Origin of the sequence: Kribbella soli, from assembly GCF_004331345.1 — a bacterium.
Lineage (GTDB): Bacteria > Actinomycetota > Actinomycetes > Propionibacteriales > Kribbellaceae > Kribbella > Kribbella soli.
This window is the reverse complement of sequence record NZ_SJJZ01000006.1, coordinates 451,588-554,228: the sequence shown is the minus strand read 5'-3', so window position 1 is coordinate 554,228 and position 102,641 is coordinate 451,588. Positions and strand designations below refer to the sequence as shown.

96 protein-coding genes (1 of these 96 running past the window's edge) are annotated in these 102,641 nt (G+C 68.5%); 59 read left to right on the top strand and 37 right to left on the bottom strand.

Translation table 11 applies throughout. The features are described 5' to 3' along the window. The 5 genes from E0H45_RS41750 to E0H45_RS41730 form a co-directional block, all read left to right on the top strand. Nucleotides 1–527, top strand: a 527-nt coding sequence (locus E0H45_RS41750; RefSeq protein ID WP_131348237.1) for an extracellular solute-binding protein, incomplete at its 5' end; no start/stop codon positions are given. After that, entirely contained in the window at nt 524–1,423 is a 900-nt protein-coding gene (locus E0H45_RS41745) for a carbohydrate ABC transporter permease (RefSeq protein WP_131348235.1), read from the top strand. The genes E0H45_RS41750 and E0H45_RS41745, both read left to right, overlap by 4 nt. Beyond that, nucleotides 1,420–2,238 (top strand): carbohydrate ABC transporter permease, encoded by an 819-nt coding sequence (locus tag E0H45_RS41740; RefSeq protein ID WP_131348233.1) that lies wholly within the window; start codon nt 1,420–1,422, stop codon nt 2,236–2,238. Before E0H45_RS41745 ends, E0H45_RS41740 begins: the two co-directional genes overlap by 4 nt. An 18-nt stretch (nt 2,239–2,256) precedes the next feature. After that, nucleotides 2,257–3,315, top strand: coding sequence for a glycoside hydrolase family 130 protein (locus E0H45_RS41735; protein WP_238155704.1), 1,059 nt, complete (start codon nt 2,257–2,259; stop codon nt 3,313–3,315). Beyond that, the gene (locus tag E0H45_RS41730; protein ID WP_131348231.1) at nt 3,312–5,204 is read left to right on the top strand and encodes a hypothetical protein; all 1,893 of its coding nucleotides are present in this window, start codon (nt 3,312–3,314) and stop codon (nt 5,202–5,204) included. Before E0H45_RS41735 ends, E0H45_RS41730 begins: the two co-directional genes overlap by 4 nt. Here E0H45_RS41730 and E0H45_RS41725 read toward each other — a convergent pair. Then, the gene (locus E0H45_RS41725; RefSeq protein WP_131348229.1) at nt 5,185–6,210 is read right to left on the bottom strand and encodes an aminoglycoside phosphotransferase family protein; all 1,026 of its coding nucleotides are present in this window, start codon (nt 6,208–6,210) and stop codon (nt 5,185–5,187) included. The two genes, E0H45_RS41730 and E0H45_RS41725, sit on opposite strands and share 20 nt — an antisense overlap. A gap of 13 nt (nt 6,211–6,223) precedes the next feature. Continuing rightward, nucleotides 6,224–6,931: a helix-turn-helix domain-containing protein gene (locus E0H45_RS41720; protein WP_238155703.1), complete on the bottom strand. Its 708-nt coding sequence runs from the start codon at nt 6,929–6,931 to the stop codon at nt 6,224–6,226. A 125-nt stretch (nt 6,932–7,056) separates the two neighbouring features. Here E0H45_RS41720 and E0H45_RS41715 point away from each other — a divergent pair, with 125 nt between their 5' ends. Next, nucleotides 7,057–7,464 carry a cupin domain-containing protein gene (locus tag E0H45_RS41715; RefSeq protein ID WP_165546792.1) on the top strand — a complete coding sequence of 136 codons (408 nt, stop codon included), beginning with the start codon at nt 7,057–7,059 and terminating at the stop codon, nt 7,462–7,464. On the opposite strand, the gene E0H45_RS41710 is transcribed toward E0H45_RS41715, so the two are convergent. The 3 genes from E0H45_RS41710 to E0H45_RS43755 all read right to left on the bottom strand — a co-directional run bounded on the left by E0H45_RS41710 (nt 7,465) and on the right by E0H45_RS43755 (nt 11,975). Next, nucleotides 7,465–8,382 carry a VanW family protein gene (locus tag E0H45_RS41710; protein WP_238155702.1) on the bottom strand — a complete coding sequence of 306 codons (918 nt, stop codon included), beginning with the start codon at nt 8,380–8,382 and terminating at the stop codon, nt 7,465–7,467. A gap of 448 nt (nt 8,383–8,830) precedes the next feature. Continuing rightward, entirely contained in the window at nt 8,831–10,228 is a 1,398-nt protein-coding gene (locus E0H45_RS41705; protein WP_131348225.1) for an Rv3235 family protein, read from the bottom strand. Nucleotide 10,229: 1 nt separating this feature from the next. After that, the gene (locus tag E0H45_RS43755) at nt 10,230–11,975 is read right to left on the bottom strand and encodes a LysM peptidoglycan-binding domain-containing protein (protein ID WP_202872759.1); all 1,746 of its coding nucleotides are present in this window, start codon (nt 11,973–11,975) and stop codon (nt 10,230–10,232) included. 178 nt (nt 11,976–12,153) lie between these two features. Here E0H45_RS43755 and E0H45_RS41695 point away from each other — a divergent pair, with 178 nt between their 5' ends. Further along, entirely contained in the window at nt 12,154–12,702 is a 549-nt protein-coding gene (locus E0H45_RS41695) for a hypothetical protein (RefSeq protein WP_131348223.1), read from the top strand. A gap of 886 nt (nt 12,703–13,588) precedes the next feature. On the opposite strand, the gene E0H45_RS41690 is transcribed toward E0H45_RS41695, so the two are convergent. Then, nucleotides 13,589–13,837, bottom strand: a complete 249-nt coding sequence (locus tag E0H45_RS41690; protein ID WP_131348221.1) for a helix-turn-helix domain-containing protein — start codon at nt 13,835–13,837, stop codon at nt 13,589–13,591. Between the two features lie 176 nt (nt 13,838–14,013). Here E0H45_RS41690 and E0H45_RS41685 point away from each other — a divergent pair, with 176 nt between their 5' ends. The 5 genes from E0H45_RS41685 (at nt 14,014) to E0H45_RS41665 (ending at nt 18,835) form a co-directional block, all read left to right on the top strand. Next, nucleotides 14,014–14,673, top strand: a complete 660-nt coding sequence (locus E0H45_RS41685; protein WP_131348219.1) for a CpaB family protein — start codon at nt 14,014–14,016, stop codon at nt 14,671–14,673. Continuing rightward, nucleotides 14,673–15,950: a CpaE/TadZ family protein gene (locus E0H45_RS41680; protein ID WP_131348217.1), complete on the top strand. Its 1,278-nt coding sequence runs from the start codon at nt 14,673–14,675 to the stop codon at nt 15,948–15,950. Before E0H45_RS41685 ends, E0H45_RS41680 begins: the two co-directional genes overlap by 1 nt. 112 nt (nt 15,951–16,062) lie before the next feature. Beyond that, nucleotides 16,063–16,857 carry a DUF4097 family beta strand repeat-containing protein gene (locus E0H45_RS41675; RefSeq protein ID WP_131348215.1) on the top strand — a complete coding sequence of 265 codons (795 nt, stop codon included), beginning with the start codon at nt 16,063–16,065 and terminating at the stop codon, nt 16,855–16,857. 89 nt (nt 16,858–16,946) lie between these two features. Further along, nucleotides 16,947–17,603, top strand: coding sequence for an HAD family hydrolase (locus E0H45_RS41670; RefSeq protein WP_131348212.1), 657 nt, complete (start codon nt 16,947–16,949; stop codon nt 17,601–17,603). After that, a complete protein-coding gene (locus E0H45_RS41665) occupies nt 17,600–18,835 on the top strand; it encodes a glycosyltransferase 87 family protein (protein WP_238155700.1) in 1,236 nt (411 codons plus the stop codon). The genes E0H45_RS41670 and E0H45_RS41665 overlap by 4 nt, the downstream gene beginning before the upstream one ends. Here E0H45_RS41665 and E0H45_RS41660 read toward each other — a convergent pair. Genes E0H45_RS41660 through E0H45_RS41650 form a run of 3 tightly spaced genes read right to left on the bottom strand, consistent with a single transcriptional unit; the run spans nt 18,780 to nt 21,351 of the window. Then, on the bottom strand, nt 18,780–19,538 hold the full coding sequence (locus tag E0H45_RS41660) for a nucleotidyltransferase domain-containing protein (protein WP_131348210.1): 759 nt from the start codon (nt 19,536–19,538) through the stop codon (nt 18,780–18,782). The two genes, E0H45_RS41665 and E0H45_RS41660, sit on opposite strands and share 56 nt — an antisense overlap. After that, nucleotides 19,538–20,869: a hypothetical protein gene (locus E0H45_RS41655; RefSeq protein ID WP_131348208.1), complete on the bottom strand. Its 1,332-nt coding sequence runs from the start codon at nt 20,867–20,869 to the stop codon at nt 19,538–19,540. The genes E0H45_RS41660 and E0H45_RS41655 overlap by 1 nt, the downstream gene beginning before the upstream one ends. Then, nucleotides 20,866–21,351 carry a cupredoxin domain-containing protein gene (locus E0H45_RS41650; RefSeq protein ID WP_131348206.1) on the bottom strand — a complete coding sequence of 162 codons (486 nt, stop codon included), beginning with the start codon at nt 21,349–21,351 and terminating at the stop codon, nt 20,866–20,868. The genes E0H45_RS41655 and E0H45_RS41650 overlap by 4 nt, the downstream gene beginning before the upstream one ends. A gap of 169 nt (nt 21,352–21,520) precedes the next feature. Here E0H45_RS41650 and E0H45_RS41645 point away from each other — a divergent pair, with 169 nt between their 5' ends. From E0H45_RS41645 to E0H45_RS41630, 4 genes are read left to right on the top strand one after another with little or no spacing between them, the layout of a single operon-like run. Continuing rightward, on the top strand, nt 21,521–22,978 hold the full coding sequence (locus E0H45_RS41645; protein ID WP_131348204.1) for a WS/DGAT/MGAT family O-acyltransferase: 1,458 nt from the start codon (nt 21,521–21,523) through the stop codon (nt 22,976–22,978). Further along, nucleotides 22,975–23,499: a DUF6912 family protein gene (locus E0H45_RS41640; protein ID WP_131348202.1), complete on the top strand. Its 525-nt coding sequence runs from the start codon at nt 22,975–22,977 to the stop codon at nt 23,497–23,499. Before E0H45_RS41645 ends, E0H45_RS41640 begins: the two co-directional genes overlap by 4 nt. A 7-nt stretch (nt 23,500–23,506) precedes the next feature. Next, the gene (gene ku / locus E0H45_RS41635) at nt 23,507–24,439 is read left to right on the top strand and encodes a non-homologous end joining protein Ku (RefSeq protein ID WP_238155699.1); all 933 of its coding nucleotides are present in this window, start codon (nt 23,507–23,509) and stop codon (nt 24,437–24,439) included. After that, nucleotides 24,436–24,918, top strand: a complete 483-nt coding sequence (locus E0H45_RS41630; RefSeq protein ID WP_131348200.1) for a VOC family protein — start codon at nt 24,436–24,438, stop codon at nt 24,916–24,918. The genes ku and E0H45_RS41630 overlap by 4 nt, the downstream gene beginning before the upstream one ends. Nucleotides 24,919–24,920: 2 nt before the next feature. On the opposite strand, the gene E0H45_RS41625 is transcribed toward E0H45_RS41630, so the two are convergent. Then, nucleotides 24,921–25,310 (bottom strand): nuclear transport factor 2 family protein, encoded by a 390-nt coding sequence (locus E0H45_RS41625; RefSeq protein WP_131348198.1) that lies wholly within the window; start codon nt 25,308–25,310, stop codon nt 24,921–24,923. A 49-nt stretch (nt 25,311–25,359) separates the two neighbouring features. On the opposite strand from E0H45_RS41625, the gene E0H45_RS41620 reads away from it, so the two are divergent. The 3 genes from E0H45_RS41620 (at nt 25,360) to E0H45_RS41610 (ending at nt 28,774) form a co-directional block, all read left to right on the top strand. Further along, complete coding sequence (locus E0H45_RS41620) at nt 25,360–25,905, top strand: TetR/AcrR family transcriptional regulator (protein WP_131348196.1); 546 nt, start codon at nt 25,360–25,362, stop codon at nt 25,903–25,905. A 122-nt stretch (nt 25,906–26,027) separates the two neighbouring features. Further along, nucleotides 26,028–27,656, top strand: coding sequence for an L-glutamate gamma-semialdehyde dehydrogenase (pruA, locus tag E0H45_RS41615; protein WP_131348194.1), 1,629 nt, complete (start codon nt 26,028–26,030; stop codon nt 27,654–27,656). A gap of 65 nt (nt 27,657–27,721) precedes the next feature. Further along, nucleotides 27,722–28,774: a hypothetical protein gene (locus tag E0H45_RS41610; protein ID WP_131348192.1), complete on the top strand. Its 1,053-nt coding sequence runs from the start codon at nt 27,722–27,724 to the stop codon at nt 28,772–28,774. A gap of 48 nt (nt 28,775–28,822) precedes the next feature. On the opposite strand, the gene E0H45_RS41605 is transcribed toward E0H45_RS41610, so the two are convergent. Beyond that, a complete protein-coding gene (locus tag E0H45_RS41605; RefSeq protein ID WP_131348190.1) occupies nt 28,823–29,455 on the bottom strand; it encodes a TetR/AcrR family transcriptional regulator in 633 nt (210 codons plus the stop codon). A 139-nt stretch (nt 29,456–29,594) separates the two neighbouring features. Here E0H45_RS41605 and E0H45_RS41600 point away from each other — a divergent pair, with 139 nt between their 5' ends. Together E0H45_RS41600 and E0H45_RS41595 are read left to right on the top strand one after the other, a co-directional pair. Next, nucleotides 29,595–30,485: an alpha/beta fold hydrolase gene (locus E0H45_RS41600; RefSeq protein ID WP_131348188.1), complete on the top strand. Its 891-nt coding sequence runs from the start codon at nt 29,595–29,597 to the stop codon at nt 30,483–30,485. Between the two features lie 59 nt (nt 30,486–30,544). Then, on the top strand, nt 30,545–31,237 hold the full coding sequence (locus E0H45_RS41595; protein ID WP_131348186.1) for a hypothetical protein: 693 nt from the start codon (nt 30,545–30,547) through the stop codon (nt 31,235–31,237). Between the two features lie 110 nt (nt 31,238–31,347). On the opposite strand, the gene E0H45_RS41590 is transcribed toward E0H45_RS41595, so the two are convergent. From E0H45_RS41590 to E0H45_RS41555, 8 genes are all read right to left on the bottom strand, one after another. Next, nucleotides 31,348–31,557: a hypothetical protein gene (locus E0H45_RS41590; RefSeq protein WP_131348184.1), complete on the bottom strand. Its 210-nt coding sequence runs from the start codon at nt 31,555–31,557 to the stop codon at nt 31,348–31,350. A 106-nt stretch (nt 31,558–31,663) separates the two neighbouring features. Continuing rightward, a complete protein-coding gene (locus E0H45_RS41585; RefSeq protein WP_131348182.1) occupies nt 31,664–32,155 on the bottom strand; it encodes a DUF2505 domain-containing protein in 492 nt (163 codons plus the stop codon). Between the two features lie 17 nt (nt 32,156–32,172). Beyond that, complete coding sequence (locus tag E0H45_RS41580; protein ID WP_131348180.1) at nt 32,173–33,093, bottom strand: hypothetical protein; 921 nt, start codon at nt 33,091–33,093, stop codon at nt 32,173–32,175. Beyond that, nucleotides 33,090–35,567 carry an Hsp70 family protein gene (locus tag E0H45_RS41575; RefSeq protein WP_131348178.1) on the bottom strand — a complete coding sequence of 826 codons (2,478 nt, stop codon included), beginning with the start codon at nt 35,565–35,567 and terminating at the stop codon, nt 33,090–33,092. Before E0H45_RS41575 ends, E0H45_RS41580 begins: the two co-directional genes overlap by 4 nt. Further along, a complete protein-coding gene (locus tag E0H45_RS41570; protein WP_131348176.1) occupies nt 35,560–36,081 on the bottom strand; it encodes a hypothetical protein in 522 nt (173 codons plus the stop codon). Before E0H45_RS41570 ends, E0H45_RS41575 begins: the two co-directional genes overlap by 8 nt. Continuing rightward, nucleotides 36,078–38,180: a septum formation family protein gene (locus E0H45_RS41565; RefSeq protein WP_131348174.1), complete on the bottom strand. Its 2,103-nt coding sequence runs from the start codon at nt 38,178–38,180 to the stop codon at nt 36,078–36,080. Before E0H45_RS41565 ends, E0H45_RS41570 begins: the two co-directional genes overlap by 4 nt. Nucleotides 38,181–38,327: 147 nt before the next feature. After that, nucleotides 38,328–39,785 (bottom strand): glycoside hydrolase family 76 protein, encoded by a 1,458-nt coding sequence (locus tag E0H45_RS41560; protein ID WP_131348172.1) that lies wholly within the window; start codon nt 39,783–39,785, stop codon nt 38,328–38,330. Nucleotides 39,786–39,959: 174 nt separating this feature from the next. After that, complete coding sequence (locus E0H45_RS41555) at nt 39,960–40,475, bottom strand: hypothetical protein (protein ID WP_131348170.1); 516 nt, start codon at nt 40,473–40,475, stop codon at nt 39,960–39,962. 81 nt (nt 40,476–40,556) lie between these two features. Here E0H45_RS41555 and E0H45_RS41550 point away from each other — a divergent pair, with 81 nt between their 5' ends. The 5 genes from E0H45_RS41550 (at nt 40,557) to E0H45_RS41530 (ending at nt 46,064) form a co-directional block, all read left to right on the top strand. Further along, on the top strand, nt 40,557–41,378 hold the full coding sequence (locus tag E0H45_RS41550) for a tryptophan 2,3-dioxygenase (RefSeq protein WP_131348168.1): 822 nt from the start codon (nt 40,557–40,559) through the stop codon (nt 41,376–41,378). 98 nt (nt 41,379–41,476) lie between these two features. Continuing rightward, entirely contained in the window at nt 41,477–43,222 is a 1,746-nt protein-coding gene (locus tag E0H45_RS41545; protein WP_131348166.1) for a vWA domain-containing protein, read from the top strand. A gap of 92 nt (nt 43,223–43,314) precedes the next feature. Beyond that, nucleotides 43,315–43,935 (top strand): hypothetical protein, encoded by a 621-nt coding sequence (locus E0H45_RS41540; protein WP_131348164.1) that lies wholly within the window; start codon nt 43,315–43,317, stop codon nt 43,933–43,935. Between the two features lie 135 nt (nt 43,936–44,070). Then, nucleotides 44,071–44,754: a response regulator transcription factor gene (locus tag E0H45_RS41535; RefSeq protein ID WP_131348162.1), complete on the top strand. Its 684-nt coding sequence runs from the start codon at nt 44,071–44,073 to the stop codon at nt 44,752–44,754. A gap of 2 nt (nt 44,755–44,756) precedes the next feature. After that, the gene (locus tag E0H45_RS41530; RefSeq protein ID WP_131348160.1) at nt 44,757–46,064 is read left to right on the top strand and encodes a sensor histidine kinase; all 1,308 of its coding nucleotides are present in this window, start codon (nt 44,757–44,759) and stop codon (nt 46,062–46,064) included. Nucleotides 46,065–46,203: 139 nt separating this feature from the next. Here the strand turns inward: E0H45_RS41530 and E0H45_RS41525 are convergent, their stop codons facing one another. Then, complete coding sequence (locus E0H45_RS41525) at nt 46,204–47,091, bottom strand: LysR family transcriptional regulator (RefSeq protein WP_238155698.1); 888 nt, start codon at nt 47,089–47,091, stop codon at nt 46,204–46,206. A gap of 71 nt (nt 47,092–47,162) precedes the next feature. Here E0H45_RS41525 and E0H45_RS41520 point away from each other — a divergent pair, with 71 nt between their 5' ends. The 3 genes from E0H45_RS41520 to E0H45_RS41510 all read left to right on the top strand — a co-directional run bounded on the left by E0H45_RS41520 (nt 47,163) and on the right by E0H45_RS41510 (nt 50,256). After that, nucleotides 47,163–48,359: an acetyl-CoA C-acetyltransferase gene (locus E0H45_RS41520; RefSeq protein WP_131348158.1), complete on the top strand. Its 1,197-nt coding sequence runs from the start codon at nt 47,163–47,165 to the stop codon at nt 48,357–48,359. A 34-nt stretch (nt 48,360–48,393) separates the two neighbouring features. Next, nucleotides 48,394–49,194, top strand: a complete 801-nt coding sequence (locus tag E0H45_RS41515; RefSeq protein ID WP_131348156.1) for a CoA transferase subunit A — start codon at nt 48,394–48,396, stop codon at nt 49,192–49,194. Nucleotides 49,195–49,299: 105 nt separating this feature from the next. Further along, entirely contained in the window at nt 49,300–50,256 is a 957-nt protein-coding gene (locus E0H45_RS41510; RefSeq protein WP_131348154.1) for a hypothetical protein, read from the top strand. A 125-nt stretch (nt 50,257–50,381) separates the two neighbouring features. Here the strand turns inward: E0H45_RS41510 and E0H45_RS41505 are convergent, their stop codons facing one another. From E0H45_RS41505 to E0H45_RS41490, 4 genes are read right to left on the bottom strand one after another with little or no spacing between them, the layout of a single operon-like run. Continuing rightward, complete coding sequence (locus E0H45_RS41505) at nt 50,382–51,731, bottom strand: glycoside hydrolase family 32 protein (protein WP_165546791.1); 1,350 nt, start codon at nt 51,729–51,731, stop codon at nt 50,382–50,384. Next, nucleotides 51,728–52,567 carry a carbohydrate ABC transporter permease gene (locus tag E0H45_RS41500; RefSeq protein WP_131348152.1) on the bottom strand — a complete coding sequence of 280 codons (840 nt, stop codon included), beginning with the start codon at nt 52,565–52,567 and terminating at the stop codon, nt 51,728–51,730. The genes E0H45_RS41505 and E0H45_RS41500 overlap by 4 nt, the downstream gene beginning before the upstream one ends. Next, entirely contained in the window at nt 52,564–53,496 is a 933-nt protein-coding gene (locus E0H45_RS41495; protein ID WP_238155697.1) for a carbohydrate ABC transporter permease, read from the bottom strand. The genes E0H45_RS41500 and E0H45_RS41495 overlap by 4 nt, the downstream gene beginning before the upstream one ends. After that, complete coding sequence (locus E0H45_RS41490; protein WP_131348150.1) at nt 53,496–54,899, bottom strand: ABC transporter substrate-binding protein; 1,404 nt, start codon at nt 54,897–54,899, stop codon at nt 53,496–53,498. The genes E0H45_RS41495 and E0H45_RS41490 overlap by 1 nt, the downstream gene beginning before the upstream one ends. A gap of 161 nt (nt 54,900–55,060) precedes the next feature. On the opposite strand from E0H45_RS41490, the gene E0H45_RS41485 reads away from it, so the two are divergent. Further along, complete coding sequence (locus E0H45_RS41485; protein WP_131348148.1) at nt 55,061–56,125, top strand: LacI family DNA-binding transcriptional regulator; 1,065 nt, start codon at nt 55,061–55,063, stop codon at nt 56,123–56,125. Further along, on the top strand, nt 56,122–57,552 hold the full coding sequence (locus E0H45_RS41480; RefSeq protein ID WP_131348146.1) for a glycoside hydrolase family 32 protein: 1,431 nt from the start codon (nt 56,122–56,124) through the stop codon (nt 57,550–57,552). Before E0H45_RS41485 ends, E0H45_RS41480 begins: the two co-directional genes overlap by 4 nt. On the opposite strand, the gene E0H45_RS41475 is transcribed toward E0H45_RS41480, so the two are convergent. Next, entirely contained in the window at nt 57,536–58,717 is a 1,182-nt protein-coding gene (locus E0H45_RS41475; protein WP_131348144.1) for an epoxide hydrolase family protein, read from the bottom strand. The two genes, E0H45_RS41480 and E0H45_RS41475, sit on opposite strands and share 17 nt — an antisense overlap. 103 nt (nt 58,718–58,820) lie before the next feature. On the opposite strand from E0H45_RS41475, the gene E0H45_RS41470 reads away from it, so the two are divergent. Together E0H45_RS41470 and E0H45_RS41465 are read left to right on the top strand one after the other, a co-directional pair. Further along, nucleotides 58,821–59,396: a CGNR zinc finger domain-containing protein gene (locus E0H45_RS41470; RefSeq protein ID WP_131348142.1), complete on the top strand. Its 576-nt coding sequence runs from the start codon at nt 58,821–58,823 to the stop codon at nt 59,394–59,396. A 206-nt stretch (nt 59,397–59,602) separates the two neighbouring features. After that, the gene (locus E0H45_RS41465) at nt 59,603–60,472 is read left to right on the top strand and encodes a family 43 glycosylhydrolase (protein WP_165546790.1); all 870 of its coding nucleotides are present in this window, start codon (nt 59,603–59,605) and stop codon (nt 60,470–60,472) included. 110 nt (nt 60,473–60,582) lie between these two features. Here E0H45_RS41465 and E0H45_RS41460 read toward each other — a convergent pair whose 3' ends face one another. Continuing rightward, entirely contained in the window at nt 60,583–60,900 is a 318-nt protein-coding gene (locus tag E0H45_RS41460; protein ID WP_165546789.1) for a hypothetical protein, read from the bottom strand. A gap of 484 nt (nt 60,901–61,384) precedes the next feature. Here E0H45_RS41460 and E0H45_RS41455 point away from each other — a divergent pair, with 484 nt between their 5' ends. Continuing rightward, the gene (locus E0H45_RS41455; protein ID WP_131348137.1) at nt 61,385–63,457 is read left to right on the top strand and encodes an endo-beta-N-acetylglucosaminidase; all 2,073 of its coding nucleotides are present in this window, start codon (nt 61,385–61,387) and stop codon (nt 63,455–63,457) included. Nucleotides 63,458–63,611: 154 nt separating this feature from the next. Next, on the top strand, nt 63,612–64,061 hold the full coding sequence (locus tag E0H45_RS41450; RefSeq protein WP_238155711.1) for an RICIN domain-containing protein: 450 nt from the start codon (nt 63,612–63,614) through the stop codon (nt 64,059–64,061). 53 nt (nt 64,062–64,114) lie between these two features. On the opposite strand, the gene E0H45_RS41445 is transcribed toward E0H45_RS41450, so the two are convergent. From E0H45_RS41445 to E0H45_RS41435, 3 genes are all read right to left on the bottom strand, one after another. After that, nucleotides 64,115–64,849, bottom strand: a complete 735-nt coding sequence (locus E0H45_RS41445; RefSeq protein ID WP_131348133.1) for a GAF and ANTAR domain-containing protein — start codon at nt 64,847–64,849, stop codon at nt 64,115–64,117. Between the two features lie 46 nt (nt 64,850–64,895). Further along, the gene (locus E0H45_RS41440) at nt 64,896–65,573 is read right to left on the bottom strand and encodes an ANTAR domain-containing protein (protein ID WP_165546788.1); all 678 of its coding nucleotides are present in this window, start codon (nt 65,571–65,573) and stop codon (nt 64,896–64,898) included. A 90-nt stretch (nt 65,574–65,663) separates the two neighbouring features. Continuing rightward, a complete protein-coding gene (locus E0H45_RS41435) occupies nt 65,664–66,458 on the bottom strand; it encodes a GAF and ANTAR domain-containing protein (RefSeq protein WP_131348129.1) in 795 nt (264 codons plus the stop codon). A gap of 200 nt (nt 66,459–66,658) precedes the next feature. Between E0H45_RS41435 and E0H45_RS41430 the strand changes: the two genes are divergently transcribed. After that, nucleotides 66,659–67,429 carry an SDR family NAD(P)-dependent oxidoreductase gene (locus E0H45_RS41430; protein ID WP_131348127.1) on the top strand — a complete coding sequence of 257 codons (771 nt, stop codon included), beginning with the start codon at nt 66,659–66,661 and terminating at the stop codon, nt 67,427–67,429. A 74-nt stretch (nt 67,430–67,503) separates the two neighbouring features. Here E0H45_RS41430 and E0H45_RS41425 read toward each other — a convergent pair whose 3' ends face one another. Further along, the gene (locus E0H45_RS41425) at nt 67,504–69,000 is read right to left on the bottom strand and encodes a S8 family peptidase (RefSeq protein WP_131348125.1); all 1,497 of its coding nucleotides are present in this window, start codon (nt 68,998–69,000) and stop codon (nt 67,504–67,506) included. Between the two features lie 88 nt (nt 69,001–69,088). Here E0H45_RS41425 and E0H45_RS41420 point away from each other — a divergent pair, with 88 nt between their 5' ends. Beyond that, a complete protein-coding gene (locus tag E0H45_RS41420) occupies nt 69,089–71,671 on the top strand; it encodes a CHAT domain-containing protein (protein WP_131348123.1) in 2,583 nt (860 codons plus the stop codon). Between the two features lies 1 nt (nt 71,672). Here E0H45_RS41420 and E0H45_RS41415 read toward each other — a convergent pair whose 3' ends face one another. The 4 genes from E0H45_RS41415 to E0H45_RS41400 form a co-directional block, all read right to left on the bottom strand. Then, a complete protein-coding gene (locus tag E0H45_RS41415) occupies nt 71,673–72,131 on the bottom strand; it encodes a hypothetical protein (protein ID WP_131348122.1) in 459 nt (152 codons plus the stop codon). Next, entirely contained in the window at nt 72,109–72,744 is a 636-nt protein-coding gene (locus tag E0H45_RS41410; protein WP_131348120.1) for an RNA polymerase sigma factor, read from the bottom strand. Before E0H45_RS41410 ends, E0H45_RS41415 begins: the two co-directional genes overlap by 23 nt. A 77-nt stretch (nt 72,745–72,821) precedes the next feature. Continuing rightward, nucleotides 72,822–73,412 (bottom strand): hypothetical protein, encoded by a 591-nt coding sequence (locus E0H45_RS41405; protein WP_131348118.1) that lies wholly within the window; start codon nt 73,410–73,412, stop codon nt 72,822–72,824. Next, nucleotides 73,399–74,835, bottom strand: a complete 1,437-nt coding sequence (locus E0H45_RS41400; RefSeq protein WP_131348116.1) for a PASTA domain-containing protein — start codon at nt 74,833–74,835, stop codon at nt 73,399–73,401. Before E0H45_RS41400 ends, E0H45_RS41405 begins: the two co-directional genes overlap by 14 nt. Before the next feature lie 98 nt (nt 74,836–74,933). On the opposite strand from E0H45_RS41400, the gene E0H45_RS41395 reads away from it, so the two are divergent. The 5 genes from E0H45_RS41395 (at nt 74,934) to E0H45_RS41375 (ending at nt 79,005) form a co-directional block, all read left to right on the top strand. Next, on the top strand, nt 74,934–75,428 hold the full coding sequence (locus E0H45_RS41395) for a SigE family RNA polymerase sigma factor (protein ID WP_131348114.1): 495 nt from the start codon (nt 74,934–74,936) through the stop codon (nt 75,426–75,428). Beyond that, a complete protein-coding gene (locus tag E0H45_RS41390; RefSeq protein WP_131348112.1) occupies nt 75,425–76,312 on the top strand; it encodes a hypothetical protein in 888 nt (295 codons plus the stop codon). Before E0H45_RS41395 ends, E0H45_RS41390 begins: the two co-directional genes overlap by 4 nt. An 82-nt stretch (nt 76,313–76,394) precedes the next feature. Then, on the top strand, nt 76,395–77,330 hold the full coding sequence (locus E0H45_RS41385) for a metal ABC transporter solute-binding protein, Zn/Mn family (RefSeq protein WP_131348111.1): 936 nt from the start codon (nt 76,395–76,397) through the stop codon (nt 77,328–77,330). Then, nucleotides 77,327–78,130 (top strand): metal ABC transporter ATP-binding protein, encoded by an 804-nt coding sequence (locus E0H45_RS41380; RefSeq protein ID WP_131348109.1) that lies wholly within the window; start codon nt 77,327–77,329, stop codon nt 78,128–78,130. Before E0H45_RS41385 ends, E0H45_RS41380 begins: the two co-directional genes overlap by 4 nt. Further along, nucleotides 78,127–79,005 (top strand): metal ABC transporter permease, encoded by an 879-nt coding sequence (locus E0H45_RS41375; RefSeq protein ID WP_131348107.1) that lies wholly within the window; start codon nt 78,127–78,129, stop codon nt 79,003–79,005. The genes E0H45_RS41380 and E0H45_RS41375 overlap by 4 nt, the downstream gene beginning before the upstream one ends. Before the next feature lie 86 nt (nt 79,006–79,091). On the opposite strand, the gene E0H45_RS41370 is transcribed toward E0H45_RS41375, so the two are convergent. Continuing rightward, nucleotides 79,092–80,063 (bottom strand): NmrA/HSCARG family protein, encoded by a 972-nt coding sequence (locus tag E0H45_RS41370; protein ID WP_131348105.1) that lies wholly within the window; start codon nt 80,061–80,063, stop codon nt 79,092–79,094. A gap of 88 nt (nt 80,064–80,151) precedes the next feature. Here E0H45_RS41370 and E0H45_RS41365 point away from each other — a divergent pair, with 88 nt between their 5' ends. Beyond that, a complete protein-coding gene (locus E0H45_RS41365; protein ID WP_202872757.1) occupies nt 80,152–80,646 on the top strand; it encodes a MarR family winged helix-turn-helix transcriptional regulator in 495 nt (164 codons plus the stop codon). Between the two features lie 84 nt (nt 80,647–80,730). On the opposite strand, the gene E0H45_RS41360 is transcribed toward E0H45_RS41365, so the two are convergent. Then, a complete protein-coding gene (locus E0H45_RS41360; RefSeq protein ID WP_131348102.1) occupies nt 80,731–80,997 on the bottom strand; it encodes a hypothetical protein in 267 nt (88 codons plus the stop codon). 24 nt (nt 80,998–81,021) lie between these two features. Between E0H45_RS41360 and E0H45_RS41355 the strand changes: the two genes are divergently transcribed. The 5 genes from E0H45_RS41355 (at nt 81,022) to E0H45_RS41335 (ending at nt 88,900) form a co-directional block, all read left to right on the top strand. Then, entirely contained in the window at nt 81,022–81,930 is a 909-nt protein-coding gene (locus E0H45_RS41355; RefSeq protein ID WP_131348100.1) for an FAD:protein FMN transferase, read from the top strand. Continuing rightward, entirely contained in the window at nt 81,903–82,484 is a 582-nt protein-coding gene (locus E0H45_RS41350) for a hypothetical protein (protein ID WP_131348098.1), read from the top strand. The genes E0H45_RS41355 and E0H45_RS41350 overlap by 28 nt, the downstream gene beginning before the upstream one ends. Next, on the top strand, nt 82,481–83,728 hold the full coding sequence (locus E0H45_RS41345; RefSeq protein ID WP_131348096.1) for an NADH-ubiquinone oxidoreductase-F iron-sulfur binding region domain-containing protein: 1,248 nt from the start codon (nt 82,481–82,483) through the stop codon (nt 83,726–83,728). Before E0H45_RS41350 ends, E0H45_RS41345 begins: the two co-directional genes overlap by 4 nt. Continuing rightward, complete coding sequence (locus tag E0H45_RS41340; RefSeq protein ID WP_131348094.1) at nt 83,725–83,922, top strand: ferredoxin; 198 nt, start codon at nt 83,725–83,727, stop codon at nt 83,920–83,922. Before E0H45_RS41345 ends, E0H45_RS41340 begins: the two co-directional genes overlap by 4 nt. Before the next feature lie 115 nt (nt 83,923–84,037). Beyond that, complete coding sequence (locus E0H45_RS41335; RefSeq protein ID WP_131348092.1) at nt 84,038–88,900, top strand: NAD-glutamate dehydrogenase; 4,863 nt, start codon at nt 84,038–84,040, stop codon at nt 88,898–88,900. On the opposite strand, the gene E0H45_RS41330 is transcribed toward E0H45_RS41335, so the two are convergent. Further along, nucleotides 88,897–89,637: a GntR family transcriptional regulator gene (locus E0H45_RS41330; RefSeq protein ID WP_131348090.1), complete on the bottom strand. Its 741-nt coding sequence runs from the start codon at nt 89,635–89,637 to the stop codon at nt 88,897–88,899. The two genes, E0H45_RS41335 and E0H45_RS41330, sit on opposite strands and share 4 nt — an antisense overlap. 262 nt (nt 89,638–89,899) lie before the next feature. On the opposite strand from E0H45_RS41330, the gene E0H45_RS41325 reads away from it, so the two are divergent. The 11 genes from E0H45_RS41325 to E0H45_RS41275 form a co-directional block, all read left to right on the top strand. After that, nucleotides 89,900–90,886 (top strand): Gfo/Idh/MocA family protein, encoded by a 987-nt coding sequence (locus E0H45_RS41325; RefSeq protein ID WP_131348088.1) that lies wholly within the window; start codon nt 89,900–89,902, stop codon nt 90,884–90,886. Nucleotides 90,887–90,900: 14 nt separating this feature from the next. After that, nucleotides 90,901–91,785 carry a sugar phosphate isomerase/epimerase family protein gene (locus tag E0H45_RS41320; RefSeq protein ID WP_131348087.1) on the top strand — a complete coding sequence of 295 codons (885 nt, stop codon included), beginning with the start codon at nt 90,901–90,903 and terminating at the stop codon, nt 91,783–91,785. A 34-nt stretch (nt 91,786–91,819) separates the two neighbouring features. Further along, nucleotides 91,820–92,761: a 5-dehydro-2-deoxygluconokinase gene (gene iolC / locus E0H45_RS41315; protein ID WP_131348085.1), complete on the top strand. Its 942-nt coding sequence runs from the start codon at nt 91,820–91,822 to the stop codon at nt 92,759–92,761. Between the two features lie 1,541 nt (nt 92,762–94,302). Beyond that, nucleotides 94,303–95,181 carry a Cgl0159 family (beta/alpha)8-fold protein gene (locus E0H45_RS41310; RefSeq protein WP_202872756.1) on the top strand — a complete coding sequence of 293 codons (879 nt, stop codon included), beginning with the start codon at nt 94,303–94,305 and terminating at the stop codon, nt 95,179–95,181. A gap of 36 nt (nt 95,182–95,217) precedes the next feature. Beyond that, nucleotides 95,218–96,117, top strand: a complete 900-nt coding sequence (iolB, locus tag E0H45_RS41305) for a 5-deoxy-glucuronate isomerase (RefSeq protein WP_131348083.1) — start codon at nt 95,218–95,220, stop codon at nt 96,115–96,117. Continuing rightward, nucleotides 96,114–98,027 (top strand): 3D-(3,5/4)-trihydroxycyclohexane-1,2-dione acylhydrolase (decyclizing), encoded by a 1,914-nt coding sequence (gene iolD / locus E0H45_RS41300; protein ID WP_131348081.1) that lies wholly within the window; start codon nt 96,114–96,116, stop codon nt 98,025–98,027. Before iolB ends, iolD begins: the two co-directional genes overlap by 4 nt. Continuing rightward, nucleotides 98,027–98,920 (top strand): TIM barrel protein, encoded by an 894-nt coding sequence (locus E0H45_RS41295; protein ID WP_131348079.1) that lies wholly within the window; start codon nt 98,027–98,029, stop codon nt 98,918–98,920. The genes iolD and E0H45_RS41295 overlap by 1 nt, the downstream gene beginning before the upstream one ends. Before the next feature lie 81 nt (nt 98,921–99,001). Next, complete coding sequence (locus tag E0H45_RS41290; protein WP_131348077.1) at nt 99,002–99,997, top strand: sugar ABC transporter substrate-binding protein; 996 nt, start codon at nt 99,002–99,004, stop codon at nt 99,995–99,997. Nucleotides 99,998–100,006: 9 nt separating this feature from the next. Further along, nucleotides 100,007–101,053, top strand: coding sequence for an ABC transporter permease (locus E0H45_RS41285; protein WP_131348075.1), 1,047 nt, complete (start codon nt 100,007–100,009; stop codon nt 101,051–101,053). After that, a complete protein-coding gene (locus tag E0H45_RS41280; protein WP_131348073.1) occupies nt 101,050–101,910 on the top strand; it encodes an ATP-binding cassette domain-containing protein in 861 nt (286 codons plus the stop codon). Before E0H45_RS41285 ends, E0H45_RS41280 begins: the two co-directional genes overlap by 4 nt. Further along, nucleotides 101,907–102,641, top strand: the 5' portion of a protein-coding gene (locus E0H45_RS41275; protein ID WP_131348071.1) for a Gfo/Idh/MocA family protein. The gene runs 327 nt beyond the window's last position; only the first 735 of its 1,062 coding nucleotides appear in the window; it begins with the start codon at nt 101,907–101,909; the stop codon falls past the right edge of the window. The genes E0H45_RS41280 and E0H45_RS41275 overlap by 4 nt, the downstream gene beginning before the upstream one ends.

Here is a 102,641-nt window from a genome sequence, read left to right as displayed (position 1 = left end):
TGGCGTCGCAGGAGAAGTACACCGGGGACGCGTTCGTGGACGGTACGGCGGCGATGGCCGTGGTCGGTCCGTGGGCGATCGCGACGTACAAGGGCAAGGGCGACTGGGGCGTCGTACCGGTGCCGACGTCGTCCGGTAAGGACCCTTCGGAGATCCATACTTTCAGTGATGCGAAGAACGTCGCGATGTACTCCGCGTGCAAGAACCGCGGGACCGCGGGGGATGTGCTGAAGTTCGCGACCAGCAAGGAACAGGACGGAAAGTTCCTGGCCGCGACCGGGCAGATGCCGCTGCGCAAGGACGTCGCGTCGACGTACGCCGACTACTTCGCGAAGAACCCCGACTACAAGACGTTCGCGGACCAGGCGTCCCGAACCGTTGAGGTTCCGAACGTGCCGAACTCGATCACGATCTGGCAGACGTTCCGCGACGCCTACTCCAAGTCGGTGATCTTCGGCCAGGAAGACACCGGGTCAGCCCTCGACGGCGCCGCCCAGAAGGTCGACCAACTAGCCAAACAGTCATGAGGTCGCGTGGTCCGCTCGGCCGGATTCTCGGTGAGCATCCGGTCGGGACCGCGTTCGTCACGCCGTACGTCGTTTTCCTGGCCGCGGTGTTCGCGTATCCGCTCGGGTTCGCGGTGTACATGTCGTTCCACGACTACTTCTTCACGGCGCCGGGAGCGATCGTGGAGCGGCCGTTCGTCGGGTTCGACAACTACGTGACGGTGCTGTCGGATCCGGCAGTACGGCGGGCGTTCGGAAACGTTCTGGTGTTTCTGGTGATCAATGTTCCGCTGACGGTCGTGCTGTCGTTGCTGCTCGCGAACGCGCTGAACGCGGCGATCCGGTGGCGGACGTTCTTCCGGGTCTCGTACTACGTGCCTTATGTGACAGCGTCGGTCGCGGTCGTCGGGGTCTGGCTGTTCCTGTTCAACTCCAATGGTCTGGTCAACTCCGTCCTCGGTCCGCTCGCGCCCGATCCGTCCTGGTTGGTGAACTCGTCGCTGGCGATGCCGACGGTCGCCATCTACGTCACCTGGAAGCAGCTCGGCTTCTTCATCCTGCTCTACCTGGCCGCGCTGCAGAACGTGTCCGGCGACTTGTATGAAGCCGCTGACATGGACGGCGCGGGTCGATGGCAACGCTTTATGAATGTCACGGTTCCCGGCGTCCGGCCGGCGACGACGCTCGTCGTGCTGCTCGCCACGGTGACCGGCGCGAATCTGTTCACCGAGCCCTATCTGCTGACCGGAGGCGGCGGCCCGGACGGTGCCTCGGCGTCACCGGTTCTGATCATGTACCAGCGCGGGATCGAGCAGGGGAACCCCGATGTGGGTTCGGCGATCGGCGTACTGCTCGTGATCGGAGTGCTCTTGCTCGCGTTGGTCGAACGGCGTTTCGTGGGGAAGGAAGAGTCGTGAAGCTCAAGTTCGCCGGGCTGCTGATCGGGGCCTTCGTCTTCCTGTTTCCCTTCTACTACATGCTGATCGGCTCGCTGCAAGCCGAGCCGGATCCATCGGTCGGCGGTGCGTTTCCGTCGCCGGGGAACCTGACCGGCCACAACTACGCCGAGATCGACCAGGCGATCCATCTCGGCCGGTCGCTGCTCAACTCCGGGATCTTCACCGGCGGCGTCATCCTCGGGACACTCGTGTTCGGGGTGCTCGCCGGGTACGCGCTGGCACGGTTGCAGTTCCGCGGGCGCGGGCTGGTGTTCAACCTGATGCTGCTGATCCAGGTGGTGCCGTTCCAGTTGCTGACGATCCCGCTGTACGTGCTGATCGTGCGCAGTTACGGTCTCGCCGACAGCTATCTCGGGATGATCCTGCCGTTCCTGATCAACTCGACCGCGGTCTTCGTTTTCCGGCAGTATTTCCTGCAGTTGCCGGCCGAGTTGTTCGACGCGGCCCGGATCGACGGGGCGTCGGAGCTGAGCATCCTCTGGCGGGTCGCCGTACCGCTGGTGCGGCCGGCCCTGCTGACCGGTGTGCTGCTCACGTTCATCGGGCCGTGGAACGAGTTTCTGTGGCCTTTCCTGATCACCAAGCAGCAGGACCTGCAACCGCTCGCGGTCTCGCTGTCCAACTACCTCACCACCGTCTCGGCGCGGGCCGCGAACCCGTTCGGCGCCGTGCTCGCGGGCGCGTGTGTGCTGGCTGCGCCCGCGGTGACCTTGTTCATCGTCTTCCAGCGCCGCTTCATCTCGACGAACCTGTCGTCCGGCGTCAAAGGCTAACTTCTGAAGGGCTTTTCCGTGACTGTTCCTTACACCCTTACTCGCATCGGCGTCCTGATGACAGCCGAGCCGGGCAACGAACTCGAGGCGGCGGGGGTGCTGAACCCGGCGACCGGACACACGCCCGACGGGCAGTTGTACCTGCTGCCGCGGCTGGTTGCTGACGGCAACGTGTCACGGGTCGGCCTGGCCGCCGTCGAACTGGCGGACGGTGTGCCGGTCGGCGTCCGGCGCGAAGGTGTCGTGCTCGCACCGGACGAAGGGTGGGAGCGCGGCAAGAACAACGCGGGCGTGGAGGATCCACGAGTCACGTTCGTGCCGTCGCTCGGGCTGCATGTGATGACGTACGTCGCGTACGGTCCGCTCGGGCCGAAGCCGGCGCTCGCGGTGTCGTCGGATCTTCGGGAATGGCGACGGCTGGGTCCGCTGCACTTCGAGTACCAGCCGGACCTGGACACCGATCTCAACCTGTTCCCGAACAAGGACACCGTTTTCTTCCCCGAGCCGGTGCCGGGTCCGGACGGCGAACCGTCGTACGCGATGCTGCACCGGCCGATGTGGGATCTCGGATGGTTCCGCGAGGGTGAGGGCGTGCATCTGCCGGCGGGCGTCACCGACGACCGGCCGGGGATCTGGGTGTCGTTCGTCCCCGTGGCTGCCGTCGAGGACGACCTGCGGAACCTCGTCCACCTGCGTCAGCACCGGCTGGTCGCGATGTCGGAGTACCCCTTCGAGGAGTTGAAGATCGGCGCCGGTCCGGCGCCGCTGCGGATCCCTGAGGGCTGGCTCGTCATCCACCACGGCGTCACCGGCGAGCAGCCGGAAGGTTTCGACCCCACCACTCAGAAGGTCTGCTACGCGGCCGGCGCGCTGATCCTCGACCCCGACGACGTCACCCGGGTCGTCGCCCGGACCACCGAGCCGCTGATGGTCCCGGAAACCGCGGAGGAAAAAGTCGGAACGGTAGGAAACGTCGTTTTCCCGACTGCCATCGAAGAGGTGGAAGGCGTGCACTACGTCTTCTACGGCATGGCCGACGCCGCCATCGGTGTGGCCAGATTGGACCGCCTGCCATGAAACCCACCCGCCGCACCGTCCTCGGCGGAGCACTCGCGGTGGCTGCCGCCTCCACAGTCACCCTTCCCGCTGCAGCCTCCACGCGCCTGTCCAATCTCGCCCACCTCGACTTCCTCCGGGCTTCCGTCTCACCGCCAGCCGCCGCGGGCCACACGACCTACGGCTCCGGCCCGTTGGGCGTTCTGTGGACGTACGCCGACCATCAGGCGGACGGCTCGTACCGGCGGATCGGTGGTGGCACCTACGACCCGACGACGAACACCTACGGACAAGGCGCCTACAACGCGGACGACATCGCGCGGGCGGCCGTCGTCTACCTGCGGCACTGGAAACTCTTCCACCAGGCGACCTCGCTGCAGACGGCCCGCGACCTGCTGCGAGCCCTCACATTCCTGCAGTCACCCAACGGAAACGTCGTGCTTTGGATGCAGCCCGACGGCACCCTCAACCCAAGCGCCGAGCCGGTCGAACTCCCCGACCCCTCCGACTCCGGACCGTCCTACTGGCTGGCCCGCACCGTCTGGGCGCTAGGCGAGGGGTACGACGTTTTCCGCCGTACCGACCGCGCCTTCGCCGCCTTCCTCCGCGACCGTCTCGAGCTGGCGATCGCCGCGCTCGAACGCCAGGTCCTGATCCGCTACGGCCAGTACAACGTCGTCGACGGCCGCCGCCTCCCCGCCTGGCTGATCGTGAACGGCGCGGACGCCACCTCTGAGGCGGTCCTGGGACTCGCGGCGTACGTCGACGCCGGCGGATCGCCCCGAGCCCGTCGAGCCCTCAGTCGTTTCGCCGAGGGCATCGCGCAGATGCACGCCGGCTCGACCCGAGAATGGCCGTTCCGTGCGCTCTTGCCCTGGGGCGAGTCGATCTCCGACTGGCACGCCTGGGGCGCCCAGATGCCCTCCGCCCTAGCCGCCGCCTCAGCCACTCTCAACGAAACCGTTTTCCTGACAGCAGCGATCGGTGACACCGCCGGTTTTACTCCACTCCTGCTCACCGCCGGCGGCCCCGACAACGGCTGGCTCCCGACGCCGATCGACCGCTCCCAAATCGCCTACGGCGTCGACGCCCGCCTGCAGGCGCTCCTCGCCATCGACCGCCCCGGCCAGAAACACCTCGCTGCCTTCGTCGCCTCCTGGTACTTCGGCGCCAACCGCGCCGGCCAACCCATGTACGACGCCACCACCGGCCGCACCTACGACGGCATCTCCGGCGACGGCGTGATCAACTGCAACTCCGGCGCCGAGTCCACGATCCACGGGCAACTCTCGATGCTCGCCCTCGACGCCCACCCGGACATCGCCCGCCTGTCAGGCGCGTCGGCGTACGACGGACTCCAGATCATCGAGGCGGAGACTGCCACTGGTGGTGCGGTCGTCACACCACCATCCGCGTGGACCGGCGAATCCCAATGGAGCAACGGCTCCTACCTCTCCCTCGACGGTACGGCGACGTGGACCGTGCCACCGTCAGCGCAACCGCGTCTGGTTCTCCCGGTCGTCAACCTGGTTGACACACCGACGCCGGCGCGGAGCACCTGGACAAGCGGCGGCCGCACTCTGGGCACACTGGTCCACGCCTGCGGCCCGCAAGGCATTTCGGCGGCGCCCGGCGCGCTTCAGCCGCTGACCCTCGCCAACCCGCTCCCTGCCAACGCGACCACGCTGAGCACGCAGTCGACGGGCACGGCCCAGTTGGACGCAGTACTGCTGCTCCCAACCATCAGCAGCCTCCGGATCGGAACCGCGACGTTGCTGGTCAGTGTCGACACCCGTCCGCGCGTGGTCAGCGCCAGTGGGCACGCCTACACGTACGACTCCAGCGGCCGACTAGTTGCCCGCGGCAAGCCACTCGTCGTACCAGGAGGTTTCACCGTCGTGCTCGGCTGAGCGCCTCGGCACACCAGTCGGCAACGAACAGCAGGGCCTGGCCGCGCTGGTGGAACAGGTATCTGCTGTCGACCTGGCGGTGGTAGGCGCTGTGCGTCGTGTCCGAGGCCCTACCCAGCAGGCCGGGCAGCAGCCAGGCGTACTTCACGCCGGACGCCATCACCGCCAGGCGCACCTGGTCCGGGTCACCGCGCCAACCAGCCTCATGCAGGCCGTCGAGGTAGTTGGCGATGCAGGTCTCGGCCAGCTCGGGAAGGCGCTCGGCCGGCCAGAAGAGATCGAACACCGCGTCCGGGATGTAGTTGCCGATGTCCTCGCCGAGCGCGCCGTCGCCGAGGAACGACCAGTCGAACAGCGCGAGCTCACCGGTCGGCCGCTGGACCACGTTCGACACCCAGAAGTCGAGGTGGCAGCGGGCGCGGGGGAGACTCGCGACGAGGTCGAGCAGCGCGTCGCGATGGACCAGCAGGCCGGTCCAGGCTTCGCGCAGCTCGGCCGGCCAGGTCTCGCGGATGAGCGGCTGCTGCCAGGCCGCGTCGTCGGTGATCAGCTGCCAGGGGACATCGCGGGTGGTGGAGTAGTCGCGCAGGAAGCCCGTCGAGGTCCACGGCCGTTCGGGCGCGGGACGGGCCTGCCAGCGACCGCAGGCGCGTGCGAGCGCTGCATGTTCCGCGAGGCTGAAGTGTGTGCCCGGCGTACCAGCGATGTCGTCCATCAGCAGTACGGCGCCCTCGGGCCCCTCGTCGACCTGTGCGGCGGGCAGGACCAGGCCGGCGTCGGCGAGTTGTCCGCGGAGTTCGTCGTCGCGATAGACCTCGAGTTCGCGGCGCCAGTAGTTCCAGTGCCGCGGGTCGGTCGACGCGGCCCACGGCCCGGACGGCTGGCTCGGCCGCCGCAGTTCCTTGCGTACGGCGGTCCGGCCGTCGGCGTATGTCACCCGTTCGACGTTCGCCGTCACCGCGTTGAGCGGGTTGTGCCGCAACGTCGTCGTACCGACTTCGGTCATGAGGAGCAGTTTGTCAGCCCAAGAGGATCTTCGGTGGCAGACCGGTGAGAGCTTTCACATCGCGGGTGAAGTGGGCCTGGTCGGCGTACCCGGTGAGTACGGCGACGTCGGCGAGCGGGACGCCGGTGCGCGCGTGGTCGAGGGCAACGTTCATCCACAGGACCCGGTCGAGCGTTTTCGGGCCGTAGCCGAACGCGTCCAGGCAGCGCCGGTGCAGTTGCCGCTCGCTGAGGCCGGTCGTCGCCGCGAGGCGGGAGACGCCGGCCGTGCCGCGGAGCAGGCCGCCGCGGACGCTGCGCAGTACGTGCGCAGTCAGGCGGTCGGTGGGCTCTTCGAGCAGTTTGGCGACCTCGAGATCGAGTGCTGTCGCGTGGTCGGGCGCTGCCCGGATCCGATCCAGCAGGCGTCTGCTGCGGTTCGGCGACCACAGGTCGGCGAGGCGGACCCGCTGGTTCAGCAACTCCCGGGCGGGTACGCCGAGGAAGCCTGGCGCGGCGCCCGGCGCGAACCGGATCCCGGTGTACCGCGTGCCCCGCGGCGCGCTGCCGGTCCAGGCGCGGTTGTCCGGACCGGCGACGATCAGGTCGTCGTCCATCAGCAGCAGATCCATGCAGCCGTCGGGCAGGATCCGGTAGTCACCGCCCTCCGCCGTACGTGTCCACAGGTCGGCGCCGGCGATGCGCGCGGGGCGCTCCCGGTACGGCTCGACGACCACAGTCACCTCTCCAGTCTGCTACGCCCCGCCGACAGTTCCAGGTGCACCGCTTCCTGTTGCATCGCTTTCTGTTGCATCGGTGGATTCGCGCGGCCAGGATGGGGAGTTCCGTCGGCGAGGAGGAGATTCCGGTGTCACGTCGCGACGATCTGTCGGGGGTTCCGCTGCTCGGGCGGACGATTGCGCCGGAGGGATCCGGCCTCGTTCTCGCCGAGTGGGAGGCCGCGGGACGTACGTCGGACGCGGTGGCGTGGCAGGCGCCGCTGCATGTGCATCACACCGACGACGAGGCGTGGTACGTGCTGTCCGGGACGATGCGGATGCGGATCGACGGCGAGGACTACGACGTACCGGCCGGATCCGGGATCGTCGGGCCGCGCGGCGTGCCGCACACGTTCGGCAACCCGGGCGAGGAGCCGGCGCGGTACGTGCTGGTGATGTCGGCGACGACCCACGCGATGCTGCGGGAGTTGCACGGCGGGTTCTCGGGTGACGTGGCGGCGCTGTTCGAGAAGTACGGGTGCTCGCTGCTCGGGTGATCAGCCCGGGAGTACGACGTCCAGCACCGGTACGTCGACCGGCAGGTACTTGACCAGGGCAACGTTCTCGCGGATCAACTCGTCGCGCAGCGCCGTACCCGTGCGGCGATCGATCACGGTCCGCCAGATCTCGTTGCGCCGGAAGTAGTCCGCGCCGACCCGCAGGAACCGCTCCTCCTTGGCGAACACCCGGTACGACTCCGGGCCGGCGACGTCCGCGCGGATCTCGCCCTCCAGATAGCGGTCGCCGACGTCGACGCGTAGCTGGAACGTCTGGTCGGTGTCGTTGCGGAACTGCAGGTCCACGTAGTTGTAGACGATGCTGCAGCCCACACCCCACGGCAGCACCCGCCCGTTGTCCGGGAACGGGTCGAAGCTGTGCGTGGACCGCTGCGTCACGGTCAACGGCGAGTGCAGAACCATCCAGTGCAGCAGATTCGCCAACTGGCAGATGCCGCCGCCGATCCCCGGTTCGGCCCGCCCGTTCGACAGCCGCATGCCCTTCACGTACCCCTTGCGACGGGTCGCGTTGCCGACCACCTTGTTGAAGGAGAACGTCTCACCCGGCCGGATCACCAGCCCGTCGACCTGCGCGCAGGCGAGCTTCAGGTTCGTCACCTTGTTGTGCTGCATCCACATCTCGGTTTCCCCGAGCTGCCGCAACAGCAACGACTTGTGCCGCTTGATCCGCACCGGCAGGTCGTTCACATCGCGCGTCCCGGCGTACGGCGTACTGGACCTCATCCACTCCAGCCGCTTGGCGGCCCGGTGATAGCGCACTGCCAACGGATACAGCAGCCGAACGCGCTCGCTCCACCGCCGCCGACGCACCGCCGGAAGAACCCGCGCCCGCTCAGCCGCACTCAACTCCCGAACATCAACCTGCCACGCCGACATGGCCGCTGTGCTGTCCAACATCCCACTACCCCCGAACAAGAAGACCCCGGTCACCGTACGCCGCCCGCCCCCCAACCACATGACAAAACCCCCACAATCAAATTGCGCCTCCCACCCCACCAACCCTGAACACAAACCCGCGACGAACAGCCACAAACCGACCTTGCGCATCCACTGGAGCGCGCACAGGAACCGGTGCCCGGCGAGAGCAACCGGGGCGGATAGACAGGAGCCAGGGTGGGCAGACAAGAACTGCGCCTGGGCATCCGCTGGGGTCCGGACGGGACTGGGGGCTGCCGACAGGAACCGGGGGCGGGGGACCTGTTATTTCCTGTCTCCTGCCACCGCGGCGTCTCCGCACCTCCGTGAAATGTCCCGGAACCAGCCGCCCGTACGGCGCATGCCTGGGCCGTACGGGGATGACGGGCAGCCACGGCTGTCCTGCTGCCTCTCCAACGGCCGCGGAGCTCTAGCCGAGTTCGAGCGCAGTGCAGACCCAGCGGTTGCGGCGGACCTCCAAACGGAACGCGACCGCGCGCGACCGCTGCCCGTGCCGAACGTGCGCGGCGACCTCGGCGATGCACGGCTCCGGCATGAACACCCGCACCGAACGCACCGTGCTCTTCTCCTTCGCCCCGCGCGTACCCGCGGTCGAGTTCATCCCGAGCTGCCGCACCCGCCGGTTCAGCTCCATGAACACCACGTCATCGGTGAACCGCACCAGCTGCGAGATCGGCCGATCCCCCGCCAGCACCTCCGAAACCGCCTGAGCCATCCGAGCTCCCCAAACCCGAACCTCCGGCAACACCGGCGCCGCCCCCGCCCGAAGATCCGGCCGAGCAACCCCACCCCGCCCCTCACCAACAACCGCGCCGCCACCAGCCACGCCCTCGACAACACCCGACCCGTTGCCGGAGGTGGTGCGAGAGGTGACGTCGGCCGACGTGATGTTGGAACTGGTGTCGGCCGCAGTGTTGGTGGGAGTGGTGTCGGTCGAGGTGGTGTCGGTTGTCTTGAGCGACGCCTGGGCCCCGTCAGGTTGCCCAGGCGCCGCGACCGTGTGCATGGCGCCCGCACCTGGCGGCACCACGCTGAGCGTCCGGCCCTGCTCCGTCGCCGCACCGCCGTGCCCTTCCAAAGCGGGGACGACGGCCGCGCTGCTCTGCGCTTCCGGAGCCGGTGCGATGGTGGCGCCGCCGTGTTCTCCGCGGGCGAGGGCGATGGCCGCGCGGTCCTGCTCTTCGGGAGCGACGGCGGTCAACGCGTTGCCGTGCTCTTCCGGAGAAGGTGCGGGTGCGGGTGCGGTGTGGGGCTGGGGAGTGGCAAGGGCGTCGATGCTCGACAGGTGCCGCGGCGCGGACGCGACGCCGAGTCGCGTGATCGCCTGCAGTCGCAGCGCCAACGCCCCATCCGTCAGCTCCCCGGCGTACCGCGCGGTGGCCGGCACAGTGTGCCCACCCAAACCTCCACTAACCGACGCCAACCGAGGCTGAGCCACCGCAGCCAGCATCCCCAACACATCCGTCCCAGCAGCAGCCGCCGCCTCAGCGACCGCAGTCTCGGCAGCCGTGGCAGTCGGCATCGGCGTACCCGCGGCAGTCGGCGTCGCCGTGTCCGTGGAGGTCGGTGTGTCCGGCGTCGTCGGCTCGGGGTGAGGGACGGGCTGCGGGGTTGCCTTGGATGAGGTCGGGGTTGGGACGGCCATGGGAGCCTCCGTTGCGTCCGTGTGGGTGGGGGCGGGGTCTTCTTGAGCGGCGCGGGCTCCGGTGCGGTCCGTCGTACGGGTGGGGACGGCGGTGAGAGGAGCAGCGGGCTGGAGGTCTTCCAGCGGGAGGTCTTCCGGCTGGAGGTTGTGGGACTGGCTCATGTCACTGCTCCTGGGGGTGGGGCGGGAGGTGGTCGCCGGTGGGTACGGGCGGGATGCGGAGGACCTGCCCGGGGAGGATGAGGTCGGGGTCGTTCCCGATCACGTGGCGGTTCGCGGCGTACCAGTCCGGCCAGCGGGCGGCGATCGCGTCGGCGGTCGCGCCGGGGCCGAGTTCGCGGGCGGCGATGTTCCAGAGCGAGTCGCCTTTCCGTACGACGATCCGCACGGGGACGGCTGGCCGCAGGTCGGTGTACCGGGTCGGCGCTCCGGCGGTTGGCCGATCCGGCACACCCACGCGCCCACCCGCGGGTACGTCGATTCCGTCCTTCTGTCCGCCACCGGTCGTTGCGTCCGAGCCCACGGCTCCGCTCGAGGTAGCGGTCCGGCCAGACGCCGTACGCCTGCCATCCGCCTGCCCAGTACGCCCGCCGTCTGCCTGCCCAGCCGTGTCCGCGCCAGTGGCGTTCGGCCGACCCGAGGTGGGGTGCCCGGCGGCGGTCCGACCGGCAGAGGGGCGACCGGCGGTCGGGTTGCCAGTGGTGGAGTGCTCCGGGGTGGAGCCGCCGGGTGTCGAGTCGCCGGGTGTGGGGTGGCCCGTAGCGGAACGGCCGGTGGTCGGGTTGCCGGTGGTGGAGTGCTCCGGGGTGGAGCCGCCGTGGGTGGGGTCGCCGTGGGTGGGGTGGCCGGGTGCGCTTGGGTGGCTCGGGGTGCGGGTGGTGGGGTTGTCCGGCGTGGGGGTGGTGGGACGGTTCGGAGCGTCTGGGGTGGGGTTGCTCAGGTGGACCTGGGAGGGCGGCTCGGTGGTGCGGTAGTCGGTGCGAGCCTGGGGAGTTTGTGGCGTGGAGTGGGTGTTGGCGATCTCCACGGTGGAGCGGGGTTCGGTCGCACGGTAGTTGTTGGTGTTCTGACGGGGAGCCGTGCTGTCGGCGCTCGTGCGGTGCAGGCCGGTCTCCGGGCCTCCGAGCTCCACGGTCGATGCGGGCTCGGTAGTCCGGTAGCCGGCGCGGTTCTGAGTGGCCTGCTGCGGCGAGGTCTCGGAGTCGCCGATCTCGACTGTGGAGTGGGGCTCGGTAGCGCGGTAGTTGTGGGCGGATTGATCTGCCGCGGTGTTGCTGCCGCCGAGTTCCACGGTGGAGGCGGGTTCGGTGGCGCGGTAGTTCGTGCGGCTCCGGGCCGCCTGTTCCGGCGAGGTTCCGGAGCCGCCGGTTTCGACGGTTGAGGTGGGTTCGGTGGAGCGGTGCGACGTGTCCGTGCCGCCGAGCTCGACTGTGGAGCGGGGCTCGGTGGAGCGGTAGGAAGTGTTCGGGCCGCCGAGCTGGACCGTGGAGCGGGGTTCGGTGGCGCGGTAGTTGGTGGATTGGGTGGCCGAGGAGGGCTGGGTCCACTGGCTGACGTGGGCGGTGTCGCCGGGGGTGGCGTGGGCGGCGCCGACGGTCAGGGGAGTGACGGCGGCTACGCCGAGGCCGGAGCGGAGTAGGGCGCGGGCGGTCTTGGTTGTGATCCGGCCCGCGACTTCTCCGGCCAGTGTCCCGACCGCACCGGGGAGCTGCTCGAGCGCCGTGAGTACGACGGCCAGTACCAGCCACCCGTACGCGATCCACGCGATTGTCCCGACCGCGAGAAGGGTCAGCGAGTCCAGGTCGTACGTCCGCAGGCCGCTGATCGAGCCGGCGGTGATCCACCGCAGCAGCAGGCCGAGCCCGGCCAGTCCGACCAGCGCGAGCGTGCCTTTGATCACCCGGATCATCGCTTTCATCTCGCTTTGCCCCCGACCTATGAGTTTGCGTTAGTTTGCGTTGGCTTGACCACTATAGACCGGATCTACGGCAGCTTTGCAAGTCCTTAACGCACGCTGCGTCGGTTTCCGCTGCGGACAGTGACCGTCGCAGGGCGCGGTGGCGCCTGGGACCGGTAGGTTCACGGTCATGCGGTGGGATGCGTTGTTCGCGGACCTGGAGTCGCAGTTCGAGGCGCTCCAGGAGAGTGATCTGTACGGCGAAGTGGCCGATCGGATCCGCGCCGAGGTCGGGAAGATCACGGTGCTGGACCGCCTACGCGGGGCGGTGAACACCGTCGTACGCGTCGAACTGGTTGACGCGGAGCCCGTCCGTGGGCTGCTCAGTCGGGTCGGGAAGGACTGCCTGCTGCTCGAGACCGAGCGCTACGAGGAGTGGCTGATCCCGGTTGACGCGCTGGTGGCCATACACCGGCTTGGGCCGTGGGCGGAGCCGGCGGTCGGAGCTGTCGAGGGGAAGCTCGGACTCGCACACCTGCTGCGGGGGATCGCCCGGGACCGTTCACCGGTCACCCTGTTCTGCAGTGGAGGTGGTCCGGTCACCGGCACCATCGACCGGGTCGGCGCCGACTTCCTGGAAATCGCCGAGCACCCCTTGGACGCACCCCGCCGCCGCAGCGAGGTCTACAACGTTCGACTGGTCCCCACCCAAGCCCTCCGCGCCCTACGCCGCCGCTAACTCCCAGACAGCTGCCGAGGCAGTGCACCCCGCGCGGGGTGCGGGAACAGGCAATTGCCTGTCCCCAGTCACGCCGGCCTGTCCCCAGCCTCCACCTCCTGCGCCCAGCCCGCCGGCGTGCGCCCGACCCCGGCGCCACCTCGCCGGGGCAGTGCACCCCTTCCGGGGTGTGGGAACAGGCAATTGCCTGTCCCCAGACACGCCGGCCTGTGCCCAGCCTCCAACGTCCTGCGCCCAGCCCGCCCGGCGTGCGCCCGGACCCGGCGCCACCTCGCCGGGGGAGTGCACCTCTTCCGGGGTGTGGGGACAGGTAATTGCCTGTGCTCAGCCCTCATTTCCGGTGCCAAGTCCGCCAGCGTGTGCCCCCGCCAGCGTGTGCCCCGCCGGGGTGGGAACAGGCAATCGCCTGTGCCCAGACACGCCGGCTCGTGACCCAGCTCCAACCTCTGTGCCCACCCCGTCCGGCGTGTGTCCGGACCCCGGCGGCAGCTCGCCGGGGGAGTGCACTCCTGCCGGGGTGTTGGGACAGGTAATTGCCTGTGCCCAGTCCCCTCTGTCTGTGTTCAGGCCCCATTTGCTGTGGCCAGACTCCACGGCGCCAGCTCGCCGGGGGAGTGCACCCCTTCTGGGGTGTGGGGACAGGTAATTGCCTGTGCCCAGTCCCCTCTGCCTGTGTTCAGGCCCCATTTGCTGTGGCCAGACTCCACGGCGCCAGCTCGCCGGGGGAGTGCACCCCTTCTGGAGTGTTGGGACAGGTAATTGCTTGTGCTCGGTCCCCACTTCCTGTGTCCAGGCCCCGCTTCCTGTGCCCAGCCCTATCTGCCTGTGTTCGGGCGCCATTTCTTGCGTCCAGGCCCCTCGGCGCCAGCTCGCCGGGGGGTGGGGGCTAGAGGTTGGCGTCTTCTGTTGTGTCGGCTTCTTCGCCGAAGGGGTGGGTGTCTATGAATTGCTTGGTTTCGGTGTAGAGGCGTTCGATGTACTTCTCCAGCTCGGTCGACTCGACTCGCCACTGGCCGCGGCCGCCGATCTTGACGGCGGGGATGTCGCCGCGGCGGACCAGTGCGTAGACCTGGTTGGCGGAGATGTTCAGGACCTCGGCGACGTCGGCGAGCTGGAGGAAGCGGGGACCCGGCATCGTCGTGCTCCTTCGGATAGTGGCTGGTTCCTTCAGTTTGCCACGGTTGGCGAGTGGATGACCGAGTTTGTCCCCAGGCCATGACAGCCTGTGGATGACCGTTCACCCTGCGAGCGGCAACCAGGCAGAATGTCCCGGGATCAAAAGGGCAGCGATCCACCGACTGGGGAGACGAAGTGGTCGAGACAGCAGTGCGAAGTGGCTTCGGGGCGCCGGCCGCACCGGCTCAGCGCAACCGGAAGGCGCGCTGGAAGGACGGCCGCTTGGTGCTCGGCGTGCTGCTGGTCGCCGTCACCGCGCTGGCCGGCGCCAAGCTGCTGTCGTCCGCTGACGACACCACCACGATCTGGGCGGCCAAGCACGAGCTCAAGGCCGGGACCCCGCTGACCAACGACGACTTGACCACGGTCCGGGTCCGTTTCACCAGCGGTGACGACTCGGGGCGGTACCTGTCTGCCGACGCCGATCTGAAGGGTCTGGTCGTCGGCCGGACGGTCGGCCAGGGCGAGTTCGTGCCGAAGGATGCCGCCGTACCCAAGTCTGATCAGGACCGCACCGAGTTCCCGCTGTCGGTGGCGGCTGGTCGTCTGCCGTCCGACACGGCGCCCGGCGATGTGGTGGACGTGTGGGTGGTGCCGAAGGAGGAGGGCCAGCCCGCCCGGCCGCTGTGGAGCAGTGTCCGCGTGTTGCAGATCGACTCCGTGAAGGGTGTCGCCGGCGGTTCGGCGCGCAGGCAGGTGACGATCGCCCTCGCCTCGGCCGATCTGCCGCGTATCCCGGCCGCCCTCACCGCGATCAGCGCGGGCGAGCCGACCCTGGTCCGGAAGGACGGCTGATGTCGGTCCCAGTCCTGCTGGCCGTTACCGGGGCGCCGTGGGAAGCAGACGTCGTACGGCGGACCGAGGGCGCTCCCGGGATCCGGATCGTACGGCGGTGTGTCGACGTCGCTGACGTGATGGCGGCAGCTGCGAGCGGTCAGGCCCGCGCGGTGCTGCTGGCCGACGCGCTGCCGCGGCTGTCGTCCGATGCGGTCGCCGCACTGTATGCCCGCGGTATCGCCGTGCTCGCCTTGGTCGACCCGACGGAGACCGGTGCGCCGTTCGGCGCCGAGGATCGGCTCAGCCGGATGGGGATCGAGCGGATCCTGCCCGCCGACGTGAGTCCGGCGGACCTCGGCCGGGCGGTCTCCGATGCGGTGGAGGCCGGGCCGCCGGTCACCAGTTCGCACTTCGCGGGCGGTTTCGTCCCGCTCTCGCCGGAGAATGCCGGCAACCCCCAGCCGGCCGCCTTCCCGCAGGGCACCGGCCGGTTGGTTGCGGTCTGGGGTCCGACGGGCGCGCCCGGGCGGACGACGGTCGCGGTCAACCTCGCCTGTGAACTGGCCGCGAAACGGGTCCCGACGCTGCTCGCGGACGTCGACGTGTACGGCGGGACCGTGGCGCAGATGCTCGGGATGCTCGACGAGACCTCCGGCCTGGCCGCCGCGGCGCGATCGGCGTCGAACGGCTCGCTCGACATGGTGATGCTCGCCCGGCACGCGCGGGAGGTGAACCCGCATCTGCTGGTGCTGACCGGACTCAGCCGGGCCGACCGGTGGACGGAGCTGCGGCCCGCGGCGGTCGAGGCGATCTGGTCGACCGCGCGGACGCTGGCGCCGATCACGGTGGTGGACGCCGGGTTCTGTATCGAGACCGACGAGGAGATCTCGTTCGACTCGCTGGCGCCGCGGCGCAACGGGGCGACCGTGGTGACGCTCGAGGAGGCCGACGAGGTCGTTGTCGTCGGTACGGCGGACCCGGTCGGCCTGACCCGTCTGATCCGGGCGGTCCACGACCTGCGTGCCGTCGTACCGTCGGTCAACACCCGTGTCGTGGTGAACCGGCTGCGTTCCGGGTCGCTCGGCGGCTCGCCGGGTGACGCGGCGCTGGACGCGCTGCGGCAGTACGCCGGGATCGAGAACGCCGTCCTGCTGCCGTACGACCTGGGTGCGACGGACACCGCGGTCGCGCACGGGCGCAGCCTCGCCGAGGCCGCGAAGTCGAGCAAGCTCCGCAAGGCGTTCCAGCAGCTCGCCACGGCGGTCGCCAACGACCTCCATTCCGTCCCCGCCTGAACCCCGGAGACTCAGGGTCGAGTCGGTGGGGATCTGGGGGACATCCCCGCCGACAGCAGGGCCGTGATGTGCCAGGGTTGGAAGTACTTCGACCTGCACTTGAGGGAGCGTCATGTCCGATGTCCAAGGCCGGCCGCGGAGCTCGATGAGCGTCGAGCGGCGGTATGGGATCGCCATCTCCGTCGCTCTCATTCTCGGCGGGGTGTACTGGGCGCTCACCGGACTGACCGAGGGCACCAAGAACAGCCAGACCAGCTACCCGGTGCAGGGCAGCTCGCTGCTCGTGAAGGGCGGCTCCGCGACGGTCGAGGTGCGGCCCGGTGACGGGACCGAGATCAAGGTCGACCGGCAGTCCGAGCGGAACGTGTTCGGCTCGGACCCGAAAGAGAAGTACGACGAGAGCGAAGGCAAGCTCGAGCTGGAGAGCGGCGGTTGCGGATTCCTGTCGTTCGGGTGCAAGACGACGTACGTGCTGACGGTGCCGCGGGACCTGAAGCTCACGGTCGAGAGCAGCAGCGGGAACATGACGGTCAACGGGATCGAGGGCGCGACCAATCTGAAGACCAGCTCGGGTGACATCGAGGTGCACGATGTCGGCGGACCGCTGGAACTCAGGTCGAGCTCGGGTGATCTCGAGGGTGACGGGCTCAGCGCTACCTCGGTGACGACGCACAGCAGCTCCGGTAGTACGTCGCTGGACTTCACTGAGGCGCCGCAGACGGTCGAGGCCAAGACGAGCTCCGGCGACGTCTCGATCCGGATCCCGTCCGGCACCGAGGCGTACAAGGTGGACACCGATACGTCGTCGGGCGACGAGGCGGCGAACGTGAAGATCGATCCGAACTCGAGCCGGACGATCACCGCGAAGACGTCCTCGGGAGACGTCAGCATCGAATACAACCACTGACCTTCACCTCGCTCGGCAGAGCGCGCACGGTGTGTGAGGGTGAGGGTCGGGAGGGTGAGGGGGAACGTCGTCTGAGTAGGCTTGCGCGCATGGTTGAGGTGCGGGCGGTGCCGCGTGGTCTGCTGGTGGACTGGGGCGGAGTGCTCACCTCGGGCCTGGAACCGGCGCTGCGGCGCTGGGCGGAACTGGACGATTTCGACTTCGATTCCTACCTCGAAGCCGTCATGAAATGGCTCCCTTCCGAGAGCGTGACCGCCGAGCTCAACCCGGTGCACGCCCTCGAACGCGGCCAGATAGCCGTTCCCGACTTCGAGCGCAAGCTGGCCTCGATCCTGGTCCGCCGCGACGGTACGCCGGTGCCCGCTGAGGGACTGATCGAGCGGATGTTCGCGCACTTCGAGCACCAGCCCGCGATGTCCGCGCTGGTCCGCCGCGTCAACGAGCACGGGATCCGGACCGCGCTGCTGTCGAACTCCTGGGGCAACACCTACCCGCGGGACACCTGGGACGGGATGTTCGACGACATCGTCATCTCCGGTGAGGTGGGCCTGCGCAAACCCGAGCCGGAGATCTTCCAGCTCGCCGCCGAGCGGCTCGGCCTGGAGCCGGCCGAGTGCGTGTTCATCGACGACCTGCAACTCAACGTCGACGGCGCCCATGCGGTCGGGATGACCGCGATTCTTCACACCGAGTACGACGAGACCCGGCGAGCGCTGGAAACCCTGTTCGGAGCCGACCTGACGTGACCGTGACCACCCCTCCCTCCTCCCCAACTCGTCCGGCCGGTCGTCGTCGCGTCGTCATCGCGATCGCCGGATGCGCGGTCCTCGTGGCGCTCGGCGCCTGGATCGGCCACCTGTACGGCGGCATGATCGACCTGCGCGTCTACCGGATGGGCGGCTCGGTCCTGCTGCACGGTGACTCGTTGTACGACGCGAAGCTGCCCGGCGGTTCGAACCTCCCGTTCACCTACCCGCCGTTCGCGGCGATCGCGATGGTCCCGCTGGGCGCCGTACCGTGGGGTGTCGCGCTGGTGGTCTGGACGACGATCTCGGTGCTCTGCATCACCGCGCTCTGGCGGGCGAGCCTGACCAAGACGTTCTGGTCGTTCGTCACCCAGCGGAAGCGTACGGCGGTGCTGATCGCGCTGACCGTGCTGTCGCTGCTGCTCGAGCCGGTCTGGCAGACGATCCAGTTCGGCCAGATCAACCTGTTGCTGACCGCAATGATCCTGTTGGACCTGATCCGGCCGAACGACGCGCGTCTGCGCGGGTTCTGGCTCGGTGTGACGATCGGCATCAAGCTCACCCCGTTGCCGTTCCTCGCGTTGCTGGTGGTCACGAAGCAGTGGCGGGCGCTGCGCAACGCCGTACTGGGGTTGCTGGCGACGATGGCGATCGGGTTCGCGATCGTGCCGCACCAGTCGTGGCGGTACTGGACCGATGTGATCCTGGACGCCAACCGGGTCGGCGGGATCGCGTACACGGGCAACCAGTCGTTCAACGGGTTCCTGCACCGGATCGGTGACGAGGCGAGCTGGGTGCAGCCGACCTGGTTCGTGCTGTCGGCCGCGTTCGGGCTGGCGGTGCTGTGGCTGGCCCGGAAGTACTGGCTCGCCGACGAGCGCGTGACCGCGATCTCCGTGATGGCGCTCGCGGTCCTGTACGCGTCGCCGATCTCGTGGAGCCACCACTGGGTGTGGATCATCCCGCTCGGCGTGAGCCTGATCCGGGGCGTCAACCGCGTCTGGGGCCTCAACCCCGCGGTCGTCACCGGCGTACTGTTCTACGGCCTGTTCGTGCTGCGCTCGATCTGGTGGGTCCCGTTCCGCGACGACCGCGAGCTCGACTGGAGCTTCTGGCAGTCGATCCCCGGGAACTCGCACCTGATCGTCGGGATGATCGCGTTCATCCTGCTGGTCATCACGAGCCGGAGTCTGCCGAAGCCGTCAACCCCCGAAGCGGACCCGCCAGCCTGACCGCCAGGTCCGCGTCGACGTACTCGACCTCAAGAAGCAGTACGTCGACGCTCGCACGGAACGCGCGCCGCAGCTCCTCCACGTCCAGCGACCGCACCAGCGTCGCCTCCACGGCAGAGGTGCTGTCCGACGGCAACAGATGCAGCCCACGCCCCTGCGAGTGCGGTACGCCGTAGCGCAGGCACATCAGCGTCAGCACGTGATCCCGCACTCCACTGATCATGTACTCCGCCTGCCACGCCTTACCGCGCGCGATACTCGACCGCGCATGCAGTGCGTACAGCCACGCCATACCGACGACGTCGACGGGTGCGGGTGTACTCCACTGCGGCTGCTCCACGGCCTCGCCGAAGAGCAGTCGGAACGTGGGGCCGAGTGCGCCGAACTCCTCGGCCGGGGCGAACGCGATGTCCACCTGCAGCGTGGACTGCAGCAAGAACACCCGGTAGACGGTGCCACGCGACCAGACGTCGGTGTGATGGACCGCGGCGTGCTCGCGGTACATGCGGTCCGTCCAGTCGGCCAGAACGCCGGACTGGTCCGCGTCTGGTGCGAGACCGAGTGCCAGGTCGATGTCCGACCACCTGTCCTCGGTACGCGCCGCAGCGGAGCCAGTGAGCGCAGCACTTGCAACGCGCGCGTCCGCCCGAGCCGCCGCGACCAGTGCGTCGCGGAGGTTCGAGCGTTCGGCTGGGGTGTACATCAGGACGAGAACAACAGGAGCAGGCCGCCGCAGGTGTAGCCGACCATGACGACCAGCAGCGGGAGCTGGCCGGCCAGGGCCTTCGCACGCGGGAACAGAGCGACCGCGCGGTCGTGGGCCGAGGTGACTCCGAGCAGGTGACCGCAGACCACCGCGAGGACCTGGATGACCGAGATCGCCGTGCTGTGGTTGGTGATGCTGGTGTTCACCGCGAGGAGGCCGGTGCCGAAGATGTTGGCGCCGTTGCTCAGCGGGTCGCTCAGGTAGATCAGCGTCCGCTGACCCTCCAGGATGAACAGGGTCAGGTAGTGCGCGACGACGTACCCCAAGGCGATCGGTACGACGGAGTGCGCGAACAGGCCTGGTAGCGAGGTCCGCGAGCTGTCGGAGAGCCGGCCGGCCAGGATCGTCGCGCCGGAGTACGTGACCAGCACGAACAGGATGAAGACGATCAGCGCGCCGGTGCCGAGCCACGTCATCGAGATGTCCTGGTTCTGCGCCCAGCCGATCCACGCGGACGAGTTCGAGAACCCGTCGTACGCCGTGGAGCCGAGCAGCGCCGCCACCATCCCTACCAGGCCGGGCTGCACGCGAAGGCCGTCGAGGTTCTCCAGCGGCCGGCGGACCACGAGCAGTCCGTCGGTACGGCGACCCCACGGCGACAGGCGCGACATCAAGGTCGCGTAGGCCTCGAACGGATCGCCCTGCGCGAACCAGCGGTCCCCGAACAGGACCGCTCCGAACATCGTGATCACGATGTACAGCGCGATCCACGCCTGCAGTACCGGGATCGTGGCCCGGTCCGGCGCGACCAGCTCCAGCCAGGTGAACGCGAAGATGCCCAGCGCGGCCGGCCACAGACCCACCCAGGCCGGAAGCTCGAGCAGACCCTTGGACGGCGGCTGGCGGAGCAGCTTCGACAGCAGCAGGTGGAGGGTACGCAGCGGGTTCAGCGTCCGCCAGACCGGGCCGAATACCAGTGAGATCGGCACCAGCCCGACCCAGACCAGGATGTAGATGAAGCCGAAGATCGGGTTCGTCAGCCGGTCGACACCGAAGACCAGCGACACCATCGCGTACAGGAAGGTCGCCAGCCCGAGCAGCCGGACGATCCACCGGAACCAGCCGGCGTCGACCGTCCGGGTGATTGCGGTCGGCAACGGTACGCCGGATGCGTTGCCGCGGTACTTCGGACTACGCCAGGCCAGCCCGAGTACGACGAACGACAACGCGACCGCGACCGCGGCCCCACCGACGGCCAGCCCGAACGGAACCGGCAGGTCCTGGCGACCACCGATCCCGTGCAGCGGCAGCAGGAGCGGGACGGTCACGAGACAACGAGTTTGGCGACGAGCTTGCCGCTCTTGTGGGTCTCGACCTCGAAGGTGCCCTTCATGTTCGCGGTGAACTTGACCGAGGCGGGCTTGCCCGGGGCGAGCTCCAGTTCCTTGTCGTACCCGTGGATGTGCAGCTCCTCGGCGGTGTCGCTGACCGCCTTCACCAGCACGGTCTGGCCGGCCTTCACCCTGATCGTCGCGCCGCTCGGGTTGACCTTGCCGTTGGCAACGGTGACGTCGACGGTGACGTCCGCCTGCTCACCGGACGGGTCGGCGGTGTTCGACGGCGAGCTCGTGTTCGGCTTGCCCGGGGTCGGGGTGTTGGTGGGGAGGGTCGACGTCGGCGAACTGGCCGGGGCGCTCGGCGAGGGGGAGGTGGTGCCGCCGGTGTCGTCGCCGCCGCAGCCGGCCAGGACCAGCATGCCGAGGGCGGGCAGAAGAGCGGTGGCGGCACCGCGAGTGAGCGTCGAACGCATCGGTCCAGGAGCCTTTCAAGGGGTCATGTGACATATCCAGGTGCGAGACGCACCCTCTTGCCTGACGAACACGAATAGCTCAGTGTTCCCGTACGGCCAGTGTCGCAGCCCACTGTCGGCAGGGGCAGCTAGGGTGAGATTCCGTCGAACTGAGAGGAAGGTGACCGCGGTGCCCGACCGGTTGACGTCGCTCGACCTCACCTTTCTCAAGGCCGAGTCGCCGGCCACCCCGATGCACGTCGGGACGGTCGACATCTTCGAGCCGCCGGTGCACGGTGACGAGGGGTTCGACTACGAGAGTCTGGTGGCGCTGATCCGGGACCGGATCACGTTCGTGCCGAAGTACCGGCAGCGGGTCCAGCACGTGCCCGGCCGGTTCGCCGGGCCGGTGTGGGTGGACGACGAAGAGTTCGACATCACCTTCCATGTCCGCCGCTCCGCCCTGCCGCGGCCCGGCACGCACGCGCAGCTGCTCGAGCTGGTCGCCAGGATCATGTCCCGGCGGCTCGACCGGGCCCGCCCGTTGTGGGAGATGTACCTCGTCGAGGGCCTCCAAGGCGACCGGTTCGCGATCATCGCGAAGTCCCATCAGGCGCTTGTCGACGGCAACAGCACGGTCGACATCGGCCAGGTGGTGCTGGACTCGACGGCGCACCCCAAGGACACGCCGACGGACACCTGGCAGCCGGAGCACCCGCCGTCCGCGCTGGAGCTGCTCGCCGGGGTGTTCGCCGACGCCTCCAAGCATCCGAGCGCGGTCCTGGAGCTGGCCCGTGCCGAGATGGCCAGCCTGACCGGCTCCACCTCGGTCCGCGAGGTGCTCGGCGGCGTGGTCGGCTCGCTGGTCGCGCAGCGGCACGCGCAGGAGAGCTCACTGCATGTGAAGACGTCGGGTCAGCGGCGGTTCACCACCGTGCAGACCGACCTGGAGGACTACCGGACCGTCCGCGCGGCGCACGGCGGCACGGTCAACGACGTGATCCTCGCCGTGGTCGCGGGCGCGTTCCGGGCCTGGATGATGACCCGTGGCGAGGGCGTCGGGCCGACGCGGAGCGTGCGGGCCGTGGTCCCGGTCAGCATCCGCGACGACGAGGACGACGAGCCCACCTCGCTCGGCTCCCGGGTGATCGCCTCGAGCGTGAGCCTGCCGGTCGGCGAGAACTCCCCGGTCATGCGGCTGCACCAGATCTCGTACCAGACCAAGGTGCACAAGGACACCGGCCGCGCGGTCAGCGCCCGCTCGCTGGTCGGGATCGCCGGGTTCGCCCCGACCACGCTGCACGCGCTCGCCGCGCGGGTCGCGACCACCACGGTCCGGCCGATCGACGACGTGGTGATCACCAACGTGCCGGGTCCGCAGTTCCCGCTGTACGCGCAGGGTGCCCCGATGCTCGCGTCGTACCCGGTGGTTCCGTTGATGCCCGGTCAGGGCCTGTCCGTCGGCGTCACGTCGTACGACGGGAAGGTGTACTACGGTCTGAACGCGGACCGCACGGCCATGCCGGACCTCGCTGTTTTCGCCCAATGTGTGACCGATGCGCTGGACGAGTTGCTGGACACCACCAGGGGCAGCCGGAACCGGGCTTCCCGGGGCCGGAAGAAACAGACCAAGAAGGCGGGCTCATGAGGGTCTACGTCCCATCCACGCTCCACTTGCTGAGCGCGGCGTGCAACGCCGGCGAGGTCGGCCCGGCGCCGCTGACGGCGTACGGCGTGACACCGGCACTGCGCGAGTGGTACGTCGAAGGCGACGACGAGGAGCTGGAGTACGCCGCGATGGCGCAGGCGGCCCGCGCCTCGGTCGGACTGCTGGCCGCCGATCCGGGCACCGCACGGAGACGGGTGGTGATCGCGGCCGAGGTCAGCGCCGTACCGCCGGCCGACGGGTCCGTGGAGCTCGGTGACGCCCGGCTGGAGCTGCACGTGGTGATTCCGTGGCGGTCGGTGGCGTCTGTGCACCTCGACGCGGCGCAGGCGACCACGGTGATCGGCAAGGCCGTGGAACTCTGGGACGCAGCCCAGAGCGGTGATGACAACGCTGTGTTCGCCCTCGATTCGTGCGAGGGTGAAGACCTGTTGTGGTACGCGACACAGGAGATCCCCGATCTGCTCGCGGCGGAGGGGCCGCGCGGCGGACAGCGCACTTAGGGAGCTGATGGCGATGCAGGCTATCTGGAAGGGGGCCATCTCGTTCGGGATGGTGACGATCCCGATCAAGGTGTTCTCCGCGACCGAGGAGAAGGACATCTCGTTCCGTCAGGTGCACGTCGCCGACGGGGGCCGGATCAAGTACAAGCGGATCTGCTCGATCGACGGCGAAGAGGTGCCGTACTCCGACATCGGCAAGGGCTACGAGATGCCGGACGGCCGGATGGTGGTGCTGGACTCGGACGACTTCGCCGACCTGCCGCTGTCCAGCAAGAAGGTCATCGACGTGCTGGAGTTCGTGCCGGCCGACCAGGTCGACCCGCTGTACCTGGGGAAGTCCTACTACCTGGCGGCCGACGGCGGACCTGGTGCCAAGCCGTACGTGCTGCTCCGGGACGCGCTCGACGGGTCCGAGCTGTATGCGCTGGTCAAGGTCGCGCTGCGGTCCCGCGAGAGCCTCGGGCTGCTCCGGACGGTCGACGACGTCCTGGTGCTGCAGGTGATGCTGTGGCCGGACGAGGTCCGGGACAAGTCGTTCGCGGCGCCGCCGGAGGACGTGGAGATCCGGTCCCAGGAGAAGGCGATGGCGTCGTCGTACATCGACACGCTGCGCGGTGAGTTCGACCCGGGCCAGTACCACGACGAGTACCGCCAGGCGCTGGAGAAGGTCGTCCAGGCGAAGGCCGAGGGTGTGCCGCTGCCGGAGTCCGAGGAAGAGGAGACAGAGGGCGCCGAGGTCGTCGACCTGGTGGCCGCGCTGCGCGCCTCGGTCGAGGCTGCGAAGGCGCGCCGCGCGGGCGGCGGGTCCGGCGAGGCCGAGGCCAAGAAGGCACCCGCGAAGAAGGCCGCGGCGAAGAAGGCACCGGCCAAGAAGGCGGCTGCCGCCAAGAAGGCCCCGGCGAAGAAGGCCGCCAAGAAGGCTACGAAGAAGTCCGCATGAGCGAGCGCAGCGAGCGAACAAAGGGTAGAGCCGAGCGAACAGAAGTCCCGAAGGACATCTCGGAGATCCCGGTCGATCCGAACGACGTGGTGGTGAAGCCGGGGGCGTTCCTGCTGGAGCTGATCCCGGTGCCGGTGTCCGACATCGACCGGGCGAAACAGTTCTACGTCGACCAGTGCGGCTTCCACGCCGATGTCGACGTACGGCCGGCCGACGGCGTGCGCATCGTTCAGCTCACGCCGCCGGGCTCGTACTGCTCGATCGCCCTGATCCAGGGCGTGCCGACGGTCGAGATGCAGCCGGGCAGCTTGCGTTCCCTGCACCTGGTCGTGAAGGACATCGAGGCGGCCCGCGAGGAGCTGATCGGCCGCGGCGTCGAGGTCAGCGGGACCGAGGATCTCGGCGGCGTGTTCTACGCCTGGTTCAAGGACCCGGACGGCAACACCTGGGCCCTCCAGCACATGCCCTGGCGCCGCTAGCCCTACCGCCCCAAGGGCCGGCGCCTCGGAATCACCTTCCGCCGGCGGATGAGCCAGCCGTCCGGCGTCCGCACGACGACATCCTCGTAGACGAGGCTGGCGCAAGTCCCGTCGGCCATGATCCCGATGGCTTTGGACCGAGCGGTGACCTCGTCGGGCCCGACCTCGGTCAGCACGATGTTGGTCACGTGATGCCCCACCGGATTGTTCTCGCCCAGTGCCAGCCCCGCGTCCCACAGCGCCGCCCGCCCGGCGATCACGCCACCGCCGAGATCCGACACGTCGTACTCCACGTCCGGCGTGAACAACCTGTCGTGCCGCTCCCCGCTGTCGACGAGATGCCCGTGCAGATTGATCAGATCGGTAATGGCGATCCGGTCGGCCGCGTCCATAGTTGCTCCTAACTGGGGAAGTCCCCGATTAGTGCTAGTGTAACCAGGGATGTCCCCAGTTAAGCCGCTGCGGGCCGACGCCCGGCGGAACCGCGATCAACTGATCGGCACCGCACGGGCGGTGTTCGCCGAGTTCGGCACCCAGGCGCCGCTGGACGAGATCGCGCGGCGCGCCCGGATCGGCAACGCGACGCTGTACCGGCACTTCCCGACCCGGGACGACCTGATCGTCGCCGTGTACGCCGAGGAAGTCGCGGAGCTGTGTGAGGTCCCCGAGGTGGATGATCCGCTCGACGGGCTGTTCGACTGGCTGGACGCGTTCGTCCGCCATGTGACCGAGAAGGGCGATCTGGCTCGCAGCCTCGGGCCGTCGGCGCGGCGGTCCGGCTTGCACGAGGAGTGGCATGCGGCGATGTCCGAGACGGTCGGGCGGCTCGTCGATCGGGCCCAGCGGGCAGGGGTGCTGAGGGCGGACGTCGACCCGATGGACCTGCTGCAGGTCGCCGCCGGAATGGCCGGTGCGGAGCCGGCTCGAGTGAAGCGGATGCTGCACATGGTGCGGCGTGGGGTGGGTACCTCCCGACCGGACCAGTAGCTCTCGTGGTCGGATTTGTGGTCAGGTTCGTTTCCCGTGGTGAGTCATGGCACCATGCTTGTGTCATCAACGGGCAGGCCGCCCACCCACACCGGCCCCCACCCAGTAGAGGAGCTTGCACGATGGATGCGGTTACCGCTGTTCCGACGCCTGCCAACGAGCCCGTCAAGGGGTATGCGCCTGGTTCCGGGGAGCGGGCGAGCCTGGAGGCGAAGCTCAAGGAGTTCACCGCGGCGGGTGCGATCGACCTGACCTGCACGATCGGCGGCGAGCAGAAGCTGGGTGGCGGTACGCCGATCGAGGTGGTGCAGCCGCACAAGCACGCGCAGGTGCTCGGCACGCTCGGCAACGCGACCGAGGCGGACGGCAAGGCTGCCGTCGACGCGGCGCTGGCGGCCGCTCCGTCGTGGCGTTCGCTGTCCTTCGACGACCGCGCCGCGATCTTCCTGAAGGCCGCCGACCTGCTGGCGGGCCCGTGGCGCGACACTCTGAACGCGGCCACCATGCTCGGCCAGTCCAAGACCGTGCAGCAGGCCGAGATCGACGCCGCCTGCGAGCTGATCGACTTCCTCCGGTTCAACGTGGCGTTCGCGCGGCAGATCGTCAGCGACCAGCCGATCTCGTCCCCGGGCGTGTGGAACCGGGTCGACTACCGGCCGCTCGAGGGCTTCGTCTACGCGATCACGCCGTTCAACTTCACCGCGATCGCGGGCAACCTGCCGACCGCGCCGGCGCTGATGGGCAACACCGTGGTGTGGAAGCCGTCGCCGACGCAGCAGTTCGCGGCGCACTGGACGATGCGGCTGTTCGAGGCCGCGGGCCTGCCGGCCGGCGTGATCAACCTGGTCACCGGTGACGGCATCGACGTCAGCAAGGCTGCGTTGACCCACCCGGATCTGGCCGGCATCCACTTCACCGGCTCCACGAAGACGTTCCAGTCCCTGTGGGGCACGGTCGGCACGAACATCGCGTCGTACAAGACCTATCCGCGGCTGGTCGGGGAGACCGGCGGCAAGGACTTCATCCTGGCGCACCCGTCCGCGGACCCGGCGGTGCTGAAGACCGCGATGGTGCGCGGCGCGTTCGAGTACCAGGGGCAGAAGTGCTCGGCGGCCTCCCGTGCGTACGTCGCGCGCTCGGTGTGGGACCGGATCCGGGACGACATCGTCGCGGAGACCGAGGCGATCACGATGGGCGATGTCACCGACCTGTCGAACTTCATCGGCGCGGTGATCGACGACCGCGCGTTCGCCAAGCACAAGGCGGCGCTGGACCGGGCCCGGGCGACGGACTCGATCGAGGTCGTTGCCGGTGGCACCTATGACGACAGCGAGGGGTACTTCGTCCGCCCGACGCTGCTGGTCTCCGACGACCCGACCGACGAGATCTTCACGACCGAGTACTTCGGCCCGATCCTCGGTGTGCACGTGTACGACGACGCGGACTACGCCAGCGTGATGCAGGGCATGGAGCACTCGGCGCCGTACGGGCTGACCGGTGCGGTCATCGCGCAGGACCGGCACGCGGTCGCGGAGGCGGCGGAGTACCTGCGGTTCGCGGCCGGGAACTTCTACGTCAACGACAAGCCGACCGGTGCGGTCGTCGGGCAGCAGCCGTTCGGCGGCGCGCGGGCGTCCGGCACCAACGACAAGGCCGGCTCGATGTGGAACCTGATCCGCTGGGCCTCCCCGCGGTCGATGAAGGAAACCTTCGCCCCGCCGACGGACTACCGCTACCCGCATCAGGGTTGATCGGGGATTACCCGGGAATCGGCGGCCGGTGGGAGTACTTCGGCCGGATCCGTCGTTTCCCGGGTATGCATGCGACTGATCTGCACCTGGAACCGAACGAAGCCTCCGATCTGTGCCGCGTCCTCTCGCCTGACGAGCTGGCGCGGCACGGCTGGGACCGGGCGTTCGTCACCGTCTTGGACGAGACGACCGCGGAGGACGCGCTCGCGTTACTCGTGCACTCAGTTGGAGCGGCACTCGATGAGGGCTGGTCGGCTCGGCGGATCCACGCCGACGCCGGCCTGAGCGCGGGCAAGACCGAGGACGCCGAGGCGTGTGCCGCCCGCGACGGCTACGTCTACCTGCTCGGCTCGCAGTTCGGGAAGAAGGCGGGCCCGCTGTCGGCCAAGCGGTCCTGGATCGCTCGGGTCGCGGAGCAGTCGATCGCTGGTGACGGGCCCGTCTCGATGGAGATCGTGCGGTTCCGGTTCGGTCTGCACCGGGCGGTCAACGATGCGCTCGCCGACGTGGACCTGCTCCCGGTCGGGCGGCTCGGACGGCAGGCGTACGTCGAGGCGACGATCGCTCGTGGACAGTTGAAGGCCAAGAGCTGGGACGGGACGGTTCGCGCGACCGATCACCCGATCAACATCGAGGCGGCCGAGTTCCGTGCCAACGGCAACCTTTTGCTCGGGCTGCGGTACCCGGTGACGGCCGACGGACACCCGGTGCTGGTGGAGCTCGAGAACGTCGGCGAGCTGTTCGACGATCCGGACGCCGTACCGCGTTGCGGCAATGTCTGGATCCTTGGCGATGCCGGCAGTGTGGAGGCGCCGGTGGGGCTGCGAGCCCTTGATACGCGGGGCGACGATGTGTTCGACGCTGTTGTCGGGGACCTCGACGCGTCGGGCAAGTCGGCCACGGTACTCGCGGACCATCCGGAAGGTGCTCGCGCGGACTCCGAGCACATCCGCTTCGAGCTGCCGCCCGAGGCCGGTGGGGTGGTCGGCAGCAAGGTGGTCCACCACTTCGGCGATGTCCGCCGGGTCGAGGGTGTCGCGGTCGACGACGAGGGCCACGCCCACTACGTCATCGACGAGGAAGGGCATGTCGCCCTCCGCACGCTCGTCTTCGAGTGACGGCTGCGGACGAGCGGCGGCGGATGCGGAGCGGTGGGCGGTCTCGGCTCAGGTCGCAAGCCCCCGCCGTACCGTGATGTAGAAGGTGGTCAGGTCGTCGATCAGTGCCTCGACCTGTCGCGGAGCGGTGAGGTCGGCGTCCAGCAGCCAGTCGGAGACCAGGTCGAACATGCCGCCGATCAGCCCGATCGCCACGCTGTGCCGTGCCGCGCGCTGCTCCTCGGGCTGCGGTCCGTCGTACCGGTCCCAGAGCTGGATGAGGAAGCCGGCCGCCCACCGCCGGTTGGTGCGGCGCTGCCGTTCGACCGACTCCGAGATGCCGGACGCCATGCCGAACGTGACCTTGGTGATGCGCGGATCGTCGACCAGTGCATGCACGAAGATCGCGAGCAGCCGCGGCGCCTCCTGCCGCTCGTTCCCGGTCGCCTCCGCGGCGGCCTCGGCCATCCGCTCCTCGAGGCGTTCCGAGGTCCGCCGGAGCAGCGCCAGGTAGCACTCCTCGCGGCTGGTGAACAGCTCGTAGAAACTCTTCGTCCCGATGTACGCCGTACTGCAGATCTGCTCGATCGACGTACCCAGGTAACCGTTCGCGGCGAACAACTTGAGCGCCGCGTCCAGCAGCTGCTCGCGTCGTTCGGCCCGGCGTTGTCCGGCGTCCAGTCCCCGTATCGTGCGACCCATGCGCAGGACACTACCCCGAGTGGCGGATCTGTAACCGACAGGTCTTGTTTTGAACACGAGCTCTTGTTTGTAACCCGCAGACGTGCTCCACTACCCGTGATCTACTGATCACTCATCGATACTGCCACGGGGAGTTGTCATGCGATACCGCCTCCGCAGAACCGCTGCGGGCCTGCTCGCCGCCGTCCTGTTGACCGGAGCCTTCACCTCCGGCTCCGCGACCGCCTCCGGCACCGCGACGACGGCCGGTGCGGCGGTGTCCTCGGGGTTCGACGACTGGACGTGCAAACCGTCGGCCGCGCATCCGAACCCGCTCGTTCTGCTGCACGGCCTCGGCGGCAACGGCCCCGGCAACTACTCGTACCTCGGCCCGTTCCTGGCCGCGAAGGGCTACTGCGCCTTCACCCTCACCTACGGCCAGGCAACCCCGGCGATCCCGGTCGGCGGCACGGTCCCGATCGCGCAGTCGTCCGCGGAGATCGCCGCCTTCGTCCAGCGGGTTCGCACGGCGACCGGCGCGGCGAAGGTCGACATCGTCGGGCACTCCGAGGGCAGTTTCCAGTCCATCTACGGGCCAAAGGTCCTCGGGTACGCCGCTCAGGTCGGCAAGGTGGTCGCACTGGCGCCGCCGACGCACGGTACGACGTTCGGCGGGCTGGTCAGCGTGGGTGACTACCTCGGCCTGGGCCCGCTCGTCGACCAGGTCCTGCGGCAGTTCGGCTGCCCGGCCTGCGACGAACTCATCGTCGGCGGCTCGGCCGTCGCGAAAATGACCGCGGGTCCGATCGCGCAGCCAGGCGTGAAGTACACCGTGATCGCATCCCGTTTCGACGCCCTGGTGACGCCGCACGAGACCTCGTTCATCCGCGAACCAGGCGTGACGAACAAATACGTCCAGGACGCCTGCCCTCTGGACCCGGTCGGCCACGTCGGCCTGGCGTTCGACCCAACCGTCGCCCAACTGGTGGCCAACGCCCTAGACCCCGCCCACCCGAGGCCGGTCATCTGCGCCTTCGGCCCACCGCTGTAGGTCCGGTACGGCGTCTTATTCGGAGGCGGCGACACACGCGGTTGCCTATCCTCGCCACCGTGACACCCGACGAGATCAGCACGTACGAAGAGACCCTCGGGGTGCTGGGGGACATTGACCATCGGGTTGTGGAGCGGGTGCTTCGAGAGGCTGGGTGGTCGCCTTGTGGGGCGGGGGATTGGGCGGTTGCGTTGCGGGCTCCGGACGGTCGGGCGGCTGCGCGGATCAGTCCGTTCGATCTGGTCGCGCCGTACACGGTCGCGTTGTATCGGGAGGCGGCGCACACCCGCCAGGTACCGCGGCTGTTCGCGCATCGCCGACTGGTGGGCGGCGGGGACCTGCAGATCATGGAGTGGCTCGAGCCGGTCGATGCGGACGAGGCGGCTGGGTTCCACCGGGCGCTGGCGGCGCGCGAGCCGGAGGTTGCCGAGCTCGCGGACGTCGTACGGCGGGTGCACGAGCGGGGGCGCCGGGACCAGCCGTGGTTCGCGCCGAAGCTGGATGACAACCCGGACAACATCATGCGCAACGCGGACGGCCGGCTGGTCGCCGCGGACCTCTTCGGCGCCGACGGCCCGAGGCTCTACGCGGCGGTCGTCGACGATCCGCATCTCGTAGTAACAACCATCCCCGAGCCCGAACGCCGTTTCATGACCGACATCCCCCTCACCAACACCGGCCCATGGCCCCCCGAAGTACGCGCAGCCATGCACGAATCCCTCACCACCGCCGACACCACACACCAGGCGTAGTCGCGCCATCAACTGGGTGTGGGGAGCCCCGGCGGGGGTGTGAGACAGGTTATTGCCTGTGCTCTGGCCCTGGGGGTTGTTCGCACGCCCGGGGTGTGGCGTCGGGAGAGTTAGGCGGATTGGTGGAGTTGTTGGGTGGGTGGGTCTACCAGGAGGGCGGAGCCGCATTTGACGCAGATCCACTCGTCGGGCTCGTCCACCAGGTAGTCCGACGGCTCGATGCGTTCGAACGGCATGACGGTCGCGCAGAACGCGCAGTACTGGGCCGCGTCGGTCGTCGACGGGGTTCGATCGTGCTTCTTTCGCAGGGAACTTCGCATCAGAACGGGTCACCTCCGGTGCAACACTTCTTCTCAGGTTGCCACCGGAGGCGACCCAGTCAGCGCAACGACACGGCCCGGTCGGGCCCGGGTGTGGGGTGGGGGACTACTTGCCGCTCCAGTCGTGGCCGAGGTCGTGTTCCTTCTGCAGGCCGGAGCGGATGGCGTCCACGACGAACGGCTCCAGTTTCTTGCCGATCAGAGGGACGGCGACCTTGACGTCGAGGTCGATCGCCTGGACGGTCTGAGCGCCGTCCTGGCCGATCCGCGCGGTGCCCTTCAGGGTGACCGGGGTGTTGGCGATCTCGCCGGACACGTCTGCGGACCGCGAACCGTCGGCCGCGGCGGCGTGCCAGGTCTCGGTCTGAACGACGGTCAGGGTGTCGCCGACGAACTTCCGGGCCATGTCGGGGATGTCGGTGGACTCCATCTGGCGGGAGACCCGGACGACCGTGTCGGTACCTGACGTGCTGACCGTGACGTCGTACGACAGCGCCTTGGTCTTCTCGCAGGCCTGCTCGCGGAAGGCGGTGTCCGTCACGATCGCGAACACTTCCTCGGGGGTGGCGTCGTACGACGCCGACATCTTCAGCTCCATGCCCGTCATCATGGCATCTAGGGCGTACCTCCCGGGGTCAACGTGACCGTGACGGTGCGGTTCTGGGCATCGGTGCGGTACGGCGGGTGCGCCTGGTCGCCGGACTGCATCGTGAACGCGGTCAACGGGAGACCGGACGCGGTACTGATTTCCTGGGTCGCGACGCGGGCTCGGAGCAGGGCGGTCCGTGAACCGCCTGAGTTGGTCCCACCCGGGACGACGACCGAATGGCCGGTCACGGTGATCCTTGCCTTCAGCCCGGGGAGCCGTTTGCCGAGTACGTCGAGTGCGCGCTCGCCGGCTGGGCTGAGGTCGGTGCCGGCCGCGAACACGCCCTCCCTGAAGACGACGCGAACCGCTCCCTTCTCGCGCTGCACCAGCACACCTGCGCCCGCAACGCGACGCGCGATCACATCCAGCTTGCCTGCGGTTGCAGCTGCTTCGGCGCGACGCTGCGCCTCCAACGCCGCCAACCGCCGAGCCAACTCAGCCGCGCGCTCCTCGGCGCCGGTGTCAACTGTTGGCGTAGGAGTCGGCGTCGTTTGCACCTGAGTCGGCTGCGCCACAGGTTCGTCGGCACCACCGCCCAGGGCGACCGCGCCTCCAGCAACCACCGCACCCACCAGCACCACTGCCACAACCACTGGAAGAACAGGCCGCGACGCCCGCCGATGCCCACGAATCCCCGCAACCATCCGCCGCCCCGCCACGGCACCTGCGACCACCGACCCACCTGCGTCTGCCTTCTCTACCTCGGCCCAGAGCGTGTCGGCTTCGGACCATCTCTTTTGTTGGGCTCGGATTCGGGCTAGTAGGTCGAGGACCTCGACCGACGGGTCGTCGAGTTCGGTGAGCAGGGTGGCGGCGCCGGACAGGTCGCCCTGGCGGGCGAGGTCGGCTGCTCGGGACAGGGCTACCTGCTGACGGATGTCGGTCATTCGGTGAGTCCGATCATGATCTCCCGCTCGTCGCGCGGAAGGAGCCGGAGCATCTGCTGTACGACGTGTTCCAGCGACCGCTGGTCGCGCCGGTTGAGCGCGTCCCGACCCTCGGCTACGAGCCGATCCGCCTCAGCGGTCGGTGGCAGCATCCCGGGCGAACGGACCACCTCCCAGTACACGGCCTCGTACCACCCCGGCTGCCGCCGGTAGAGCCGCGCCATGAAGATCTCGGTCCGCTCCGTCGCCGCGTCGATCGCCTTCAGATCGCGGTCGTCGATCGCCTGCTGCGCCGCCTCACGCAACGCGGTCAGCTCCTGCTCGTCCCGTACCGCACCCGCCTGCTGAACCAATTCGGCCACCTCCGCCAGCAGGTCGAGCAGCTCGCGAGTACGCCGCGGCAACGCAGCCAGATCGTCGATATCGTCCAGCTCCGCCTGGAAGTCGCGCAGCCGGTCCTCGGCCGTCGCCGCCGCACCTGCATCCATCGCCGACGCCCGTACCTGCTCCCGAACGGTCGGCAACGTCCCCTCCGCCTCCAGCCGCCGCAGCCGCTCATCCACATCCGGCAGATCCGCCGACCGCTGCAACACGTCGTACCGGTCCTCGGCCTCCGCCAACTGCTGCGTCAGTACGTCGGCCGACGGTGTGCGTACCGACCCGAGGTCGATCTCGGCCTCGAACTGCGCTCCGATCAGCGGTACGTCGGCGACCACCGTCACCAGGTTCGACGCGTCCACCTCGAACGTGACCTCGACCTCCGTCCCGACCGGCAGATCCATCCGCAGGTCGACCGGCTTGATCGTCAGCAACCCGACCGGCCGGTTCCGGTTCGCGCGCGCCCGTTCCCCTTGGACGACAGGGATCCGGATCATCGCCTCGTCGTCGCGCCGGAGCAGCGTGTACGACGTACGGAACTTCCCGTGGGCCGTCGTCGGCACGCCGGCACCCTTGCGGAGCAGCGGCGAGAACGTCCTGTCGGCCAGCTGGATGCCGAGCGAGTGCGCCAGCCGCGCGCCACCGAACGTCTCGGCGCGGTGCGTGATCGACAACGTGTTCGGGACCAGCTTCTGCGGCGCGCCGGCCGGGTCGATCAGCTCGATGGTGAACCGCGACGTACGCCGCTCGTCCACGTCGACCTCGGTCGCGAACGCACCGACCCGGTTCAGCGCGATGTTCGCGGTCCGGAACGGCGGCCGGCCTTCGGGGTTCGCGAGTACGACGGAATACCCGGTCCAATCCAGGTCCCGCCCGGCGCGCAGCCGCCCGGCCACGGTCGTCGTGGTGGTGGTGGTGACGGCCGGTTCGTACGAGAGCTCGACGGCGAACTCGCCCGCTGCCGGGGCCGCGGCCAGCGGTGCGGGATGCCGGATGGTGCTCGCGAACAACGCTGCGCCGCGCGCGACCACGGTCGACGGGTCCAGCCGGGTCTCGAGCTCGATGCCGATCCCGTCGGCCGGGTCGGCGAGCCGTTCGCGCAGGCCGAGGGAGAGCGTCACGCCGCCGACCAGCAGCAGCTTGTCGATCGCGTCCGGCGACAGGCCGTTCTCCCGCATCGCCTCGCGGCAGAGGTTGATCGCGCGCACGTAGTACGGCTCGGCCACGCGGTCGAGGGCGTCGCGGGTCAAGGTGAAGTCGAACGTCTCGCTGTCCCCGCCCGGGGTGTCCAGCTCGACCAGGACGGAGGTCGACTGGATGCCGGAGAGCGCGATCTTCGCTTCCTCGGCGGCCGCCTTCAGCCGGGCGAGGTTCCGCGCGTGCTGCGGGTTGTCGCGGCGGAGGTCGGACAGCCCGAACTCCGCCGCAGCTGCCGGTGCGAGTACCCGCTCGACGAGCGCCCAGTCGATCAGCTTGCCGCCCAGGTACGGGTCGCCGGCGTGGTGCAGCACCCGCAGCTCGCCGTCGCGCTTGTTCACCACCGCTGCGTCGAAGGTCCCGCCGCCGAAGTCGAACACCATCCAGTACGCCCGGTCGCTGGTGTCCTGCAGCCCGTACGCGAACGCGGCCGCGGTCGGCTCCTGCAGCAGCGGCGAACCGGGAACGAAGCCGGCCAAGGTGGCCGCCTCGACGGTCGCCTTGTTCTGGTTGAGCGCGAACGCTGCCGGAACCGTGATGACGGCCGCGGTCGGAACATCGTTCAGGAACCGGGTCGCGTCGTTGCGCAACGTCTTCAGGACTTCGGCCGACAGTTGCGGTGGCGTCAGCTGGACAGCGGCCCTGGCGAACTTCCGCGTCACATCGGCCAGACCCATCTCCAGCTTGAACTCGGACGCGGTGTTCTCCGGATCCGACTCGACCCGGGTGCGGGCCTTCGCGCCGACCCGGACCTCGCCCGCGCGCGGCATCCAGACCGCCGACGGTGTGGTCTCCTGGCTCTCGTTGTTCTTGATCACCGTCACCGTGTCGCCCTCGGCCAGGGCGATCGCGCTGTTGGTGGTGCCGAGATCGATCCCGATATCGATGGTGTCACGCATGGCTGTCCTCGCTGTCGGAACTGTCAGAACTGTCAGAGCCGGTCGAGTTCTTGGAGCCGGCCGGTACGGCGACGATCACCTGAGCGGTCTGGATCCGGCGATCGTGGTGATATACGGCCGGCCGCACGGTCTCGACGACGGTCTCCACCGTCACCTCGGGATCGTCGGAGTAGAGCAGGACGTCGACCGAACGGCCGGCGTGGAACGGCTCTCCGTCATGGTCCTGAACAGTGAGCCCCGCAGCCGCCAGCGCACCCGCACAGGTCCGCAAATAACGGGCAGCCTGCTTCCCTTGACCATCGTTGCCCTGGGCAAGCTTGCGGCGCGCCCGCCAAAGGTTGGTCGCGGCCTCGGCGAGCGCGTCGTCGTCCGCGTCCGCAGCCGGTTGAGCGGCGGTCTCCCCGAGCTCGGCGAGGTAGCGTTCCAGATCGTCGTACGCCGAACCGGACCAGCTCGGTGCTGCGATCCGGAACGCCTTGTGCTGCCGCCACTGGCGGAACCAGACCCGGGTCATTTAGCTGCTCCCTTGAACGGCTTGTGGTCTGCCCGGTGCACCAAGCAGACGGCGTACTTGACCTGCTCGAGGTCCTCCCAGGACGGATATGGCGGCGGTCCCACCCAGGTCGCGAAGCCCGGCAGGCTGGGAATTCTGGACGCGCAGGTCTTCCGGGACAGGGCGTTGACCTCGCTGTCGCCGGGGAAGGACTGACCAGCTTCGTAGAGCGTCGGGTAGCCGAAGATCTGTCCCCAGTGCCATTCACTGCAGCGGACGATCTTGACCTTGTCGGTGAGCGCTCCGTCGGTGACCTGGCCGGCGATCTGGTCCCGGACACAGGCGCCGACCGGCGCGTTGTCGGCGACCTTCGTGGCGAGCAGGTCCATCGCGACCGGCTTCGGCACCTTCGGCTCGTCGGGCCGGGTCACCCGGTCGTTCCCGATGTCGAGACGGTCGTGCCGCTGAACCACACAGGCCGCGTAGTTCTCGTACTTGCTCGCGTTCTTGCCGTTGTTCCAGCGCTGCGCGGGCGCATGGACCGCGGTCACGTCGTACTCGCTCTCGTTCAGACGCTGCTGCACCAGCGCTTCGCCGCACAGGAACTGGCCGAGTGCGTTCGCCTGGACGTCTCCCGGGTACGCCGCAGGCACCTTGGTGATCGCGACGTACCCGAGGATTTCGCCCCAGTGCAGCGAGTCGCAGTCGGCGCCGCGGAGATCGGTCGGCGACGTCTGCCAGCCGTTCGACTGCGCGTCCAGGCAGGTCCCGGCCGGTGCGTTGTGGGAGATCTTGTCGTTGGAGATGCTGAGCTTGTGCGGCCACCAGTGCCACACGCCCAGGCCGATCAGCGCAAGGACGAGCAGCCAGGCGATCAGCCGGCGACGGCGACGACGCCGGCGCTTCGGGGCGACGGGCGGCCGCGACGGCTTCTGAGCCCGTGGCTGAGTGGAGTAGATCGCGTTGAACGTGCCGGCCGTGATCTCGGCGAGCATCTGGTCGATCTCGGCGCGGACCGACGGCGAGCTGGTTTGAGCTCGCGCCTGCCGGAGCAGGCGTTGCGCGGCGTACTTCCCGCGCACCCGGAACAGGTAGTCGGCCTGCTCGCGGAACTCCCGCATCGCGCGCTGGTTCTCGAGCAGCGCCTCGCGGTTCTCGTCGATCAGGTCGCGGTCGCGCTGGTCGATCACCAGCTTCGTCGCACGGTCCAGCCAGCGTTCGGCGCGGCCGTCGGAGGCTTCGCCGCGGTTCATCAGGTCGACGGCGCAGTTGTTGAGCAGGATCGCGAGCTGGTCGTGGAGCGCGGAGGTCCGGTGGTTCTCCTTCGGCGGCAGCAGGGCGTCCAGCCGCTGCAGTTGCGGCAGCAGGTCGCGCTCGATCTCGGCGACGATCGGTTCGACCGGCTCCTCGCCGATCCGCCGGGCCACCTGAGTACGGCGGTCCTCCAGGTCCTCGTACAACGGAGCGGCCGCGGCCTCGAGCAACCGTCGGTGCAGGCGCTCCGCGTTCGGGAATCTCCCGGCGATGTCAACCAGCGTGCCGGCGCGGCCGACCGGACCGGTCACGGCGAGATCGACGAGCGGCTGCACCAGAGTCCGTGGAAGCTCAGTCGTGATCGCGGCCACGGCCGCGCGGTCGAGCTGCCGGTCGTCCAGCTCCCGTACCCGGTACTCCAGGTGGGCGGGGGCGCCGGCGAGGAACAGGGACCAGATCTGCCAGACCGCCTTCCACTCGTCGTCGGGCCGTCCACCGTCCTGTTCCAGGCTGATCGTCGCGCTGTGGGCCGCGACCGCAGAGTCATGCATACGGTGCATGAGGGATTCGCAGCCGCAGCGGGAGACGTCGTCGCCCCAGGGCGCGAACACCTCGTGCACCAGCCGGCGGCGCGGGTCGCCGAGGATCAGGTCGCAGGCGGCCCGGATCTCGTGCGGGTCGCGAGAGGTCGCCGTACCGAGGTCGATGTCGGCGCCCACCTCGAGCGCCGCACGCAGCCGCTGCGCGACCTGGCGGGTGGTCCGTGCGTTCGCATCCGCGAGCAGACCGCTGATCCGGAAGGCGTTCCGCCGGTACAGGTCCGGCCCGGCAAGTCTGCGCAACTCGTCGACAATCGGATCCGCCACCGGCTCACCCCCAGGAGTGCGAGCCGACCCTGCTGCCGGCCCGTCACTTCACCTTGGCACCGGAAACGGACCCTTTCAGCGGCATTCAGACCGGTCTGGACCTCCCCTGGATCCCCTGTGGACAGACCTTGTACCGAACCTGCATTTTCAGACCGTGTTCAGCAGGTCGAGGGCGGATTGCTGGCGGGCGGCGTCGAGTTTGTCGACCGGGCCGTACCAGCGCAGGCCGTACTGATCCATCGGTGTCCGGTCGGCCGCGAAGGCGCGGTCGGCCTGGCGTTGCAGGTAGGACGTGTACGGGTGGTCGGACAGCGCCGCGTTCAGCTTGCCGAGGCCGCGGACGTGCGCGCCCTTGAACGACGGGCCGTCACCGCCGCAGTCACCGTTCTCGCACGGCTCGCGCAGGATGCCGTCGGCGGTGTGCAGCGACGACGCGGTGATCGATGCGTCGGCGAGCTGGCGCGCGGAGGTCAGATACGCCGAGTTGTTCGTTGCCTTGGACAACTCGGTGAGCGCGCCGATCAGCACGCCCTGGTTGTAGGTCCACGCGGTGTCGCCGTTGTTCTTGCACGTGGACAGGTCGATCCCGTCGTTCACCAGGTTCGAGCCGTTGATCATCCCGGTCTGCTGGAACCACGTCCATCCGGCCTGCGCGCGTTGCAGGTACGTCGTGTCGCCGGCGATCCGGCTGTGCAACTGCGCGTTCAGCTGGATGTAGAGCGAGTTCGAGATCGCGTTCTTGTACGTCTTCGCCTCGCTCCACCAGACGCCACCGCCGCAGGTGTTGTCCCAGTACGCCGCCATGTGATCGGCGTCCGCGCGCGCAGTCTGCAGGTACCGGGCCTCGCCGGTGAGGTCGTACGCCGCAACCCACGCCAGCCCCCACCACCCGGTGTCGTCGATGTAGTCGTTGCGGAACTGGCCCTCGAACTTGTTCAGGTTCAGGTCGTACGTCTTACCGATCGCGTACGTGTAGCTCTGCATCCCGCTGACCCGGGCGTTGTCGATCAACGCGTTCAGCGCATTGGCCGAGTTCCACCAGCCCGTGGTGTCGAACAGTCCGCTGGTCAGGCTGTAGTCCTGCATCAGCGCGGTCGCGGCCGCCGTACGACGGTCCCACGCGTTCCACGTCGTACGGGCCCACGCCGTACAGGCGATGTCGGCGCGGTCGCCGGCCTTGCCGCACGCGCGGAGCGCTCCGACGCCGAGGTTGTTCCAGTCGTCGACGTTGTACATCTGCGTACGCCAGCCGCGTTGGCCGCTCGGGATCGCGGCGTTGCCGAGGCGGCTGCCGCCGGACCAGGTGCGGCCGCCGTCCATCGAGCGGTCCAGCCAGACCTCGTCGCCGGGGTTGCCGTTCTCGATCGAGGCCCAGCCCATCGCGTCGTCGTCGTCGAAGTGCAGGGTGATCGTGCGGCCGAAGAGCGTGGCGGACACCGGGGCCTGGTCGTTGGGCGCGAGGGCGGGGTCGCGGGCGTCGCAGTACTTGTTGCAGATCGTTGCCTGGGTGGACATGTTCACCGATGGGGTCTCAGCCGGCGCCGGTGGTGGCGCGCCGAGGGGAGCGATCAGCAGGGACAGGCTGGAAACGATTCCAACGTACATCACAGATCTCCCTGGGGCGGTAGGAAGAATGCGGTGCACCGACGGTAGGTGGGTGGCGACGCTACGTCAAGATGTGGTGCGGGATCGCCAGGCCATCACAATCGGCGGTGGACGGGCGGCGGCACGCTGGGGGATGCCGGCCGCGAGCGATTGTGATGGCCTGCAGATCCGCCGTCAGAACACGAGGAGCGCGGCGAGGATGACCGTGGCGAGGACGAGGGTGGCCGCGATCGACACCTGGCGGCCGCGGGCGCAGCGGCGGGTGGTGGCGGACCGGTCGGGGCGGGTCGTGCAGGGCTCGAAGCCGAGGTCGTCGGCCGGTGCGAGCACGCTGCCGAGGCGCGCGAGGAACGACCGGCGCTCCGCCTGCCGGGTCGCCTCTTCGACGACCCGGCGGCGCATGAACTCCCGGTGCCTGGTCGCCGGCACCCTGACATCCGGCGGCGCGGTCAGGCTCGACGGGAGCACGAGGTCGGTGGGGAGCGCGAGCCCCGGCGGGAGCGCCCGCTGGACCACCGCGTGCGCCGCCGCCACCCGCCTCGCCCGGCTGATCGCAGGCGGGAGGATCAGATAAGCGAGGTGGACGAGCGACCGGTAGTCGTCGAGCAGCAACGCCTCGATCAGCGGCTCTTCCCTGGTCGGGCCCTGGACCGGTCCCGGGACGATCGGTGTCTCGACCGTGGCGGACATGCAACTCCTCAACTCGGCGTACCGAAGAACCAACGAACGAATCACTGACCGGTCACGAAGTGGTCGGTTAGTCTCCGTGTCATGAGCACTGGTGACGGGGTTGCGGGGAAGTGGGGCGGGGTCGACGTACATTTCGGCGAGGAGGGTGGCCGGCTCACGTACGGCAGCTACCTGCGCCTGGCCGAGCTGCTCGACCAGCAGCGGCTGGAATCCGAGCCGCCGGCGCACGACGAGTTGCTGTTCATCACGATCCACCAGGTGTACGAGCTGTGGTTCAAGCAGGTCCTGCACGAGCTGACCGCTTCCCGGGACGCGATGCTCGCCGGCGAGCACTGGCTGGCGGAGCACCTGCTCCGGCGGGTGCACACGATCGAGCGCGTGCTGACGCAGCAGGTGGACATCCTCGAGACGATGACACCGCAGGACTTCGGTGAGTTCCGGCACCGGTTGTCGCCGGCGTCCGGGTTCCAGTCCGTGCAGTTCCGGGAGATCGAGTTCCTGTCCGGCGCGAAGGATCCGTCCTTCGTACGCCGTTTCCGCGGGCTGACCTCGGTTGAGCAGGATCGTTTGCGGCGCCGGCTGGAGGAGCCGACGCTCTGGGACGCCTACCTCGACGTACTGCGGAAGGCCGGCTTCGAGACCGACACCGAGGACGCCATCCGCGACGCCCTGCGCAAGGTCGCCGGCGACCGCTCGCACTACGCCGCCATCTGGGAACTCGCAGAGGCCCTGGTCCAGCACGACGAACTGGCCGCGGCGTGGCGCGCGCGACACGTGGTCATGGTTGAGCGCATGATCGGCACCAAACCGGGCACCGGAGGCTCGTCCGGCGCCAACTACCTCCGCAGCCGTCTCGACCTCCGCTACTACCCTCTCCTCTGGAACCTCCGCTCCACCTTGTGATTCCCCCGCCCCCACGCGGACTTTGCGAACGGCCGGTATCAAAACGCGGCCGCTCGGGGTCTGGGCGGTAAGGGCACATTTCCAGGGGGGAAAATCTGATGAGTTCCACAGCTGGCGGCAGCTCCGGTGGGGAAATCGGGCCGGAGCCGACCGAGGCAGTGCGGGTAGCGCTGGTCGAAGCGCTCGGCACCGAAGAGATCGACGTCGTGGCCGGGGAGACCGGGCGGATGCCGGACGGCCAGGAGGTACGGGCGTTTTACGGCGTTGTCCGGGGAGAGCCGAACCACGGCACATCGATCGCAGTCGACGCATCCGGCGCGGTGCATCCGCGACGTCGGCTCGAGGCACTGGCAGGACCGGGATTGTTCGTGCCTGCAACGGCAGCGCCCGCGGCGGCGCCTGCCGTGGCCGCCGTGGAGCCGGTCACCGTGGACCCGCCGACCAACACCTGGGTGTTGCCGGAGTGTGTGACCGAGCACGAGACGGTGACCGTGCAGATTCCGCAATCGCGGATCCCGCCGAAGGCTGATGTCTACCTGCTGGCCGATACGACGTTCAGCATGCACGACGTCATCAGTGCAGTTCAGTCCGGCATCGGCGCGATCGTCAGCGATCCGGCGTTCGCCGGGTTCGACCTCGCCTGGGGCGCCGGCAACTACAAGGACTTTCCAGTAGGCCCGAACCCGTACGCCTTCCAGCACCAGCTCGCGCCGACGCCCGGCGTCGCGGACGTCAATGCGGCTGTTGCTATCTGGACAGCATCGGACGGGTTCGACATTCCCGAGGGGCAGCTTTTCGCCCTGCAACAGGTCGCAACCGACCCCGCCATCGGCTGGCGGACCGACAGCAAGCGGATCGTGGTCTGGTTCGGCGACGCGCCCGGACACGATCCGGTGTGTTCGGCGTTGTCCGGAGTACCGGATGTGACCGAGGGGACCGCGACCGCGGCGCTGGTCGCTGCCGGGATCACCCTGGTTGCTGTCAGCACCAACACCGGAACCGCCGACGCCCTCGACGGCGACCCCACGCAGTTCGCCACGGACTACGGGCCTTGTCCGGTCGGTGGCAGTGCCGGCCAGGCCACGCGGATGACCGCAGCCACGCCGGGTGGAACCCACACGGTGGGTGTGGACGCCGCTCAGATCGTCAACACCTTGATCCCGTTGATCAACGCAGCTGTCCACTCGATCGCCGACGTGCACCTGCAGCCGACCGGATCGATCGCGCAGTTCGTCACCTCGATCACGCCGCCTAGCTACGGACCGCTGCCCGGGAACACGCCGCACACGCTGCCGTTCGACGTGACGTGGACCGGGGTGGTCGACTGCGAGGAGGACGAGCAGACGTTCACCGGCACGCTCGATGTGATCGCCGACGGCGTCGTGGTCGCCACCAAGCCGGTCACCGTGACGGTGCCCGCGTGCCGCTGGCACCACTCCGTCGAGATGATCTGCGGAACCGAGAAGGAACGCGACGACTGCCAGACCATCGTGGACGGGCGGTACGCAACCGCGGTCACCATCTACAACCCGACCACCTGCGCCGTCACGATCGTCAAGTACTTCGCTCCGCTCGTGCTGGACGGGAAGCCGGTCGGCCGTGAGCCGCGGACGGTCCGGGCACGCCCGTTCGCCAAGCTCGTGCTCGAGCCCGGTACGGCGACCATGGACGACTGCTGCAGTCTCGAGGAGGCCATCGGGCACAAGGGCCCGGACCTCGATCTCGGCGTACTCGACATCGTCGCGGACCATCCGCTCGAGGTCACGGTGACTCACACGGCCTCCGGTGCCGGACGCGCGGCCAGCTCGATCGACTCCCGCACCATCAGGCCACGCATGGCCTGAGCTGAACCCGGGGACAGTCGAGGCGAGACCATCCACATCGGATGGTCTCGCCTCGCTAGGCTGCGAGCTGCCAGGATCCTCGAGGAGGCTGCGTGAAGCTCTACTCCGACGTACGGGTGCAGCGGTTTGGGCAGGTCGTCGGTGATCTGATGCTGGCGGGGTGGGTCTGGGCGTGTGTTGAGTTGGGGATGCTCGTCTACCGGGTGACCGACGCGCTCGGGGCTCCCGGGCGGAAGGCAGCCGAGGCGGGTGACGGGCTCGCGAGCGATCTGCGGCGGTTGTCCGAGCCGATCGGAAAGGTGCCGGCGGTGGGGGATCAACTTCGGTCCCCGATCGACGGAGCTGCCGGTGCTGCGGGGAAGCTGGCGCAGGCGGGCCGGGACCAGGCGCATGCGGTGGAGCAGTTGGCGTATGTGCTCGCGGGCGTGACGATCGGGTTGCCGGTGCTGTTCGCCGTACTGATCTGGGTGCCGCGGCGGATCCGGTTCGCGCGCCGGGCCACGGCGGCGCAGCGGTTCATCGACAACGCGGCGGATCTGGATCTGTTCGCGCTCCGGGCGATGGCGAACCAGCCGATGCACAAACTCGCGAAGATCTCCGACGACCCGGTCGCGGCCTGGCGCGACGGCGATCGCGAGATCGTCACCGCACTGGCCACCCTCGAACTCCGCAGCACCGGGCTGAAACCACCCCGGACCTCCACCACTGAGTAACCCCCTCCGACACCCCGTGAACCCGGCCCGCCCAGCGGCGCCGACCGGGCGGGCGCGAGGTTGGTGAGTGGCGTACGTCCGCGCTTAACACCAGCTTGAGGATCGCGGGCGGGGTCGGCGGTTACGCTCGGGGACATGGCGCGGGTGCTGCTGGTCGAGGACGACGATGCGATTCGGGCGTCGTTGGGGAAGTCCCTGACGGCGGCCGGGCATGTGGTCTCGGCGGTCGCGGCCGGCGCCGACGGGGTTGCCGCGGTCGCGCGGGAGCGGCCGGAGGTGTTGCTGCTCGACCTCGGGCTGCCGGATCTGGACGGGCGCGACGTGCTCGCGATGGTGCGGGCGGTCAGCGACGTGCCGGTGATCGTGGCGACGGCGCGGGACGACGACGCGAGCGTCGTACGGCTGCTGGACGCGGGCGCGGACGACTACGTGATCAAGCCGTTCAGCGCGGCGCAGATGGATGCGCGGATTCGCGCCGTACTGCGGCGGCTCGGGCAGGACCAGCAAGAGGAGTCGACTGTCGAGGTCGGCGGGTTGCGGATCGATCCGCGGAGCCGGGAGGTGACCGTGGACGGTGCGCCGGTCGACCTGACCCGGAAGGAGTTCGACCTGCTGCTGGCGTTGTCGCGCCGGCCCGGGGCCGTGGTGACGAAGCGGGAACTGCTCGCGGAGGTCTGGGGTCTGCCGTGGGGCGGTGGTGACCGGACTGTCGACGTACACCTGTCGTGGTTGCGCCGGAAGCTGGGCGAGACGGCGGCCGCGCCGCGGTTCCTGCACAGCGTGCGCGGCGTCGGGATCAAGCTCGCGGTGGACGGCTGAGCATGCGCCGTCGGATCCTGCTGCTGTCGGTGGGCATGACCACGTTGGTCGTGCTCGCGTTCGCCGTACCGCTGGTGATTCTGCTCCGCAGTACGACGGCCAACGAGTCGAAGGACAAGGCGCGGTACTTAGCGGAGAGCGTCGCGTACTACGTCGGCGACAAGGGCCACACGAACGACGACATCACGGCGTACGTCAACGGCCTGACGGACCATCCGGGACGGATCTCGGTGCGGATGCCGGACGGTACGACGCTGGGCGATCCGCCGCCCGGTGGGGTGCCGACGCCGAAGAACGTGCCGGCCGGGTACGGCGACGGCGACCGCGACCGCGACGACAAGGGCCCGCCGAAGATCGGCGACGCGGACTACCGCAACGTCGGCGGCGGTCTCGCGGTGGACGTCAGCGTCGGTACACCGAACGGCATGGCCTCCGTCTGCCTCTACCTGACCGGCGACGAGCTGTACGACGGTGTGGTGCCGCGGATCCTGATCCTCGTCGGCGGGAGTCTGGTGGTGCTGCTGCTCAGCATCCTCGGCGCCGAGCTGGTGTCCCGGCGGCTCGCGCGCCCGTTGGAGGAGACCGCGAGTACGGCGGAACGCCTCGCCCGCGGCGACATGGACGCCCGCGCCCCGACGACCGGACCGGCCGAGGTCGCGAAGGTCGGCTCCGCGCTGAACGGGCTCGCGGATCGGATCGACGAGGTGATCGCGGTCGAACGCGAGGCGGTCGCGGACCTGTCGCACCGCCTGCGTACGCCGTTGACCGCGCTGCGACTGCAGGTCGAGGCGCTGCCAGACCGGGAGAGCGCCGAGGAGCTGAACACCCAGGTCAACAGTCTCGAACGGACACTGACCGCCGTGATCAGCGCCGCTCGGCGACCGCAGCGTGAGGGCCGCGTTCCGCACTCGGACGCCGTCGAGGTGACGCGCCAGCGGGCCGCGTTCTGGGAGCCGTTGTTCGAGGACCAGGGCCGCGAGCTGGCACTGGACCTGCCGGACACGCTCGCAGCGGTCCGCTCCTCCGGGGAGGACCTTGGCGCGGCACTCGACGCACTCGTGGAGAACGTCGTAGCGCACACCCCCGACGGGACGCCCGCGCGGATCACCCTGACCCGCGCGGACGGCGTCGTCCGGATAGTTGTCGCCGACAACGGTCCCGGCATCCCCCTGGGCGCCGGCGAACGCGGCCGCAGCGACCGAGGCTCCACCGGCCTGGGCCTGGACATAGCCCGCCGCTGCGCCGAAGCCGCTGGCGGCACCCTGACCCTGCACCGCAACGAGGTCGTCCTGACCCTGGCCGCTCTGTAACCGGATCAGCTGATCGACCAGACCGTCACCTCGAGCTCGGCCTTGTTCGTGCTCGTGTCCAGCCCCTGGACCTGGAACAGCGCGAGATGCGGATTCTCCGAGAGGCTATCCCGGACCGGGCGTCCATAGCTGAGAGTGACTAAATCAGTCCTTTGAGGACGGATAGTGCGCGCTCCAGGTGAGGTGCTTCGTCATCGGCTCGCGTGGCGGCCGCAAGTTCGACGGTCGCCGACCCGCTGAGCGCGCGGTAGGCGACGCCCGGCACCAGCAGCTCGGCAACGGGCGCCGGCACGATCGCGATCCCCAGTCCAGCCGCGACGAAGGTCACCAACGTCGACGTCTCGGCCACCTCGTGCCGGACCCGCGGCTCGAACCCGGCCTCCCGGCAGCGCGCGAGCACGGTGTCGTGCATCACCGACCGCCCGCCACCCGCATGGATCACGAAGTCCTCGTCGGCCAGTTCCTCCAGCCGCACCCGACGTCGTCCGGCCAGCCGATGCCCATCGGGTACGGCGACGATCAGCGGATCGGCCCGCAGTACTTCGACCCGCAGCGACTCGTCCTCGACCGGCGGCCGCAACAGCCCGAGATCGATCCGCCCGTCGGCCAGTGCCTGCGCCTGGTCGGGCGCGAGCATCTCGCCCTGTACGGCGACCTCGACGTCGGGAAGCTCCTCGCGCAACGTCCGGACCAGTTGCGGCAGCAGGCTGTACGTCGCCGAGCCGACGCACCCGATCACCAACCGCCCCTGCAGTCCGGCCGCGACCCGCTGTGCCTCGCCCGCCGCGGACGAGACCGCCGCGATGATCTGCCGCGCCCGAACCAGGTAGGACTCACCCGCGGGCGTGAGCTCCACGCGTCGCGTCGTACGGCGGAGCAACTGCAGGCCCAGCTCGCTCTCCAGTTGGCGGATCTGCTGCGACAGCGGCGGCTGCGCCATGTGCAGGCGGGCTGCGGCGCGGCCGAAGTGCCGTTCCTCGGCCACGGCGACGAAGTACCGCAGGTGACGGAGCTCCACGCGATTCATATTGGCAGAGTCTCTATCGAGCGTAAATCAGTATTTCTCCATATCGGTCCAAGCGGCCTACCGTCGAGGGCATGAGCGATGTGGTGATCTGCGAGCCGATCCGTACTCCGGTGGGCCGGTTCGGCGGCGCGCTGTCCGCGCTGTCGGCGGCCGACCTCGCCACCGTCGCTCTCACCGAGCTGGTACGCCGGACCGGTCTGGGCGAAGGTGATGTCGACGACGTCGTTCTCGGTCAGTGCTACCCGAACGGCGAGGCGCCCGCGGTCGGTCGGATCGCCGCCCTCGACGCGGGCCTAGGCGTCGGCGTACCGGGCGTCCAGGTGGACCGCCGGTGCGGCTCGGGACTGCAGGCCGTGCTGTACGCCGCGGGCATGGTCGCGACCGGCGCGGCCCGCGTGGTGGTTGCCGGAGGCACCGAATCGATGTCGCAGGTCGAGCACTACGCTCTCGGTCTGCGCACCGGCGTCCGCGGCAACGTGGAACTGAACAACCGCCTGATCCGGGCTCGCGAGACCGCCGGCGGGAAGTATCATCCGGTGCCGGGCGGGATGCTGGAGACGGCCGAGAACGTACGCCGGGAGTACGGCATCTCGCGGGAGGAGCAGGACGAGTTCGCGCTCCGCTCGCACCAACGCGCCGTCGCTGCGCAGTCGGCCGGCCGCTTCGCCGACGAGCTGATTCCGGTGGAGGTCCCCAAGCGCGGCCTGATGACCGTGGACGAACACCCGCGCCCCGACACCTCGCTCGAAGGCCTCGCCGCTCTTCGGCCCGTCATGCTCAAGGACGACCCGGCAGCGACCGTGACGGCGGGCAACGCGAGTGGGCAGAACGACGGTGCCGCGGTCTGCGTCGTCACCACCCGCGACGAGGCGGAGCGTCGTGGCCTGCGTCCGCTGGTGGCGTTGAGGTCCTGGGCCGTCGCCGGGGTCGGACCCGAGGTGATGGGGATCGGCCCGGTCCCGGCCGTCGCCGCAGCGCTCGCCCGCGCCGACCTGACCCTCGACGACCTCGACCTGATCGAGCTCAACGAAGCCTTCGCCGCCCAGGTCCTGGCCTGCCTGCGCGAATGGAAGATCGACCCGCTGGACGACCGCCTGAACCCGAACGGCTCCGGAATCTCCCTCGGCCACCCGGTCGGAGCGACCGGCGCGCGGATCCTGGCCACCCTGTCCCGCGAGCTGCACCGCCGAGACGGCCGCTACGGCCTGGAGACCCTCTGCATAGGCGGCGGCCAGGGCATCGCCGCGATCTTCGAGGCGGTCCGATGAAGGCCACGATCAGCAACCGGAACGAGGACGGTTCATGAGTCTGGACAAGGTCTTCGCTACGCCGGCTGAGGCGGTCGCCGACATCGCGGACGGTTCGAGTCTCGCGGTCGGCGGGTTCGGGCTGGCCGGGATCCCGTGGTTCCTGATCGAGGCGTTGCTCGAGCAGGGCGCGAGCGATCTGACCGTGGTGTCGAACAACTGCGGTGTCGACGGTGCGGGTCTCGGTCTGCTGCTCGAACGCGGGCGGATCAGCCGGGTGATCGCGTCGTACGTGGGGGAGAACAAGGAGTTCGCGCGGCAGTACCTCGCGGGGGAGTTGACGGTCGAACTGACGCCGCAGGGCACGCTCGCCGAGCGCTTGCGGGCGGGCGGATCCGGGATCGGGGCGTTCTTCACGCCGACCGGTGTCGGCACGCTGGTCTCGGAAGGCGGGCTGCCGTGGCGGTACGCGCCCGACGGCACGGTCGCGGTCGCGTCGCCGGCCAAGGAGATTCGGACGATCCAGGGCCGGGACATGGTGCTGGAGGAGGCGATCGTCACCGATATCGCGCTGGTCCGCGCCGCGGTCGCGGATCGGGCCGGCAACTGTGTCTTCCACGCGGCCGCCCGGAACTTCAACCCGGTCGCCGCGATGGCCGGCCGGCTGACGATCGTCGAGGCCGAGCGGGTCGTCGAGGTCGGCGAGCTCGCACCGGACGCGATCCACTTGCCGGGCGTGTTCGTACGCCGCGTCGTACCGCTGACGCCGGCGCAGGCCGCCCGCAAGAGCATCGAGAAACGCACCACGCGCCCTGCAACAGCCGATGTGGCTCGTCCACGCCGGAGCCGCAGCTGAGCGGCGGTGGTTGCAGGTAGCTGCAACTTTCTCGTCAAAGGTCCGCAGGCACGGCTATAGTCAGCGCGATCTCAATATTCGAGACATTCTTGGAGGGGGACTCCTATGAAGCTGCAGCGCTTCGCGCTCGCGTTGGCAGGGGCCGGCCTGCTCGGCGCCGCCGCCGTTTCGGGCCCGGCGACCGCCACCGGCCAAGCCGATCCGACGCCGTACTTCCCGGAAAAGACCGCCCAGCCGCTGTCTGCGAAGGCCGCAGCTGCCGAGCCGTGCCTCAGCGCGGTCGGCCTGCCGACTGCGGCGGGCACCATGCAGGAGATCGACGCAACGCCGGCGAAGCCGCCGCGGTCCGTCACCTACCAGTCGTTCCCGTTCGTCGGCACCCGGGCGGACGCGACCTGGTACTTCGCGACCAACGCCTCGCAGACCCAGTACTTCTACTACGGCCTGCTGCTGCAGGCGGGGAACCTGTACCGGCACACGACGTACATCCCGGCCGACGAGACGAAGCCGCCGGTGCCGACCTTCAAGAAGGTCGGGGCGGGCTGGACGAGCTTCAAGTCGATCGCGACGTCGAACTACAGCGTCGGGTCCCCGCGGCACGCGTACCTGTACGGCCTGAACACCAACGGCAGCCTGTACCGCTACGCGATCGTCGGCGCCGGCTTCAGAGCGCTCGGCCCGCTCCCGGGCTTCCGCGGCTTCAAGGCGATGACGGTGATCAGCGAGACCGCGACGTACGACACGTTGCTGATGACAACGAACGCCGGGGCGCTCTACACCGTGCACATCCCGATCGCCGCCGGCGCGAAGCCGGTCCTGAAGCTGATCCGCACCGGCGGCTGGGCGCCGTACGAGTCCCTGGTCGCCCAGAGCTGCGGCACCCGCGGCGGCACGCTGCTCGTCGCCGTCGACCACAACAACCAGTCCGCCTACCAGTTCGCGATGAGCCACGCGAACGGCCGAGCGACTGCGGTCACGTCGTACGGCAAGATCCCCGGCGTCTTCAACGGCGTCACCCACGTGTCACTCACCACGCACTACGACCAACTGTTCGGCGAGTAACAAACCGTTCATCTGCAGGCCAGGTTTCGGTGGAGTGCACCCGGACCGGTGCCGGTGCACAGGAAATAGCCTGTAGCTCCACCCCACTTCCTGTGCACCGGCACCAGACTTGGCTGGGGGTCCGGCTAGGGGGCTAGCTGCCAGTGGTGGGCGGTGGGCGGGGCTTCTACTTGCCAGGTGGGTGGGGTGGTGGGGTAGAGGCGGGTGCTGAGGGCTCGGCCTGCGCTGGTGAAGACCTCGAGGGTTGAGCCGTCGAGGATGATTCGGGCGGCTGGGCGGTCGGATGTGGGGTCGAAGGCGTCGGTGACCTGCATCCGGCCGCCGTGAGCGTGGGGGTTGAGGCTGGCTTGGGTGCGGTCGATGGTGAGGGTGTCGACGTCGAGTTCGATCACTAGGCGTTCCTGCTCGCTGAAGTGGATGACGACCTGCCCGGAGCCTTCCGGTACGACGATCTCGCACTGGGCGCCCGTCGACGCGCCGTCGGCGGGTGAACCGTCGCCGACGCGGAGTGCGTCGACCGTCGGCACCGGTGCGCTGCGGAGCGACGAGTCCTGTCCGAGCCAGACGACTCGAGGCAGCGAGATGACTCCCGCCCAGTCGTCGGTCCAGCCGGGCCGGTCTCGTCCTTCGGTCAGCCATCCGAACAGCAGCGGCCCGAACCGGCTGTCCCGCAAGGCGGATGCCGCGTAGAAGTTGGTCCCGTGATCGACGCGCCGTGGAACCACGGGTACGTCGACATCGAACGACAGCACGTCGGCGGGCCCACCCTCCGGCGACCACGACGCGACGACTGCGATCCGGCGGCCGTCGATCGTGAGCATCTGCGGACATTCCCACGCGGCGCCGGTGTCGTGGCCGTCCACGACGTCGCGGGGCAGTTCGGCGAGCGGACCGGCGTACGTCCAGGTCTCGAGGTCGGTCGAGCGGTACGACGGGATGCTCGCGCCGCGGCCGACGTACCCGGCGCCGACGACCATCCACCAGGTGCTGTTCTCCCTCCAGACGAAGGGATCGCGGAACATGATCGCGTGGTCGGACGGATCAGGCACCACCTGGTGCGGCGGCCCGAACGACGTACCGCCGTCGTCGGACACAGCGGTGAGCACCGACTGGTACGGGCGTCCCTCGATGTGCCCCGAGTAGAACGCGCGGACCCGTCCGTCGTCCAGGACCGTGTTGCCGGACCAGCAGCCGTCGGTGTCCGGCCCGCCCGGCCGCGGCGCCATCGCGGGTCGGTGCAACGTCCAGCGCACGTAGTCGGGTGAGGTCGCGTGCCCCCACTCGACCGGCACGTGATGATCGAGCGTGGGCCGCGACTGGAAGTACAGGTGTACCTCGTCGCCCACTTCGATCGGGCCGTTCGGGTCGTTGAGGTATCCGCGCGGCGGCCGGACGTGGAACGCGGGGCGCAGATGCGCAACCGCGCCAGGGTCCTGTCCAGGCGATCGATGGGCGGCGGACTGGGTCTGGGTCACCGTGATGCTCCTGCCGTGATGCCTGCGATGAAGTACCTCTGGGCGACGATGAACAGCAGCACGCTCGGGAGGATCGCCAGTACGACGCCGGCCAGCACGACCGAGATCGAACCGGTGCCGAGGTTCCCCTGCAGACCGACCAGCCCGAGCGGCAGCGTGAAGTTGTCCTGCGACTGCAGGAAGATCAGCGGCCGGTAGAACTCCGCCCAGAAACCGGAGAAGTTCAGGATCGCGAGCGTCGCGATCGCCGGACCGGCCATCTTCGCGTAGATCATCAGGAACGTCTGGAAGTGTCCGGCGCCATCGATCCTTGCCGCCTCGCCCAGTTCGCGAGGCATCTGCATGAAGTACTGGCGCATCAGGAAGGTGCCGAACGCGCTGCCGAGTGCGGAGACCACCAGTGACAACGGGCTGTCGGACAGTCCGAGGTACCGGATGATCACGAACACCGGGATGATGATCGTCTGCAGCGGCACCATCATGGTGGCCAGGAAGATCCCGAAGATCACCGAGCGCCCCGGGAAGCTGATCATCGCGAACGCGTACCCGGACAGCGTGCAGGTGATGGTCTGGCCGATCACGATCAGCCCGGTGACGACGACGCTGTTGAAGAAGAACCGGCCGATCGGGATGCGGTCGAAGACCGCGGCGTAGTTGGAGAAGTCCGGGTGCAGCGGGATCCACTGCGGTGGGTTGCTGAACGCCTCGGCCGGTGTCCGCAGCGACGTGGTGACCGTCCACAGCAACGGGCCGAGGGCAATCATCGCGGCGACCACCAGGACGACGACGCCGCTGATCCGGCCGATCCGGGCCAGGGTTCCGGTGGACTCTGTCATTGGTAGAACACCAGCTTTCGTGCTGCGAGGAACTGCAGCCCGGTGATGACCAGGATCGCCGCGAGCAGCACGATCGCGATCGCCGAGCCGTACCCGAACTCTAGGTTCTGGAAGCCCTTCTGGTACATCGAGATCGTCACCGTCGTGGTCGCCGATCCCGGGCCGCCCTTGGTCATGATGTACGGCTGGTCGAACAGCTGCATGGCGTTGATCAGGGCAACGACCGCGGCGAACAGGATCGTTGGGCTGATCAACGGGATCTTGATCCGGAACAGTGTCCGCATCGCCCCGGCGCCGTCGATCTGCGCGGCCTCCAGTACGTCGGTGGGGACCGACATCAGCGATGCGACGAACAGTACGAACGTGAACCCGATCTGCTGCCACACCGCGATCAGCACGATTGTTGCGGCCGCCCCGAAGCCGCTGGTCAGCCACGGCACGTTCGGGATCCCGAGCAGGCTCAGGTAGTAGTTCACGACGCCGAACTTGTAGTCGAACAGGTAGCCCATGAAGATCGACACGGCCGCCGTGGACGCGAGCAACGGCAGGTAGAACGTCGTACGGAACAACGTCCGTACCCAGACCAGCTTGCGCTGGTTGACCAGGACGGCGAGCCCGAGCCCGATGGTCAGCTGCAGTACGACGATCGCGAGTGCCATCCCCAGCGTCACGCCGAACGACTTGAGCACCGGCCCGTCGGTGAACAGCCGCTGGTAGTTCTTCAGCCCGACGTACTCCGGTGTCGAGATGACGTCCCAGGAGAAGAACGACAGACCCAGCGAGGCGACGATCGGGATCGCGGTGAAGACCGCGACGAACAGCACCGACAGCCCGATCATCGCGAACCCGAACCGCGCCTCTCCGTGCGAGGACGGGTGACCGCGCCGCTTCACAACGGCTTCGCGGATCTCCGCGGTGACGGCGGCCATCAGCTCGCCCCTGCTGCCTTCTCGAGGTCGGACTGCAACCCGTCCAGGGCCGCCTTCGCGTTGCCGGACGAGATCGCCTGCGTGGTGCGCTGGTTGAGCGCGGTCGCGAGCGCGTTGTAGTACGGCGGGGCCGGGATCGGGGCGGTGTCCGGGTGCTTGGTCAGCGTGTCGTAGAAGACCGACCAGTGCTTCGGTCCAGTCTTCGCGTACCGCGCGGCCGTCACCAGGGACTTGCGGCCGGGCGTGGTCACGTTGCCCGGGAAGACCAGGTCGAAGGTCTCCGGCTTCACCAGCAGCTTCAGGACCTCCCAGGCCAGGTCCTTCTTCTTCGACGACTTGAAGATCGCGTACCCGCCGGCGCCGAACAGGTGCCGCTGGCTCTTCCACTTCGGGAACATCGTCACGTCGAAGCTGCCGTTCTTCATCCCGGCGTTGGTCAGGCCGCCGGCCCAGAACCCGCCGCCGATCGACATCCCGATCCGGTTCGACGCGAACAGGCCCTGCAGCGTGCCGCCACCGCCGACGTCGGGCGACGGCGACAGGCCCTTCTTGGTCAGCTCGATCATGTAGTTCAGCGCCTCGACGGTCGCCTCGGAGTTCGCGGTCGGTGCGCCCCACTTCCAGCCGCCCTTGCGGCCGGTGGCGGCCGCGTCACCGGCGTACGCCTTGTTCCACAGCCAGTCACCGCCGTCGTACTTGCCCTCCTCGAGCAGGTTGGCGTTGTTCGCGTACATGAACGACGTCCAGCTGCCCCACAGCCGGACCACCCAGCCGAAGGCGTTGATGCCCTTGAACTTGGCGATCTTGGTGGCTGCGGCCTCGAAGTCGTCGAGGGTCCAGTCCGCGCTCGGCGGTACGACGCCGGCGCGCTGGAAGAGCTCCGTGCTGTAGAACATGTTCCCGGCGTTGAAGCTGTCCGGGAGCTCCCACAGGTGACCCTGGTACATCATCGACTCGACCAGGGCCGGGTGGATGTCGGCGAAGTACTCCTTCAGCGCGTCCAGGTCCTTGGTGACGTAGTCGTCGAGCGGGACCGCCAGTTCCTTCGACGCCATCAGCTGCAGGCCCTCGGTCGCGACGCTGATGATGTCCGGCGGGGTCCCGGCGGCGATCTGGGTCAGCACCTTGGCCAGGAAGTCGTTCCAGTCGGTGCCGTTGATGGCCGAGATCTCGAACTTGATGGTCGCGTCGAGCTTGGCGATCTGCGGCTGCAACCGGTTCTGCAGCTCGGTCGCCTGCGCCTGCTCGCCGAAGTACAGCATCTTCAGCGACTTCGACGAGCCGCCGCCGTCCTGGCTGCAGGCGGCCAGGTCGGCCAGCGCCGCCAGCCCGAGACCACCGGCTCCGGCCTTCAGGAGCGTACGGCGGGCGAGCGAGCCTCCGGGCGGATGAATACCTGTCATGAGGGTTCCTCCTTGACCGCTCGGGCGGCCCGGCGCGCCGCCCAATACGTATTGACCCGGGACGGTAGCAGCGGTGTACGGTGGGATGCAATACGTATTGGGCCTATCTGTGATAGTAAATTGGCTGCGGCGGACAGGCCGCACATCGTTAAAGGGGGACCATGGCGAAGCAGCCGGCCGGCCGGCCGAAGCGCGTCACGATGACCGACGTCGCCCGCCGCGCGGGGGTGTCGCAGCCGACCGTCTCGTTCGTGCTCAACGACCGCCGCGACGTCGCCGTGGCCGAGGAGACCAGACGGCGGGTGCTCGAGGCCGCGGCCGAGCTCGACTTCGTCCCCAACCGGGCGGCCCAGCTACTGCGGTCGAACAAGTCGTTCACCGTCGGCGTCGTGACCAGCGGGATCGTCTCCCAGCCGTACGCCGGTCTGATCGTGCTCGGCCTGCAACAGGTCGTCCAGCCGGCGGGCTACGTGTGCATGGTCGTCGACACGACCGACGATCCGGGGCAGGGCGACGACGCGGTCGCGAGCCTGGTCGGGCAAGGGGTCGCCGCGATCGTGTACGCGTCGCTCTCGCCCAAGCCGCTGCACCGCAGCCCGCGCCTCGACGGGATCCGGACGATCTTCGTCAACTGCTGGCCCGAGGAGGGCCACGCCGACACCATCCTGCTGGCCGACGAGTACGCCGGTGGGCGCGCGGCGGCGGCGTCCGTGTTCGAACGCGGGCATCGCGAGGTCGCGTTCCTCGGCGGCATGCGGAGCGACTACGCCTGCAAGGAGCGCCGGCGCGGATTCGACGACGCCGCCCGCGCGGCCGGTCTGCGTCCGGCCGACCTCGTGCACCGGTACGGCACCTACCAGATCGGAAACGGGTACGACCTCGCGACCGAGGTGATCACCGAGCACGCCTCGACAGCTCTGGTCTGTGGGAACGATCGAATGGCGATCGGCGCGCTGCTCGCCCTGCACGCGCTCGGACTGGATTGCCCGTCGGACGTCAGCATCGTCGGCTTCGACGACCAGCCCGACGTCGCGGATCAGGTCCGGCCGGGCCTGACCACTGCTGCGCTACCGCACCTGATGCTGGGCCGACGGGCCGGCGAGCTCCTGCTAGCGGGCCCGGATGATGCGCCCGAGCGAGTGATCATCGACTGCGACCTGATCGAGCGCGACTCGGTCGGCGCCCCGCCACGCCGGCGACCACGGCCGCGGGTGACCGCGAAATGATGCACTGGCGCCCGTCGTCGGGCTTCGTCGGCGATGTGATTCCGTTCAGTCACGCCGGGCGGATCTGGTTGTTCTACCTTCTGGACGAGCGTCCCGAGGACCCGACCGCCGGTGCGAGTGGGATGCCGTGGGCGTTGGTGTCCACCACGGACTTCGTGCAGTACACGGACCACGGCGTCGTACTGCCGGCCGGGGATCGGGATGCGGTCGATTTCGACTGCTACACGGGCAGTGTGGTGGCGGACGGTGCACAGCTGCATCTCTTCTACACCGGGCACAATCCGCGGCGTGGGGACGCGGACGGTGACTTTCAGGTGGTGTGCCACGCGTTCAGCGACGGCGATCCGACGCGGTGGACCAAACTCCCCTCGGAAGCTTTTGGCGCACCGCCGGGGTACATGCCGCAGGACTGGCGGGATCCGTTCGTGTACCGGACCGCAGCCGATCAGCCGTGGCAGATGGTCCTGGCGGCGCGGTACGTCGATGCGCCGGATCGCCGGTGTGGTGTCGTCGCGCGTTTGACGTCGACCGACCTGGCGCAGTGGACGATCGCGGAGCCGTTGTGGGAGCCGCACCGTTTCATCACGCAGGAGTGCCCGGACGTGTTCCAGTGGGGCCACTGGTGGTACCTCGTGTACTCCGAGTTCACCGACGCGTTCCAGACCCGCTACCGGATCGCGCGGGGGCCGGACGGTCCGTGGCTCGCGCCGGGTCGCGACACCGTCGACGGGCGGGCGTTCTACGCGGCCAAGTCGGTCGAGGACGAGGGGCGCCGGTTCTTCGTCGGCTGGATCCCCACGAAACAAGGGGATTCCGACGCCGGCCCGTGGCAGTGGGCCGGCGATCTCGCCGTACTCGAAGCGCATCAGGAGGACGACGGGACGCTGGCGTTCGGACTCCCGCGGGAGGTCGTTGCGGCGTACGCCGACGTACAGGATGTGAAGGTGTCACCGCTGGACGGTGCGGACGCCGAGCCGGGGCAGGGAGCGATCGACCGGTACGCCGCCTGGATCGCTGATCCCGCTTCCGAGCATTGCCTGATCACGCTGACCGTCGACGTCGAGGCCGGCACGCATGCGTTCGGGCTGCTGTTGCACGCCGGCGCGGACGGGGAGAGCGCCACCGTCGTACGACTCGAACCGCAGCGCGACCGCATCGTCCTCGACCGCTGGCCACGCGGACGAACCGGGCCGGCCCAATGGCAGGTCGACGGCGACGTCCCACATCTCGTGGAACTCGAACGCCCGTGCCCGTTGCCACCCGGCCGCCATACCGTGCAGGTCCTGCTCGACGGCACAACCGGTCAGATCGTCGTCGACAACCGAGTAGCCCTGACCTTCCGCCGCTACGAACTGGGCCCAGGCCACCTCGGCCTCTTCGTCACCGACGGCGCTGTCGACCTCGTAGAACTTACGGTCTCGAGATAGCGGCCAGTACTGCCGCGAGGCCCTCTTGCAGGTCTTTGACGAAATACTCGGGAACCTCGAGCGACGGGAAATGTCCCCCGGCTTCGGGCGACCTCCATCGGACGATCTGCCGGTACCGCTCCTGCGCCCACGTGCGCGGAGTGCGCGACTCGATGTCGCCGGGATACATCGTGATTGCCGACGGTACGTCGATCCGAAGGTCGGGATCGAGGGAGTTGGGGCTTTCGTAGTAGATGCGGGCCGCCGATGCGCCGGTCCGCGTCAGCCAGTACAGGGTGACGTCGTCCAGAATCCGGTCTCTGGTAATCGTCTCGAACGGGCTGTCTTCGGTGTCCGACCACTCGGCGAACTTGTCGAGGAGCCAGGCGAGCAGCCCGACCGGTGAGTCGACGAGCGAGTAGCCGATGGTCTGCGGACGGGTCGCCTGCTGCTTCGCGTACGCCCGGTGGTGGAGCCAGAAATCGCGGGTTTCCTCGGTCCATTGGCGCTCGACCGCCGACAGCCCGTCCGTCGTCATTCCGGGCGGTGCCAACGCGAGCGTTGTGTGGATGCCGAGAACCTGCGCCGGGAACCTGCCCCCGAGGACCGCGGTGACATTACCTCCCCAGTCGCCGCCGTGCGCCACGAACTTGCTGTAGCCGAGCCTTCCCATCAATTCCACCCAGGCAGCCGCGATCTTTTCGACTCCCCACCCGGTGGTGGCCGGCTTGTCGCTGTAACCGAAGCCTGGCAGCGACGGGACCACGACGTGGAACGCCGGCGCGTCTGCGTCCTTCGGATCCGCCAGCTCGTCCACGACATCGACGAACTCGGCAATGCTGCCTGGCCAGCCGTGCGTCAGGATCAACGGAGTGGCGTCTGCGCGCGTGGATCGGCGGTGCAGGAAGTGGATGCCCAGCTCGTCAATGGTCGTGCGGAACTGGCCGATCCGGTCAAGGCGCTCCTCGAACGACCGCCAGTTGTAGTCGGTGCGCCAGTAGTTCACGAGATCGACGAGGTCGGCGAGCGGAACGCCCTGTTCCCAGCGGCGCGGGTCGGGCGCGGCGCGGTAGACCGTTTCGGCCTCCGGCAGTCGCGCCGCGGCCAGTCGCGCGCGCAGATCGTAGAGGTCGGCGTCGGTTGCGTGGGCTTCGAATGCTTGTACGTCGCTGGTGAGGAGCGGCATGAGACCTCCTGGCCGTCGTAGAACCGGCTGCGAACCGATGTGAACCGTCTAAGACGGTTCTATCAGGCTCTTCGACCGGCGCGCAACCGGCTAAGGTGGTTCCATGCGTGATGGATTTCCTGACTTCCGCCTCGGCGCCGTGCTGGCGACCAGCTTCACGGGGACGCTGTCGGAGCGTCAGGGCAACGCGGTGGAACGCATTCCCACGCCGCAGCGACTCGTCGACTGGCTGGCAGTGAGCGGCCTCGCGGTGGCGTCCTGCACGACTGCCCAGCTCGAGCTCGCTCGGGAACTGAGGGAGTCGATTCACGCCGCCGCGACAGCGGCCGCGGTCCAGGACGCTCTCCCTGCGTCTGCTGTCCAGGTCATCAACGACTGCAGCGCTCAGGGTCGGGCCGCGGCTGTCCTGACGCCCGACGGCAAGCGGCGATGGCAACTTGGCTCGGCTTCCTGCGTGGAAGATGCCCTCAGCGTGATCGCCGCCGACGCGATCAGCATCATCGCCGGCGAACGCGACGGAAAGTTGGCCTTGTGTGCATCGCCGACCTGCCAAGCCGCCTTCTTCGACACCAGCCAAAGTCGCACCCGCAGATGGTGTGACATGAACACGTGCGGGAATCGCCAGAAGAAAGCGCGCTTCATCGCCAACCAGCGCAACAGGCCCAGATCAGCGGAGTAATCCTTCCTGGGTGGCCCGGTGGGCGGGTTAGATTGCCGAGGCCTCGTCCGCCCAGGTTTGTGGAGGTTCTCGTGCGTCGTTTGCCTATTGCGCTGGCTGTTTTTGCTGGTGCCGCTGCTGTTGTGGGAACGGTTGTTGTGCATCCGGGGAGTGCGGCGCGAGCTGATGCCGCTGTGACGGCGCAGGCTGCTGCAGCGCCAAGTAGCGTGCGGCGAGTCGGGACCGAGGACTTCGCTGATCCCGGATTCGCGCACCTCGGCTCGAAGTACTACCTGTTCCGAACCGGCGCGGGCTACGGCACGCGCTGGACGACGAGCGGCGGCTGGTCGGCGATCCACAAGTCGATGGCGGCGATCCCGGCCTGGGTCGACCACAGCAAGCCGCTGCTGTGGGCGCCGGAGGTCTTCCAGAGCTCGGACAGCCGCGGCGCGCTGTACGTCATGTACTTCACCGGCGAGTCCGCGTCCCGGCACGTGCACTGCATCGGCGTCGCGACCTCCCGTCAGCCGGCAGGGAACTACACCCCGGGTTCCAAGCCGGTCGTCTGCTCGCCGTGGGTTTCGCGCGGGTACGAGGCGATCGACCCGGCGGCGTACCGGGCCAAGGACGGCAAGCGGTACCTGATCTACAAGAGCGACTACCGCAACGCGTCCGGCTTCCAGATCCGCGCGGTCCAGATGGACACGCAGACGGGGACCCGCGTGGTCGGCAAGAGCATCGCCAAGATCGTCAGCTCGGCCAAGATCGAGGGCCCGTCGGTGATCGCGCACGGCGGCAAGGTGTGGCTGTTCGCCTCCCGAGGTGACTACATCAACTGCTCCTACAACACCGACGTCTGGTCCGCGAGCACCTTCTGGGGCGGTCGCTTCACCCGCGTCAAGACCCTGATGACCACCAAGTCGACCCGGCTCTGCGGACCGGGCGGCGGCACCGTCATCAACGTCGGCAAGACCACCCGGATCGCCTTCCACGCCTACGTCGACGCCAACCACAACGGCGTCAAGGACTCCAACAAGCGCCAGGCCTACACCGGTGTACTCAAGTGGGACACCAAGGGCCGCCCGTACCTCACCTGATGCCGAGCAGCCGATCGCCGGCCGGCATGCCGCGAGTCAGGTCGAGCTGCTCTCGTCCGCGGTCACGCTAAGGGCCGCCCCTCGCGTCAGCGTTGCTCAGCACAGCTACCTCAGAGCCCTTGCTGAGTGAACGCCGGAACCGGTGCGCTCAGATTTGGCTGCAGTACCGGAGCCGTGTTTGCAGCGATCACGGTCAACATCCCGAGCATGTGCTGAAGCCACCCGAACAGGGCCCAGGTGACCAGCGCGTTGACGCCCGCGACCACCAGCACCAGGAACCCGAGCGCCTGCTCAGTGCTGCTGGTGCCGGCAGTGATCAATTGCAGGCCGGTCAGGACCCCGCCGACTCCCAGCACCGCGATCGTCAGCCACTTCACGACACCCAGGAACGTCGCCACCCGTTGCGCCGCATACACCTGCTTGCTCATCTCTGACATCGATCTCCCCCGCGGGATCTCGTGATCCTCGCAGCCACAGTGTGGCCACAGCTGTAGGCGTAGATCAGGGCCAAAGGTCCCGAAAGATCCCCGTCCCGCGCGAGGAAGCCAGATGATGAAGATCTTCTCCGGTTGTGCGTTCGATTCCATGGCACACGGCTCGTACCCACCAGCCAGCGAGTCCTGGAACCCTTTATTCACAAGGGAAAGGTCACACGCCAACACCACTCGAACTGGATATGTGTCGCCAGAGCAAGGGGTTGTTCGTCGAGTCGTGGGAGTTGGCTGTCAGGAACAACCTCGATCCACGAGTCGAGAACCTGAGGGTGGCCGGAGTGGCGATGAGGTGGGTGGCGTGCTGGAGTAGGCGGCCGCCTGACAGGTGCTGGGCAAAACCAGTTCAGCTCTTTTGCTGAAGAGGTCTCGCTCCTATGATGCTGGGCAAACTAAACCGGTATATCTGAGGAGTGAGGCGATGTCAGATCCGCTCGAGGTCTCTCGGAGAACGCTGATCACGGTGGGAGGTGCCGGCCTGGTGGCGGCGCTGGCCGGGGTCGGTACGACGGCCTCCGCCGCGGCAGCTGGATCGGCAGCACCGAAGCCCGGGTCGGGCGGGATCCCGCCCGGACCGTCGACGTACGGATGGAATCCGGCGGACCTGCTCGACTTCGACCCCAAGACCCACCCGTGGGCCCGGCACCTGCGCTGCCTGGTCCCGCTGGCGCCGCGGATCGAGCCGTTCGCGCCGACCCAGGCGCATCCCGACCTGGATCCCGGGGTCCGGTTGTCGACGCTGAGCCTGGACGACGCCGGCACGATCTACGAAGGCCGCAACCAGCCGATCGGTCTCGAAGGGCACGTTTACACGCAGCGGTTCTGGCCGTACATCGACGTCTGGGGTACGTGGCACGGTCAGGTGCTGCCGTCGGTGCCGAGCGACGTGGTCGCCGACCCGAGTGCGCCCGGCCGGACGTACGGCGTCATCGACATCCCGAACCCGGGCTGGACCGAGGCCGCCCACAAGAACGGCGTCAAGACGATCGGCGGCTGGTTCTGGCCGCGCACCGGCGTCGACTTCGGCGAGTTCCTGGTCCAGGCCGCCGACGGCTCGTTCCCGGTCGGCGACAAGCTGATCGAGATCCGCAAGTACTTCGGTTTCGACGGCCTGTTCATCAACCAGGAGGCGTCGATCACCGCCGCCCAGGCCGAGAAGCTGCGCGACCTGTTCCGCTACCTCAAGGCCCAGGACCCGGACTTCTACCTGCAGTACTACGACGCGGATCTGCCGAACGGCAACCTGGACTACCAGAACACGCTGAATCAGAAGAACGTCCCGTGGCTCGGTGCCCCCGGCGATCCGATCGTCGACTCGATCTTCATCAACTACGGCTGGCCGTACGTCGACGCGGACCTGAGCGGCAGCGCGAAGACTGCGACCGCCGCCGGGTTCGACCCACGGGAAGTCGCGTTCGCCGGCGTCGAGCACCAGCAGGGCGGCTTCAACCCGGAGGAGTGCTTCACGGACTACGCGTACCCGGGCCACCCCGGTCCGATCTCCGTCGCGCTGTTCGTCGAGGACCAGTACTGGGCCACCGCCGCGAACTCCGGTGCCACCACGACACCGGAAGGACGGGCGAAGTACCGCGATCTCGAGCAGCGGTTCTGGTCCGGGCCGACCGGCAACCCGGCGACGTCCGGCCGGATCGAGGAACGCACACCGCCGTACCGGACCGATGTCCTGAACTACAAGCGCTGGGACGGCATCGCGCACGGCATCGTCGAGCGGTCGCCGTACGGCGCGCTCCCGATCCTGACCACCTTCAACATCGGCGTCGGCAGCACGTTCTACCTCGACGGCAAGCAGGTCCGGGACAGCGGCTGGGACAACCAAGGCTGTGCCGATCGGGCGCTGACGTGGCAGTACTGGACCGACGGCGTCACGGTCGCCCTCGACGAGAGCACGGCGTACGAGGGCGCGCACAGTCTCGCTCTCACGGGCACCGGCGTCGTCCACCTCTTCAAGACCGACATCGCGCAGGCCGACCACACCGAGGTCCGGGTCGTCGCGCAGGGCTTGTCGACGATCGAGCTCGGCGTCACCCGCCGTGCGGCACCGGACCGCATCGTGTGGACCCGACTGACACCGATCCGGCGAGCGTCCGGCTGGATCGAGTACGGCGGGCGAGTGCCCTGTGGGGACGACCGCATCGCGCGAATCTCCTTGCGCACCAGCGGTTCCGGCCACCTGGGCAAGGTCCTGCTCGCCGACGCGCAGTCCCTCTACAAGACACCCGCCCGCCCACGATCCTTCGCCGTAGCCGACGAGGGCCCCGGCGCCGGCGCCACCCGCCACCTCAGCTTCACCTGGTCCCGCCAACCGGACGCCACGGCGTACGACGTACTCCAAGGCGCCAACCACTGGCTCGGCCGCGTCCACCGCGACGCCTTCTTCGCCGAATCAGTCGACCTGACCAAGGGCCGAACCTTCCAACTGGTCCCGATCGCCCCGAACGGCAACCGCGGCCCGTCCACAACCACCCACCTGTAGCACCGGAGAGGACGCCGCACCCCCGCGGCGGCGTCCTCGCCCGGTGACCCTCTAGCCTCCTAGAGTTTGAACTCTAGAATCATAGAGGAACCTTTGGGTGAAAGGAACGGTTGTGAACCGAGGTCTGCGAAGGGCTGTAGTGGCGGCGGTGGCGATGCTGACGGTGGGGGCCGGTGGGGCGCTGACGGCGGCGCCGGCTCAGGCTGTGTCGTACCGGCCCCTGATGAACGTGCACACCGGCACCTGTCTGACGGCCGGCGATTCGGGTGTGGTCTTCGTGTCGAGGTGCACCGGCAACACTCACCAGCAGTGGACCGCGGGGGCCAAGAACGCTTCGGGCTTCTACCTCCTGCGGAATCGAGCTACCGGCAAGTGCCTGTCCACCGACTACAGGACGAGAGTGAACGCCGTCTGGGTGGGATCGTGTGTGATGAATTCGGGCAAGCTGTGGAAGTTCAACAGCTCTTCCGGCGACTTCCTCAATGGAGACCTGAACAGCAATCTGCGGACCAGTTCCCGGGCCGGCGCCGTCTACAGCGACTACAACCACGATCTGGACTCTTCGTACTATCGGTGGCGCCTGATGCCCGTCTCGGATAATTGACGCCGCTGACGTTCAGCCGGGTGAACAGCAGCAGGTTGCTTGCAGTGAGCGGGTTACCTGCTCTGCTGGTTGGAGGGCGACATCGTCAAGTCCAGCGAGCCGTCGATCACGGCGGCGGCGACCTCGCTGAGGTGGCGCCCGTTGCGGCGCGCGTAGGCGCGCAGAGCGGCGAAGGCGGCGTCCACACCGAGACCGGCTCGCTCGGCCAGTACCCCTTTGGCCTGTTCGATCAGGACGCGGCTGTTCAGCGCACCCTGGAGTTGTTCGGCGACGATCTCGCCGTGGCGAACGGTGCGTTCCTGCAGCAGACCGATGGTGGCGACGTCCGCCAGCGCCTGACCGACCGCGATGTCGTCGTCGCTGAGGCTGGAACGGTCCTGGCAGAACAGGTTCATGGCTCCGATGACCTGACCGCGCAGCCGTAGCGGCAGGGCATGCACGGAGCGGTAGCCGGCCGCGGTGGTCGCCGCCTGGAACCGCGGCCATCGGGCCTGGACCTCGGCCAGGTCGATGTTCACCACCGGGTGTCCGGTGGTGAAGCAATCCAGGCAGGGTCCCTCGGAGTTCTGCAGCTCGAACAGTTCCAGCAGCCGGGCCTGATCGGTGGTGGAGGCCAGTACGTGCAACTGTTCGTGGGGGTCGACCAGGATGAGCCCGGCCGCGTCGGCCTGCAGGATCTCGACGCTGCGTTCGGTGAGCGTGTGCAGGAAGTCGATGACGTCGAAACCTGCGACGAGGGTGTCGGCGAGCTCGACGAACACGCTGGCCAGTCGCTGCTCCCTGCTCATGGCGCTCTCCTTCCTGACGTGATCGTGTCCCGTGACCGGATGGTGTCTATTCATGATGATCGTCTTCGGGTTGGAAACGTAGCCGCCGGTCGACTACGTCCTTGGCCACCTCGATCAGAGAACGTTCGCTGCTGAAGGCGTGGGCGCGTAGCCGCAGCAGCGCGTCGGTCAAGCCGACGCCGGCCTGCACCGAGACCATCCCGGTCGCCTGATGAATCTCGCGGCGGCTCTCGACGGCCTCGGCCAACTGCGGATGCAGCGGCTCGCCCGGTGTGGCCTTGTCCTGCAAGGACAGCAAGATCGTAGTGGCCGCCTCGGCGAATGCCAGCGCCTCGGCCAACTGGGGCCGGTCCAGCGAGCCGGTCGTGTCGCGATACAGGTCGAGCACGCCCAGCCGAATCGCACCGACCTGCAGTGGGAAGGCGAACACGGCGGCCACACCCGCGTCGAGAGCGGCGGCGGCGAAGCCCGGCCACCGCGCCGGTCCCGTAGCGGCCAGGTCGGACTGCAACACCGGCTGCCCGTCGTTCGACGCGTCCAGGCAGGGGCCCTCGCCCAGGGTCGCCTGGAGGTCTTCCATCATCGAAGCCCGCCTGTCCGTGGCCGTGATGGTGCCGCCGTGACCTGTGGAGGTCATCAATGCCAACCCCACACCGCTGACCGGCACTGCCACCGCACAGGCGCGGCACAGCTGCTCCGGGAGCCCGTCTCCCACCTCGGCCATGACCTCGGCCAGGATCTGCCGAACTCGTGACGATGACACCTGACCACACCGCCTCCCATTCCGTCTCGCCGACCAGGGCCAACCCGCCGGTCAGCCGATTGCCGGCGATCGGACAGCGGCGGCCACCGGTGATCTGGTGGGCAGCCGCCGGGTGCTGATCAAGTCGGCGGCCACACTGTGGAGCTTGATGTTGTTGTCCTGCGAGTAGCGACGGAGCACTGCGAACGCCTGATCGGCGTCGATGGTGAAGCGTTCCATCAGGACGCCCTGAGCCCGGCCGATGAGCGTGCGGGTCTCGATCGCCTGCGCCGAGGTCGACGCGTCCCGGACGGTGGCGATCGCGACTGCGGCGTGCTGGGCCAGCAACCGCGCGGTGGTCTCGTCGTCGGCGGTGAACCGGCCAGGGTGGATCGCATAGAGGTTGAGCGCGCCCAGGTTCGACCGGGCAGTGCACAGCCTTACTGTGAGCACGCTGCGAAGGCCGAGCTCGGCCACGCGTGGGCTCCACCGCGGCCACCGCGGGTCGACAATGGTGTCGCTGACCAGAACGCTTGGTTGCTCCCGGCTCACGGGCACACAAGGCCCCTCGTTGTACTGCAGTTGGAGCTGGTCAGCCTGCTCCACGCGCCGATCCGTGGCACCGCCCGTCTTCAGGCCCGTCCGTCGGTCGACAAGGACGACTCCGGCGCAGTCGCAGGTGGTGGTGCGCCGCGCGTACGCCAGGACCAGGCGCACGGCGTCGTCGATACCCGCGACGTCGTACAACTCCACGGCCAACTGCGCCAGACCGCCGGCCAGCAACACGTCTGTTCCGGGGATACCGGAAACATCGCGGAAACCGCCGGCCGCTGGCGCCCGGGAGATTTCAGTGTGGGTGACAGACATCGGCCCGACTCCGTCCAAACACGCCGTTGGAGCACCGCCGGGTCTCGGGCAGCCGGACACGCCGTTTGAGTCGGCGTTCCTAATGCTTCGAACAATACTGCCAATCCGTACCCACGGCGCAGCTGAAGTCCCAAGTTGTGCGAACGCTCGCCGGTCCGCGGTCACAATGGTGGGATGACTATCGAAGCGGTTGTTGTCTGATGGGGGTTCTCGACAAGTTCTCGCTGGCCGGGCGGACGGCGCTGGTGACCGGTGGATATCGGGGGCTCGGTCGTGCTTTCGCGACCGGGCTGGCCGAGGCCGGCGCGGACGTGGTGATCGGAGCGCGCGATGCCGCTGCTTCGCAGGAGGCGGCCGAAGCGCTGGCGGGCGAGACCGGACGGACAGTCGTCGGCGTCGGCCTCGACGTGAACGACCGGGCCTCCGGGCGGGCAGCGATCCAGGCGGCGCTGGACGCGACCGGACGGTTCGACATCCTGGTCAACAACGCTGGGGCGTGCGTTCACCGGCCGGCGCTCGACGTACCCGACGACGAATGGGACACCGTGTTCGCCACGAACGTCGACGGCCTGTGGAAGCTCAGTCAGGAGGCCGCCCGGCACTTCACGACGGTCGGCGGCGGCACCATCGTCAACATCGGGTCGATCTCCGCGCAGATCGTGAACCGTCCACAGTGGCAACCGGCGTACAACGCCTCCAAGGCCGCGGTCCATCAGCTGACCAAGTCCCTGGCCGCAGAGTGGGCGCCGTTGAACATCCGCGTGAACGCCGTCGCCCCCGGCTACGTGAAGACCGAGATGGCGCCGGTCGACGAGCCACAGTTCAAGGCCCGCTGGATCGACGACGCCCCCATGCAGCGGTACGCCGTACCCGAAGAAATAGCGCCCACCGTCGTTTTCCTCGCGTCACCCGCCTCCAGCTTCATGACCGGCTCGGTTGTCGTGGTCGACGGCGGCTACACCCTCCACTAGCCGATCAGTGGCTCCCAGCACTGCGCAGAGTCCGAGAAGCCGTGGTTCCGGACCCTAGCGCAAGCGAGAGATCGCTAGTGGGTGCAGGCGCAGTCGCAGGTCGGGTGGCAGGGTTTGCGGGGAGTCGCGCAGACCTCGTGTGGGTGGAGGACCGGGCCGACGCCTGGGACGGCTTGGCTACGGGCCAGGCGCAGCAAGGATTCTGCGGCCAGTTGGGCGTTTTCACCGGTTGCGGACATGCGTGCGGCGATCATCCCGGCGACCAGCGGCGTGGAGAACGACGTACCACTCCAGCTGGCCAGCCCTTCGAAATGCCGCACGTCATGGGGTGCGGGATCTTCGAAGCACTCGTAGTCGCCGACTGCGAAGGCGTTGACCAGATCCACGCCCGGTGCGTAGACGTCGACCCAACCGCCGTAGTTGGAGAACGACGCGCGGCAGTTGCCGTCGGCGGAGAGCGCTCCGACGCCGATCACCCACGAGTACGCCGCGGGGAACGTCGGCTCGTACGTCGTGTCGTTGCCGGCCGGCGCGACGATGACGACGTTCAGGTGGCGCAAACGCTTGTCGTAGAAGGTGTTGAAGGTGAGCAGCGGCCGATGGAAGCGGGTGAAGCCGTCGAACTCGCAGACGATGACCTCCGCACCGCAGTCCATCAGTTCGTTCATCTTCTGGATGATCTCGTGCTCGTACGCCATCCCCGCGTGCGGCCGGTTGTCGATGTACTCCGCCTTCTTGACGTGCACCTTCGCCTTCGGCGCCACCGTGCGCACACACCCGGCGACGAATGTCCCGTGGCACGCGTACGGCTTGATCTGTGTGGTGGTGCCCGCCTTGAAGGGATTCTCGGCATCACCGGTGACGCCGGCCATCCACGGCCACACCTGCACACCGTCGACCAGGCCGCCGTCGACGACGCCGACGAACACGTCGCGGCCGTCCCATCCGCGCGTTCCGCAGCAGATCCCGGTGCTCACCGGCGGCTCCGGGCACGCCGCCTTGCCGGGCACGCGCGCCGGCTCGGTGGCCGGGCACGGATGACCGTTGCCGTTCAGTTGCAGCGCGGTGTCCGGAGTCACCAGGTCGGGACCGAGCTTCTCCTCCAGCCGAGCCAGTACGTTCGGCGTCGACAGAGCATCGGTGTCGTCGTAGCGGCCGTCGCGCCTGCCGCCGAACTCTTTGCCACCGAACTTCCCGGGCTGTCCGGCCTTCACCGAACCGAACGTCCTGCCGTAGCGCCAGACCAGACCGGTGACACCGCCGATCACACGCAGCCGATCGATGGCTACCTTCTCGGGAATGATCGGACCCCGGACGTCGCCAGGCACCGGCGATTCGCGCAGCGTTTCCACGACCAGGTCCACGTGTTCCGTGCGAACGAGGATGGTGTCCCGGCGGTAGAAGTACTCGACGTACCCGCGGGTTTTCCAGTCGGGCGGGTACGCCGCCGCCGTACCGTGCCACCGCTCTTCGCGATCAGTTCGCTTCCTGCCACGACCCGTGCTCTCCTGGTCATCAGGGTCGTCCAGGATGAGGTGCAGGGCATCTTCGAGGCGTCGCTCGGCTGGCATTTCGTCCCCCTAGTTGGTCAGAAACCTTCGAAAAATAAGGTGGTACGGCGTACTACGATCGGAACATGGCCACGTGAAGGGGAGGATCGTGGACGCTGACGAGCTGCATGCGCTCGCACTGTCGCGGCCCGCTGACGCCCTGAAGATCGCCCACGAGGTCCTCGCGAACTCCCCGTCCGACGCTGATGCCGCGGCAGCGCACAAGGCGGCCGGTGTCGTCCATCGCGACTTCGGCGACATCCGTCAGGCGGTGACCGAGCTCAAGGCGGCGTACCGGCACGCTCGCAAGGCGGCGGATCCGGACAGCGAGGCGGACATCCTGGCGAGCCTCGGGGTGGCTCTGGTCATGGCCGGGCAGACCGGACGTGGTGTGGCCGTGCTCGACTCGGTCGTGCCCGCCCGGACGGGTGTGGTCGCCGGCCGGATCCTGATCCGCCGGGCTTGGGTGCGCGGGGCGCTGCTCGGCAGGTACGCCGAAGCGCTGGCCGACGCCGAACAGGCCGTCGAACTGCTGAGCGGCACCGGTGACCTGATGTGGGAGGCGCGGGCGCTGACCCACCGGGCGATGGTGCTGCTCGCGATGGGCGCGATCGAACGCGCCGACGTGGACTACGCCCGCAGCGAGGAGCTGTTCGCGAAGTGCGGTCAGCAGGTCGAGTACGCCGACACCCGGCAGGCGCGTGGTGCTGCGGCCTTCGCCCGCGGTGACCTGCCGACGGCACTGCTGTACCTCGACGACGCACAACGGATGGTCGACGAGCTCGGTGTTTTCGAGCCGGACCTGCTCGCCAACAAGTGCGTGGTGCTGCTTGCGGCCGGTCTGACGCGTGACGCACTCACCGAGATCAACAGTGCGCTGGAGCGGTTCGAGCACCAGCGCGGCTCGACGGCTCGACGCGCGGAGTTGTTGTACTGCGCCGGACTGGCAGCGCACGCCGCCGGGGCTCTGGAGCTGGCCGAGAGTCGCAGCCGTGCGGCGATGAAGCTGTTCCGCCGCCAGCAGCGTCCGTGGTGGGCAGCGCGTGCTGAGCTTGCGTTGCTTCAATCCCGCTACGCGGGCGGTGATCGTACGGCGCGATTGCTGCACACCGGCCAACGACTCAGCGTCGAGCTCGACGGACTCGATGCGGATCTCGCGGTCGAGGCGCATCTGCTGACGGGCAGGCTCGCCCTCGCCCGGTCCGACTCGGCCGGGGCCAGAAACCACCTGGGCATCGCGGCCGCCGCCCGGAATCGCGGCCTGCGAGCGCGCGGCGCCGGCTGGCTCGCCCAAGCCACGCTCCACCAAGGCGACGGCAGGTCGCGGGCGATGCTGGCGGCCTGCCGGCAGGGCCTGAGTCTGATCGAGGTCTACGTGCACACCCTCGGCGCCACCGAACTTCGCGTTCTCGCCACCGCTCAGGGCGCCGAACTCGCCGCGATCGCGCTCCGGTACGCCGTCCAGCGGGGCAACGCCCGCCAAGTCCTCGAGTGGAGCGAACGCTGGCGCGCCACGGTGCTCGCGATCCCGCCGGTCCGGCCGCAGGAGGACGACGGCCTGGTCGCCGACCTCGCCGCGCTGCGCGACCTGACGAACCGGCTGGAAACCACCTACGACCAGCGGCTCGGACCCGCCCCGCTGCACCGCGAACGCCGACGCCTCGAAGCCGCAGTACGACGCCGAGTCCTGGTGACACCCGGAACCATGGGCCACCGGTCCGACCAGTTCCGCAGTACCGAGCTGCTCAGTCATCTCGGAGACCGCAGTCTGGTCGAGCTCACCGACGTCGACGACCAGCTGTACGCGATGACGGCGGCGCGCGGCCGGGTCCACCTCGTGTTGATCGGTCCCACCCAGGAGGCGACCCGTCGGCTGTCACACGCGTTGTTCGCGCTACGACGGGAGGCGACCGGACGCGGCGAGGACCGGCTCGACCTGGACGCCATCGGAGCCCGCCTGGAGACGGCACTCCTGGGCGACGTGGCCAAGCACCTGGCCGACGGCCCAGTGGTGGTCGTACCGACTGGCCGGCTGCACGCCGTTCCGTGGAGTCTGCTGCCGTCGTTGCGGCATCGGCCAACCTCGGTGGCACCTTCGGCGGCCGCGTGGTTGCGCGCACAGAGCGCCGTACCGCCCGCGACCGAGCGGGTGGTCCTGATCGGTGGTCCGCAGCTGTCGAGCGGACCAGAGGAGGTACGACGACTGTCCGAGCTGTATCCGGACGCGGTGGTGCTCACCGAAGGCGATGCCACGGCAGAAGCGGTCCTGGAAGCGATGGACGGGGCGTCGTTGGTGCATGTCGCCGCGCACGGCACGTTCCGCGCGGACAGTCCGTTGTTCTCGGCGCTCCAACTGGATGACGGGCCGCTCACGGTGTACGACCTCGAACGGCTGGACCACGCGCCGTACCGAGTCGTGCTGTCGAGCTGCAGCTCCGCGCTGGGCGGACCCAGTGGTGCGGACGAGTTGCTCGGTCTGGTCAGTGCGTTGGTGGCACTCGGGTCGTCCGGCGTTGTGGCGAGCGTCGTACCGGTGAACGACCCGGCGACGGTGCCGCTGATGGTCGGCCTGCACGGCAGGCTGCGGGCCGGTGACGATCTTGCCGAAGCGCTTGCCCAGGCACGGGGGTCGGCCGGCGACGACCGGCTGGCGCGCACGGCTGGGCAGTCCTTCATCGCACTGGGGGCTTGAGTCATAGCCGGACCCAGTCGGTGACCACTCGACCGGTCGCCGTATCGCAGCGCAGGCGGACCGCATCAGCAGGCAACGACGGTAGCTCGAAGAAGCCGGATTCGTCCGCGCTGACGGAGAACTCGGTGCCGTCCGGGGTCTCGACATAGATCTCGCCCGGGCCGGGCGGCAGGATCTGGCCGACAACCTCGTCCTGGGTCACCTCCAGCTCCATCGACAGCGGAGTGGAGCTGAACACCAGCAGCCGAGTCTGCCCGGGTTCGGCCCGGGTCCCCGCCACCGCCTCGAGCGACGAGTCGAACGTCAGGCTTGCCTGCAGGAGGTCCTCGTCGATCGTCCGCCAGGACAGCACGCCTTCGGCCTGCGCGGCGATCGTGTCTGCCAACGGTTGCGTACCGCGGACAGCCTCGGCGAGATCCTCGAGGAGGCGCTCGTCGTCATCCCAGCGTTGCCGCGTCATGCTGATCACCTCCGGACGGCTCGGATCGCTCCGAATGCTCGGCGGATTCGACGTACGCCCGGACCCGTGGAGATCTGCGGAGCCGTTCGAGCGCGCGTGAGCGGGTGGGGCCGATGCTGCCTGCCGGTATCCCGGTGCGCTCGGTGATCTCGACGTACGACGGTCGCGGATCCTCGAGCAGCAGCAACAGCAGATCGCGCTGCCGGCCTGGCAGCTCGGCCAGACCGGCCAGCAGCACCTCGTGCCGCTCGGCCCGGAACAGACCTTCTTCGGGTTCGTCGATATCCGCCGCAATCGCCTGGAACTCAGGATCCAGCGGGTCGTTGGGCTGCAGTCGGCGCCCGGACGACAGGTACCGGAGCGCCTCGCGGCGGGCGGTCGTGACGATCCACCCCGGCATCGCCCGCGGTTCCTGCAGGCTGTCCAGGTGCCCGACGAGGCGCAGCCACACGGTCTGCGCAACGTCCTCGGTCTCGCTCGGCGTCAGCCGGAACCGACGGATGACGGACACCAGCAACGGCGCGTACCTGCTCACGAGTTCGCTCCATGCCTGCTGATCTCCATCGGCGGCGCCAGCCACCAGAGCGGTGACCGGCGAAACGTCGTCTTCCATTCCGGCTGCCCCCTTGATGCCGTGTCCCTACTGAACGGACCGCACCGGAGCACCTGGAGATACATGCCAATCCAGCTTCAGACCGGTAGCTCTGCGTAGGCCGATGCCGGCAGCAGCCGCAGGCCGCTGTGCAGAGTCACCAACTCCTGAAGCGCGTACGTCGCGGAGCGCTTGAAATCGAAGCCGTGTGCACCGAGGGTCACCTCGACGGAGCAAGACCCCGGACTCAGCCCGACGAGCAGGCCGCTCTGAACGGTCAGCCGGAGGGCTTCCAGCGTGAAGAGCAGCGTGAGATCGAACCTGATCGTGACCGGAGCCTGCTGATCGACGGTCACCTCAACCTCTGGGTGATGGATCGACGAGATCTCGTGCTTGGCCAACGTGACGTACTCGGGCGACCCGGTGCCCGCGAGCGTGGCGCTCGCCGCCTCCTGGAGGTCGCGATGCGTCCGCCAGCCCCACAGGATCGGATCGCCCAGGTCGCGATCGAAGGTCGCTGTGAGCGCGCGGTTCACCGGAGCTGACGCCAGCCAGGCGACTGGAGCGAGGTGAGGCGCCAGTTCAAGCACCTTGCTCTTGGTGATCAGGTCGCTCAGCTCGGCGGAGGCGTCCCGGCTGGTCTGGTTGAAGTGCGAGGCGATGGTGATCTGGTGGCTAGTGGTGTTCATCGGTCTTCTCCTGCAGGTACTGGCGCCCGCGATCAAGGCGGGCGTTGACTCGGATTCGGTGTGCTGGGCCGGATTCGTGGATCTGCGGGATCCCCGGAGTCAGCCGACCGGCCGCCTGAACGTGAGGCACTGGTTTGGGGTCGGAACCCGGTCGGTGCCTGATACGGCTGACGGTCCCGGCTGCCAGGACGGCTGTCCCGAGCAGCAGTGGCACCAGCCACGACGGCCAGTTCGACTCGCTGGCGGCGAACTCCACCGTCACCGTCGTTCCTGTTGGGACGAGCTCTCCGGCGCGCGGCTGCTGGCTGATGACTTGTTGCTCGTGACCCGAAGCATCACTTCCACCGATCAGATCGAAGATCAGCTCGGCGCCCTCGACCGCGCCACGGGCGTCGTCCTCACTGCGGTTGAGCAGGTCAGGAACCGGCACGAGCTTCGGCTTCGGCGCGCGGGTGACGTCGACGGCGACGACGGTGCCGACGTCGACCTCGGTACCGGCCCGCGGATGCTGGTTCAGGACGATCCCCGGCGCGTTCCCGGGACGGACCACGCGAGATCGGAACTTCAGTCGAGCCACCCCGACCGCCTGCTTCGCGGTGGATTCGAGCCGGCCGACGAGATCCGGCACCACTGCGCGGACGACGGCGGGCGGTGTCGGGGGAGGCGTCGGGACGACTGTGGTCGGTGGTGGTGCGGGCACCCGGCGTACGTCGGCTCTCACGGTGGTGGCGCGTTCGACCAGCTCGCCTGGTTGCGGTTGCTGGCTGACCACCCGCCCGGGCCGTTTGCCGTCCTTGAGGATCCGTTCCTTGTAGTTGAGGCCGGCGTCTTTGACCAGGGCCGCGGCCTCGTCCTCGGTGCTCCCGATCAGATCCGGCACCGGGACACGCACCGGATCCGGCGGGACGGGCTCGCTGAGCTTCAGGCTGGCCTCGTCCCCGAACATCATGTACGCGCCGGCACCGGGGTTCTGAAACTCGACTGTCCAGTCCGCAGCGCCGCTCGCCGGCAACGCTCGCACCGCAATCGTGCGCCGTGCCGCGATCTTCTCTGCGGCGCCCCAGGTCTTCCCGACGAGGTCCGGCATCACCACGCCACGGGTGAGGGCGACCACCGAGTATCCCCCGTCGGGGTCGGGCGTGTACTGCACCTCCTGCTTGACAACGACGACGGCCCTCTCGTCGACCTGCACGAGGTTGTGGTTCACGATCTTGCAGTTGTGGCCGGCGGCTCGGAGACGGTCCGCTGCTGCTCCCAGCGACAGGCCAAGCACCTTGGGAACGGGCGACGGTGAGGCGGTCCACTCAGCGGATTCCGTGCACGCGTCTTCGGCAACGCCTGCGGCGGCGGTTCCGGCCGACAGCAGCGTCGCGATCGCAACGGCTGCCGCGGCGATCAGATACTTGGCGCGATGGATACTCACACTCTCTCTGACCGGGCCGCCGGCCCGGTTGATACCCGGATGCAACCAACTTCGACCTCGGAGGCGTGTCTAACCCGGTATCAAGGATGGGAGATCAGATGAGTGAGCGGGACGCGGCGTTCGAGGCGTATTTCGCGGCACGTTCCGACGCCATGCGCGGCACGGCGTACCTGCTCTGCGGCGACTGGCATCGCGCGGAAGACCTGGTGCAGCAAGCGTTCACGAAGCTCTACCTGGCGTGGCGCCGGATCGAGCGGCACGAGGCGATGGACAACTACACCAGGCAGACGCTCATACGGACGTTCCTGTCCGAGCGGCGCCGGGGGTGGTTCCGGCACGAGTCGGTCGAGTCCGAGGCGACCGATCGGGCCGCGCCGGCGGCCGACTTCGCCGACGAACGGCTCGTGTTGCTGGAGGCACTCGTGAAGGTGCCGCCGAGGCAACGCGCCGTACTCGTCCTGCGGTACTGGGAGGACCAGTCCGTCGAGCAGACAGCTGCGCTGCTCGACTGCTCGACCGGAAATGTCAAGAGCCAGGCCGCCCGCGGGCTGGCGACGCTGCGGGGTCTGCTGGAAGAGGAGAAGGTTCGATGAACGAAGAGGATCTCAACGAGGCACTGCATGACGTGATCGTGCGCAGCGGCCCACCGCCGTCGATGGATCCTGCGCGTGCTCTCGAGCAGGCCCGCCGGGTGCGCAAGCGGCGCAGGGCGACGTGGGCCGGGCTCGCCGTCGTACCGCTGGTGGTTGGCGTCACAGCCGGTCCCGCACTGGTCACGAACTTGACCGGTGACCGGTCGGTGGGCCAGATGGTGGCGGGCGGCCCGGGCACGCCGTCGGTATTCCCGCCGTCGGCATCCACGCCCCCGGTCTCCACTGTGGCGCCGACGACTGCGCCGAAGACCCGGAAGACCGGTGACCCGTGGCCGGAGGGCCAGGTGGACCGTACGGCGACCACGGGTCCTCGCGCCGATCGGGCCGTGGCGCTGATGAACGAGCTGACCTCGGCATTGCCGCCAGGATTCACCTCGCCGGACCTGAAGTACCCGAGCGGCGACCCGATGAGATGGCCGCAGAGCCAGTACGCGTCCAATGACGGAGAGCCGGACTACTGGGAGTACTCGGCCTCCATCCCAGTGCAGAAGGACAACCGGGTCGGCAAGTTGCTCGCCCTGTCGACCACGCCCAACGGGAAGCCGGCGACGGACCCGTGCAAGCTGGCGAAGGGATTCTGGGGCGGGACCGGCACCTGCGCCGTCGTGGACGTCAACGGTAAGAAGGTCGGCGTGGTGACCGCCAAGACCGGCGGCGACTACGACCAGTGGGCCGCCTACCGCTACGCCGACGGCACCGTCGTCTTCGTAGCCCAAGCCAAGAAGAACGACCGCACGGACAAAGCCCCCCTGACCCAACCGGTGTACACCGCCCGCCAACTGGCCGAACTGGCAACGTCACCAAAGTTCAAGATCAGTAGCTGATCGGCTGCGGCTGGCGTTCTGGGACCTCATGCGATAATGATAATGGTTGTCATTTCATTTCGCTCAAGAGGTTGGTCCTGTCATGAGTCGCAGACTGTTCGTTGTGCCCGCTGTCGTCACCGTCGTCGCTCTGGGGCTGGGCGGCTGCTCGTCGGGCGGTGACGCTGCCGCCGGGGCCGCGTCGTCGCCCGGTGCGTCCAGTGGCGCGAAGATCAAGGTGGTTGCGTCGACCGACGTCTGGGGCAATCTGGCCGCAAGCATCGGTGGCGACAAGGTGGCGGTCACCTCGATCATCACCAGTCCGGACGCCGATCCGCACGAGTACGAGGCAAACACCCGGAACCAGTTGGCGCTGGCCGATGCCACGGTGGTGCTCGAGAACGGCGGCGGGTACGACGACTTCATGGACCGGATGCTGAAGAGTGCGAAGAACACCTCGGCGACGGTGCTGAACGCGGTGACCATCTCCGGCAAGAAGGCAGCGGGCGGTGCGGAGCTCAATGAGCACGTCTGGTACGACTTCCCGACGGTCGTGAAGGTCATCGACCAGATCCAGCAGGCCTACGCCAAGGCCGCGCCCGGCGACGCGGCGGCGTTCCAGCAGAACGCCGCCGCTCTCAAGCAGAAGATCGACGGCCTGACGCAGCAGGAGGCGTCGCTCAAGGCGAAGTACGACGGTCAGCCGGTCGCGATCACCGAGCCGGTGCCGCTCTACCTGCTCGACGCGGTCGGCCTGCAGAACAAGACTCCTGACGAGTTCAGCGAGGCCATCGAGGAGGACAGCGACGTACCCGCGAAGGTGCTGGACCAGACCTTGCAGCTCTACAGCAAACACGAGGTCAAGCTGCTCGCGTACAACGCGCAGACCACCGGTCCGGAGACCGAGAAGGTGCTGAACGCCGCCAAGCAGAACAACATCCCGGTGGTACCGGTCACCGAGACCCTCCCGAGCGGCAAGGACTACGTCGGCTGGATGTCGGCAAACCTCACCGCGGTCGGCGCCGCGCTCGGGCAGTGAGCGTCGTCCTGCGCCTGGAGCGGGCCGCGCTCGGCTTCGGCGCTCGCGCGCTCTGGGAAGGTCTCGATCTCGAGGTCAACGGTGGCGAGCTGATCGCCGTACTGGGCGCCAACGGATCGGGCAAGTCGAGCCTGTTGAAGGTCGTCCTCGGCCAGGTCCGGCTCTGGTCCGGGTCCGCGACGTTCCTCGGTACGCCGGTACGCCGGGGCGACCGGCGGATCGGATACATACCGCAACAGCGGCTGGCCGAGGACGGCGTACCGCTCCGCGGCCGGGACCTCGTGGCGCTCGGTGTGGACGGGCACCGGTGGTGTGTTCCGATTCCGTCCCGGGTACGGCGTCAGCGGGTCAATCAACTGCTCTCGTCGGTCGGTGCGGAGGCCTACGCGTCCACTCCGCTGTCGTCGCTGTCGGGCGGCGAGCAACAACGGCTGCGGATCGCCCAGGCACTCGCTGCCGATCCACGGCTGCTGCTGTGCGACGAGCCGCTGCTGTCGCTGGATCTGCCGCACCAACGACTGGTCAGCGATCTGGTCGACAATGCCCGCCGGCGGCTCGACCTCGGCGTCCTGTTCGTCACCCACGACATCAACCCGATCCTCGACAAGGTCGATCGGGTGCTCTACATCGCGAACCACCGGTTCCGGATCGGTACGCCGGACGAGGTGCTGACCACCGACGTACTGAGTGACCTGTTCGACGCCCCGGTCGAAGTCATCCGGCACAACGGACGGATCCTGGTCGCGGGTGTCCCGGACCACGATCCGTACCACCACGCCGAACAGGCGATGGTCCGATGATCGGCCTGGACAGTCTCGGCACGGTCTGGTCGGAGATGTTCAACTTCTCCGACTACGGCCAACTCCTGCCGCTGCTGAAGAACTCGATCATCGCCTGCGTCGTGCTCGGCATTGTCGGCGGCCTGATCGGCGTGTTCGTGATGATGCGTGACATGGCGTTCGCCGTGCACGGCGTCAGTGAGCTGTCCTTCGCCGGTGCGGCGGCCAGCCTGCTCTTCGGCGCCAGCGTCGTCACCGGAGCCCTGCTCGGATCGCTGACAGCAGCGCTGCTGATCGGCGTACTCGGTGCGCGCGCCCGGGACCGCAACTCGGTGACGGCCGTACTGATGCCGTTCGGCCTCGGACTCGGGATCTTGTGTCTCGGCCTCTACCACGGCCGGGCGGCGAACAAGTTCGGCCTGCTCACCGGGCAGATCGTGGCGATCGACGATCCGCAGATCAAGTCGCTGATCGTCATCTCCGCCGTCGTGGCCGTCGGGCTGGTGGTGATCTGGCGGCCGTTGCTGTTCGCGAGTACGGATGCTGACGTTGCCGCTGCCCGCGGTGTCCCGGTCGGTGTCATGTCGATCGTCTTCATGATCCTGCTCGGTCTCGCGGTCGCGGTCTCGGTGCAGATCGTCGGCGCGCTCCTCGTGCTCTCGCTGCTGGTCACACCCGCGGCCGCGGCGCTACGAGTCTCCGCGTCACCGGTCTGGGTTCCGCTGCTCAGCACCGCGTTCGCAGTGGTCGCATCGGTCGGAGGCATCCTGCTGGCCGCCGGCAGTTCGGTCCCGATCAGCCCGTACATCACGAGCATCTCGTTCGCCATATACCTGGGCTGCCGACTCCTGCCGGTACGCCGTCCTGCGCGCCTCACCCCAGTCGACGTCCGTTGAGCTCGGGATCACGGCGTACGGCAAGGTCGGGAAGTCTTGGGCGTCGACCTTGGGCGGCTCGCGGGTGAGTCGCCCAAGGTCGTGGGTTACTTGGTGGCGGCCAGTAGGTCGGCTTTGTGCAGGTTGAGCCAGGTTTCGAACGACTCCAGGGCCGGGTTCAGTTCGCGGACGTTCGCGAGGTCACGGTTGCCGGTGAACTCGTGGTGGTTCTCGGCGTAGAACTGGAACATGTTGGCCATTTCGACGGCCATCGGGAACGGGTACTCGCGGTACTCCTCGAGGGTCGGGGAGTAGTAGACGACCTTTTCGCCGAGGGCTTCGGCGAGGGCGGCGGCGTACTCGTGGCCGGTGAGGTGGTCGCCGGCGATGCTGACGGTCTGGCCGATCAGGTCGGGGCGCTTGAGGATGGCGAAGGCGCTGCGGCCGATGTCGTCGGTGGCGATACCGGACAGGCGCTGATCGCCCATCGGTACCGTGATGGTCAGAGTGCCGTCGGCGTTGCGGGTCGGCGCCATGGCGGTGACGAACGCGTCGAAGTAGAACGTGGTCCGCAGGAACGTCGTCGGTACGCCGTACTTGGTGAACAGTTCGTCCGCCTCTCCCTTGGCGTCGAAGTGCGGAACCTTGTAGCGCCCGTCGTCCAGGCTCGGTACGTCGTCACGCCCGCCGAAGAACAGGCGGGTGTCCTCGAGCGTCGACCAGACCAGGTGTTGTACGCCGGCGTCGCGGGCGGCCCGCGCGGCGATCTCGGCCTGGTCGAGTTCCATCTCGGCGCGGGTCCGCGCCGCCTCCTCGTCCGCGGTCAGCGGCGCCCAGTAGTTCGTCACCACGAAAGCGCCGTACGCGCCGTCGAACGCGGCCCGGATGCTCGCCTCGTCGTCGAGATCCGCGGCGACCACCTCGGCGCCCGCGGCGGCGAGGTCCTTCGCCGCGCCGGAGTCCGGGTTCCGGGTCAGCGCTCGTACGGCGAACTCGCCCGACGGATCCGCCAGGATCGCGCGGACCAGCGCGCCACCCTGGGCTCCGGTGGCTCCGACGACGGCGATCAGCTTGCTCATATCCGTTCACTCCTCGAACAGTTAGGTTGATGTGTCAACTCAACCGATCGTAGCGCGATTGGTTGATGTGTCAACCCGAGCGGGTAGGATGGTTCTCGTGAGCAAGGGACCGTGGCTCGACGACGACGAGCAGAAGGCGTGGCGCAGCTACCTGCTGATGAACCGAACGCTGGAGACGCACCTGGAGCGGCACCTCCAGCGGGACTTCGGCCTGTCCAAGTCGGACTTCGAGATCCTGGTGAATCTGTCCGAGTCGGAGTCCGGCCGGATGCGGGCGTTCGAGCTCGGGCGCGCGACGCAGTGGGAGAAGAGCCGGCTGTCCCATCACCTGACCCGGATGGAGAAGCGCGGCCTGATCCGCAAGGAGGCCTGCGACTCGCGGTACCCGGAGATCGCCATCACCGAGGAAGGCCTGACCGCGATCAAGGAGTGCGCGCCGGTGCACGCCGCGCGGGTGCGGGAGTTCTTCGTCGACGTGTTCGGCCCCGACCGCCTCGCCGTTCTCGGTGAGGTCGCCGACGAGATCGTCGGCACGATCGGCAAGCACTGCGACACCGACTGCCCGCTGGAGGCCCGCTCCTGAGACCTGTTCTCAGAGAGCTTTCAGCAGAACTTGACGGTGGCTTGATCTTCTCTTGGAGTGCGGCTGACGGGCCTCGAACGAGGCTTACGGCATGGTCACCACAGGCGAACCCCAACCCAACCGCCGGCGCTGGCTCCACCGCGCGTCCGCGGCCGCGATAGCCACTGCCGTCCTCGGAGTCGGCGCGACCGGGATCTCGGTCGCGGTCGTGTCCTCGAAGCACTCGGACAGCGGCAGCACCGGTACGACGTCGACGTCCAGCAGTTCGGACTCCTCCAGCTCAAGCTCCAGTTCGAGCTCGGACGACAGCAGCAGCTCGAGCGGCGTCGGCTCGGCCGACTCCGGCTCCACCTCGCAAGGCGGGAGCAACGGGTCATGACCGCCTCACGCACGTGGAACGCGTGGAGTTGCACGGTCCGGCTGACCGTCGACGACCCCGCTGTACTGGGGGCGGCGTGCGGTGAGCTCAAGGCGCTGATGGACCGCGTCGACAAGGCCGCGAGCCGGTTCCGCCCGGACTCCGAGCTGTCGATCGTCAACACCCGCGCCGGCGCCCTCGCACCGGTGTCGCGTCTGCTCGTCGACCTGGTCGACGTCAGCCTGGTCGCGGCCCAGATGAGTGGCGGGGCAGTCGACCCGACCGTCGGCGCGGCGGTGATCGCGGCCGGGTACGACGCCGACATCGAAGCCGTACGGCGGCGCTTCCCGCAAGCGCCCGAGGACCCGACGCAGATCGCCGGCTGGCAGGAGGTCCGCCTCAACCGGAAGCTAGCGCTGCTAGGTGTGCCGAAGGACTGCGCTCTCGACCTCGGTGCCACCGCCAAGGCCTGGACGGCGGATCGGGCGGCCAACGTGATCAGCAAGCGCTACGGCTGCGCGGTCCTCGTCGAGATCGGCGGCGACCTGCGGGCAGCGGGTACGCCGAAGAAGCCGTGGGTCATCACCGTCGCGGAGCGCGCCGGCGACGAGGGTGTCCTCGTGACGCTCGCCCACGGCGGTCTGACCACGTCGACCCGGACCGTACGGCGTTGGCAGACACCGACCGGCTACGGGCACCACGTCATCGACCCGCGCACGGGCCGTCCCGCGGAGGGTCTGTACCGGACTGCCTCCGTCTGGGCGCCGACCGCCGTACGGGCGAACACCTTCAGTACTGCGCTCATCGCGACGGGCGAAGCAGCCGTCGGGCGGCTGAAGCTGTCCGGTCACCCGGCGCGGCTGATTGCCGACGACGGTGAGGTCACCGAGCTGTGCGGGTGGCCGACGGCGAGCAGGGCCGCCTGATGACCCTGTGGTACCTGGCCCGCGCGGCCGGCGTGGTCACGATGGTCATGTTCACGCTGTCCGCCGTACTCGGAATGGTGATGCCCGGCGTGCGTCGACCGGAGCGGCGGTTCTGGCTCCAGTACGTGCACCGCTCGGCCGCTGTGACCGGACTGGTCCTGCTGGCGACACATGTGGTCGCGGTGATCGCCGACAGCTACGTGGACATCAGTCCGACCGTTCTGGTGTGGCCGTTCGGCTCCGGCTACCGGCCGTTCGCCATGGTCATCGGGGTGCTTGCTCTCTACAGCCTCGTACTGGCGTCCCTCGTCGGAGCGGCCCGTGGCCGGTTGGCCGTGTCCCAGTCGTTCACGAAGCACTGGCGCAAGCTACACATCGCCGCGTCGGTCGGGTGGTTGCTGTCCATCGGCCACGCACTGCTGGCAGGTACCGACCGCAGTACGCCGTGGATGCTCGGCATCACGCTCGCGTGCCTGGGCGCGGTCGCCACCGCCGGCGCGTACCGCCTCAACAACGCGACCCCTAAAACCACCCGCGCCTGGAGGACCCAATGACCACCATCGACAGCCCCGCGTCGCTTCGCTCGGCGGGGTTGGAAGGGGAGCGACACAGGGTCATCGGTGACGCCAGAGTCCTCGCCGGACTCGACCAGGGCCGTCTGGACCTCCAGCGTCATCTCCTGACGCACGGTCCGCAGCCCGAGCTAACCCGCGACGACTACGTGCAGCTCTGCGAAGCCGTAGGACTCAGGGGGCGCGGCGGTGCGGCCTTTCCGGTCGCACTGAAGCTGCAGGACCTCCCAGCTCGCGGTGTAGAAGCTGTGGTGGTCAACGGCTCGGAGAGCGAGCCGGTGAGCCGGAAGGACCGTCTGCTCCTGACCCGGTCGCCACACCTCGTTCTGGACGGCGCAGTCGGTCTCGCGCACGCACTGCGGGCACCGCACGTGCTGATCGCCGTACACGACCCTGCCGCGGCCACGTCCCTCCGAGAGGCGCTGATGGAGCGTGACGACCAGCTGGCGATCGAGGTGCGTGACACCCCGGGTCGGTTCGTCGCAGGTGAGGCTCGCGCGGTGCTGAGTGTGCTTGAAGGCGGTACTGCGGTGCCACCGGGTCGGCGGGTGCTGCCGACGCGGAGGGGGTACCACCGGCGGCCGACGTTCCTGTCGAACGTGGAGACGTTCGCGCAGCTCGCCGTACTCGCGCGGCTCGGGTCCCGCGGGTTCAGCAGCACCGGTCTGACCAGCGAACCGGGTACGCAGCTGCTGACGATCGACGGGGCGGTCCAACGGCCCGGTGTGATCGAGACACCGACAGGCGTCCCACTGGACACAGTCCTGCAGTACGCCGGTGCAGAACCGGGACCTGTCCTGCTGGGCGGGTACCACGGGCGCTGGCTGCCGCAGACCGATGGCGTGCTGCTGCAGCGACCGGAGGTGTCCGCCGGGATCATCCTCGCGCTCGGCTCCGGTACCTGTCCGCTCGGCGAGGTCACCAGGGTCGCTGAGTGGCTGAGGAGTCAGTCGGCCGGCCAGTGCGGACCCTGTGTCTTCGGCCTCGCCTCACTCGTCGACGACTTCGCCCGGCTGACCATCGGCGACAGTCAGGGCTGGTACGACGCCCAGCGGCACCTCGGTCTGATTCCGGGCAGAGGCGCCTGCGCGCACCCGGACGGGGCTGCGAGGTTCCTCACATCGGCGCTCGAGGTCTTCGACGACGACGTACGGCGTCATCTGTCCGGTCAGGGCTGTGGCCGGCCGGTTCTCGGAGTTCTGCCCGTCCCTGGAGGTACCCGATGAACAAGGTGGAGATCGACTGGACCAGGTGCGACGGACACGGCCTTTGCGCAGGTCTGCTGCCTGATGACGTCGTCCTCGACGAGTGGGGATTCCCCGTCCTCCGCGGCCGCGAAATCACCGCCGGTGAACTCCCGGACGCGCGCCGCGCAGTCCTCGCCTGTCCGGCTCTTGCACTACGCCTCAGTAGTCGATGACAGGCCCGTCCCGACACCACACCAGTGACAAAGGTGGACTAATCTCTGAGTGACCGCACAATGTCGTGCGGTCCGGCGCGAGCGACGCCGAAGTCACGTGTGGAGACGGTGGGGAATGCGAAGCAAGCTGGACGTCCAGAAGGCGGATGTGCTCGCCAAGGCGGTGGCCGCGGGAACACATGGTCACGACAAGTCGGCCGACCCGGGCAAGCTGAAGACATTCCTCGAGCAGTACTACCGGCACGTCGCCGCCGAGGACGTCGCCGAGCGCCAGCCGAACGACTGCCTGGGCGCCGCGCGGCACCACTACAAGTCCGCGATGTCCCGCCCGCAGGGTACGGCGAAGGTGCATGTCTTCACGCCGACGCTCGAGGAGCACGGCTGGTCCGCGAGCGGCCGGACCGTGGTCGAGATCGTCATCGACGACATGCCGTTCCTGGTGGACAGCGCCTCGATGGCGATCACCGAACGCAACCTCGAGCTCCAGCTGCTGATCCACCCGCAGTTCGTGGTCCGGCGCGACATGGCCGGCACGCTGCAGGAGGTCCTCGACGACAGCGCGACCGCGGACGGGCACGACCTGGTCCGCGAGAGCTGGATGCACCTGGAGATCGAGCGGATCGCGGACGTCGCCGAGCACCGCGCGCTCGAGCAGGACCTGCAGAAGGTGCTGAACGACGTCCGCGAGTCGGTCGAGGACTGGCCGAAGATGCACGAGAAGGCGGTCACCATCGCCGCCGGCCTGAACGCCGCCGACCTGCCGGTCTCCGAGAGCGAGGTGGAGGAGGCCCGCGAGCTGCTGGAGTGGCTGGCCGACGAGCACTTCACCTTTCTGGGCTACCGCGAGTACGACTTCACCATGGAAGGCGAGCAGGGCATCCTGCGCGGCCGCCCCGGGACCGGTCTGGGCATCCTTCGCCCGGACCCGAAGCCGGGTTCCGGCAAGCTGCCGCCGGAGGTGAGCGCCAAGGCGCAGGAGCAGAAGCTGCTGATCCTCACCAAGGCGAACTCCCGCTCCACGGTGCACAGGTCGACCTTCCTGGACTACGTCGGCATCAAGCAGTTCGACGAGGGCGGCAACCCGGTCCGGGAGTGCCGGTTCATCGGTCTGCTGTCGTCGACGGCGTACACCGAGAGCGTCATGCAGGTGCCGGTGCTGCGGCGGAAGGCGCTGGAGCTGTTCCGCCAGACCGGCTTCGACCCGAACAGCCACAGCGGCAAGGGTCTGCTCGACGTACTGGAGACCTACCCGCGCGACGAGCTGCTGCAGGCACCTGTGGAGGACCTGCTGCCGATCGTGCAGTCAGTGCTCCACCTGCAGGAGCGGCGCGCGGTCAAGCTGTTCGTACGGCGTGACGTCTACAACCGGTACCTGTCCTGCCTGGTGTACCTGCCGCGTGACCGCTACACCACTGCGGTCCGGCTGAAGATGCAGCAGATCCTCAAGGACGCGATCGGCGCCGAGACCGTCACATACGCCGCCTACGTGACCGAGTCCGTGCTGGCCCGCGTGCACTTCGTGGTGCGGATGAAGCAGGGCGAGACGGTCGGCGAGTACGACGCGGATCTGCTGGAGCAGCAGGTCATCGAGGCGACCCGGGCGTGGCAGGACGACTTCACCGTGGCGCTGCACGCACAGGGCGGCGACGGTGCGGTCACCAAGCTGGCCCGCCGGTACGCCAACGCGTTCCCGGAGGCGTACAAGGAGGACTTCGACGCGCGCGTCGCGGTCAACGACGTCCACGTCCTGGAGGGGCTGCCGTCCGACAACGGGCTGGCCATGTCGCTCTACACCCCGCTCGACGAGGAGTGGGAGGGCGAGCGGCGCTTCAAGGTGTTCCGCACCGGGTCGCCGCTGTCCCTGTCGCAGGTGCTGCCGCACCTGAGCGCGATGGGCGTGGAGGTCGTCGACGAGCGCCCGTACGAGATCCGCTGCGACGACGGCACGATGGCCTACATCTACGACTTCGGCCTGCGGGCACCGGAGGACACCGAGGAGCGCGAGGAACTGCGCACCCTGTTCTCCGACACGTTCCAGGCGGTCTGGGAGGGCCGGGCCGAGTCCGACAAGCTGAACGCGTTGGTGCTGCGTGGCAGCCTCAGCTGGCGGCAGGTGTCGATCCTGCGCGCGTACCAGTGCTACCTCCGGCAGGGCGGTACGCCGTTCAGCCGGGACTACATCCACAACACGTTCCTCAACCACGTGGACGTCGCCGGCCTGCTGGTGCAGCTGTTCGAGACCAGCTTCGACCCGGCGCGCGGACCGGCCGACGACCCGGACCGGACGATGCGCACGGACCAGCTGGAGAAGGAGATCCTGGCCGCGCTGGACACGGTGCAGAGCCTGGACGAGGACCGCATCCTGCGGTCGTACCTGACCGTCATGAAGGCGACGCTGCGGACCAACTACTTCCAGCCGGGCGCCGACGGGAAGCCGCGGTCGTACATCTCGCTGAAGCTGGAACCGAAGGCGATCCCGGAGCTGCCGCAGCCGCGGCCGGCGTACGAGATCTTCGTGTACTCGCCGCAGGTCGAGGGTGTGCACCTGCGGTTCGGCGCGGTCGCGCGGGGCGGTCTGCGCTGGTCGGACCGGCGCGAGGACTTCCGCACCGAGGTGCTCGGCCTGGTGAAGGCGCAGATGGTGAAGAACTCGGTGATCGTGCCGGTCGGCGCGAAGGGCGGGTTCTACGCCAAGCAGCTGCCGGATCCGTCCGTCGACCGGGACGCCTGGCTGGCCGAGGGCATCGCGTCGTACAAGACCTTCATCTCCGGGCTGCTCGACATCACCGACAACATCGTTGCCGGTGACATCGTTCCGCCCCGCGACGTGGTCCGGTACGACGGCGACGACGCCTACCTGGTCGTTGCCGCGGACAAGGGTACGGCGACGTTCTCGGACATCGCGAACGGTGTCGCCAAGGAGTACGGGTTCTGGCTCGGTGACGCGTTCGCGTCCGGCGGCTCGGTCGGGTACGACCACAAGGCGATGGGCATCACCGCCCGTGGCGCGTGGGAGTCGGTCAAGCGGCACTTCCGCGAGATGGGCCACGACTGCCAGAGCGAGGACTTCACGGTCGTCGGGGTCGGCGACATGTCCGGTGACGTGTTCGGCAACGGAATGCTGCTGTCCGAGCACATCCGGCTGGTCGCCGCGTTCGACCACCGGCACATCTTCCTCGACCCGACGCCCGACGCGGCTTCGTCGTTCGCGGAACGGCGGCGGCTGTTCGATCTGCCGCGGTCGTCGTGGGCGGACTACGACAGGTCCCTGATCTCCGCCGGCGGCGGGGTCTTCCCGCGGACCGACAAGGCGATCCCGATCTCGGCCGAGGTGCGCGATGCCCTTGGTCTCGAAGGCGGCCCGGTCACGTTGACGCCGGCCGAGTTGATGAACGCGATCCTGAAGGCGCCGGTCGACCTGTTCTGGAACGGCGGCATCGGCACCTACGTGAAGTCGTCCGGCGAGTCGAACGCCGATGTCGGCGACAAGGCGAACGACGCGATCCGGATCGACGGGTCCGAGCTGCGCGCCCGCGCGGTCGGTGAGGGCGGCAACCTCGGCTTCACCCAGCTCGGCCGGATCGAGTACGCCGCGGCCGGCGGCCGGATCAACACCGACTTCATCGACAATGTGGCCGGTGTGGACACCTCCGACCACGAGGTGAACATCAAGATCCTGCTGGACACGGTGGTCGCGGACGGCGACCTGACCGAGAAGCAGCGCAACGACATCATCGCGTCGATGACCGACGAGGTCGGGGCGCTGGTGCTGAAGAGCAACTACCGGCAGAACATCGCCCTGGCGAACGCGGCCGAGCAGGCGCCGGCGCTGATGCACGTCCACCAGGACTGGGTCCGGCGGCTCGAGAAGGAAGGGCTGCTGGACCGGCAATTGGAGTTCCTGCCGAGCGTCACCGAGTTCAAGAAGCGCAAGGCGGACGGGCGTGGGCTGACGTCGCCTGAGCTGTCGGTGCTGATCGCGTACACCAAGATCGTGCTCGACGCCGAGCTGCTGAAGACGTCGCTGCCGGACGACCCGTACCTGGCGCACAAGCTCGCCAGCTACTTCCCGAAGGCGATCCAGGAGCGGTTCACCGACCAGATCCAGAGTCACCAGCTGCGCCGCGAGATCATCACGACCCAGGTGGTCAACGAGTTCGTGAACACGTCGGGCATCACGGCGTACCACCGGCTCTCACTGGAGACCGGCGGGACCATCGAGGACGTGGTCCGGGCGAACCTGGCCGCGTCGCGGATCTTCTCGCAGCCCGAACTGCTGTCGAGCAACGCCGAGCTCGACAACGTGGTCGACGCCGCGACGCAGACGCACATGCGGCTCGAGACGCGGACGCTGGTCGAGCGCGCGACGCGCTGGCTCGTCAGCACCCGGCGGCCTCCGGTCGACATCGAGGAGCTCATCGAGTTCTTCGGACCGGGGATCGCGAAGCTGACGGCGGCGTTGCCCGACGTACTGCGCGGTCGCGAGCTGGCGCTGTTCGAGCAGCGCCGGGAAGCCCTTGTGCAGAAGGGAGTCTCGGAGGACTTCGCGACCCGGATCGCGGTGCTGCCGCCGGCGTACGGCGGGCTCGGGATCGTGGAGACCGCGTCCCGCGAGGACATCGACATCTTCGAGGTCGCCAAGGTCCACTTCGCCCTCGGTGAGCGGCTGCAGCTGGGCCGCTTCCTGGAGCGGATCATCGGCCTGCCGCGCACCGACCGCTGGCAGACCATGGCCCGCGCCGCCCTGCGCGACGACCTGCACGCCGTGCACGCCCGCCTCACCCGTCAGGTCCTCGCCACCACCGACCCGTCGGTCGATCCCGAGGAGCGCGTCATCACCTGGCAGGACCAGAACGCGACGGCGCTGGCCCGGGCCGCCACCATGCTGGAGGAGATCGTCGAAACCGAAGGTCCCGAACTGGCCCACCTCTCCGTAGGTCTCCGCCTGGTCCGAACCCTGATCGCCAACCAGGCCTAGCGCTCGGAGACGACCACGTCCACGGAGTACTGGTCGGCTCGGTAGCAGTGGTTTCCGTATTCGACGGGGGAGCCGTCGGCGGCGTAGGCGGAGCGGGTCATCGTGATGAGCGGCTCCGCCTTCGACATGTGCAAGGTACGGCGTTCCTCGGCGGTCGCGTTGCGGGCGCCGATGCGCTGCCGCGCGACCGTCGGCCGGATGCCGCGGGCCCGCAGGACGGCGTACAGACCGTCGCTCGTGAGCTCGTCCAAGGTCAGGTCGTTGAGGGCCGGCGGCAGCCAGTTGCGCATGATCGCGAGCGGCAGGTCGTCGGCGTACCGGAGCCGCACGATCGCGACCAGCGGGGTGCCGGGCGGGACCTCGAGTACGGCGGCGGCGCGGTCGTCCTGCGCCGCGCAGTCCAGCGCGAGCACCTCGGTCCGCGGCGTCCGGCCCTCGCGCGCGAGGTCGTCGTACAGGCTGGTCAGCTCGGCCTTGCGGTGCACCATCTGGTTCGCGACCGTGGTGCCGATGCCGCGGCGGCGGACCAGCAGGCCCTGGTTGACCAGCTCGGAGATCGCCCGCCGGACCGTCGGGCGGGACAGGTTCAGCCGGTCCGACATGCCGAGCTCGTTCTCGAACGGGTCGCCCGGACGCAGCCGGCCGTCCGTGATGGCGGCAGTCAGCTGCTCGGCCAGCTGGTGGTACAGCGGCACCGGGCTGCCCCGATCGAGCTGGATCGGCAGAGCACCGGTCATGGGGCCTCCCGTCCTGGACTGAGGAGCGGAGGGAGCGCAGCGACCGGAGCGACGAGGGAAGGACGGGAGTTCCAGCCCCATGACCCGCCGCGCCGGAGGCGTGGCATCGATACCGTCATGGGCGGATGGTACCCCGCCATGTCCGTACGTGAGAATGTGTTAACAAAGTATTGACACCCCTGGCACGTGGCCGGAAAGCTGACGAGCAACCAGCGCGCCGCAGGGGCTGTGGCGCGCCCGTTCTTCGAGAGAGGCAGCGCGGATGCGGATCGGGTTGGTCGGGGTCGGGCGGATCGGGGCGTTCCACGCCGCGACGCTGAAGGGGTTGCCGGCGGTGGATCAGGTGGTCGTCGCCGACGCGGACCCCGCCCGGGCCCAGGCGGTCGCGAAGGAGCTGGGCGTCTCGTCGGTCTCCGACGTACCGGCGCTGCTCGCGTCCGGCCTGGACGGGTTCGTCATCGCGGCGGCGACGTCCGCGCACGCCTCGTTGATCGAGGCAGGGCTCGCGGCCGGCGTACCGACGTTCTGTGAGAAGCCGGTCGCGCTCGACCTGGCGGAGACCGAGCGGGTACTGGCGTTGGTGGAGGCGGCGACCGTCCCGGTACACATCGGTTTCCAGCGCCGGTTCGACGCCGGGTACCAGGCGGCGCGGGCGGCCGTGGAGACGGGTGAGCTCGGGTTCGTGCACCACATCCGGGCGAACACGAACGACGCCTTCCCGCCGCACCGCGAATACATCCCGCAGAGCGGCGGCTTCTTCCGCGACTGCACGGTGCACGACTTCGACATCATCCGCTACGTCACCGGCCGCGAGGTCGTCAGCGTCTACGCCACGGGCGCGAACCGCGGCGAGACGTTCTTCAGCGAGTCTGGTGACGTGGACTCGGCGGCCGCGTTGCTGACATTGGACGACGGTACGTTCGTCGCAGTCAGCGGGACGCGGTACAACGGCGCCGGGCACGACGTACGGATGGAGCTGCACGGCAGCCTCGGCTCGATCGCGGTCGGCCTGGACTCGCACACCGCGCTCCGGTCGGCCGAGCCGGGCGTCAGCTTCCCCGAAGGGCCACCGCACATGACGTTCATGGATCGGTTCCAGCCCGCGTACGTCGCTGAACTGACCGCTTTCACCGAGGTCGTCGCCGGGACCCGCGAGGTGCCGTGCACGGTCCGGGACGCGCTCGCAGCCTTCCGGATCGCCGACGCCTGCGAACTGTCCCGCCACGAGAACCGCATCGTCACGCTCTGAGGAGAGCTACGCATATGACTGACATTGCTACCCGTATCGCCGGCGCTCCGATCTCGTGGGGCGTGTGCGAGGTGCCGGGCTGGGGCTGGCAGTACGACGCCGCGACGGTGCTCGCCGAGATGCGCGCGGTCGGGCTGGCGGCGACCGAGTTCGGCCCGGACGGGTTCCTGCCGGACGAACCCGGGGACAAGGCGAAAACCCTGGCAGACGTCGGTCTTCGGGCCGTCGGCGGATTCGTGCCGGTCGTCCTGCACGACCCATCGCACGATCCCGCTCCGGAGGTCGCCGCCGCACTCGAGGGTTTCGTCGCGGCCGGTGCCGGGACCCTGGTCCTCGCCGCAGCGACCGGCCAGGACGGGTACGACGACCGCCCGGTGCTTGATGCTGCTGGCTGGAGCACCTTGCTCGCCAACCTGGACAAGCTGTCCGAGTTGGCGGCCTCCCAGGGCGTGCTGGCGACCGTCCACCCGCATGTCGGCACGATGGTCGAGAACGCTGACGACGTCTCGCAGGTACTCAACGGTTCGTCGATCGGCCTCACGCTCGACACCGGTCACCTGCTGATCGGCGGGGTCGATCCGGTGGCGCTGGCCGTCGAGCACACGTCCCGCATCCGCCACACCCATCTGAAGGACGTCGACGCCGCGTGGGCCGCGCGGGTGCAGTCCGGTGAGGTCGGGTACACGGACGCCGTACGCTCCGGGATGTACCGCCCGTTGGGCGCCGGCGACATCGACATCACCACGATCGTCAGCACGCTGGAGAAGTCCGGGTACGACGGGTGGTACGTCCTCGAACAGGACACGATCCTGCAAGCGCGTCCGGTGGACGACGGGCCCGTGGCCGACGTACGGGCGAGTATCGCGCACCTGCAGTCGATCGCGGCGGGGCTCGAATGACCGCCTCCGGGACCCATGTGGATGGGATGGTCTGATGGTGGACGACGTACTGACGATCGGGCGCATCGGGGTCGACCTGTATCCGCTGCAGATCGGGACGCATCTGGAAGATGTCACCTCGTTCGGCAAGTTCCTTGGCGGGAGCGCGACGAACGTAGCGGTGGCGGCGGCGCGGCACGGGCGCAAGTCGGCGGTGATCAGCCGGACCGGGAACGATCCGTTCGGCGTGTTCATCCACCGCACGCTCGGCGAACTCGGGGTCGACGACCGCTTCGTCTCCGGAGTCGATGGCCTGCCGACGCCGATCACCTTCTGCGAGATCTTCCCGCCGGACAGCTTCCCGCTCTACTTCTACCGCTTCCCGAAAGCACCCGACCTGGTCATCAACCCGTCGGAGCTCGACCTGGACGCGATCCGCGACGCGCGCATCTACTGGTCCACGGTGACCGGCCTGTCCGCCGAACCGTCGCGGTCCGCGCACTTCGCCGCCTGGGAGGCTCGCGGGCGGCGTCCGATCACGGTGCTCGACCTGGACTACCGGCCGATGTTCTGGGCCGATCCGAGCGAGGCACACTCGCAGGTGTCGCGCGCGCTCGAGTACTGCACGGTTGCTGTCGGCAACCGTGAGGAGTGCGAGGTCGCCGTCGGCGAGACCGATCCCGACAAGGCCGCGCAGGCCCTCCTCGACCGCGGCCTCGACCTGGCCGTCGTCAAACAAGGCCCCCGCGGCACGCTCGCCCGGACCCGGGACGAACGCGTCGAGGTCCCGCCGTACCCGGTCGACGTCGTCAACGGCCTCGGTGCCGGCGACGGCTTCGGCGGAGCGCTCTGCCACGGCCTCCTGTCCGGCTGGCCGCTCGAGAAGATCATCCGGTTCGCCAACACCGCCGGCGCGATCGTCGCCTCCCGCCTCGAATGCTCCACCGCGATGCCCACGACCGAAGAAGTCCTCTCCCACCTGGGAGCCGAAGCATGACCCCCCACGACGAAGACCAGTACTCCGAACACGCCCGTCCCATCCCCATCCACCGCCCCCATGAAGACCCCGACCCCACCACCCTCACCCCGGGCCCCAACGACCCAACCGTCATAGCCCGCCGCCCCGCCGCAGACCAGACCGACTGGGCCAACGAATCCACCGTCCTCACACCCGGCGCAAACGACCCAACAGTCATCTCCAACCGCCCCCCCCCGCCCCACCCACGGACGCCAACCTCTCCCGCCGCCCCCGCCCCCGACGCACGAGCCGCCCAAGCGTCGCCGTACGCCGGGTCCGATGACGTCACCGCACGTGCCGCCCAACGATCCACGTACGCCGGGTCGGACGACTCGACTGTCATCTCGCAGCCGTCGGACGTGAACAGGCCGACGGAGCCTGCGGGGTCCGCGCGACCGTACGCCGACCCGGACGCCCCGACTGCCGGACTGAACGACCGGGCGGTTGTTGTGCGTCGCCCAGACACACCGGGCCCCGATGACGTGACCGTGATGATGGACGCCTCCCAGGGGACGCCCTCCGCAACCCCCGACGGCCAGACAACCGTCATCGGTAACCTGAACCTGCCCACACCCCAGCAGACAACGGGCGAACAGGCCGTTGGTGAGCAGGCCGTTGGTGAGCAGGCAGTAGGTGAGCAGGTAGTAGGTGAGCAGGCCGGGCGTGAGCAGCGGCTGGGCAGGGCGGAGGCTTCGCCGGGGCATCAGGTGAGCGGTCAAACGGTCCGTGGAGAGCAGCGAGCGACTTTGCCCGCAGCCCCAGCAGACCGGCAGACCAACGGGCCGCGAGCAGAACAGACTGCGGACGCAAGCCAGGAACCAGTCGTCGCCACGGCCGAATCAGGTGGTACGCCGGGCTCAAACGAGCAGGCAGCAACCGCCGCAGACCAACCACACGCGATCCCACCGTCAGCCAGCGCGAGCGTCCCGCAGGCAGAGCCCTTGCCCGGTGAGCGGCCGTCGCCCGGCGAGCGTCAGCCGCCCGGTGATCAGCTCTCGGCCGGTGACGAGCAGTCGGGTGTGCTGTCGGGAGCCTCTCGAACTGGCGGGGAGGCGGCTGGCGAGCCGACCGTCAGTTTCAACCCCGGTGTGTCGGAGCAGGCACATGAAGCGAGTCCTCCGGGCCCGGAGGACGACACCGGACAGCTCCACGAAGACCAGGCGAGTCGCCCCAGCGCGGCTGGTGCTGCCGGCGCAGGTGTGCAGGGCCCTGCCGCGATTGGCGCCGCTGGTGCTTTGGCCGCCGGGGCTGCTGCCGGCGCCGGAGCTGGAGTCGGCGCAGAAGCCGGAGGTGTTCCTGGTGCTGGTGTCGGAGCGGAGGACGCCGGGGTCGTTGGTGGTGCTTTGGCTGGTGACTCACCGGGTGGCGCTCAGTTGGCGCACGGTGGTGAGGACGCTGAGCAGGTTGGTGAGCTTGGCGGGGGTGCCTCAGTTGGGGAGCAAGCCTCTGGCGTGGGGTTCTTGGGTGTGGGTAGTGCGCTGCCGGTGGGGTTGGTTTGGGGGGAGGGGGTTGCTGAGCGGTTGGGGGAGTTGACCGAGGTTCGGGTTCGGCATCCGGAGCGGGTGGCCGAGGGGTGGTTGCAGCGGCGGACTCGGGCGTTGGTGGGGGATGACGGGCGGCTGTTGATCGTGGCTGCTGATCATCCGGCGCGTGGTGCGTTGGGGGTGCGGGGCGATCGAATGGCGATGGGGAGCCGGGCTGATCTGATTGCCCGGTTGATGATCGCGTTGCAGCGGCCGGGTGTGGACGGCGTACTGGCCACTCCGGACGTGTTGGAGGACCTGCTGCTGCTCGGTGCGTTGGAAGGCAAGGTCGTCATCGGATCGATGAACCGGGGCGGGTTGCAGGGGGCGGCGTTCGAGTTGGACGATCGGTTCACGGCGTACCGGACTGCTGACGAGATCGCCGCGCGGCGGCTCGACGGCGGGAAGATGCTGACGCGGATCGACCTCGGCGACCCGGGGACCGTGGCGACGTTGGAGAGTAGTGCCGCGGCGGTGACCGGTTTGGCCGAGCACAAGCTGATGGCGATGGTGGAGCCGTTCTGGTCGACGCGCGGCGAGGACGGGCGGGTCGCGAACCTGCTCGACCCCGACTCGGTCATCAAGTCGATCCAGATCGCGTCGGGTCTCGGCGCGACGAGTGCGTACACGTGGCTCAAGCTGCCGGTCGTGGACGAGCTCGATCGGGTGATGGAGGCAACGACTCTGCCGACGCTGCTGCTGGGCGGCGATCCGACGGCGGAGCCGGAAGCGACCTACGCCTCGTGGGGCAAGGCGCTCGAGCTGCCCTCGGTCCGCGGGCTCGTGGTCGGGCGGGCGCTGCTGTTCCCACCCGACGGCGACGTGGCGGCGGCTGTCGACCATGCCGCGGCCCTCGTCCACGGCGACACCGCATGACCCGGACCGCTGAGGTTCTGAGGAAGGACAGTTGGGATGACTGAATGGGTTCGGCCGGCCGGGACCGCGGCGAGCGATGGGTTCGAGCTCGCGGTGCGGCCGGGTGAGGCGGAGTGGCATCACAGCGGCTTGCTGGTTCGGACCCTGCTTCCTGGGCAGTCGGTGGAGATCGACACCGGGGACTGTGAGTACATCGTCCTTCCGTTGAGTGGGTCGGCCGAGGTGATCGTCGACGGCGAGGCAGTCCCGCTCGGTGGACGGGCGGACGTGTTTGCGGGGTCGACGGATCTGGCGTACGTGCCCCGGAACTCGACGTTCGCGGTGGTCAGCGCCGGTGGCGCGCGGATCGCGTTCCCGCACGCCAAGGCCGCGACGGACCATCCGTTCCGGCGGATCGGCGCCGACGAGGTCGAGACCGAGCTCCGTGGTGCCGGTGTCGCCTCCCGCCAGGTCCGCAACTTCGGTACGCCGGGAGTCCTCGAGGCGGACTCGATCATCGCGTGCGAGGTGATCACGCCGGCCGGCAACTGGTCGTCCTACCCGCCGCACAAGCACGACGAGCACAAGCCGGGGAAGGAGAGCGAGCTCGAGGAGATCTACTACTTCGAGCTGCAGCTGTCCGACGACGTCCCAGAAGGTGTCAAGGGCAACGATCCGATCGGCTACCAGCGGGTCTACGGCACCGAGGAGCGCCCGATCGACGTGCTGGCGGAGGTCCGCAGCGGTGACGTGGTGCTCGTCCCGCACGGCTGGCACGGCCCGGCGATGGCGCCACCCGGCTACGACATGTACTACCTCAACGTGATGGCCGGACCCGGCACCGAGCGCCAGTGGCTGATCACCGACGATCCGCAGCATGCATGGGTCCGCGACCTGTGGAACTCCCAACATCTTGATCCGCGCCTACCTTTCGGACAAACAGGAGAAGAGTCATGACGGTGCGTCTCACGGTCGCGCAGGCCCTGGTGCGATTCCTGAGCGTCCAGTACTCGGAGCGTGACGGGCTTCGGCAGCGGCTGATCGCCGGGTCACTGGGCATCTTCGGCCACGGCAACGTCGCCGGGATCGGCCAGGCGTTGCTGCAGTCCGAACTCGAGGACCCGAAGGCGCTGCCGTACATCCTGGCCCGCAACGAGCAGGCCATGGTGCACACCGCGGCGGCCTTCGCCCGCACCCGTGACCGGCTCCAGACCTACGCCTGCACGGCAAGCGTGGGCCCGGGCTCGACCAACATGGTGACCGGTGCGGCCCTTGCGACGATCAACCGGTTGCCGGTGCTGATCCTCCCTTCGGATGTGTTCGCAACGCGGGTGGCAACACCCGTGCTGCAGGAGCTGGAGAGCTTCGGCGCCGGTGACGTGTCGGTCAACGACGCCTTCCGCCCGGTGTCGAAGTACTTCGACCGCGTCTGGCGACCGGAACAGTTGCCGTCGGCACTGATGAACGCGATGCGCGTGCTGACCGATCCGGTCGAGACCGGCGCGGTGACGCTGGCCTTGCCGCAGGACGTCCAGGCCGAGGCGTACGACTGGCCGGAAGAGCTCTTCGTCGAGCGCACCTGGTACGTCGCACGTCCCTTGCCGGAGGCATCAATTGTCGACAAGGCGGCAGATCTCCTACGGTCCGCGCAACGACCGCTGATCGTCGCCGGTGGCGGTGTGCACTACTCGGGAGCAGAGGACGCGCTGCGTGAGTTCGCCGAGCAGACCGGCGTACCGGTGTCGGAAACCCAAGCAGGTAAGGGATCTCTTGCCTACGATCACCCGCAGGCGGTGGGCGCGGTCGGGTCGACCGGGACCACGGCAGCCAACGCGCTGGCCCGTGATGCGGACCTGGTGATCGGGATCGGCACCCGCTACAGCGACTTCACGACGGCGTCGCGGACCGCCTTCCAGAATCCGCGAGTCCGGTTCCTGAACATCAACGTGGCGCGGTTCGACAGTGGCAAGCATGCCGGCCTCCCGGTGGTGGCCGATGCGCGGGAAGCCCTTGTTTCGTTGGGATCCGCGCTCGGTGAGTGGTCCGTGGACGACAAGTACACAGCCGAGGCGCAGGAACTCACAAGGAACTGGAACGGAACTGTGGACGCAGTTTTCCGGCCCTCCGCCGAGGTGACGGCGAAACTGGCCGAAGGACTGCTCACGCAGGGCGAGGTGATCGGCGCCGTCAACGAATTGTCGGCGGCGTCTGATGTGGTTGTCTGCGCAGCCGGCTCGATGCCGGGTGACCTCCACAAACTGTGGCGGCCGCGCGACCCGAAGGGATACCACGTCGAATATGGCTTCTCCTGTATGGGATACGAGATCGCCGGCGGACTCGGTGTCCGGCTCGGCGCACCGGATCGCGACGTGTTCGTCATGGTCGGCGACGGGTCGTACCTGATGATGTCCAGCGAGCTGGCCACCGCGGTCCAGGAGAACATCAAGATCATCGTGGTCCTGGTGCAGAACCACGGCTTCGCGTCGATCGGCGCGCTCTCGGAGTCCCTCGGTTCCCAGCGGTTCGGGACGGCGTACCGCAAGCGCACCAGTGACGGCCGGCTCGACGGTGACTACCTGCCGATTGATCTCGCGGCGAACGTGCGCAGTTTCGGTGTCGACGTGATCGATGTCCACAGCCGGCCCGAGCTGGAGAAGGCGATCCAGACCGCGAAGGCAGCCACCGGGCCGATCGCGATCCATGTCACGACCGACCCGCTGGTCGGCGGTCCGGACAGCGACTCGTGGTGGGACGTCCCGGTCAGCGAGGTGTCGGAGCTGCAGTCCACGCAGGCCGCGGCTGCGACGTACGAGGAGAGCAAGAAGGCCCAGCGTCCGTACCTGACTCCGGCCGACGGGGATCACTGATGGGCAGAGTCGACATCGGTACGGCGCCGGACTCGTGGGGAGTCTGGTTCGCGGGCGACCCGCAGCAGACGCCGTGGACGCGGTTCCTCGACGAGGTGGCCGCGGCCGGGTACACGCGGATCGAGCTCGGTCCGTACGGGTACCTTCCGACCGACCCGGTCAGGTTGAAGGACGAGCTCGACCAGCGTGGTCTGACGATGACCGCCGGTACGACGTTCGAGCAGCTGCATCGCCCCGACGGGTGGGAGGCGACGTGGCGCGATGTCGTGAAGACGGCCGAGCTCACGGCCGCGATGGGCGCGAAGCACCTGGTCGTGATGCCGTCGATGTGGCGCGGTGACAACGGCGAGGTCGTCGAGGAACGGCTGGACCACGAGGGCCAGGCCAGACACGGACAGGCGGTGACCGAGCTGGGCCGCCGGCTGGCGGACGAGTTCGGGCTGCTGACGCAGTACCACCCGCACGCGGACGGACATGTCGACACGCAGGACACCGTCGAGCGCTTCCTCGAAGAGACCGACAGCGCCTCCGTGAACCTGTGCCTCGACACCGGCCACATCAGCTACTGCGGCGGCGACAACCTCGAGCTGATCCGGAAGTACCCGGACCGGATCGGCTACGTCCACCTCAAGCAGGTCGATCCGAAGATCCTCGCCGAGGTCGAAGCCGAGGGCCTGAGCGTCGACGAAGCCGTACGGCGGGGCGTGATGTGCGAGCCGCCGAACGGCGTACCCGAGCTGCCGCCGGTCCTCGACGCGCTGGCGGCCCTGGACGCCGACGTGTTCGCGATCGTCGAGCAGGACATGTACCCGTGTGCGCCCGACGTACCGCTGCCGATCGCGGCGCGGACGTTGGCGTATCTCACTGGTTCTGGGGGTGCTACATCGAGATGACGGCCACGGGAGTGTGACACTCTCGGGTCCCACGCAAGTCCGCGGAGCGCCGCGGAACACCTGAAAGGCTGGTACCAAGTCATGGTTCGGTGGCAGAAGAAGGCGGGGGCCGCGGTTGCGGCCGGCGTGCTCGCGGTGGCTCTGGCCGCGTGCAGTTCCTCCGGCGGCAAGCAGAAGGAGGAGAGCTCCGGCGACAGCGGCGGTAACGTCGCGGACACGCCGCGGATGAAGGTTGCCATGATCACCCACTCGGGTCCGGGCGACACCTTCTGGGACATCGTGCGGCGCGGGGCCGAGGCGGCCGCGAAGAAGGACAACATCGAGCTGCAGTACTCCGCCGACCCGGACGGCGCGGCCCAGGCGAACCTCGTGCAGACCGCGATCGACTCCAAGGTCGACGGCATCGCGGTCACGCTGAACAAGCCGGACGCGGTGATCCCGAACGTCAAGAAGGCGATCGCGGCAGGCATCCCGGTGACCGTCCTCAACGGTGGTCTCGACCAGTGGAAGACCACCGGCGCGATCGGGTACTTCGGCCAGGACGAGCGGATCGCGGGCCAGGCGACCGGCGAGAAGCTCAAGCAGCTCGGCGCGAAGAACGTCCTGTGCGTCATCCACGAGCAGGGCAACGTCAGCCTCGAGGCCCGCTGCCAGGGCATCAAGGACAAGCTGCCGACCACCCAGAACGTGAACGTCAACGGCACCGACCAGCCCGGGACACAGGCGACCCTGACCTCGAAGCTGCAGGCGGACAAGACCGCCGACTACGTGGTCGCGCTCAACGCGGGGATCGCGCTGACCGCGGTCCAGGCGGCCAAGGACGCCGGATCGTCGGCGAAGATCGGCAGCTTCGACATGAGCAAGGAGATGGCCAAGGCGGTCAGCGACGGCACCGTGCAGTTCGCCGTCGACCAGCAGCCGTACCTGCAGGGCTACCTCGCCGTCGACGCGATCTGGCTCTACAAGACCAACGGCGACACCATCGGCGGCGGCGAGGCGACCCTGACCGGGCCGGCGTTCATCGACAAGTCGAACATCGCGGCGGTCCAGAAGTACGCCGAAGCCGGGACGCGCTGAGGTAGCGCCATGGCATCGACCATCACCTCGCCCGCCGCGGCGGACGACCGCGTCTCCGCCCGGTCCCTCGGCGCCCGGCTGCTGAGCCGGCCCGAGATCGGGTCGCTCGTCGGCGCGGCCGTGATCCTGGTGTTCTTCCTGATCGCAGCGCCGCCGTTCCGCGACATCAACAACACCGGCACGATCCTGTACCAGGCTGCGCTGATCGGTGTGATGGCCGTGCCGGTGTCGCTGCTGATGATCGGCGGCGAGTTCGACCTGTCGGCCGGTGTCGCGGTGACGACATCCGGCCTGACCGCGGGCCTGTTCGCCTACCAGTTCAGCCTGAACGTCTGGATCGGTGTGATCGTCGCGCTGGCGCTCTCGCTGGCGATCGGTGCGTTCAACGGCTGGCTGCTGATGCGGACCGGCCTGCCCAGCTTCCTGGTGACGCTGGGTACCTTCTTCATCCTGCAGGGCCTGAACATCGCGGTCACCCGGCTCGCCTCCGGCGCCGTCGCGTCGAACTCGATCAGTGACATGGACGGGTTCGGCGCGGCGAAGGCGGTGTTCGCGTCGGAGTTCAAGCTCGGCGGCGTGACGATCAAGATCATCGTCGTCTGGTGGATCGTGTTCGTCGCGATCGCCGCCTGGGTGCTGCTGAAGACCCAGATCGGCAACTGGATCTTCGCGGCCGGCGGTGACGCGGCGGCCGCCCGGGCCGTCGGCGTACCGGTCAAGAAGGTCAAGATCGGCCTGTTCATGACGGTCGGGTTCTTCGCCTGGTTCACCGGTATGCAGCTGCTGTTCGTGCAGAACGGCGTGGTGCAGTCCGGTGAAGGCGTCGGCAAGGAGTTCCTCTACATCATCGCGGCGGTCGTCGGCGGCTGTCTGCTCACCGGCGGCTACGGGTCGGTCGTGGGCGGCGCGATCGGCGCGCTGATCTTCGGAATGGTCCAGCTCGGCGTGGTGTACGCCGGCTGGAACCCGGACTGGTTCAAGGCGTTCCTGGGCGCGATGTTGCTGCTGGCAACCATCGTCAATCTCGTCGTCAAGAACAGGGCGGAGGCACGATGACCACCACGGAGTCGTTCGCGGACGACGCGACCACCAGTCCGAACACGCCGATCGTGCTGCTCGAGGACGTCGGCAAGAGCTACGGCAACATCCAGGCGCTGCGCGGGGTGTCGCTGTCGGTCCGGCAGGGCGAGATCACCTGCGTCCTCGGTGACAACGGCGCGGGCAAGTCGACGCTGATCAAGATCATCGCCGGACTGCACGACTACACGTCCGGCCGGATGTCGGTGAACGGCGAGGAGCGGCACTTCGGTTCGCCGCGTGAGTCGCTCGACAGCGGTATCGCGACCGTCTACCAGGACCTGGCGCTGGCGCCGCTGATGTCGGTCTGGCGGAACTTCTTCCTCGGCAACGAGATCACCAAGGGGCCGTTCCGGCAGCTGGACGTGGCGAAGATGAAGCGGATCGCGCAGGAGGAGCTGACCAAGATGGGGATCGCGATCCCCAATCTCGAGCAGCCGGTCGGCAAGCTGTCGGGTGGTCAGCGGCAGTGTGTGGCGATCGCGCGGGCGATCCACTTCGGCGCCAAGGTGCTGATCCTCGACGAGCCGACAGCGGCGCTCGGCGTGAACCAGTCGGGTGTGGTGCTGAAATACGTCGTGAAGGCGCGCGACGCCGGGATCGGGGTCATCTTCATCACCCACAACCCGCACCACGCGTACCTGGTCGGCAATCACTTCGTCGTGCTGAAGCTCGGCCGGGTGGCGCTCGACACGCACCGGTCGGAGATCACGCTGGAGGAGCTGACGACCGAGATGGCCGGCGGTTCCGAGCTGGAAGCGCTGAGCCACGAGCTGCGGGAGATCAACCCCGAGGTGGTCGTGGATGATGTACGGAAGGGGCAGGAGGGGACATGACCGATCTGCGGGTCGGGGTCGTCGGCGTCGGAGTGATGGGCGCCGACCACGCCGAACGCGTCGTACGGAAGACGTCGGGTGCACGCCTGGTTGCCGTCGCCGATGCGGATGCGGGCCGGGCCGAGGCACTCGCGGGCAGGCTGTCGGAAAGGTCGGCCAGTACGGCGAGACACTCGGGCGGTACGACGCACGCGGAGACTGTTCGCGTGGTCGAGGATCCGATGGATCTGATCGCGGCGGACGACGTCGACGCGGTGATCCTGGCGTCGCCGGGGTTCGCGCACGCGGAGCAGTTGTTCGCCTGCTTGGAGCACGGGAAGCCGGTGCTCTGCGAGAAGCCGTTGACGATGGACGCGGCGTCGGCGTTGCGCGTGGTCGAGGCGGAACACAAGCTCGGACGGCAGGTGATCCAGGTCGGGTTCATGCGGCGGTTCGACCCGGAGTACGCCGCTTTGAAGCAACTGCTCGACTCGGGTGACCTCGGGCGGACGCTGCTGCTGCACAACGTGCACCGGAACAAGTCGGCCCCGCCGACGTTCCGGAGCGAGATGATCGTCCGGGACTCGATGGTGCACGAGGTCGACGTCGCGCGATGGCTGTTCGGCGAGGAGATCACCCGGATCACCGTGCACACCCCGACGCCGACGAGTCTCGTCGGGGACGGCGTACTCGATCCGCAGCTGGCCGTGTTCGAGCTGGCGAACGGGGCGATGGCCGACGTGGAGGTGTTC

What these genes read in the sequence shown, in the direction of transcription:
- E0H45_RS41620 (WP_131348196.1), top strand. Translation starts at nt 25,360, where the DNA reads ATGTCCCCAGTTAAGCCGCTGCGGGCCGACGCCCGGCGGAACCGCGAT.
- iolC (WP_131348085.1), top strand. Translation starts at nt 91,820, where the DNA reads ATGGTGGACGACGTACTGACGATCGGGCGCATCGGGGTCGACCTGTAT.
- E0H45_RS41450 (WP_238155711.1), top strand. Translation starts at nt 63,612, where the DNA reads ATGCTGACGGTGGGGGCCGGTGGGGCGCTGACGGCGGCGCCGGCTCAG.
- E0H45_RS41445 (WP_131348133.1), bottom strand. Translation starts at nt 64,849, where the DNA reads ATGAGCAGGGAGCAGCGACTGGCCAGCGTGTTCGTCGAGCTCGCCGAC.
- E0H45_RS41500 (WP_131348152.1), bottom strand. Translation starts at nt 52,567, where the DNA reads ATGACAGAGTCCACCGGAACCCTGGCCCGGATCGGCCGGATCAGCGGC.
- E0H45_RS41325 (WP_131348088.1), top strand. Translation starts at nt 89,900, where the DNA reads ATGCGGATCGGGTTGGTCGGGGTCGGGCGGATCGGGGCGTTCCACGCC.
- E0H45_RS41345 (WP_131348096.1), top strand. Translation starts at nt 82,481, where the DNA reads ATGACCACCATCGACAGCCCCGCGTCGCTTCGCTCGGCGGGGTTGGAA.
- E0H45_RS41460 (WP_165546789.1), bottom strand. Translation starts at nt 60,900, where the DNA reads ATGAGCAAGCAGGTGTATGCGGCGCAACGGGTGGCGACGTTCCTGGGT.
- E0H45_RS41535 (WP_131348162.1), top strand. Translation starts at nt 44,071, where the DNA reads ATGGCGCGGGTGCTGCTGGTCGAGGACGACGATGCGATTCGGGCGTCG.
- E0H45_RS41330 (WP_131348090.1), bottom strand. Translation starts at nt 89,637, where the DNA reads ATGACCGGTGCTCTGCCGATCCAGCTCGATCGGGGCAGCCCGGTGCCG.
- E0H45_RS41290 (WP_131348077.1), top strand. Translation starts at nt 99,002, where the DNA reads ATGGTTCGGTGGCAGAAGAAGGCGGGGGCCGCGGTTGCGGCCGGCGTG.
- E0H45_RS41545 (WP_131348166.1), top strand. Translation starts at nt 41,477, where the DNA reads ATGAGTTCCACAGCTGGCGGCAGCTCCGGTGGGGAAATCGGGCCGGAG.
- ku (WP_238155699.1), top strand. Translation starts at nt 23,507, where the DNA reads ATGGCGATGCAGGCTATCTGGAAGGGGGCCATCTCGTTCGGGATGGTG.
- iolB (WP_131348083.1), top strand. Translation starts at nt 95,218, where the DNA reads ATGACTGAATGGGTTCGGCCGGCCGGGACCGCGGCGAGCGATGGGTTC.
- E0H45_RS41590 (WP_131348184.1), bottom strand. Translation starts at nt 31,557, where the DNA reads ATGCGAAGTTCCCTGCGAAAGAAGCACGATCGAACCCCGTCGACGACC.
- E0H45_RS41600 (WP_131348188.1), top strand. Translation starts at nt 29,595, where the DNA reads ATGCGATACCGCCTCCGCAGAACCGCTGCGGGCCTGCTCGCCGCCGTC.
- E0H45_RS41610 (WP_131348192.1), top strand. Translation starts at nt 27,722, where the DNA reads ATGCATGCGACTGATCTGCACCTGGAACCGAACGAAGCCTCCGATCTG.
- E0H45_RS41650 (WP_131348206.1), bottom strand. Translation starts at nt 21,351, where the DNA reads ATGCGTTCGACGCTCACTCGCGGTGCCGCCACCGCTCTTCTGCCCGCC.
- E0H45_RS41725 (WP_131348229.1), bottom strand. Translation starts at nt 6,210, where the DNA reads ATGACCGAAGTCGGTACGACGACGTTGCGGCACAACCCGCTCAACGCG.
- E0H45_RS41425 (WP_131348125.1), bottom strand. Translation starts at nt 69,000, where the DNA reads ATGCCAGCCGAGCGACGCCTCGAAGATGCCCTGCACCTCATCCTGGAC.
- E0H45_RS41385 (WP_131348111.1), top strand. Translation starts at nt 76,395, where the DNA reads ATGAGTCGCAGACTGTTCGTTGTGCCCGCTGTCGTCACCGTCGTCGCT.
- pruA (WP_131348194.1), top strand. Translation starts at nt 26,028, where the DNA reads ATGGATGCGGTTACCGCTGTTCCGACGCCTGCCAACGAGCCCGTCAAG.
- E0H45_RS41375 (WP_131348107.1), top strand. Translation starts at nt 78,127, where the DNA reads ATGATCGGCCTGGACAGTCTCGGCACGGTCTGGTCGGAGATGTTCAAC.
- E0H45_RS41710 (WP_238155702.1), bottom strand. Translation starts at nt 8,382, where the DNA reads ATGTTGGACAGCACAGCGGCCATGTCGGCGTGGCAGGTTGATGTTCGG.
- E0H45_RS41410 (WP_131348120.1), bottom strand. Translation starts at nt 72,744, where the DNA reads ATGGAAGACGACGTTTCGCCGGTCACCGCTCTGGTGGCTGGCGCCGCC.
- E0H45_RS41660 (WP_131348210.1), bottom strand. Translation starts at nt 19,538, where the DNA reads ATGTACACCCCAGCCGAACGCTCGAACCTCCGCGACGCACTGGTCGCG.
- E0H45_RS41585 (WP_131348182.1), bottom strand. Translation starts at nt 32,155, where the DNA reads ATGGAGCTGAAGATGTCGGCGTCGTACGACGCCACCCCCGAGGAAGTG.
- E0H45_RS41490 (WP_131348150.1), bottom strand. Translation starts at nt 54,899, where the DNA reads ATGACAGGTATTCATCCGCCCGGAGGCTCGCTCGCCCGCCGTACGCTC.
- E0H45_RS41430 (WP_131348127.1), top strand. Translation starts at nt 66,659, where the DNA reads ATGGGGGTTCTCGACAAGTTCTCGCTGGCCGGGCGGACGGCGCTGGTG.
- E0H45_RS41475 (WP_131348144.1), bottom strand. Translation starts at nt 58,717, where the DNA reads ATGCCGCTCCTCACCAGCGACGTACAAGCATTCGAAGCCCACGCAACC.
- E0H45_RS43755 (WP_202872759.1), bottom strand. Translation starts at nt 11,975, where the DNA reads ATGATCCGGGTGATCAAAGGCACGCTCGCGCTGGTCGGACTGGCCGGG.
- E0H45_RS41560 (WP_131348172.1), bottom strand. Translation starts at nt 39,785, where the DNA reads ATGTACGTTGGAATCGTTTCCAGCCTGTCCCTGCTGATCGCTCCCCTC.
- E0H45_RS41555 (WP_131348170.1), bottom strand. Translation starts at nt 40,475, where the DNA reads ATGTCCGCCACGGTCGAGACACCGATCGTCCCGGGACCGGTCCAGGGC.
- E0H45_RS41630 (WP_131348200.1), top strand. Translation starts at nt 24,436, where the DNA reads ATGAGCGAGCGCAGCGAGCGAACAAAGGGTAGAGCCGAGCGAACAGAA.
- E0H45_RS41510 (WP_131348154.1), top strand. Translation starts at nt 49,300, where the DNA reads ATGAAGCTGCAGCGCTTCGCGCTCGCGTTGGCAGGGGCCGGCCTGCTC.
- E0H45_RS41670 (WP_131348212.1), top strand. Translation starts at nt 16,947, where the DNA reads ATGGTTGAGGTGCGGGCGGTGCCGCGTGGTCTGCTGGTGGACTGGGGC.
- E0H45_RS41285 (WP_131348075.1), top strand. Translation starts at nt 100,007, where the DNA reads ATGGCATCGACCATCACCTCGCCCGCCGCGGCGGACGACCGCGTCTCC.
- E0H45_RS41470 (WP_131348142.1), top strand. Translation starts at nt 58,821, where the DNA reads ATGCGTGATGGATTTCCTGACTTCCGCCTCGGCGCCGTGCTGGCGACC.
- E0H45_RS41580 (WP_131348180.1), bottom strand. Translation starts at nt 33,093, where the DNA reads ATGACCGACATCCGTCAGCAGGTAGCCCTGTCCCGAGCAGCCGACCTC.
- E0H45_RS41485 (WP_131348148.1), top strand. Translation starts at nt 55,061, where the DNA reads ATGGCGAAGCAGCCGGCCGGCCGGCCGAAGCGCGTCACGATGACCGAC.
- E0H45_RS41515 (WP_131348156.1), top strand. Translation starts at nt 48,394, where the DNA reads ATGAGTCTGGACAAGGTCTTCGCTACGCCGGCTGAGGCGGTCGCCGAC.
- E0H45_RS41705 (WP_131348225.1), bottom strand. Translation starts at nt 10,228, where the DNA reads ATGAGCCAGTCCCACAACCTCCAGCCGGAAGACCTCCCGCTGGAAGAC.
- E0H45_RS41680 (WP_131348217.1), top strand. Translation starts at nt 14,673, where the DNA reads ATGTCGGTCCCAGTCCTGCTGGCCGTTACCGGGGCGCCGTGGGAAGCA.
- E0H45_RS41605 (WP_131348190.1), bottom strand. Translation starts at nt 29,455, where the DNA reads ATGGGTCGCACGATACGGGGACTGGACGCCGGACAACGCCGGGCCGAA.
- iolD (WP_131348081.1), top strand. Translation starts at nt 96,114, where the DNA reads ATGACGGTGCGTCTCACGGTCGCGCAGGCCCTGGTGCGATTCCTGAGC.
- E0H45_RS41525 (WP_238155698.1), bottom strand. Translation starts at nt 47,091, where the DNA reads ATGAATCGCGTGGAGCTCCGTCACCTGCGGTACTTCGTCGCCGTGGCC.
- E0H45_RS41730 (WP_131348231.1), top strand. Translation starts at nt 3,312, where the DNA reads ATGAAACCCACCCGCCGCACCGTCCTCGGCGGAGCACTCGCGGTGGCT.
- E0H45_RS41370 (WP_131348105.1), bottom strand. Translation starts at nt 80,063, where the DNA reads ATGAGCAAGCTGATCGCCGTCGTCGGAGCCACCGGAGCCCAGGGTGGC.
- E0H45_RS41365 (WP_202872757.1), top strand. Translation starts at nt 80,152, where the DNA reads ATGGTTCTCGTGAGCAAGGGACCGTGGCTCGACGACGACGAGCAGAAG.
- E0H45_RS41675 (WP_131348215.1), top strand. Translation starts at nt 16,063, where the DNA reads ATGTCCGATGTCCAAGGCCGGCCGCGGAGCTCGATGAGCGTCGAGCGG.
- E0H45_RS41335 (WP_131348092.1), top strand. Translation starts at nt 84,038, where the DNA reads ATGCGAAGCAAGCTGGACGTCCAGAAGGCGGATGTGCTCGCCAAGGCG.
- E0H45_RS41530 (WP_131348160.1), top strand. Translation starts at nt 44,757, where the DNA reads ATGCGCCGTCGGATCCTGCTGCTGTCGGTGGGCATGACCACGTTGGTC.
- E0H45_RS41435 (WP_131348129.1), bottom strand. Translation starts at nt 66,458, where the DNA reads ATGTCTGTCACCCACACTGAAATCTCCCGGGCGCCAGCGGCCGGCGGT.
- E0H45_RS41570 (WP_131348176.1), bottom strand. Translation starts at nt 36,081, where the DNA reads ATGACCCGGGTCTGGTTCCGCCAGTGGCGGCAGCACAAGGCGTTCCGG.
- E0H45_RS41745 (WP_131348235.1), top strand. Translation starts at nt 524, where the DNA reads ATGAGGTCGCGTGGTCCGCTCGGCCGGATTCTCGGTGAGCATCCGGTC.
- E0H45_RS41695 (WP_131348223.1), top strand. Translation starts at nt 12,154, where the DNA reads ATGCGGTGGGATGCGTTGTTCGCGGACCTGGAGTCGCAGTTCGAGGCG.
- E0H45_RS41455 (WP_131348137.1), top strand. Translation starts at nt 61,385, where the DNA reads ATGTCAGATCCGCTCGAGGTCTCTCGGAGAACGCTGATCACGGTGGGA.
- E0H45_RS41575 (WP_131348178.1), bottom strand. Translation starts at nt 35,567, where the DNA reads ATGCGTGACACCATCGATATCGGGATCGATCTCGGCACCACCAACAGC.
- E0H45_RS41395 (WP_131348114.1), top strand. Translation starts at nt 74,934, where the DNA reads ATGAGTGAGCGGGACGCGGCGTTCGAGGCGTATTTCGCGGCACGTTCC.
- E0H45_RS41520 (WP_131348158.1), top strand. Translation starts at nt 47,163, where the DNA reads ATGAGCGATGTGGTGATCTGCGAGCCGATCCGTACTCCGGTGGGCCGG.
- E0H45_RS41340 (WP_131348094.1), top strand. Translation starts at nt 83,725, where the DNA reads ATGAACAAGGTGGAGATCGACTGGACCAGGTGCGACGGACACGGCCTT.
- E0H45_RS41405 (WP_131348118.1), bottom strand. Translation starts at nt 73,412, where the DNA reads ATGAACACCACTAGCCACCAGATCACCATCGCCTCGCACTTCAACCAG.
- E0H45_RS41390 (WP_131348112.1), top strand. Translation starts at nt 75,425, where the DNA reads ATGAACGAAGAGGATCTCAACGAGGCACTGCATGACGTGATCGTGCGC.
- E0H45_RS41440 (WP_165546788.1), bottom strand. Translation starts at nt 65,573, where the DNA reads ATGGCCGAGGTGGGAGACGGGCTCCCGGAGCAGCTGTGCCGCGCCTGT.
- E0H45_RS41550 (WP_131348168.1), top strand. Translation starts at nt 40,557, where the DNA reads ATGAGCACTGGTGACGGGGTTGCGGGGAAGTGGGGCGGGGTCGACGTA.
- E0H45_RS41355 (WP_131348100.1), top strand. Translation starts at nt 81,022, where the DNA reads ATGACCGCCTCACGCACGTGGAACGCGTGGAGTTGCACGGTCCGGCTG.
- E0H45_RS41415 (WP_131348122.1), bottom strand. Translation starts at nt 72,131, where the DNA reads ATGACGCGGCAACGCTGGGATGACGACGAGCGCCTCCTCGAGGATCTC.
- E0H45_RS41495 (WP_238155697.1), bottom strand. Translation starts at nt 53,496, where the DNA reads ATGGCCGCCGTCACCGCGGAGATCCGCGAAGCCGTTGTGAAGCGGCGC.
- E0H45_RS41690 (WP_131348221.1), bottom strand. Translation starts at nt 13,837, where the DNA reads ATGCCGGGTCCCCGCTTCCTCCAGCTCGCCGACGTCGCCGAGGTCCTG.
- E0H45_RS41480 (WP_131348146.1), top strand. Translation starts at nt 56,122, where the DNA reads ATGATGCACTGGCGCCCGTCGTCGGGCTTCGTCGGCGATGTGATTCCG.
- E0H45_RS41280 (WP_131348073.1), top strand. Translation starts at nt 101,050, where the DNA reads ATGACCACCACGGAGTCGTTCGCGGACGACGCGACCACCAGTCCGAAC.
- E0H45_RS41320 (WP_131348087.1), top strand. Translation starts at nt 90,901, where the DNA reads ATGACTGACATTGCTACCCGTATCGCCGGCGCTCCGATCTCGTGGGGC.
- E0H45_RS41625 (WP_131348198.1), bottom strand. Translation starts at nt 25,310, where the DNA reads ATGGACGCGGCCGACCGGATCGCCATTACCGATCTGATCAATCTGCAC.
- E0H45_RS41295 (WP_131348079.1), top strand. Translation starts at nt 98,027, where the DNA reads ATGGGCAGAGTCGACATCGGTACGGCGCCGGACTCGTGGGGAGTCTGG.
- E0H45_RS41640 (WP_131348202.1), top strand. Translation starts at nt 22,975, where the DNA reads ATGAGGGTCTACGTCCCATCCACGCTCCACTTGCTGAGCGCGGCGTGC.